Source organism: Flavobacterium dankookense, from assembly GCF_004362665.1.
Classification (GTDB): Bacteria; Bacteroidota; Bacteroidia; order Flavobacteriales; family Flavobacteriaceae; genus Flavobacterium; species Flavobacterium dankookense.
The window spans coordinates 1-115,343 of sequence record NZ_SNXR01000019.1 but is presented as its reverse complement, the minus strand read 5'-3'; the positions used below and the strand labels follow the sequence as shown (position 1 = coordinate 115,343).

The following is a 115,343-nucleotide window of genomic DNA, read 5'->3' as shown; positions in this document are numbered from 1 at the left end:
TATGCATGTTGGGATTGGCGATTTATGTTTCTGTTGCTATTTTCAACACTACTGGATTATTTCACTGGACTAAAAATGTGTGAGTCGACTAACCACAACAATAAAAAAATTTGGTTCTGGCTGAGCATAATAATCAATTTAGGATTTTTAGGTGTATTCAAATATTATAATTTCTTTGCTCAATCATTAGCCGATTCTGTTGCTCATATTGGCATAACATTACATCCTTGGATGCTCGATATTGTGTTACCTGTTGGGATTTCATTTTACACTTTTCACGGATTATCCTATGTCATTGATATTTACAAAAACCGAATAAAAGCAGAAAAAAACATAGTCGATTATGCTGTTTTTGTAAGCTACTTTCCACTGTTAGTAGCAGGTCCAATTGAACGAGCAACTCATCTTTTACCTCAACTTCAGATTAAAAGAAGCTTTAATTATCAAAATGCTGTTGATGGAATGCGGCAAATTCTTTGGGGATTTTTCAAAAAAGTAGTTATTGCGGATAATTGCGCTCGTTTTGCCGATATGATTTTCAACAATTCTGAAGACTATTCTGGAAGTACGTTAATTGCCGGAGCATTATTCTTTTCACTACAAATTTATGGCGATTTCTCCGGTTATTCCGATATTGCTATTGGTGTTTCAAAACTTTTTGGAATTGATTTATTACGCAATTTTGCTTTCCCCTATTTTTCGAGAGATATTGCTGAATTTTGGAGACGATGGCACATTTCGCTTTCTTCATGGTTTAGAGATTATCTCTATTTTCCACTTGGAGGAAGTCAAGGAAATACATGGATAAAAGTTCGAAACACATTCATTATTTTTGGAGTGAGCGGTTTTTGGCATGGCGCCAATTGGACATTTATCTTTTGGGGAATTTTAAATGCGCTTTATTTTCTTCCTTTACTACTAACTCAAAAAAACAGAACTAATATTGATATTGTTGCCAAAGGAAAAGTGTTTCCAAGCCTGAAAGAACTTTTTCAAATGACAACCACATTTGCTTTAGTGACTTTAGCATGGATATTTTTTAGAGCAGAAAAGATGAGTCATGCGTTAAATTATATTGGTGAGATATTCTCTTCTTCCCTATTTACTATTCCAAAATTTGAAAAAATGGGAGTCGCATTGACCTTAATTCAAGTAATTTTATTTTTCATAATAGTTGAGTGGTTAGGTAGAGAAAACAAACATGCGTTAGAAAAAATCGGTTTGAAATGGAATAGGTTTTTTAGATGGTTTTTTTACACGTTTATTCTATTTTTGATAGGAATGTTTATTTCAAATGAAGAAACACCATTTATTTATTTTCAATTCTAATGAAACAGTTTATCTCCACATTTGCAAAATTCATAGTCTGTGCATTTATAATGTATTGTGGAATTTTATTCGTTTGGGGAAGAACACTTTCAGCAAGATTCAAACCCAATCTTTATTATTGTGTAGCTGCATATGGACATACTTTTTCAAGATTAAAGGAAGTAAAAACTAAAAAAAACATAGACATCCTATTCCTAGGTTCATCACATGCTTATCGTGGTTTTGATACTCGAATTTTTGAGAAAAGCGGATATGAAACTTTCAATCTTGGTTCAAGCGCACAAACACCAATGCAGACAAAAATTCTTTTGAAAAGATATTTGGAAAAGCTAAAACCAAAACTAATTATCTACGAAGTCTATCCTGCCACATTTAGCATTGATGGTGTTGAATCTGCTTTGGACATAATATCGAATGATTACAATGACTTAGGTTCAGCAAAAATGGCATTAGAATTAAATAATATTAAAATTTATAATACCTTTTTATATGGAACTTACATCGATTTTATTGATTTAAACGCAAATTACAAAGAACAGAGAAGAAAAAAATATGACAATTATATTCCTGGTGGTTTTGTAGAACGTGACATGAAAATCACAAAAATTAAAACTTATAATCAATCCGAATGGGTTTTCAAAGAAAATCAACTTTTACATTTTGAGGAAATTATTTCCTATTTAAAATCCGAAAAAATTGAAGTTAAATTAGTTTACGCACCAATTCCCAAATCAAAATATAAAAGTTATGTCAATTCAAAAGAATTTGATAGTATAATGAAAAGTCAGGGTGAGTATATAAATTTTAATGAAAACCCTTTTCTGAATGACTCATTACATTATTATGATAATGATCATTTAAATCAAGAAGGAGTTACGATTTTTAACCAAAAACTAATTGAATTATTAAAAAGTAAAAAATAGCGATAAAACAACTTGTTTCATATATTTGCTCTAACCCAAATTGTTGCAATGAAATTTAAAGTTTTCATATTTTTATTATTCTTTTGTTGTACAAGTCCAAATGTTCTTGCACAAAACAATACCGAAAACAAAACTAATGACACAACAAAGGTTTTCAAAGATCTTGGAAGTTTTTCTAAAAAAAGTAAGTTTGGAAAATTCATTCATAAACTACTTTTTAAATCTACTCGACAAAAAAAAGTTTCAAAAAAGATTACTCGAAAAAAAATGTTCATCAAAAAAGCTTTTGATAAACACGAAGGTAAAATCATCAGAAACATTATTATTGAAACTCTAGATCCATTTGGCTTTTCAGCAGAAAACGAACAAGAAAAACCAAACAAAGGTTTCGAACGATTTGGAAACAATCTTCACATGAAAAGTAAAAACTGGACAATTAAAAACTACTTACTTTTCAAAAAAAATGAGCCATTAGACTCGGTAGTTGCTAAAGAATCGGAACGTTTAGTCCGTCGTCAACGATTTGCTAGAAGTGTTGTTATAAAACCAGTTGCAATTCCAGATAGCAAAGACTCTGTAGATATATCCGTAAGAGTTTTAGACTCTTGGAGTTTAATTCCAACAGGTTCAATTTCAGGATCAAAAGGAAACTTAGAACTTACGGAAAGAAACTTTTTTGGACTTGGACATGAACTTTCAAACGATGTCACGACACGTTTTGCAGATGGTGCAAATGCATATAGCGCTCGATATAGTATTAACAATCTTAGAAACAGTTTTATAAACACAACTTTCCTTTATTCTAATTCATTGGAAGATAATGTTCGTAAAAGTGCAAGAACAGAGCGACTTTTTGTTTCTCCTTTAACCCGATTTGCAGGAGGTGTTTTTTTTGAAAATAGAACTTTCATAGATTCATTACCCAACTCCATCAATGAATTTGAAAAAACAGCTTTCAAAAACGAAACTCGGGATTATTGGTTTGGTCATTCATTTAAAGTTTTTGATGGAAAAAATGAAGATTATCGCGCTACAAATTTAGTTACAACCTTAGGTTATAAAAAAGTAAATTACATTAAAGCGCCAACAACATCCTTAGATCCAAGCCGTTATTTTTCGGACGAAGAATTATATTTGGCGAGCATTGGTCTAAATGTTAGAAAGTTTGCTGAAGACAAGTATTTATTCAATTTTGGAATTATTGAAGACGTTCCATATGGTCAAGTTTACTCTATTACAGGAGGTTTTCAAAATAAAAACCAAAAGACAAGAAGTTATTTTGGTGGTCGATTTGCTTATGGTGATTATTTCAAAATTGGCTATTTTGGAGCAAATATCGAATGGGGAAGCTTTTTTGAAGGCAAAAAATCTGAAGAAACTGTTTTTAAAATTCAAGGAACTTATTTCACAAATTTATTTTCTATTGGTAGCTGGAAAATTCGTCAATTTATTAATCCAACATTAGTTGTAGGAAGTCATCGAGTTCCAATAATTGAAGATAGAGTTACACTTGATGGCGAAAATGAAATTAGCGGCTTTTCAAATCCATTGATTAACGGTACTCGAAAGTTGACCTTAATTCTACAAACGCAAACCTATACACCCGGAACTTGGCGAGGATTCCGTTTTAGTCCTTTTTACAATATGTCATTTGGATTTTTAGGTGATAAAAACGATACTTTTTTTAATCCAAAAGTATATTCTAAATTAAGTATAGGTGTTTTAATAAATAACGATTATTTAGTTTTTAATAGCTTTCAAATTTCGCTATCCTTTTTTCCTAACATTCCTTATAATGGAACAAACGTTTTCAAAACTAACAGCCTAAGCAACGACGAATTAGGATTGCCAAATTACGAAATCAATCAACCAACTATTGTTCCTTATCGATAATTTAGTCATCTGAAAATCAATATTTTGTAAGATTTACATATTACTAAATAAAAAAAATATGCTTTTTATCGATTTTTTTATACTTTTTATCTGTTTTTAAATACATTTATTACAGTAATCATAACTGTATTATTATGAAAACGAGCCTATTAACCGAAAAACTTATTGGAAAATATAATTTGTGTTCACTCTTTGGACATCGATTTGTAGTTACAAAAAAAGTGAATGATCATTTCAGTGAATATGAATGTCCAGTTTGCAAACAGCAAGCCACAAATGACCCAATTGGAAAAAAAATAATGCTTACCTCAGAGTTGAAAGACATCAATGAGACCTTGTTTTATCTTCGTTTAAAAAAGGAATTTTTAAATCATTTTTATTTCTCAAAAAAAGAATAGTAACAAATTAAGGTTATAATCGTCATACATTAAACCTTAAAAACTAACTCTTGGAATCACCTATTCTTACTATTAAAAACTTGCACAAACGTTATGGCAAAGTTCATGCTGTAAACGATGTGTCGCTCGAAATCCACAAAGGAAATGTATATGGAATTTTAGGACCAAATGGTTCAGGAAAATCCACAACTTTAGGCATTGTTTTGAATGTTGTAAACAAAACCTCTGGCGAATACAACTGGTTTGGCGGTACAATGGCTACCCATGAAGCTCTGAAAAAAGTTGGTGCTATCATTGAACGTCCAAACTTTTATCCTTATATGACGGCGCAAGAAAACCTAGAATTGGTTTGCAAAATCAAAGGAATTAATTATTCTAAAGTAAAAGAAAAATTAGAAATTGTTGGACTTATCGATCGAAAAGATAGCAAATTTAAGACTTTTTCACTCGGAATGAAACAACGTTTAGCTATCGCTTCTGCCTTATTAAATGATCCAGAAATTTTAATTTTAGACGAACCAACTAACGGTTTAGATCCACAAGGAATTCATCAAATTCGTGATATAATTCGTTTAATTGCTTCGCAAGGCACAACTATTTTGTTAGCTTCTCACCTTTTAGACGAAGTAGAAAAAGTATGTAGTCATGTATTAGTTTTGCGCTTTGGCGAAATTTTATACAACGGAAAAGTGGATGAAATGAGTAACAAAAGTGGTTATTTTGAACTACAATCAAACGACTCACAAAGACTAATTGAAGTTTTAAAAAATCATACAGAGCTAGAAAGTATAAAAGAAACAGAGGGGAAAATTATCGCTTATTTCAAAGCTCAAATTGATGCAACAGAACTAAACAAATTCTTATTTGAAAAAGGAATTATCCTTAATCATTTAGTAAAAAGAAAACTGAGTTTAGAAGAACAATTCCTTGAATTAACTAACCAATAATAGCCAAAATCATGAAAAGATTATTAGCCATAGAATTACAAAAAATATGGAAAAATAGAGCTAGCAAAGTACTGACAATTGGATATTTTGTTATTCTTTCCTTCATCGCATTAATTGCTTCTATCAAATTTGATATTGGAAATTTTAAATTACACTTTGCAGAAATGGGAATATTCAATTTCCCTTTTATTTGGCATTTTAACACATGGATTGCTTCTGGATTAAAATTTTTCTTAGCAATTGTAATAGTTTCCATGATGGCAAACGAATATAGTTATGGAACATTGAAACAAAACTTAATCGATGGAATGAGTAAAAAAGAATTTATTCTTTCAAAATTCTTAACCGTTGTTTTATTTGCTAGTGTTTCGACATTATTTATTTTTTTAATGTCATTAGTTTTAGGATTAAGTTTTTCATCTTACACAGAATTTGGAATTATTTTTTCAGATTTAGAATATTTGTTGGCCTATTTTGTTAAACTACTCGGATTTTTCTCTTTCTGTTTATTTCTTGGAGTATTAATTAAGCGTTCAGCTTTTGCACTTGGCTTTTTATTCATTTGGTTCTTGGTAGAAAAAATATCTTACGGAATATTTAAGTTTGAAATATTTAACAGAAGTCCTATAGTTGATGATGTTTATGCTTTTATGCCATTGGAGTCGATTAGTAATTTAATTATAGAACCTATCACACGATTAAATGCCATTAGAAGTATTCAAGAAGCTGTTGGAGAAAACAGTACGAAAGATTATGACATTCATTTTTCATCAATTGTAATAGTTTTAGTTTGGACAATCATCTTTATTTATTCTTCCTATGCAATAATCAAAAAGCGAGATTTATAAATTCAATCATCAATCAAATCTTAAAGAAAACATAATAGGGTTAACTTCTCTTTTATGTTTTCTTTTTATTTGCTAATTTTAGCGAATGAAAAAGAATGCCCTATTATTGTTTACTTTTATATTATTTATTACCAATTGTTTTTCGCAATTCAGTAAAACTCATTACATTCCACCTTTATCTGGTGCTTCTAGCGTTTCTCCAGGAGAACAATTTTTGTACATTTCTACACCAAATACGATTCCTGTCAACTTCAAAATTATCGAACTTGGAGGTAGTATTATAACTGGAACGGTTTCAAAAACACAACCATATATATATAATATAGGATTTGGAAGTAATACGCAACTTCATGTAGATGCCAACATATCCTCGTCAATTTTTAATAATAAAGGATATATTATTGAGGCTGAAGATTTAGTTTACGTTTCTGCAAGAGTAATTGATACATCTGGTAACCAAGCAGGACAATTAGTATCTAAAGGAAAAGCTTCTCTAGGTTTACGCTTTAGGATTGGTGCATTTACAAATACAAACGTTCAAAATTATGTAGATATTCACACCACTTTCATATCTGTTCTAGCCTCGGAAAATAATACTGTTGTTAATTTCAGTAATTTCAAACAAGGAGTAACACTCGTAAATGGAACAACTGGTGATTCTCCTTTTAGTGTAACATTAAATAGTGGAGAAAGTTATGTTCTAGCTGTTCAAGGTCCAAATGATGCAAATAGAGATGGTCTAATCGGTGCCTTAGTAACTGCCGATAAACCAATTGCTGTAAATTGTGGTTCATTTGGAGGAAGTAATGCTGTTGGTAACTTAGATTTAGGTTTTGATCAAATTGTTCCTGCAGAAAGAATTGTAACAAATGCTTTAGGAACGAATGAATATATTTTTATCAAAAGTACAGGTGTTGACTCTGTTGAAAAAGTTGTTTTAGTCGCAGATGAAGATGGTACCGAAATTTCATTACAAGGAAACTCAGCACCAAGTTTTATAATAAATGCAGGGGATTATATCACCCTAAATGGTGATAGTTTTGACTCAGGTGGTAATTTATACGTTTTTTCAAATAAAATACTATTTGCTTATCAAAGTGTTGGTGATGGAGGTGCCGTAGATCAGCGAAACCAGGAGTTATTCTTTGTTCCACCGTTAAGTTGTCAGACGCCCAGAGTTATTGATAATATACCACAAATTGATTTTATAGGTTCAAGACAATTTAATGGTAGAGTAACTATAGTAACGCAAACTAATGCAATACTTAATTTTACTATTGATGGAGATAATTATACAGTAGCAAATTTACCTTATCCAATTTCAGGACCAAATCCAGTTGAGGGAAATCCAAATTACGAAACATATATCATTACAGGATTATCTGGAAATGTTTCTGTTTTCTCATCTGGTGAAATATATTTAGCTGCTTATGGTTCTGAACAAGCAGCAACATTTGGTGGTTTTTATTCTGGATTTACTTTTGAACCAGAAATTTCTTTTAATAAACTTGACTTAGCCCAAGCTAGTTGTATTCCAAATACACGATTATCTGTTAACACATTAAGTCCATTTGATGTATTTGAATGGTATTTTAACGGTTCGCTAATTCCTGGAACAAATAATGACAGTTTTTATGTTCCAACACAACCTGGTTATTATAAAGTATCTGCAACAATTAGCAGTTGCACACTTCCAAAAGAGTCTGCCGAAATTCCAGTTAGTACTTGTTCAACCGATAGTGATAATGATGGTGTAATCGACAATGTTGACTCGGACAATGATAATGATGGATTAACAAATTGTACAGAATCTTACGGCAATAAAAATATCGATTTAACCAATCCGAATTCTGGCTCAATTGCCGCTGGAAACTATTCAAATTCATTTACTGGTTCTGTAACTTTTGCAGGAACTGGAACTCCAAGTGCAACTCCAATTGTTGGTGATGCTGATGGTAATTTTGCTACAGAAGCTGTTACAGGAAAAGAAAATTCGGTAAGTTATACCCAAAACTACTTGCTACCGATGAGTGTTTCACTAGAATATGCAACAGATATTACACCCGGAAATTTATTTTCTTCTGCAACTGAAATTAATGTAGTTTGTCCTGTTAACAAAACACTAACTATATTAAATCCAGACGATTTACTTTTAATAGATACAAATTATGATGGAATTTTCGAAAGTGGAATTACAGAATACTCCTCTTTTGATATTCGTTTTAGATTAAATGGAAATACTGATTTAGCTATCGGAACTGGAAATTTTTCTATAAAAGGAAACTTAATTTCTTCTATTAAAATTACCAATAAAAATATAGTTGACAGTAATCCAAGTAAAGTTGCATTGAAACTAATTGCCACTTGTATTCCTATAGACACTGACAACGACGGAATTCCTGACAGTAATGATTTTGATAGCGACAATGATGGTATTCCAGATGTAATTGAAAGTCAAGGAGCAGATTTTGTTGCACTAACAAATGTAGATGCTAATAATGATGGAATTGATGATATATTCGGAACAGGAATTTCGCCAGCCGATTCCGATGATGATACTGTTTTTGATTACTTAGATTTAGATTCAGACAACGATGGAATATACGATATTGACGAATCTGGAAGTAGTGCCATTGATAACAACAATGATGGTCGAATTGACGGAATTAATTTTGGAACAAATGGATTATCTAATTCTTTAGAGACAACTGCAAATAGTGGAGTTTTAAATTATACAATTACTGATACTAATTCTGATGGTTTGTATAATGCAATTGATTTAGATAGTGATGATGATTTATGTAATGATGTAATTGAAGCTGGCTATTTAGACAGTAATCAAGATGGCATACTAGGTTCTATTGCTCCTCCAACAGTTGATATCAATGGTGTCGTAACTAGTGGAACTGGATATATCAATCCAAATGGAAATTATACAATTGCTGCTCCGATTTCTATAACAACTCAACCTCAAGATTTTACAACTTGTGAATTACAAACTGCAAAGTTCACGATAGTTTCTCCCACTGTTGATAGCTATCAATGGCAATTATCAACTGATAATGGAACAACTTGGAGCAACTTAACTAATAATGCGACTTATTCTGGAGTTACAACAATTGAATTAACCGTTTCCAACGTTTCTCCAACTATGGCAGGAAATCAATATCGTGTGTTTTTAAACAGAATTGGAAACTCTTGCGGACTATTTTCTACAGGTGCAATATTGACCACTTATGCACTTCCAGTAGTAACTTCGCCAATAACATTAAGACAATGTGACGATGATATTGATGGAATATCAACTTTCAATTTAACGCAAAAAAATGATTTCATTTCGGCTAATTATCTAAACGAAATATTCACTTATTATACCAATTCATTAGCGGCAGAAAATGAAGATGCAAATTTCGAAATTACAAATCCAATTACTCATACTGCAGCAACCTCAAACGTTTTTGCACGAGTTGAAAATGCAAATGGTTGTTATAGAGTTGCGCAAATTAGTTTAATAGTTGCCGTAAGTCAAATTCCGCCAAATTTTGTAATTCCAAATCAATATTTATGTGACGATTTTCTTGATGCAGCAAATGATGATAGAGATGGAATTTCAGGACCATTTAACTTTAGTAGTATTCAATCGAGTTTAGCGGCTATACTTCCAGCTAATGTTACAATAAAATTCTACAAAAACGAAGCTGATTTTCTTGCTGAAACTGATATAGATGGAAACTCATTGGAAATAACCAACATCACAAACTATAGAAATATTGGTTATCCAAATACGCAAAAAATTTGGATTCGTGTTGATAGCACTATTGACAATTCTTGTTTTGGATTTAAAACTTTTGATGTAGTAGTTGAATCGCTTCCTTTTGCTAATAATGTCAATCCTCTTAATATAATTCGTCATTGTGATGATGATCAAGATGGAATTTATGGCTTTGACACGACTGGCATCGAGAGCTCAATTCTAAATGGTCAAACTGGAGTAAATATGCGATATACAAGAGCAAATGGAACTCAAACAAATACACTTCCAAATCCGTTGTTCATTAATACTTCAGAAATAATCACAGTTAGAGTTTCTAATAATACTACACAAACAACTACAGGAGCATGTTTTGATGAAGTACAAATTCAATTTATTGTTGACGATTTACCTGAAGCATTTGCAGTAAATTCAAATTTAACTACAACATGTGATGATGAAGAAAATCCGTTAGACCAGGATGGAATTTTTGATTTCGATACAACCGGATTTTTAAATACGATTATTGGAAGTCAAACAGGAATGAACGTTTATTATTTTGATGAAAATAATATTTTAATACCCAATTTAATTCCAAACGAACTTCCAAATCCTTTTAGAACTGGAACACAAAATGTTCGAGTTGTGGTAGAAAACCCTATTAATAAAGATTGTACAGACGAAGTGATTTTACCATTTATAGTTAATCCAACACCAAAAATAGATTTACAAGAACAAGTTTTAATTTGTCTTCCAGAAACACAAACTACACTCGATGCAGGAATTCTTGATGGAACTCCAACTTCTGATTATAATTTCCAATGGTTTCTTGAAGGAAATCCGCTTACTGGCGAAAATAATCCAACATTAACTATTTCATCAGAAGGAAATTATAGTGTTGAAGTAACTAATATTTTTAATTGTTCAAAAACAAGGAAAATCGGAGTTGTAGGTTCCGAAATAGCATCACTGCAAGAGATTATAATTAAAGATTTGTCATCTGAGCCGAATACCGTTTTAATAAATGTAATTGGTTCGGGAAATTATGAATATGCTTTAGACGATATCGCAGGACCATATCGCGATAGTAATTTCTTTTCAAATGTCCCGATGGGTTTACATGATGTCTATGTTCGAGATATCAATGGTTGTGGAATTTTAGGTCCATTATCAATTGCCGTTTTAGGAATTCCTCAATATTTCACGCCAAATAGTGATGGTTATAATGATACTTGGAATGTAAAAGGTGTTAGTCAAGACTTTAATTATCGTTCAACAATTTATATTTTTGATCGATATGGAAAACTACTAAAACAAATTGGAACAAAAGGTTCTGGTTGGGATGGAACATACAACGGACAACCCATGCCAGCCGACGATTATTGGTATTCCATATTTTTTGAAGATGGAAGAAGTGCAAAAGGACATTTCTCTTTAAAAAGATAATAAAACTATTAAAAATTAAAAACATGCAAAATATTATAGACAGATTCATAAGTTATGTAACTATTGATACCGAATCTGATCCAAACTCTCAAACAACGCCAAGCACAGAAAAACAATGGGTTTTAGCTAAAAAATTAGTTGAAGAATTAAAAGCCATAGGTATGGAAGATGTAACAATTGACGACCATTCATATGTCATGGCAACTCTACCTTCCAATGTTGAGCATGATGTTCCAACGATAGGTTTCGTTTCTCATTTTGACACCACACCCGATTTTACTGGAGCCAATGTAAAACCGCAAATCATTGAAAATTATGATGGTGGTGATATTCTATTAAATGCAGAACAAAACATTGTGCTTTCACCAAATTATTTCAAAGATTTATTACAGTACAAAGGGCAAACATTAATCACAACAAATGGATTGACTTTGCTCGGTGCTGATGACAAAGCTGGAATTACAGAAATAGTTACAGCAATGGAATATCTCATCAAAAATCCAAAAATTAAACATGGGAAAATTAGAATTTGTTTCACCCCTGATGAAGAAATTGGTCGTGGAGCTGATTTATTTGATGTAGAAAAATTTGGAGCAAAATGGGCTTACACCATGGATGGAAGTCAAATTGGCGAACTAGAATATGAAAATTTTAATGCCGCAGGTGTAAAAATTACATTCAAAGGAAAATCAGTTCACCCAGGATATGCCAAAGGAAAAATGATAAATTCAATGCTAATTGCCAATGACTTTATTAATCAATTACCAAAAGGAGAAACGCCACAAGAAACTAAAGGTTATGAAGGTTTTTTTCACGTAACACAGCTTTCTGGTAGTATTGAAGAAACAAAACTGGAATTAATTATTCGTGATCATGACATGAAAAAATTTCTCAAAAGGAAAGAACTAGTGCATAAAATCACAAAAAAAATCAATAAGGATTTTGCTAAACAATTTGGTGAAGATATTGTAATTACTGAAATAAAAGATCAATATTACAATATGAAAGAGAAAGTTGAACCAGTATTTTTCATAATTGATTTAGCAGAAAAAGCAATGAAATCGCTCAACATAAAACCATTAATAAAACCAATTCGAGGTGGAACTGACGGTTGCCGTTTATCCTATATGGGTTTACCGTGTCCAAATATCTTTGCTGGTGGGCATAATTTTCACGGAAAGTATGAATATGTACCTGTAGAAAGTATGCAAAAAGCAGTTGAAGTTATCGTGAAAATTGCTGAGCTAACCGCAACAACCGATTTTTCTGAATTAGAAAAAAAATCTAAAGGGAAAAAGAAAAAAGAGAAAAAATAACTTCCTCCGAATAAATAAAAAATCCAAGTTCCAAAATCTTTAAACGATATTGGAATTTGGATTTTTAGTATAAAAATTTATGCTTTTTTATTCAAAGCAGCTGTTAACTCTAATGAAATTGCAGAACGCTCCATTTTAAGTTTTCCCGACATAGTTTCTACAACAACAGTTGTTTCTGCTAATTCCGCAACTTTTCCGTGAAGACCACTTTTGGTGATAATTTTATCTCCAACTTTTAATCCTGCTTCAAATTCTTTTTCTTGTTTTATTTTCTTTTGTTGTGGTCTAATCATAAAGAAGTACATCACAACAATGATTAATAAAAACGGTAAAAACTGACTTAATTGTCCCATAATAATTGATTTTATGCTCCTTTTTCAGAAACTTTAATATTGGTTTTTATTATTAATTTTTCATTAACATTCGCTGTATTACAAGTGATAATAACATTTTTTGAAACCGAACCATTTTTTCCAGTTGAATCAAATTTAACTTTAATATCTCCGCTCATTCCAGGTTTAATAGCAGTTTTTGGATATTCTGGAACGGTACAACCGCATGAAGCTTTTGCATTTGAAATTAACAAATCAGCTTCACCAGTATTTTTGAATATAAAAATGTGTTCTACTTTATCACCTTGCTTGATATCCCCAAAATCATATTCCGTTTCTTCAAAAGTCATTACAGGATATTTTCCATCCACTGGTGGTGCTGGTTTTTCGCTTTCCGTTTTTGGTAAAGCTAAAGTTCCATCTGGATTTAATGCATTTGGATCAGCAGGTGCTATTCCCGTTTTTGTAGCATCAATTTTTGAAGAAGCATCCTCTTTTTTACAAGCTGTTGCAAAAAATAAAACGGTAATAATCATTAAAAAATTAATTCTTCTTTTCATATTATAAATTTTATAGTAAACCTCTACCCGATTTTTTGATTTTATTTTCTTTGCTAAATTCTTTCACTAAATTATCTAAAATTCCGTTGATAAAAATACTGCTTTTTGGTGTTGAATATTCTTTTGCAATTTCTAAATATTCATTAATGGTAACTTTCACAGGAATGGATGGGAATTTTAAAAATTCACAAATTGCCATTTTCAAAATAATGGTATCAAGTTCAGCTATTCGTTCCGTATCCCAGTTTGGAGTTTTATCAATGTATTCTTTGGCCAAATCAACTTCATTCAAAACGGTTTTTCTAAACAACAAGCTAACGTATTCTTTGTCTTCTTCGTCTTTGTATAATTTGGTAACTCTAAATTCTTCCTCTTGAGTTATTGCTTTCAACTGCTTTAAGATTTGAGTGTTGACCATAGGAATATCGTCAATCCAAGTCAATTTATTATCTTCAATGTATTCGTAAAGCTTTTCGTTGGGTGCGATAATTTCGGTAAACATATCAACGACAAATTGTTTGTCTTCTTCAAAAGAATTTGTTCTACTCAACATGTATTTTTCATACAAACTACTTTGTTTAACTTCGTTAAGCAAGATTAGAATGTAATCATCATTCATTATCCAATTGTCAATTTTTCTTTTTTCAATAGCAATACTTATTGAATTGCTATCTTCAAGATTTTGCAAAACCGCATTATTAACAAATTTTCTATTTGGATTTCGTTCTTCTGGAGTTGCAAGGTGTTTTTTGCTAGAAGTTTCTAAAAAAAGAATTTCTTTTTTGCGAAGTTCAATTAGCGATGATATCATTATCAAATATAAATTTGAAATATTGTCAATACTATTGATTAGAAATTTTTCTTCTTTTTCAATATCATCTGAATTTTTTTGGTGCAAAGCATAAATGGATTGCATCACTTTTACTCTAATATGTCTTCGGTTTAACACAGATAAGAACTTTTAAAAATTAACAAAGCGAAAGAAGTTCTTTCGCTTTGCAAAAATAGTATTATTTTAAAAACTGACTATTATTTATTAGCGTTTTCTTTTTTCCTTTCGGCAATTCTGTTCTCAGCAATTTGCATTGCAGCTTGTTGCGTTGTCAAATTATTTTGGTCAGCAAAATTGAAAATCTCTAAAGTAGTATTGTAGATATTTTCAGTTCTACGCATTGCTTCTGCTTTATCATATTTCACAATCTCACCATAAACATTGATAATTCCACCTGCATTAATCAAGAAATCAGGCGCATAAGCAATTTTTCTTTCTCTCAAAATTTTTCCATGAACAGCTTCAACTGCTAATTGATTGTTGGCTGCACCAGCAATTACTTTTGCTTGTATTTTATAAACCGTATCATCATTAATTGTTGCACCAAGAGCACATGGTGAATAAATATCTACATCAGCTGAATATAAATCAGCTCCATCAAAAATTTTGGCTCCATATTTTGCAACCATATTTTCCATTTTATCTTGATGAATATCAGCAACATAAACAATTGCTCCTTCATTTGTTAAATAGCTAATCAAAGTTTCACCAACATGTCCTGTTCCTTGAACTAAAACTTTTTTTCCTGCAAGATTTTCAGTTCCAAATTGATACTTTGCAGCAGCTTTCATTCCCATAAAAACACCATAAGCAGTAACCGGAGAAGGATTTCCAGAACCTCCAATTGATTCAGATATTCCCGTTACGTGTGGTGTTACTTTTCTAATTAAATCCATGTCGGCTGTTGTTGAACCAACATCTTCTGCAGTGATATATTTTCCACTTAATGAATTTACAAATTCACCAAATCGAGTAATCATTTCTGGAGTTTTATCTAATTTAGAATCGCCAATAATAACTGCTTTTCCACCACCAAGATTTAATCCTGTAATAGCTGATTTATAAGTCATTCCGCGTGAAAGTCTAAGAACATCATTCAAAGCTTCCCATTCGTTAGCATAATTCCACATTCTTGTTCCGCCCAAAGCTGGTCCCATAACTGTGTTGTGAATACCAATTATTGCCTTTAATCCTGTATCTTTGTCATTACAAAAAACGATTTGTTCATGATTATCAAATGACACTTGACCAAATACTGGATCCATTTTTTTTAGTTCTACAGGAGTTAAAATTTCTGAAGTCATAGAATAAATTTTAATTGGTATTTTAGTTTTTTCATAAAAACCTTTGGCAAAATTAAAATATTATTCAATAATATTCGATTATATTAGAAATAATTATGAAATTGTTAATAAAATCAATTAATGATAACATATCAATAAATTAATTAAAATCATTTATTTAACATAAAATACAAACATAACGCAGAGTTTAAAACATAAACATGAAAGAACTTCAATATCTCAATAAATATTTTGTAAAATATAAATACCATTTCTTATTAGGTATTTTTATCACTATAGTTGCACAAATCTTTTCGCTGTTCACACCAAAATTAATCAGTAAATCGTTTAAAGCAATTGAAGAATTTCATAAGAATGATATTAGCGCAAGTGTTGTTAAAAACGATTTAGTCAGCAACATTCTTTTAATCATTGCTACAACATTGATTGCTGGTATTTTAACTTTTTTGATGCGTCAAACATTAATCGTAATGTCGAGACACGTTGAATTTGATTTAAAAAATGAAGTCTTCCAACATTATGAAGTATTGGATCAAAATTTCTATAAACGAAATAGAACTGGTGATTTAATGAGTAGAATTAGTGAAGATGTTGGAAAGGTGAGAATGTATGTTGGTCCAGCTGTGATGTACACAATTAACACTATCATCCGATTTGCTGTAGTAATTATTTATATGTTTAATGTTTCACCGCGACTGACCTTGTACTCACTTCTACCATTACCTTTTTTGGCTTACATTATTTTTAAACTAAGTACAGAAATTAATATACGAAGCACTGTTTTTCAGCAATATTTATCGAAAATATCCACTTTTTCACAAGAAATTTTTTCTGGAATTAGAGTGGTTAAAGCCTATTCGATGGAGAATCAGTACCAAGAAAAAATGCATGATTTAGCTATTGAAAGTAAAACCAAAAGTATGAAATTGGCAACAGTTCAATCTTTATTTGGACCATTAATGGTTGCATTGATTGGTATTAGCAATTTGATTGTTATTTACTTCGGTGGAATGATGTACATTAATAAAGAACACGGAATGGAAAACATTGGAACCATTGCGGAGTTTATCCTTTACATCAATATGCTCACTTGGCCTGTGGCATCTATCGGTTGGGTTTCGTCTTTAGTTCAAGAAGCTGAAGCATCACAAAAACGTATTAATGAATTCTTAAAAATAGAACCTGAAATTAAAAATAAAACAACTGAAAACATTACTATTCATGGCGAAATAGAATTCAAAAACGTAACTTTTACTTATGAAGATACTGAAATTACAGCTTTAGAAAACATTTCATTTACTGTAAAAAAAGGGGAAACATTAGCAATTTTAGGAAAAACAGGTTCAGGAAAATCAACTATCCTTTCACTAATAACTAGAATGTATGACATCAAAAATGGAAAAATAACCATTGATAACACCGAAATCGACAAAATCAATTTAAATGATTTAAGAAACAGCATTGGAATTGTGCCACAAGATGCCTTTCTTTTTTCGGATACTATAAAAAATAACATCAAGTTTGGTAAAGAAAATGCAACGGATGAAGAAGTTTTCGATGCCGCAAAAATAGCAGTTGTTCATGACAATATTATAAATTTCAACAAGCAATACGAAACCATTCTTGGTGAAAGAGGAATCACACTTTCTGGTGGACAAAAACAACGTGTTTCTATTGCAAGAGCTGTTATAAAAAATCCAGAAATTTTACTTTTTGACGATTGTCTTTCAGCAGTTGATACCGAAACCGAAGAGCAAATTTTGAACAATTTACTAAAAATTTCAAAGGGCAAAACAACTATTATTGTCAGTCATAGGGTTTCTTCAGCGAAAAATGCAGACAAAATTATCATTCTTGAGGAAGGAAAAATTATTCAAGAAGGTTCTCATAATCAATTAATAAACCAAGAAGGATATTATGCCGAATTATATTTGAAACAACTTTCGGAAAAAGAATTAAATTAATTGTTGTTTGGTAACAAAAAATTTACCATTTTTGAACTATATAGAAACACTACTAATTGACCGAAAGAATATGAGAGAAAATGATATGTTAGAAAAAGATGAAATTTTTTCTAAAGTTTTAAGAGCAGGAAGACGAACTTATTTCTTTGATGTAAGAGCAACAAAAGCTGATGATTATTACATTACTATCACCGAAAGTAAAAAATTTACTGAAGAAGATGGTTCGTTTCATTTCAAAAAACACAAAATCTATTTATACAAAGAAGACTTTGCTGCTTTCACCGAAATTCTAGAAGAAATGACTTCTTATGTTTTAAATAACAAAGGAGAAGAAGTTATTTCAGAAAGACACCAAAAAGACTTCAAAAAAGAATACCAACAAGAAAATAGTACAGAAAAAACGCCAACCGAAAAAAGTTTCACTGATATTGATTTTGACGATATTTAATAAAATAACCGAAGCCCAAAAGTATTTTTTTTGGGCTTTTTTATAACTTCAACCATGCAAAAAATTCTAGCCATTCTTAATAAATACAGTATTTTAATAAATTCTATTTGTATCGTATTTTGGCTATACATCATCTACGAAAATTACAAAGCATCTCAAGAAGGAAATTCATTTGACGAAAGAAAAAGTTATTTTATCATTCCAACACTTTTCATTCTATTGTCCGTATTCAATATGTATATGGTTGAAAAAAGAAAAAGACGTAATTAATCTTAAAGAATAAAAATGGAAGCAATTTGGATGATGTTTTTTTGTTTTCCGATTGATACAATAGTAATCCTTATTTCTTACCTCCTAAAAACATCTCTAAACTGATACAATAACCGTTCAATAAGTCGTAAATCTTCGGTAACTATTTCAGCCGAACCAGACATTTCCTGTTGAAATGTGATTTGTTTTTTATAAGATGTTCTTAAACCTTCGGGCAATGAAACATCGATCAAAAGATTTCCTTCTTTGTCAGGAGTCAATGAAATTGTATTAATTTTTCCTTTTAACATTCCAAATTCACGATCTGGGAAATTAGCTAAACGGATATTTACATCTTGACCAACTTGTATCTTTCCTGAATTTTGTGCTGGAGCTTTAACTTTACCTATATAATTTTTCCTAACAGATGGAATTATTGCAAATACATTATCTCCTGCATTTACCGTTTGATTTTCTGTCCATATTTGAAGAAAAGTTACTTTTCCGTCAATAGAAGAACGCAAAACATAATTCAATTCCCAATTTTTTATTACTTTTTTTAGTTCATAAAAAGACTGAAATACATTTCGTTCAAGAGTTACGGTTTCTTTAGTGGCGTTTATTTTGGTTGTTTCAGTTGTTCTGTTCAAGTCATTCAAAGAAGATTTCATTTGAGAAACTGAACTCAATAAGCTTTTATAATTCTTTTCGGCTTGCAGATACAGTAATCGTTGTTTTTCAATTTCCTGCGCTGCAATAATTCCTTTTTTGAATAAACTTTCATAACGCTCCAAATCATTTTTTTGCAATACCAGTTCATTTTGGGTGATTGCTTTTTGCGCTTCCAATAATTGCAAACGTTCTCTCAATTGATGACTTTCATAGTTTTGCGCATTATTCTCAACTTTATAGGGTTGCAATTTTGAGTTAAGCTCATCGGCTATATATTCCTTTTGAAATAATGCAAAGGAACTTTCCACTTCACCCAATTGAGTTGTTTTAAGCAAATGAAATGGAAATGAAGTTTTGTCTAAATTAATAGTATCAACTATACTTTTTAAAAGAAAAATATCTTTATAATTTGCCGCATTTTCTATTATTGCTAAAGGTGTATTCTTCGAAATAATTTCTTTATCCTCAATTAAAATAGCTTCTATCCTTCCCGAAGTTCGAGCAATTAATTTTTCTGGTGGTATTTGGGTTGTAATGACGATTTCAGTTGCAATGATATCAGGATATTTCACAAACCAGGAAACTAAAAACACTAAAAAAAGTAACAATAGAATAAAAACATTTCCCCAACGAATCATCCAATGAGGAACACGCGTCAAGATTTCTTGTACTTCTTCGCTTCTTAATTCTATTTCTTTAATTTCTGGCATTTTACTTCTTAAATCTAAAATCGTTAATCTTCAATCTAAAATCCTATGTTCCTAACTGTAATTGATTTTTCACTAACTCATAGTAGTTTCCTTTTCGTTTTATTAGCTCTTGATGATTTCCAGTTTCAATAATTTTTCCTTTTTCCAACACTACAATTTGGTCGGCATTCATCACAGTACTCAATCGGTGAGCAATTACAACAACTGTTTTGTCTTTGAAAAACACATTTAATTTTTCCATAATTTCCTTTTCATTATTGGCATCAAGTGCCGATGTCGCTTCGTCAAAAAACAACATTTCAGGATTTTTATAAACGGCTCTTGCAATCAATAATCGTTGCTTTTGACCAGTACTCATCCCAACGCCTTCCATACCAATTTTGGTATTAAAACCAAGCGGATAATCTTCAATGAAATTTTTAATATTGGCAACATCAGCTGCATAAAGTAGTTTTTCCTTATCAACACTATCAACACCTATAGCAATATTATTGGCAATAGTATCATTAAAAATATAACCTTCTTGCATGACAGAACCAATATGGCTTCGCCAATACTTTGGAGCGATTTTACTTAAAGACGTTTTCCCTACTAAAATTTCCCCAGCATGAGGTTCATAAAATTGTTGAAGCAATTTCATTAAAGTAGTTTTTCCACTTCCACTAGTTCCTACTATCGCTGTTATTTTATTCGGTGGAATCGTTAAGTTTAGATTTTCTAAAACATTTACATCAGAACCAATATAACGGAATGACAAATCCCTAATAGTAATTGTGGCATCTTTAGGAATTTCTTTTATTTTTTCATCGAGACTAGCTGTTTCATCTTCTTTATCGTGAATTTCAGAAAGACGTGCTAATGAAATCTTAGCATCTTGTGCTTCTCTAATAAAGCTTATTAATTGAACAATTGGTCCATTCAAACTTCCTACTATACTACTGATTGCCATCATCATTCCTAGAGTAATTTGTCCATCAATCACCAGTTTGGCCGATAGAAAAATAATGATGATATTCTTCAATTCATTAATAAAATTGGAACCAATACTTTGTGTTTGTTCTAAAACCAACCCTTTCATCGAGACTTTAAAAAGTCGTGCTTGAACATATTCCCAACCCCAACGCTTTTGTTTTTCGGCATTGTGCAGTTTTATTTCCTGCATGCCATTAATGAGTTCAATTACTTTACTTTGCTCCTGGCTAACTTCTGAAAAACGTTTGTAGTCTAGAGCTTCTCTTCGCTTGAGAAAAAGTGTTACCCACAAAAAATACAGTAAGCTTCCAACAAAAAAACAGTAAAAATTTTCAAATTATAATAAGCCAAAACACCGCCCATGATAAACATATTGAAAATCGAAAACAAAACATTCAACGACGAAGTAGTTAATATTCGTTCAATTCTATGATGATCATTGATGCGTTGCATGATATCTCCAGTCATCCTAACATCAAAGAAGGATATAGGCAAGTTCATCAGTTTGATGAAAAAATCGGATATCAGAGAAATGTTAATCCGAGTAGAAAGATGAAGTAATATCCAACTTCTAATAAGTTCCAAAGCCGTTTTTCCAAAAAACAAAAACAATTGTGCCGCCAACACCATATAGATAAAATGGATATTTTGATTTTGGATACCTACATCAACAACACTCTGCGTTAAAAACGGAAAAATAAGTTGCAACAAACTTCCTGCCAGCAGACCGATTATTAACTGAATTACAAAAGATTTATAAGGAAATATGTAATTGAATAATAATCCAAAACCAAATGCTTTTTCTTCTTTGTCAAATTCAGATTGATGAAACCTAGGTGTAGGTTCTAGTAATAAAGCAATACCTTCCTCGGTATAATCATCGGCATTTCCACCTATCCAGTTTTTTATAAACGCTTCTTTATTATATTCAAGAAACCCAAAAGCAGGATCAGAAATAAATATCCTATCTTTTTTTATTTTATACAATACTACATAGTGATTAGCATTCCAATGCAAAATACAAGGCAAAGGTGCTTCGTTTACTTTTTCAAAAGAAAGTTTCACACCCAAAGTTCTAAAACCAATTTGTTCAGCAGCTTCGGATAGGTTTAATAAATTGCTTCCTTCTCGGGTTGTTTCAGATAAACTACGTAGCTGTTGTATATTGAGATTCTTACCATAGTGTTTGGCTATGATTTTAAGGCAAGTTGGACCGCAGTCTTTGGCATCGGCTTGTTTGTAATAAGGAAATGACTGTGTCATTCATTTAATCCTTTTATTTAAATTTTACTGGGTCAGTTTATAATTAGTTTTTTTCAACTTTTACATAAAACTATTTTTATATTTTTTTCTTTAAGTCAAAAATCAAAAAGATTTAATAAAACTAATTACTAATGTTTTTTAATCTAATTTTGTCTTGTTTTACTAACTCTTCAAATTCAATATTATTGGTGAAATTATGTAGTGTTTCCCAATACTTTAAATCAAATACAGAATCCTTTTCCACTCTACACTCAACTACAATATTATATTTGCCAAAACCACCTTGGGTGTAGGCTAGTCGCCAAGTATTTTTATTTTTTGCCACATACTTTAATTGTTTGTCGGGTAAAGAATCTACTATAAAATCAGTAGAATTGTATTTTTCATCTGGATTAGCTATTTTAAAATCACTTTTTAAAGACAATACATTTTTCAATACTGGAGGTATAGAATCTTTTGTCTTATATTCCAACCAGATATTATCTTTACTTTTTGTACAACAAATGATTGTGAACAAACATAAAAGCATAATTTTTTTCATTTTTCTATTTTAATCTTAAATATAATATAATTAAAATTAATGAGAAAGAAAAATTAATTTTTCTTTCTCATTAATTTATCGAAGTATAATAGATATACCCTAAACGCACCACGGTAATGAACCAGGAGGACAATTAGGCCTTGAATTCCAATTCATTCATGAGTATATCCAGCATCCATACTCGTTTTGCCAGCCAACCTCGACCTCCTGACCTCCTTTTCTTAAATCAACAATGTTTCCATGTCTTTTTGCACACCAAGTTCTAAATCCACCATTAACACTTTTTTGCTCCTCTTTACTTAGAACAGCAATACCTTTTAAATCTAAAATTTTTTCAATCATAAATATTTCATATAAAATTATTCTTCTCAATCATTTTAAGTCATTTGAATTTCTGACTTTAGTTGTAAAATGTTTTTTTAATCTTTTAAAAAATAGATTATATCCTTTAAATCATAATTCTCATTTAATAAGTAGTTATTAAAAATTCTAACTGGTGTGTATTGTAGATCATTATCTAAACACCAATAATAATGTGATTGAAGTATTTTGTCTGGTTCTTTGTTATTTATTGTCCATTTATGTATCCAATCTTCAATCTTTAGTTTTTTTATATGCCAATCAATTAATGCGTTTTTATAGTCTTTCTTTAAAAAATATAAATTTTGAATAGTTACAGCAATATTAACATATGGGTTCTCATTATTGTTAATATTAACATTAAATCCTATCATTAGGTTGAATTTATTTTTGTTTTTTTCAATAATTTCTAATGATTCTTTAAAAGCAACATCACAAAAAGAGCAACTCGGGCTAATGAAAAGAACAATTGTATTGTTTGCATTATCATCACCTAATTTTATTAAATTCAGTCCTTCATAATCAAGTTGTACTTTCGTAGAAACTTTTTCAAATACCTCAATATTTCTTTTAAAACGTAATAAACTATTAACATGTTTTTTTAAAATAATGGATTTTAAAGTTATGGATTTGATTGAGTACCAGAATAAATAAACCATAACTAATAATATCAAAGATTTATAAACATCAATACTTTCAACTTTAATAAATTTAAAATTTAATAATAACAAAATCGTGTTAATAGAAAGCGTTAAAGAAATAACCAAACACAAGACGCACCACCTTTTGGCTATATAACTCTGATAATAAATGGAATAAATAACAATTGGAATTGAAAATAAACTTAATATCCCAACAATTATTATCAGCGTTGGAAATAGTATTTGTAATAAAAATGAAAATGAAAAAAAGATTATAGGCAAGTCAACAAAAAAAAAATATTTTTTAAAAACCACAAGATTTGATTTTATAATTTCATTACAAGAAAAATTTGTTTTTTTATTGCAGAATTTAGATCCATTAGTTAACCCTTCATTGTGAAAAATTGATTTAGTAATTTCCACAGAGAAAAACAGGCCAATTACTGTAAATAATAATTGTAAAAAAGAATATACTGTTTTGTTTTGTTCAATTATTGAATATAGCCCGATTGTGAAAAGTAAAAAATAAAAATACTGATAAGATTTTTTCTCAACATCATTTTTACTATCATTTTCCTCTAAAAGTAAAACTAAACCAGTCCAATGATTTCTAATTTCCTCAATTTGATATTTATTTTTTTTATGATTGTCATAAAAAATAAAATAATTATCTTCAATCTTTTCAACTATAAAAAACTCTTTATCATCATCAATAATGAACTGAGTAACAAAAACATCTGGTAGATTTCCAATTTGATTAAATGGCACATTTACAGCAACATTTACAATTTCTAATTGAGTTAATGAATCTGTAACTGCCAATAAACTTGGATAGTTCGGATGAGAAAGATATTTATCATTGAAGCCATCTATTTTATTAGCGTATCCCAATTTTAAAAGATATTTATTTACAGTTTCTTGCATTTATTTTCTTGAAATCTATGTATATCATTTTTGACTATCTATGTTAAGTGTAGAACAATAAAAAGTCAACAAACCTTGATGTTTTACAAATTTCAAATATTATTTTCAAACAGTTTAGTTTTGTTTAGGATATTTTAGGAAAAATTTATGCGACTATTTTTAATGTAAGAAATTTGTTTAAATTTGGTTTTTGTAACTCTATTAGTATGAAATTCGAAAAATTGATAAATCTCCGAAAAAACAAAGGATTAACTCAAAAACAAGTAGCAAATAAAATGGCTATGGAACAAACTACATATTCTAAAAAAGAAAGAGGTTTGTCTCCGATAAGTGATGAAGAATGGTTTCGTTTAGCAAAAATACTTGAAGTTGCCGTTGAAGAAATAAAAGAAATCGACAACTCTAGTTGTTCTAAAAATGAAAATTCAACATTTAGTGATAATTCGATTACTATTCAATATGTAAACATTCCCCAGAATGCTTTTGACTTGATCCTAAAATATAATGCTAAACTTGAAAAAGAAAATTCAGTTTTAAAAACTCAACTAAAAAAAATTAAAAAAATTTAAGAATTTTCAACCTATTCTCAATCCATTTTCAACTTCAATATCCGAAGTCAATAAAACAATATCATTATCATCTCCAACAGAACCAAGAACCAAGCATTCACTCATAAAAGTGCCAATTTGTTTTCTTGGAAAATTGACAACGGCTACAATTTGTTTCCCAACCAATTCTTCTTTAGTATATCGTTTCGTTATTTGTGCTGAAGATTTTTTTATTCCAATTGCCGAACCAAAATCAATCAACAACTGAAAAGCAGGTTTTCTAGCTTCGGGGAAATCGTTAACTTCAAGAATAGTTCCTATTCGCATTTCAACTTTTTCAAAATCATTCCAATTAATTTCCATGTTTCATATTGGTTTTATCCTAATAACAAACCTATGAATTATAAAAACATACTATTAAATTCTATAACCTTTTTTTTTGTCAGATGATTAATTTTATAATCAAACATAAAAAAAAGTCATGAACGAAAATCAAGTAGAAAATTATTCCAAAGTAAACGAGGAGAATTATTTAATTTTAGAAAACTCATCCGATAAATTTATTGAAACGGCTCCAAACGTGAGATTGTATGTTAAAGATTATGGCTATGGAAAACCCGTTATTCTTATTCATGGTTGGCCGCTTTCTAATGAAATGTGGGAATATCAAGTCGAAGAGTTAGTCAATAGCGGATTTAGAGTTATTACTTATGATCGTCGTGGTTTTGGAAAATCATCACAACCATGGAATGGTTACAATTATGACACACTAACTGATGATTTAAAAGCTATCATTGTACAATTAGAATTAAGCGATATTACGCTTGTGGGATTTTCAATGGGCGGAGGCGAAGTCGTTAGATATTTCAGTAGATATGGCGGAAAAAATGTTTCAAAAGCTGTTTTAATTTCCTCAATAACACCATTTAGGTTGAGAACAGAAAATAATCCAGACGGAACAACTCCCGAAAAAAATGAAGAAACAGCCAATGCAATTAAAAAAGATAGAATTGGATTTCTAAATGATTTTGGGAAGTCATTTTTTGGCGTTAGTTTGATTAATAACCCAATGAGTTCGTCATTGCTGGACTATTTTAAAATGTTATGCTCTTTTGCTTCACCACATGCAACTCTTGAGTGCGCAAAAGCATTTTCAACCACCGATTTTCGCAATGAAATGGCTACTGTAAATGTACCTACTTTAATCATTCATGGTGATGAAGACAATATAGTTGCTATTGAAGTTTCTTCCGAGAAATCGACCAAAATGATACAAAATAATACATTCCTAGTTTATGAAGAAGCGCCACACGGATTGTTCTATACCGAAAGAGAAAGATTGAATAAAGATTTAATTGAGTTTCTAAATTCATAATTCAAAAAGCAATAATAAAAACCCGAAGCACTCATCAAAAAGTGCTTCGGGTTTTTATTTAGTAAATATCTCGGTTTATATTTATTATACATGTGCAAAAGTTGATAATATTTTATACTTTTAAGTTTTATTTTCATTATGTGAAAATCAATTAAATGTATTTTTATGAAAATAGCTCTTTTCACCAATGAATTTCCGCCTAATATTTATGGTGGCGCAGGTGTTCACATCGATTTTTTAAGCCACGAATTAAAGAAACTTGCCCAAGTAGAAGTTCGCTGTTTTGGTAATCAAAAAGAACTAACAGAACAACTCAATGTGTTAGGAATTCAACCTTCGCTGAACGTAATGAATGACGAAAATAATCCGCACATTAAAATGTTTCAGAACTTGAGCCGAAATGTAGAAATGTCGCAACATACATTGGACGCTGATGTTATTCATTGTCATACTTGGTACACGAATTTGGCTGGAATATTTTCAAGAGAGTTATTACAATCGCCGTTAATTTTAACAACACATAGTTTAGAAACGCATCGACCATGGAAAGTAGAACAACTCGGCAACGGATATTTCCTTTCAAGATGGATTGAACACCATGCATACAATACCGCCGACGGAATTATTGCCGTAAGCGAACAAATGAAAACCGATGTTGTTGAAGCCTATGGCGTTTCGCCCGAAAAAGTTACGGTAATTCACAACGGTATTGATCCTGAGTTTTATAAACCAACGTTTGATAATAATTTATTAGTCGAATTAGGAATAAATCCCGATATTCCGTTTGTACTTTTCGTTGGCAGAATTACACGTCAAAAAGGAATTTCTCAACTCATTGAAGCGGCACAATATTTCGACAAAAACTGTCAAATTGTACTTTGTGCTGGTGCGCCAGACACACCAGAAATTGCAGCAGAAACAGAAGAATTAATTTCGAAACTAAAATCAAATCGTGATGGAGTCATCTTGATTTCGGAAATGTTGCCAAGAGAAAAAATAAAAGTATTGTATAGTCATGCGCGCGTTTTTGCTTGTCCATCGCTATATGAACCGTTTGGGATTATCAATCTCGAAGCGATGTCGTGTGAAACTCCAGTGGTTGGAAGTGCTGTTGGCGGCATTCCAGAAATCATTGTTGAGAATGAAACGGGATATTTAATTCCGTTGGAAAGTATATCTCGAACTGATTTTAATCCAAAAAATCCAGAGGCATTTCAGAGAAATTTTGCTGAAAAAATAAATAGTTTATTAGCTGATGAAGCTTTGGCTAACGCAATGGGAAAAGCTGGAAGACAAAGAGTTTTAGAAAAATTCAGCTGGGAATCCATCGCTAAAACCACTTTCAATTATTATGAAGAAGTAATCAATAGATTTGAAAAAGAAAAAGCTTGAGTTTGAAGAGGAATTATTTATGACTGCCTACTAAGAATACAAAAGAAAGTAAGAATACAATAATAAATAGGGTAAATTTAAGTTTAAATAGTACATATTGATTAATAATTGATATAAATTGTTTAATAAATACTATAAATTGTTTAATAATTAGTACAAAATATATTAATAAATAGTGTAAATTGTTTAATAAATAGTACAAAATACATTAATAAATAGTATAAATTGTTTAATAAATAGTAGAAAATATATTAATAAATAGTACAAAATATACTAATAAATAGTACAAATTTTTGATTAAAGAGTGTTGATTTATGAATGAATGACCATTTTAGTTTAAGACTACCGACCGCAACCCGACTTGAACGGAGCTCTTTTTATCTTTTCTTTTTTTAGAAAAGATAAAAAAGCGGGAGTGGAAGGCGGAATAGTTGCCCAAAAAAAATAATAAAAATAATAAAGAGGATGGTTTTTTTAGTTCCTCATAATGACATAGAAAATGATAAATAAATCAACATTAGCCATTATTCTTGGTGGCGGACAAGGTTCAAGATTGGCACCATTGACAGAAAGTCGTTCGAAACCAGCTGTTCCCATTGCTGGAAAATACCGTTTGGTTGACATTCCGATTTCTAATTGTATTAATTCAGATATCAAACGTATGTTTGTTTTGACGCAATTTAACTCGGCTTCGCTGAACCAACACATTAAAAACACTTATCATTTTAGCCATTTCAGTACGGCTTTTGTGGACATTCTAGCTGCTGAACAAACGCCAGATAATCCAACGTGGTTTCAAGGAACTGCCGATGCCGTTCGACAATGTATGACGCATTTTTTAAACCATGATTTTGATTATGCTTTGATACTTTCGGGCGATCAATTATATCAAATGGATTTTAATGAAATGATTAAAGCGCATCATGATTCTGGCGCTTCGATTTCTATCGCTACATTGCCTGTAACGGCAAAAGAAGCTCCAGAATTTGGAATTTTGAAAACCGATACGGAAAATTTTATTACTTCGTTTATAGAAAAACCAAAAGCTGATTTGTTGCCACAATGGACATCGGAAGTTAGTGAAGAATCCAAAGCGGAAGGCAAACACTATTTAGCATCGATGGGAATTTATATCTTCAATCGGGATTTGTTGGTGGAATTGATGAAAAATCAAGAAACGAAAGATTTTGGTAAAGAAATTATTCCGCAAGCCATTGGAAAACAAAAAATATTGAGCTATCAATATGAAGGATATTGGACTGATATTGGGAACATCGATTCGTTTTTTGAAGCTAATTTAGGTTTGACAGATGACATTCCAAAATTCAATTTATTTGATAATTCGAGTAAAATTTACACTCGTGCAAGGGTTTTGCCACCATCAAAAATTACTGGTGCTTCCACTATTGATAAATCAGTTATAGCTGAAGGTTGTATCATAAATGGTGTTACGGTAGAACATTCGGTGGTTGGAATTAGAAGTAGAATTGGTTTTGGTTCAACTATCATTGACTCTTATCTTATGGGTAATGATTATTATCAAAATCTAGAAGAAATCAGAACGAATGTTGAACATGGAATTATTAATATTGGTATTGGCGAACGTTGTTTTATTAGCAATACCATCGTTGATAAAAATTGTAGAATTGGAAATGATGTTCGACTCAATGGCGGCAAGCATTTAGAGGATACAAATACTGATTTATATACTGTAAAAGACGGAATTATTGTAGTTAAAAAAGGTGCCGTTTTACCAAATGGATTTAGTGTTTAAAAACTAATTATGCTGTTTATTGAGAATTAGCTGTTAAATATTTATAAATTTTTTCTCTATCAACATCTGTAATACCTGCTTCTTTTTGCATTCGATATACTATTGGTGACCATTGAGAAGCAGTGAAACGTTTAGGTTCAAATAATTCGTGACATTTATTACAATTGTTTTCATACAACATTTTACCCTCGGTTAATTCAGTATCCAGAATTGTCGCAAAAACCATAACTTTTGGTTCTTCTTTTTTAGCCACTTCTGTTGGAACACTTGATTTTGTAGCACAGGAATAAATTATTAGAGATAAAATCGAGAGTAAAGTAATTTTTAATTTCATGATTTATTGGTTTTTAAGTTAAAGTAAAACTATAAAAAAACCCGACAGAAGTTCTATCGGGTTGATTTATTAAGTAAAAATTAAGTAAAAGATTAATCTTCTATCCTATTCTTCACTTGTATTAAATATATAAAAATATCCCAAACCGTTCAGCTTTGGGATATTTAAAATTTAATATTTGAATATTTAATATTACTTCACATCCATCAATTCTACATCAAAAATTAATGTCGCATTTGGTGGAATTACACCTCCAGCACCTGCAGAACCATAGGCTAAATAAGATGGTATAACAAAACGAGCTTTATCGCCTACTTTTAAAAGAGCAATACCTTCATCCCAACCTTCAATAACATGACCTTTTCCTAATGGAAATTCGATTGGTTTTTTTCTAGGATACGATGAATCGAAAGTTTTACCATTATCTAATTGTCCTGTGTAATGAACTGAAACTGTTTTTCCTTTTTCAGCTTGTTTTCCGTTACCATTTTGGATTAATTTATAACGCAATCCGCTTTCCGTTTTTTCAAAACCAGCAGCTAACTTCTCCATGGCTTCTTCAGCTTGCTTTTTTGCCTCTTCAATTCTTTTTAATCGTGAACCTTCAAAAGTTCTAAACGCTTCGATAGCATTCCATTTTTGTGCTTCTTCACCAACTCTAACAATTTCAAGAGTTTCTAAAACATCACCTTGAGCTACAGCATCAACAACTTCTTGTCCTTCAACAACATGACCAAAAACAGTATGCTTATTATCTAACCAATTGGTTGGAACATGCGTTATAAAAAACTGAGAACCGTTACTTGCTGGTCCAGAATTTGCCATTGATAAAACTCCTGGTCTATCGTGTTTTAACGAAGGATGAAATTCGTCATCAAAACTATAACCTGGTCCGCCAGTTCCAATACCTTGAGGACAACCACCTTGAATCATAAAATCAGGAATTACTCTGTGGAATTTTAATCCGTCGTAATATTGCTTTCCCATCGGACGAGCTGAATTTTCTAATTGTCCTTCTGCTAAACCAACAAAGTTACCAACTGTTCCTGGAGTTAAATCGTGAGTTAGTTTTACTAAAATTGAACCTTTTGAGGTGTTGAATTTTGCGTATATTCCGTTTTCCATTGTATTTTTTTAAAAAATTTTGGTGCAAATTTACGAATAAAATTCATTAGAAACTATTTCCAAAACTGTACATTTGGCTAAATAATCAATTTAAACACGATGAAAAATACGGATAATTATATTGAACTAAACAAACAAACTTGGAACAATAAAACAGACGTTCACATTACCTCTGAATTTTATGATAACGAAAGTTTTCTGAAGGGAAAATCAACGTTAAACGATATTGAATTACAACTTCTTGGCGATGTTTCTGGTAAAAAGATTTTGCATTTGCAATGTCATTTTGGTCAAGATACTTTGTCATTAACACGACTTGGAGCAACCGTTACAGGACTAGATTTATCGGATAAAGCTATTGAAAAAGCTACTGAAATAGCAACAAAATTAAAGCTTGACGCCAATTTTGTTTGTTGCAATATCTATGATGCTATGGATTATATCAATGAAAAATTTGATATTGTTTTTACAAGTTATGGAACAATTGGTTGGTTTCCTGATCTAGATAAATGGGCAAAAATCGTTTCACACTTTTTACATCCAAAAGGTCAATTTATCATAGCTGATTTTCATCCTGTAGTTTGGATGTTTGACAATGATTTCAAAGAAGTTTTTTATAATTATTTTAATGTAGAACCAATTATTGAAGACGAATCTGGAACGTATGCTGATAGAAATTCCGAGATTTCATCGAAAACAGTTACATGGAACCATCCAACGAGTGAAATTTTAAATGCTTTAATACAATCGGGTTTAGAAATTAATTCATTTAATGAATATGATTATTCTCCGTATAATTGTTTTAATGAAACCGAAGAATTTGCACCTAGTAAATACAGAATTAAACATTTAGAAAATAAAATTCCAATGGTATATTCTATTTTGGCAACCAAAAAGTAAAACTTATCTTTGCCAAATGCGAATAGATATTATCACCATTTTACCCGATTTATTACGAAGTCCTTTTGAAGGTTCAATCATGAAACGTGCAATCGATAAAGGATTAGTGGAAGTTCATTTTCATAATTTAAGAGATTACACAACCAACAAACAAAAATCGGTTGACGATTATCCGTTTGGTGGTGGAGCTGGAATGGTAATGAATATTCAACCAATCGATGATTGTATTGCGCATTTAAAATCTCAAAGAAACTACGATGAAGTAATTTACATGTCACCTGATGGTGAAACTTTAAACCAGAAAATGGCAAACACAGCTTCTATGTATGAAAATATCATCATTCTTTGTGGACATTACAAAGGTGTGGATCAACGTGTTCGCGACCATTTAATAACCAAAGAAATCTCTATTGGTGATTATGTTCTTTCTGGTGGCGAAATTGGTGCCATTGTTTTCTGTGATGCTATCATTAGACTAATTCCAGGTGTTTTATCAGATGAAACTTCGGCTTTGACGGATAGTTTTCAAGACGGATTACTTTCTGGACCAATCTACACAAGACCTGCAGATTATAAAGGTTGGAAAGTTCCAGAAATTTTAACTAGCGGACATTTTGCCAAAATAGAAAAATGGCGCGAAGACAAAGCCTACGAACATACTAAAAATCGTCGTCCTGATTTACTTGAAGAATAGTTTTTTAAAAATATTCTTCAATTTATAATTCATAATTCATAATTTATAATTAATTTTGCACCCACATTTGACCAACCTCTGGCGAAAACCGTGAATGTTGCTCAGATTTTAAACCATAATAATCATAAAAATGGCAAATTTAGTAGATTTCGTTAATAACGAATTGTCAACAAAAAAAGATTTCCCTGCGTTCGGTGCTGGTGATACTATCACAGTTTACTACGAAATTAAAGAGGGTGAAAAAACAAGAACTCAGTTTTTTAAAGGAGTTGTTATCCAAAGAAAAGGTTCAGGATTAACTGAAACTTTCACAATCCGTAAAATGTCTGGTGCAGTTGGAGTTGAGCGTATCTTTCCAGTAAACATGCCAGCTTTACAAAAAGTTGAAGTGAACCAAAGAGGTAAAGTTAGAAGAGCTAGAATTTACTACTTCAGAGAACTTACTGGTAAAAAAGCAAAAATCAAAGAAAGAAGATATAAAAACTAATTCTTTCTTATATTGTATAAAAAAGTCTTCTTGCACAAACAAGGAGACTTTTTTTTTTGACAAAAAATTCACGTTTTGTCCAAACAAAAAATAATTTAAACATCAATTTTTAATTAATCCTCAATTTTATTGATTTGTATAGTAATTTTACACTTAATTCTACTCAATTTTATATATTTGTGTTCCACAGATTATTCTAAAACAAATAAACGAATACCTAATGTTAGATTCTAAAATTATTTATACCATTACGGATGAAGCACCTATGCTCGCCACACATTCTTTATTACCAATTATTCAAGCCTTCACAAAACCTGCAGGAATTTCAGTTGAAACAAGAGATATTTCATTAGCAGGAAGAATTTTGGCGAATTTTCCAGAATATTTAAACGACAATCAAAAACAATCGGATGATTTAGCTGAATTAGGACTTTTGGCAACAACTCAAGAAGCAAATATTATAAAATTACCAAATATCTCAGCTTCGGTTCCTCAATTGAAAGAAGCTATAAAAGAATTACAGGCAAAAGGATATAAAATTCCTGATTTTCCTGAAGATGCTCAAACCGATGATGAAAAAGCAGCTAAAGCAAAGTACGCAAAAGTATTAGGTTCTGCAGTAAATCCAGTTCTTCGTGAAGGAAACTCTGACCGTAGAGCGCCAAAAGCGGTTAAAAATTACGCTAAAAAGAATCCCCACAAAATGGGTGTTTGGAGTTCTGATAGTAAAACAGAAGTAGCTCATATGGAAACGGGAGATTTTTTTGGAACTGAAAATTCTACCACGATTGATAACGATACTAAATATAAAATTGTTTTTACAAGCAAAGCAGGTCAAACTAAAGTTTTAAAAGATTTAGCTAACCTAAAAGCTGGCGAAGTAATCGATAGTTCAGTAATGAATATGCACGCTTTGAAAGCTTATGCGAAAAAAGTGATTTCTGATGCAAAAGCTAAAAATGTAATGCTATCCGTTCATCTGAAATCAACGATGATGAAAGTTTCTGACCCAATTATTTTTGGAGCGATTGTAGAAGCCTATTTTGAAGAAGTTTACACAAAATATTCCGAAACTTTTAAAGCATTAGATATAACTCCTGATTATGGTTTGCAAGATTTGTACAATAAAATTGCAGGACATTCATTAGAAGCTGAAATTAAACAAGCAATTTCAGATGCTATTACCAATGGACCAAGAATTGCTATGGTAAATAGCGATAAAGGAATTACAAATTTCCATGTTTCTTCAGATGTTATTGTTGATGCGTCAATGGCTGCATTAGCAAGAAATGGAGGGAAAATGTGGAATGCAGAAGGAAAAGAAGAAGACACAATTGCTATGATTCCGGATCGTTCGTATGCAGGATTTTACAGCGCTTGCATTGAAGAAATGAGAAAAAATGGCGCCTTAGATCCAAAAACAATTGGTTCTGTTCCAAATGTAGGCTTGATGGCACAAAAAGCAGAAGAATATGGTTCGCACGATAAAACATTCCAACTTTCTGAAGATGGATTAGTAACAATTGAAACTGAAAACGGTACAGTTTTACTATCGCAAACTGTTTCTGCTGGCGATATATTTAGAATGTGCCAAACTAAAGATGCGCCAATTCAAGATTGGGTAAAACTTGCTGTAAACAGAGCGAAATTATCCGATACAACTGCTATTTTTTGGTTAGATAAAGATAGAGCTCACGATAGAGAAATTATCAAAAAAGTTGAAAAATACTTAAAAGATTTTGATACAAACGGACTGGATATTCGCATCATGGATGTAAAAGATGCAATGACAGAAACGTTACGAATTATTAGAACTGGTAAAGATGTCATTTCAGTATCAGGAAATGTTTTACGTGATTATCTAACTGATTTATTCCCGATTTTAGAATTGGGTACATCAGCAAAAATGCTATCTATAGTACCATTGATGAATGGTGGTGGATTATTTGAAACTGGCGCTGGTGGTTCGGCTCCAAAACACGTAGAACAATTTATAGAAGAAGGATATTTACGTTGGGATTCTTTAGGAGAATTTTTAGCATTACAAGCTTCTTTAGAACATTTGGCTCAAACCTTAAATAATTCTAAAGCACAAGTTTTAGCTGATACCTTAGATGAAGCGAATGCTAAATTCTTAGAAAATGACAAATCTCCTGCTAGAAAAGTTGGTGAATTAGATAATAGAGGTTCGCATTTCTTTTTAACGTTGTATTGGGCACAAGCTTTAGCAAACCAAAATAACGATACTGAATTAAAAGCAATCTTCACTCCTATTGCAAATGAATTAACAACAAATGAAAGCAAAATAAATCAAGAGTTAATCGATAGTCAAGGAATTAAAAATGACATTGGAGGTTATTATAAACCAAATACTGATTTACTCAATGCCAAGATGCGTCCGAGCAAAACATTGAATGAAATTTTAGCTCAACTGAATTAAATTTCATCAATCATTTAAATATAAAAAAGACGACTTTCAGTCGTCTTTTTTATTTCTGTTCTTCTAAAACACCTTTTTCTTTTAGGATAATCAATTTGGCTTTTACTCCAGTTGTTAAATTCCATTTATTGGTAGTAATCATCCCTTTTTTCTGATCATAAATTACAAATTGAGCAGTATTAGGTCCAGACTCGCCTTGATTTAAAGCTTCTATTTCGATTTTATTTATTCCTTCGTCTAAGTCTAAAAAAACCTCTCTAAATTCAACATCAAGAAGAATTGCATCAACTACAATTTTATCATTAAGCCAAATTCTAACTACATCACCATCAGGAGCTTCATGGTCACGACAAGCAATACTGATTATCTTTGTTCCTACTTTAAAATTACCTAAAAAGCTATCACTTTTGAATTTTTCGAGAATTTTACCATCACTTTTTTTATTCATCTTTTCAGTATAATCAGCAGCTGGATTTTCGAATTTCTCCGTTTCCATTATACTTTTTTCAGGTTCCTGTTTTTTATTTAAAAGAGAAACACTTTCAGATAGTTTATCTTTTTTATCAAAAATGCTTGGATAAGTTATTGCTCGTGATGATGTGGGAGAAACTTGCCCACTCGGATTTGAAATAGGCGCAATTTTTAATGTCTTCTTTGGCATTTCAAACTGTGAAAAACCATTGAAGCAAAAAAATAATGTAAACATTAGTGCAAAACCTGCTTTCATCATAGTAAAAAATTTATGGTAAAAGTATCTAATTAAAAGAAAACTAGTATTTTTAATTAACCAAATCTTAACAAATGATTATGATTAACTAAACCGATTAATGTTGAATTTTGCTAAACTAACATCCAAATTTATGCCAAAAAATATTTTAGCCATTTTTTTTATCTTTTTTGCTACACTTCAAGCAATTTCACAAGAAAAATTTACTATTAGCGGCGTAGTTTCTGATAGTAGAAATAAAGAAACACTCATTGGCGTTTCCGTTTATATTCAAGAAACTAAAACAGGTATAGTCACAAACGAGTATGGATTTTACTCCATCACATTGCCAAAAGGCGATTATACAATTTCAACAAGTTATGTTGGTTATCAAACTGTTGAAGAAAAAATTAGTCTAAATCAAAATACCAAAAAAAACTTTTTACTTTCAGAAAGTAGCCAAGTCCTTAACGAAGTAATTATTGTTGACAATAAAAAACGCATCGACATCAGAAAACCGGAAATGAGTGTCAACAAACTGACCATTCAGGAAATCAAAGAAATGCCTGTTATTTTTGGAGAAGTTGATATTATTAAATCCATTTTAACTTTACCTGGAGTTACCAATGCTGGCGAAGGACAATCGGGTTTTAACGTTCGTGGCGGTGGCGCGGATCAAAATTTGGTTTTACTAGACGAAGCTACGATTTATAATTCTTCTCACCTATTTGGATTATTTTCGGTTTTTAACCCAGATGCTATCAAAGATTTAAAATTATATAAAGGCGGAATTCCAGCTCGTTATGGTGGAAGATTGTCTTCTATTTTGGATATTTATCAAAAAGAAGGAAACAAAAACGATTTTCATATGAATGGTGGAATTGGTTTAATTTCCAGTAGAATTCTTGCCGAAGGTCCAATTGTAAAAGACAAAGGTTCTTTTGTTGTTGCCGGAAGAGCATCGTATGCACATCTTTTTCTAAAATTAATTGACAATCCAAATTCGGCATATTTCTATGATTTGAATACCAAATTGAGTTATTCGTTAAACGAAAAAAACAACATTTATCTTTCGGGTTATTTTGGAAGAGATGTTTTTCAGTTGAATGATAGTTTTGTTAATACGTATGGAAATTCGGTGTTAAATTTCCGTTGGAACCATTTATTTTCGGATAAATTATTTTCCAATTTATCCATGATTTATTCTGATTATTATTATGGATTAAAATTAGACATCATCGGTTTCAATTGGGATAGCGGTATCAAAAACTACAACATCAAATATGATTTCAAACATTATATTTCTGACAAATTCAAATTAACCTATGGAATTCAATCGAATTATTATGATTTCAATCCAGGGAAAATTGAACCAACACGTCCCGATTCTGGAATTAATGCTGACCAACTTGACAAAAAATATGCTTTAGAAAATTCGATTTACATCGATGCGGAACATCAAATTACTAAAAATTTAACCTTATCCTATGGACTTCGCGGAAGTTCATTTCTTCGATTAGGTCAGCAAACATTGAATACATACGCTAATAATCAACCTGTAACGTTCAACCAAAATTTCCAAATCTATGAAAGTGCTGAACCAATAGGAACTGTGAGTTATGGGAAAAATCAAACCATTGCTAAGTTTGACAATCTAGAACCACGTTTTTCTGTTTCTTATGCTTTAAATGACGATCAATCTATCAAAGCAAGTTACAACAGAATGACACAATATTTGCATTTAATTTCTAATACGCAATCACCAACTCCTTTGGATGTTTGGGCGCCAAGCGATCAATATTTAAAACCACAACTACTCGACCAAGTTGCCGTTGGTTATTTCCAAAATTTCAAAGACGATGAATATTCACTGGAAACCGAAACGTTTTATAAAACCATCAAAAACCGTGTAGATTACATTGATGGTGCAAATTTAATTGCGAACGAAGCAATCGAAAGAGTGGTTTTAAATGGAAATGCACGAGCGTATGGTTTAGAAGTTTTGTTCCGAAAAAATACTGGTCAATTTAAAGGTTGGCTTTCTTATACACTCTCCAGAACCGAACAACAAGTTGAAGGCAGAACGCCAGTCGAAACTGGAATTAATAACGGCGATTGGTATAAAACAGGTTTTGATAAAACCCACAATTTATCATTAGTTGGAAATTATAAATTGAATGAAAAATGGCGATTTGGTGCTAATTTCATTTTTCAAACAGGACAACCAGTAACGTTCCCAGATGGACAATATGAATACGAAGGAATTACGGTTCCGAATTTCAGTTCGAGAAACGAAAACAACTTACCCTCATATCATCGATTGGATGTTTCGGCAACCTTAACTCCAAGAAAAAATAAAGGCAGAAAATGGCAAGCAGAATGGGTTTTTGGAATTTATAACATCTACAACCGCATGAATGCTGCATCGATTACGTTCAGACAAAATCAAGAAACCGCTTCAAACGAAGCCATTCGATTATCAATTTTTGGATTTGTACCAAGTGCAACCTATAATATCAAATTTTAAGCTATGAAAAAGTTATCCTATATAAGTTTCCTTTTAATTTTGATTGCTTTCACTTCGTGTGAGGAAGTAATTGATGTTAATTTAGAAAATGGCGAACCACGATTGGTCATCGAAGCTTCCATCAATTGGTATGCTGAAACTAGTGGAAATGAACAACGAATAAAACTCTCTACTACAACCGATTATTTTTCAAATACTATTCCACCAGTTAGCGGAGCAATCGTTTTTATAACCAATAGTTCATCGCAAGTATTTACCTTTGTTGAAGAAGAAACTGCTGGAACTTACAAATGTTATGATTTTGTTCCTGTTGTAAACGAAACCTATACATTAACAGTTATTCACGAAGGTGAAACCTATATTTCCACCGAAAAACTTTTAAATACGCCTGTCGTTACTAGAATTGAACAAAAAGATGATGGTGGAATTCTTGGACAAGACATCGAAGTAAAATTCTTTTTTGATGATTTAGAAAATGAAACGAATCACTATTTCTTGCGAATTGATGATCCTTATAAAGTAATTCCAGAATATGGTGTTCTTGAAGATAAATTCTTTGAAAATAATGAAATGTTTGGTTTGTATTTCAGCGAAGATTTAAAAGCTGGCGATACTATAAAATTCACCTTAAACGGTGTTACTTTAAACTATTACAACTACATGAATATTCTTTTGGCACAAACAGGAACTAATAGCGCTGGACCATTTTCTACACCAACATCAACTATTAGAGGAAATATTGTAAACCAAACCAATTTCAATAACTTTGCTCTAGGTTATTTCCGTGTAAGTAAAACCGAAGTAAAAGAATATGTTATTGAGTAAAATGAAAAGATTTTAGGTTATATTTAAAATCTAATATTTAAAAAATGTCATCACACCACATTGTTCGCGACGACCAAGAACCCGCATTAATCATTGCCAATGGTGCCGAATGTAGCAACGAGCTTTTAGGACAACTTTTAGAATGGTCACCAATGGTGATTGTACTTGATAGCGCAATGGAACGAGTAGTCGACTTGGGAATTAAAGTTGATGTGTTGTTAGGTGATTTTGATGGCGATTTTAATCCCGAAATTTATAAGGAAAAACAGTTTCCTCTCGAAATCGTTCATTCGCCAAACCAAGACAAAACTGATTTGGAGAAAGCTTTCGACTATTTAATCGAAAAAGGACACAAGGCTGTAAATGTGATTTGGGCAACTGGACGAAGAATTGATCATACACTTCATAATTTGACCATTTCTGCTAACTATCAAAATCAATTGAAAATTGTTTTTTGGGATGATTATTCCAAAGCATTTTTATTGCCAAAAAAATATCAAAAATGGTACACAAAAGACACCATACTTTCCTTAATTCCAATTGGAACAGTTGAAAATATTACTACAGAAAATCTTTTTTACCCACTTCAAAAAGAAAATCTAAAACTAGGATATAGAACTGGAAGTAGCAATCATGTCGCCAATGACGGAATTGTTTCTATTGAATTTGAAAAAGGCGATTTAATCTTAATCGAAAGTTAAGCCTATTTTTGAACATCGGTTGGTTAATGTGAATACATTTACTCTACTTTAATTCCATAACCGATGAAAACCAATTTATTTTTATGTCTGTTTTTATTAACACAGATGTCCTTCAGCCAACAAGTTAACACGCTTGAAAAATCAATTGCTATTGCCAAAGAAGAAAACAAAAAAGTACTATTCTATTTTTCAGGTTCCGATTGGTGTTCACCTTGCGTAAAGTTCAAAAAAAACTACATCGAAACGGAAGTCTTTAAGGAATTTGCTCAAAAAAACCTTATCCTTTTTAATGCTGACTTTCCCAAACTGAAAAAAAATCAATTATCAAAAGAGCAAACTATCGAAAACGAGCAGCTTGCTGAAAAATACAATTCCAAAGGACTTTTTCCATTAATACTTCTTTTAGACCAAAACGGTACTATTTTAAAAAAATGGGAAAAAGCACCATCGGAAACTTTAGAAGAATTTATCGCTCAATTACAATAGAACTTTCCTGAGATGTTATTCAAAAAAAACATACGATTAATGGGTAATCAATTCGAATTCACTTTGATTGATGAAAATGAAAATCGTGCGGAAGAAAACTTTGAAATTGCTATTGAAGAAATCAGAAGAATTGAAACGCTTTTAACCACATTCTCAGATACTAGCATCACATACAAAATAAACGAAAATGCAGGTATAAAGCCTATCGAAGTGGATAATGAAGTTTTTGAATTGATAAAAAGATGTCAATTTATTTCTAAGATTACGCAAGGTGCTTTTGACATCAGTTACGGAAGTTTAGATAAACGATTTTGGAATTTTGATTTGAAAATGACTTCACTTCCAGAACCCGAAACCGCTAAAAAGGCGGTAGCATTAATCAATTATGAAAACATTCTTTTAGACGAAAATAACAAAACCGTTTTTTTAAAGAATAAAGGAATGCGAATTGGTTTTGGTGGCATTGGTAAAGGTTATGCCGCAGAAATGGCAAAGAAAAAACTCATTGAAAACAATGTTTTAAATGGTATTGTTAATGCATCAGGCGATTTATCCGCTTGGGGTTTTCAAGAAAATGGCGAGGCTTGGACTATCGGCGTTGCCGATCCTAATCAGAAGAAATCCATTTTTTCTACGTTTAAAATTACGAATAAAGCAGTGGCAACATCTGGTAACTATGAAAAATTTATTGTGATTGACAACAAACGTTATTCGCATACTATAGATCCAAAAACAGGTTATCCTATTTCGGGTATAAAAAGCGTTACTATTCTTGCCGACAATGCCGAGATAGCTGATGCACTTGCAACTCCTGTGACCGTAATGGGAATTGAAGTTGGATTAAATTTTATAAATCAATTGAAGACGATTGGTTGCATCATTATTGACGATAACGATAAAACCTATTTCTCCAAAAATATTACTATTAACTAATACCTCAAACCAATGAAAAAGACTTTTATTGCTTTTCTTTCGCTAGTTGCCTTTTGCTCTTGTAGCTCCGTGAAAGAATACCAAAAATCAAAAATTAATGATGCTGAAATGGCATTGACCGCAAAAAAAACCGAAAAATTTGAAAATACTTTTCAACTCTACAGAGAAGCAAGTTCAGGTGCTAACGGTGGAAAAACTGGCGGTGGATGCGGTTGTAATTAAATTATAATTAAAAATGAAAAAAAGATTAATAACAGCAGCATGTTTGGCTTTTTTGTTTGCACATCAAGGTAAAGCGCAAAATGACAGTATTTCTAGCAATTACAAAAAACAAAAGCTAAAAATAGAAGAAATCAATTTCATCACAAGTTATTATACCCAAGACGGAAATAATTCTGCTGTAACTGGTGGTGAAGGAACTGAAAAATTAACGGATATCGCTACTAATTTTGAAGTTATTTTATCGAAAAAAGATAAAAAAAATAATGTCCATACTTTAGGTGTTAATGTTGGTATAGACAGTTATTCTTCTGCTTCTTCTGACAAGATAGACCCAAGCACAGTTACTTCGGCTTCATATCAAGATATCCGAATTTATCCTTCGGCAAATTACAGTTATGCAAACGAAGAAAAGAAAACAGTTTATAATGCTGGAGTTTCATTTTCTGCCGAATATGATTATTTTTCAATTGGTGCCAATGTTGGTTTTGCAAAAACTTCCAAAGACAACAATCGCGAATTCTCCGTTAAAGGAATGGCTTTTTTTGATACTTGGAAAGTAATTTTACCAATTGAACTGCGGAATAATCCATCCGATAATGATGCAAGGCACAACGATTCAAAACCGAGGAATTCCTATAATCTTGGACTATCATTGTCACAAGTAATCAATAAAAATTTCCAAATTGCATTACTTGCTGATATTGGTTATCAAGAAGGACTTTTGGCTACTAAATTTAATCGTGTCTATTTTGAAGACCTTTCGGTACGTTCAGAAAAATTGCCAAATACACGTTTCAAAATCCCAATTGGAATTCGAGGAAATTATTTCCTAAATGATAAAATTGTGCTTAGAACTTTTTATAGATATTACTACGATAATTGGAATATCAATTCACATACTTTTAGTTTTGAACCAAGTTATAAGTTAACCGAATTCTCCTCTTTATCAATTCCATATCGATTTTATCAGCAAAGTCAAGCCAAGTATTTTGATTCCAAAAATCAACACGAACTCACCAATGAATATTACACAAGCGATTATGATTTATCAAAATTCTCCAGTAATATGATTGGTCTAGGTTACCATGTTGTGGATAGTAATAAGGGAATTTTTAATATCAAACGAATTCACAGTTTCGATATTCGATATGGATATTACACCAGAACTGATGGATTGGACTCGCATATTATCACCTTGGCGCTACAATTCAAATAGAATTTAAACCGATAAAATCACCAATAATAAACCATCGAGAAATAGATAAATCTGGATGGTTTTTTTATTTTATTAAGATAAAAGGCTATGAATTTTACTGTTGTCCAACCCATACTAATTACTTATATTTGGTATTGAGAAATGACAAAATGAAGAACAAAATAATTCCCGAAAAAACAACACTACATCCTAGAAATCCTCATAGATTTAGATACGATTTTGAAAAATTAATTTACAATTATCCTATTTTAAAAAATTATATTTTCGTCAATGAATTTGATGTTGACACGAGCAAAAGCAAACAGGCGAAGCAAACTATTGATTTTGCCAATCCTGAAGCCGTAAAAGCTTTAAACAAAGCTATTTTAATCTCAGATTATGGAGTACAATATTGGGATATTCCTAAAAATTATTTGTGTCCGCCAATTCCTGGAAGAGCTGATTATATTCATTATTTAGCTGATTTATTAGCCAAATCAAACAATGACATTATCCCCGAAGGTGAAAATGTAATCGGTCTAGATGTCGGAATTGGTGCCAATTGTGTCTATCCGATTATAGGAAATCACGAATACCAATGGAGTTTTGTTGGAACTGACATTGATGAAAATGCACTTCAAAATTGCAAAAAAATCATTGCTAAAAATCCGCATTTGATTGAAGTCATTAGCTTGCAATTGCAAGTGGAACCAAGATTTATTTTCAAAAATATTATTTTACCCGAAGATAAATTTGCTTTTACTATTTGCAATCCACCATTTCACTCATCGCAAGACGAAGCAACTAAGGCCGCTTTGAGAAAAGTAAATAATTTGGAAGATACGAAGACAAGCAAACCTATCTTAAATTTTGGCGGTCAAAACGCCGAACTTTGGTGTACTGGTGGCGAAATTGGTTTCATAACTCAAATGATTTACGAAAGCGTAAAATATCCGTTGCAAGTGTTTTGGTTTACCACTTTAGTTTCCAAAAAAGACAATTTAAGAAGCATTTACAAAACGTTGAACAAAGTTGGAGCAGTTGAAATTAAAACAATAGAAATGGCTCAAGGTCAAAAAATAAGCCGTTTTGTAGCATGGACTTTCTTAAGCGAAAAACAACAGAAAGACTGGAAGTTTAACATTGATTGATGCTTTTTTTATTAAATTTGTATAAACTATATTCATCATGAGTACAATTGAACTAAAAAACTTGGTAATTTCTAAGATATCAGAAATTAACGACGAAGCATTTTTGGCTGCTATAAACACAATTTTGGATAGTAAATCTGAAAGTGTTGAGGATTATAATTTAGATTTAAAAAAATCTGAAGATGATATTGCACATGAAAATGTAGCAACACATAACCAATTTTTAGAAAAAATAGCTCAATGGAAAAAGAGATAATTTGGACACAAACTTCTCAAAATCAATTAGAAGATATTTATTTTTATTTATTGGAGGAAACAAAGAACTTTGAAATCGCAGACAAAGTAATTGACACATTAGCAACTTCTGTAGAAATTCTTAAAAGAAATTGTGAAATTTATGAAATAGATGAAATGCGAATTCCAATTGATGAAAATTATCGTGCTTTTGAAAAATTTAATTATCGAATTTCATATAAAATAGATTTTGACAAAATCTATATTCTTAGAGTAAGACACACTAGTAGAAATCCGAAATTTTATCGATAATCAACTTTATTTAAGTTGATATTTAGTCAAAATCAATACATGAAATTCCAAGTCGCATCCGATTATAAACCCACAGGCGATCAGCCACAAGCCATTGAAAAACTTTCAAACGGAATTATCAATGGCGAAAAATACCAAACTTTATTAGGAGTTACTGGTTCAGGAAAGACATTTACCGTTGCCAATGTAATTCAGAATGTAGAAAAACCAACGCTAGTTTTGGCACACAACAAAACATTAGCTGCTCAATTATACTCCGAATTCAAGCAATTTTTTCCAAATAATTCGGTGCAATATTTCGTTTCTTACTATGATTATTATCAACCAGAAGCGTTTATTCCGGTAACTGGAACGTATATTGAGAAAGATTTATCCATCAATGAAGAACTAGAAAAACTGCGTTTAAGCACAACTTCTGCCCTACTTTCCGGTCGTCGTGACATCATTGTAATTTCCTCTGTTTCTTGTCTTTATGGTATTGGAAATCCGGTTGAATTTCAGAAAAATGTAGTTTCAGTTGAGAAAAATCAAGTAATTTCTAGAACCAAATTATTACATCGATTGGTTCAAAGTTTATATTCACGAACCGAAGTCGAATTCACTCCAGGAACATTCAGAATTAAGGGCGATACCGTTGATATATTTCCAAGTTATGGCGATGAACCGTTCCGAATTCACTTTTTTGGTGATGAAATTGAAGATATTGAAGCCTTTGATGCAAGAAGTTCGAAAGTTTTAGAAAAATACGAAAAACTGACTATTTATCCGGCGAATATGTTTGTGACTTCACCCGATGTATTGCAAGCTGCCATTTGGGACATTCAACAAGATTTGGTAAAACAAGTCGATTATTTTAAGGAAATCGGGAAACATTTAGAAGCAAAACGATTGGAAGAACGCACCAATTTCGATTTAGAAATGATACGCGAACTTGGTTATTGCTCAGGAATTGAGAATTATTCTCGTTACCTAGACCGACGTTTGCCGGGAACACGACCTTTCTGTTTACTCGATTATTTTCCAGATGATTTCTTGATGGTAGTGGATGAAAGTCACGTTACCATTTCCCAAGTTCATGCCATGTATGGCGGCGATAGAAGTCGAAAAGAGAATTTGGTGGAATATGGTTTCCGACTTCCTGCAGCGATGGACAATCGTCCGTTGAAATTTGAAGAATTCGAAAGTATGCAAAATCAAGTCATTTATGTTTCGGCTACACCTGCCGATTATGAATTGCAAAAATCAGAAGGAATTTATGTTGAGCAAGTCATTCGTCCAACAGGATTGCTGGATCCAATTATAGAAGTTCGACCGAGTTTGAACCAAATTGACGATTTAATTGAAGAAATTCAACAACGTTGTGAAGTGGACGAACGTGTTTTGGTCACTACTTTAACCAAAAGAATGGCAGAAGAACTGACCAAATATTTGACGAAAGTTTCCATTCGTTGCCGTTATATTCACTCTGATGTTGATACTCTAGAACGTGTAGAAATCATGCAAGATTTGCGTAAAGGTTTGTTTGATGTTTTGATTGGTGTGAACTTACTTCGTGAAGGTTTGGATTTACCCGAAGTTTCATTGGTTGCCATTCTTGATGCTGACAAAGAAGGTTTTTTACGAAGTCATCGTTCATTGACGCAAACTGTTGGTCGTGCCGCTAGAAACGTAAACGGAAAAGCTATTATGTATGGTGATAAAATCACAGCTTCTATGCAAAAAACAATTGACGAAACCAATTACCGTCGTGAAAAACAAATCAATTACAATACCAAACACGGATTGGAACCAAAAGCATTAAATAAAAGTTTGGGAAGTGCTTTAGCTGGAAATTCAGTTTCAACGCAATATTATGAAAACCAAGTTTTAAAAGCCGCCGAACCCGAAAGCGAATACTTATCAAAACCCGAAATCGAAAAGAAAATTCGCGATGCCAGAAAAGCGATGGAAAATGCAGCCAAAGATTTAGACTTCATGCAAGCAGCAAAATTCCGTGATGAGATTAAAGCGCTACAAGACAGGATTTAATAAAAGACAATGTAACATCAAAATGTTACATATTTACTATTTACATTAAGTTTTATTAGGTAAAATTGTATAGATTTACTTAACAAAACTTTTTTTATGAAAAAGATATTCTTTCTACTTTTATTTTTCACATTGATTTCTTTTGGACAATATGAAAAAGAAATTGATTCTTTAAATAAAATTATTTCTACAACAAAAGACACTCAGATTAAAGTTGATAATTATAGAGAACTAGTTCAAATTTTATATGTTACCGATTTAGAGGAAGCTCAAAAAAAGATAAATATACTTTACAAACAAAATCAAAATAATTCATGTGAAAAATGTGAAGCAATGGCCGATTTTTTACAAGCAAAACATAACAATATAACTAAAAATGAAGAAGATGAGACTATAAATCTCTTTAAAAAAAGTACTGAAAGATCCTATCGCATTAAAGATTATAACTTTTACTCCATCGCTATGATGCATTTCATCAATCATTATATAAATAAAAATAAGATGAATGAAGCGGATTTGGAACTAAAAAAATATTTCGAGTTAACAAAAAAAATAAACTACACCGATTATTACAATAGTATTTATTATCTCTATGGAAAGTTGTACAAAAAAATGGGATACAACAATTTAGCTCTTAAAAACTTTTTATTAGCCCAAAAATATTTTGTTTTCAAAGAACCTGATGATATAAGTATAAAAATCAATGATCTTCAAGAAATAGCATTATTTTACACTGATTTAAAAAATTACAAAAAAGCCGATTATTACCTAAAACAAGCTGACCAATTAATTAAAAAAAATAAAAACATTGTTAATTATGTAAACTCAAATTTTCGACTAGGTGAAATAGAACTAAAGCGAAAAAATTATAAAAAATCACTGAGTTATCTAACTAATATATTGAACCCTAAAGATACTGCCGTCACTGTTTCTTTCAAATATGACATCGCACTTCTTTTAGGGCAAAACTATCAAGAAATCAACGACTTAAAGAACGCAAGTCTTTTTACTGAAATGGCTATTAAACAATTCACTAAAAAAAATGACACAATTTATTTAGTAAACTCTTTAAACAATAATGCAAAAATTAATCTTAAGAAAAATAATTTTTCAGCCGCAAAAAAAGACATTGATTTAGCTAAAAAACTATTATCAAAACAAGAAGTTACTTTAGATTTTTTGGATGTTTACAATACAGACATCAATTATTATAAAAAAACTAAAAACTATGAAAGCGCTATTAAAGCTATCAGTGAAAAAGACTTTTATCAAGAAAAATATAACCAGAAAACAAACTTAGCGAACCTTAACGAGCAAGACATTATATACCAAACCGAGAAAAAAGAACAACAAATCAAACTGCTTTCAACCCAAAACGAATTAGCACAAAAACAAAAATACATCTACATTGGATTACTCGGATTATTCGTTTTAATTGGTGGAAGTTTGTTCTACAGTTATCGAAATAAAATCAAAACAGCACAAAAACTCAAAGAATTAAACGAATTAAAATCACGCTTTTTTGCCAATATCTCACACGAATTTAGAACTCCGTTGACATTGATTAAAAGTCCGGTTCAAAGTTTACAAAGTGAACTATCAGATGAAAATCAAAAAAACAAATTGCAGTTAATCGATACCAATTCTTCAAGAATGTTAGAATTAGTTGATCAACTTCTTGAACTATCCAAAATTGACAGTGGTAACTTGAAGCTTATTTTAAAAGACGGAAACGTTGGTTCATTTTTAAATTCTATCATAGAACCTTTTGAATTTGAAGCCAAAGAAAAAGGAATTCATTTTATTTCAAATATCCAAAAAAACACCACAAATCATTTATTTGACAAAGATGTAGTTGAAAAAATCATAACCAATTTAGTTTCGAATGCCTTCAAATATTCAAATAAAAATGAAACAATTACTTTTACTTCATCAGAAACGGAAACTAATTTTAAGTTTATCATTTCAAACACTGGAAGTGATGTCAAAAAAGAAGATTTACCAAAACTTTTTGAGCGATTTTATCAAAAAAATGAAACCAATCAAGGTGTTGGAATTGGTTTGGCACTAGTGAAAGAATTGATTGACTTATATAAAGGAACAATTGAAACAACTTTAGAAAACGGTAAATTATCGTTTATTGTACAATTACCATTATCCATTTCAAATGAAAATGCAATCGTAATTTCATCTAAACCTGACGAACAAATCGTTCCCAATTCTATTGATAACGATAGCGAACTTCCAATACTATTATTGGTTGATGACAATACTGAAATTCGTTCTGTGCTGAAAGACATTTTTAAAAACAACTATAAAATTCTGGAAGCGGCTGATGGCGAAATTGCTTTGAAATTAGCCCAAAAAGAAATTCCAGATTGCATTATCAGTGATGTAATGATGCCCAAAATGGATGGATTTGAATTTACCAAAAAAATTAAAAACAACGAACTAACATCCTTTATTCCAGTCATTTTACTCACCGCAAAAACTTCAGACGAAGCACATCTTGAAGGATTAAAAAGCACCGCCGATGCTTTCTTAACCAAACCATTTAATAACGACATTGTAAAAGCAACAGTAGTACAACTAATAGAAGAACGCAAAAAACTTCACAAACGATATAGCCAAGAATTGGTTTTACGACCTGTGGATATTGTTATCAATTCGGTAGATGAAAAATTTATTGAAAAACTACAAACAGTTCTCGAAAAACAATTGTCGAACTCCGAGTTTTCATCTGAAGATTTTGCTACAGAAATTGGCATGAGTAGAATGCAATTGCACCGAAAACTAAAATCACTATTGGGAGTTTCTGCAACGGAGTTTTTAAGAAACGAACGATTAAAAGTTAGCACCGAATTACTTAAACAAGGCAACGGTACTATTTCTGAAATTGCTTACTCGGTTGGGTTTAATGATGTGTCTTATTTTTCAAAATGTTTCAAAGAAATGTATCATTGTACCCCAACAGAATACATAGAGAGAAACTAAAACTTCTCGCTTAACCCTTTATTTTATTGACTTGTAACACCATGTTACATATATCATAATCCCTGTTACAATAGTCACAGGGATTTTTTTGTGCTTATCCTAGTTTTACATTAACGAAAAACAAAGGTTACATGTCAAAGAAAGAAAACGCAAAATATGAAGCAAATATCAATCAGTTTCTTGACAAGAAAATATACATCAATGTAAATCATCTTGAAAAAGGCGACTACGAATTGAGAGTCATTAACAAAAATAAACTAATCGTTAAAACTACTTTTAAAAAGAAATAAACATGAAAAAAATTCTAACGCTACTTCTTGTATTTCCCTTTCTATCTTTAGCTCAAGTTGGTATAGGTACCACAACACCAAAAGCCGCTTTAGATGTAGAATCTACCAATAACGGAATGTTAATTCCTCGTGTTCAACTAACTTCTACACTAGATGCAACAACAGTAGTCAACCCCAATGCTGGTCCATTAGAAACCTCAACATTAGTTTATAATATCGCTGCGGCTGGAACAGTACCTAATAATGTAGTAGCGGGATTTTACTATTGGAATGGTTCACAATGGACAGCTATTTCTGGAAATACAGTAAATAATTGGTCATTAACAGGTAATGCTGGAACAAATCCGACCACTTTATTTGGAAGCAATTTTTCAGCAACAGAGAATTTTATTGGTACTTCAGACTACGAAGATCTTCTTTTTGGAACAGATAATAGACCGTTACTCAAGATGACTGCTTTTGGAAATATAGGCATTGGTGTAAATAATCCAAATGCAAAATTTGAAATTGAAGATAATTCACCCTATATAACAGGTTGGATTAAAAAGACAAACTCGTCAGGTTCAATATTTGGTGGTAGTTATGTGTCTCCTACTTTTGTTGTAAGTACAACGTCAACAAATGGAGGAACAAATGAAATTTATCGTAATGCTGAATTTCATGCTAATGGTATAAATACAGCCACAAATGTAGCTGCTTATTTTAGAGCTACTCAAGCATCTAATAATTATGCTGTAATTGTACCCGAAAATGGCGGCTATGTTGGTATAGGAACAGAAATACCAACCAGTAAACTCAATGTTCAAACCATCGACGAAAACATTGGAATAACTAATAATTTGATTAAAAACTCTGGTGCAGGAACTAGTTCCAACCTTGATAATAACATGACTATAAATAATAACAACCAAGCTTATGGTATTAGAAACTCATTTTTAGGAACTGGAAACGGACTTAAAATTGGTGTTAGAAATACTGCTGCTTCTGGAATTTTAGGTTCTAAAATTGGTTTTGAAAACAACTTTCAAGCATCTGGTAATAGTTTTTTATATGGTTTAAGCAACACTCTGACGCATACAGGAAGCGATTTAACTTTAGGCGTCTACAATCAAATTACAAATCCGCTAGGTTCAACAGGAACAACACACGGTATTGAGAATAGAATGACTAATAACAGTACTCTTGAAGCAACTGGAGTTTTTACTGAAATAAATTCACCTGATGGTGGCTCTGGAGGAAGTTTTGGCGTACAGAATATCATTGGCGGTAGAAAAACAGGAGGAAAAATTGGTATGCGAAATCAATTATCTACAAACATAAGTACACCAGATAATATTTATGGTGTAGAAAATTTAATAAATGCTTCCTCAACCAGTGTTATTATTGGTTTAAAAAATAACTTGACAGCCAATGGAGATGCTCTTGTTACTGGAAATGATAATTATATAGATGGAAATACAAGTTTTAGAGCAAGTGGAGTTTCAACTGTAATAACAAACTCAGGTAATGGTGTTCATTGTGGTACTAGTAATATACTTAACGGTAGTGGTAATGGAGCAAAATATGGAGTTTTTTCAAATATCAGTCCTACAGCTGGAGGACAACATTTTGGTGTTTTTGCTCAAGTATTAAAATCAGGAAATAATTATGCTGGTTATTTTAATGGTAAAGTAGCCATTGGCTCAAACGTCAATTTAGGTATTGACGACTACGTTTTCCCGATGGCTCGCGGAACCAACGGTCAAATCATGCAAACCGATGGCTCTGGAAATCTTTCTTGGCAAAATCCAAGCACTGTCTTAGGATCGGCTGTATGGTCATTAACAGGAAACAGCATCACCGCTGGAACTCATTTTATTGGTTCGACTAATAATGTCGACGTTAGTTTTAGAAGAAACGGTACTAATATCGGTTATTTAGGTCAAACCAATCTTGCTTTTGGAATTGGAGCTTTACAACCTTCTGTTGGACTATACAACGTTGCTATTGGGGTAGATGCTTTATCTTCTTTAACTGCTGCCGATCAAAATGTAGCAGTCGGTTGGAATGCACTATCAAACGTAACCACTGGCGGAAACAATATTGGTATTGGTACAGGTGCAACAGTACCCGTTGCAGCTAACAACAATCAAATCCGAATGGGAAATGTAAATATTGCTTATGCCGGAGTTCAAGTGGCGTGGTCTGTAACATCCGATAGTAGATGGAAAGACAATATCAAACCATCAAATTTAGGATTGGATTTTATCAACAAACTAAACCCTGTTTTTTACACTCGAAAAAACGACGAAACCCAAAAAACAGAATACGGTTTCATTGCTCAAGAATTGGACAAAACTTTAAATGAAGCTGGCGCAACCAACAACGGAATTATTACTAAAGACGATCAAGGAATGCTCAGCGTTCGCTATAACGATCTAATAGCACCAATGGTAAAAGCCATTCAAGAACTAAAAGAAGAAAACAACAAACTAAAAACCCAAAATGAAAACTTAGAAGAACGATTGAAAAAAATAGAAGAAAAATTAAGTCGATAATAATACAATCTCATAAAAAACTCCTCAAAGAAAAACCCTTTTTGAGGAGTTTTTTTATACTTGATAACTACTTTCTAGCCAACTCAAAACCATCTTTTCGACATAAACACCACTTTACTGGTTAGTTTTCACTATATTTGAGTACGTCAGCAATAAAACAACTCTAGCCAAAAAACTAAAATCAGTTGTTTATACCCAAAAGACGATATACCCAACCCAAGCTTTTCTCAAAAAACTCCCAAGAGAAGTAATACCCAAAGTCAATCAATCAAAAAAATCATTGCTCAATTGTTGAGCAACTATACCCTATTCCAATACATTAAAACATCATTTATGAAAATTTATATTAAAAACATGGCTTGCGAAAGCTGTAAAGTCTTTGTTAAAGAAGCTCTAGAAGAGTTAGAAATTAGTACCGTAAAAATTGACATGGGCGAAGTAGAAACCAAGCAAGAAATGACCGACGACGAGAAAAGAAAACTTAACACCATCATCAAAAAAGTAGGATTAGAACTTCTAGAAAAAAAACAAGGCGTACTCATTGAAAAAATTAGACAAATCATGGTGGATTATGTCTATAACTCAGAGGAAAAACCAAACGTAAAATTCTCGGTGCTACTTTCTGAACAAATGGGTAACAGCTACACCTATCTTGCTAATTTCTTCTCAGAAGTAGAAGCGACTACTATTGAGCAATACATCATTGCATTAAAAATTGAGCGCGTAAAAGAACTCATTATTTTTGGCGACCATACTTTTTCTGAAATTGCCGATAAGCTTCACTACAGCAGCGTTGCGCACCTATCGGCACAATTCAAAAAATCAACGGGACTAACACCTTCACATTTCAAAGCACTCAAAGAAAAAAGAAGGATATCCATCCAAAACATATAATTTATACCCATAAAAAAAGCGTTCATCCCTGAACGCTTTTTTCAATCTAACCTAACTATTTACCCAATTTCAATTAATCGTTTTGGTTTTGGCAACGCTTCTTCTCGCTTTGGAAGTGCTACGTGTAAAACACCATTTTCATAAGTAGCATTGATGTTTTCCGTATTTACACTTTCTGGTAAGGTGAACGCTCTTCTAAAAGACGAATAACTAAATTCTCTTCTAGTATATTTTCCTTCTGTCTCTTCGCTCTCTGATTTATTTTCAGAGAAAATAGTCAATACATTGTGATCAATTTCGATGTTGAAATCTTCTTTTTTCTTTCCTGGAGCAGCCAATTCTATGCCAAAACTTGTGTCGGTTTCTTTAATATTTACCGCAGGCACATTGGTGCTAAAATTTTGAATTCCTCCCAACCAATCTGGTTTTAATAATTCATCAATAAGTGATGGAAAGGGTACTGTGTTTCTTTTAATTAAGTTCATAATTGTATATTTTAAATTAAACATGTATTAGTTATGCTTCTCCAAAAAACAAATTACATACCAATCCAAAAACAAAGACATTTTGACTTATTTTCACCCAAATCAATACCCAAAAACTGAATTTTTGACCGTTTTAACAATTTTTTAACTGACTGATTTACAGTATTATTACCTCATAGATTATCATAATACTATCGTAAAGCTACAGAAGTGAAAGCGTTATTACGAACATTGCATGCGAAGTAAAATCTTCGTGGAAATGCTCCGTGGTACATTTTTTTATAAAAACACTTTATTTGATTTGAATTTAAAAAGGGATTAATTAATGATTAAAATAATTTTATATATTTGGTAGCATTGTAAAGTAAAATACTTGTATAACTAAATTATCTGCATTGATTATATATTTTAACCAAATTTATAAGTTAGCAGTGATTTTGTAGCTACATTCAAAAACTTGAGATAATAAATTAAAATAAAATGATTTACTTAAAATACATATTAATATTTTTTTCTAGTTGGATAATTTCAGTAATTATTGGAGGAATAATAGGTGCTATATTTAACTCTAATAAATCAAAAATTGGTGGATTTATAGCAGGTTTAATAATTCCATTTACAGTAGTTTTTTTAGTTTCAAAAGTTTTATTGGAAAAAAATTCAGAAAACAAATATGATTTATTACCAATTATATTGATTTTAATTCCATACATATTAATTAACACTCGAGCACTTTACAACAGTGGTGTACAAGATGGAAGCGGAAATAATAAATTTGGAGTGACAGGAATTGAAATGAAAGTTAACAAAGGACTAGTTGTAGGTGGCTTAATTGGATCTGTATTAACATTATATTGTTTTGTACAATATTCTTTTTAATAAATGTTAAGCATTTAATTGATACATCAATAGCTCAAATTTAATTTTATCCAACACTCTAACCTATAAAATATGGGCAACAAAATTTTTGATACTATTTTAACACGCAAAATTGAAAACTTTGTTTCAACATTTGTTGACGATAGCAAATCATTATTTTATAACGAAACTCAAAAATTAATTCATCCTGGAGAATTTGGGAGATATAGGGAAAATTCAATTAAGGAATTATTAAAAATGTTGACTCAATATAAAGTTTCCGATGGATTTATAATTACTTCTAAAGAAGGTGTTAGCAAACAATGTGATATTATCATTTATGATAACGAGGATTTACCAATATTAGATGACAATTTTATTAATTTCTTTACTATTGAAAGTGTTGTTGCTATTGGTGAAGTAAAATCAAAACTTGATCATACAAATTTTTCAAAAGCTTTGAGAACTTTAGCTGAAAATAAAAAATTATCGGATGATATTGATGGTGTTGTTAAAAAACAACATAACCCTAAATGTACGGAATATGATTTACCTGTATCTTTTTTAGTTTTTAAAGAAGCTTCTTTTGAACTTAACAATATAAATTTTGAAAAAATTTATGAAGGTATTGATCGTAAATATTGGCACAACTTTATTCTTTCAATTGAGCAAGGTTATTTTGCTTATAGTTTTGGCTTTAAAAATTTACAAGAACCAGAAAGAACAGAGTTTATAAATAAAAATGTAAACATAAATTCTGGAGCAACATTTGAATATTCGTATTTAACTTTTGGACTAAATAAATATGCATCTACACCATATTTTGAAGGAATAAATAAATTAAATAAATTTGACCATATTCAAATGTTTTTAGCTGGTATATCTCAAGCTATATCAAATAAAACCTTATTTAAATCACATATTTTACATTATTCAAACCTTGAACAAGCTCAAATCTTAAATTCTAAAAAATAAGAAGATACAACCCGATAGCGCGGATTTGCAATCCGTGCCCGCAAACAAAATCTCAATAGCGCAAATTTACAATCCGTATCCACAACCCAATAACTTTCGTTATTGGGTTTTTTATTGTCCGCAAAAAAGTAGCACACTTTCCTACTGTCCTATTTATATTTTCAAGCACATTGACGCTCAAATTATCGTCAGTTAGCACAAATAGTATAATTAGTTGGTTGTTTTAACCAACTTAGTTGGTTCTTATACCTAAGTTAGTTGGTTCTTTTAACCAACTTTATTGGTTCTTATAACTAATTTACTTGGTTCTTATACCTAAGTCAGTTGGTTCTTTTAACCAACTATGTTAGTTATTTTAACCAACTTTATTGGTTCTTTTACATAATTTACTTGGTTTTTATACCTATGTTACTTGGTTCTTATACCTAAGTTTTTTGGTTTTTATGCCTAAATAGTGAGGATTTGCAATACGTGACAGGAAACAAAAGTGAATAACACAATACTAAAAAACCCTGTCATTACCAGCGACAGGGTTTTTATATATCTCAGTCTTGCTTGATGTGAGAATGATATAACTCTTATTTTTAATTGTGTATCATTCTAGGTAACAATAAACTTAACCTTTGTGCTGTTGTGAAAATTCATTCACAATGTAAAAAAAATTCAGAATGAAAAACAATTCAGAATTACAGACAGACGTTCAGAACGCCATCAAATGGGAACCGTTATTAAATGCTGCAGAAATTGGAGTTACAGCAAAAGACGGAGTTGTTTCTTTGACAGGTGTGGTAGACAGCTATGCAAAAAAATTGGAAGCAGAAAATGCAGCCAAAAAAGTTATCGGAGTGAAAGCCTTGGTTGAAAAAATTGAAGTGAAATTTCCGAACACATGGACAAAAACAAATGCAGAAATTGCAAACGAAGTTTTGACTGGTTTAAAAAATAACTGGGCAGTTCCTAATGACAAGATTACTGTAAAAGTGGAAGACGGCTGGGTTACTTTGGAAGGTGAACTACCTTGGAACTATCAAAAAGAAGCTGCAAAAAGTGCAGTTAATTACTTGATGGGTGTTAAGGGTGTAACCAACAATATCAAAATCAAATCGGAAAGTCAAGATGCGATTGAAAAGAAAGATGTTGAAGATGCAATTCGCAGAAGCTGGTCAGTTGATGATAGTGATATTAACGTATCAGTATCTGGAACAACAGTTACTTTAACTGGAACAGTTGACTCTTGGTATCAAAGAGAAGAAGCTGGTCGAATTGCTTGGAAAACTTCAGGTATATGGCATGTGAAAAACGAATTGGTAGTTGACTATGAATATGCTTATAGTTAATTAAAAATGCCTAAACGTTGGGGATTATACCCAATAGCACAAATTCACAATCCATCACCAAAAACAAAACCCAAAAACACAAAACTAAAAAACCCTGTCACTACCAACGACAGGGTTTTTATATGTAAAGCAATAGCGCATGCTATACAAAACCTCAAAACTACCTCTTCTACATTAAAATTACATCATTTTACTATTTATAAAACAACAACAATTACACCTTTAACTCATTGATTTTTAACCATTAGATAATTTAAAAAAGGATATAAAATTAGAAAGTCATGCTAACTTTGACACAGTATAATCAAAACCTTATTCATCATGAAAAAAATTATCTTTTATGCGTTATCACTAACGTTTTTGGTCTTCGGACAAACTTTTGCTCAATCAGTAGCAGAACAAAATTTAAATGAGGCTAAAGTTGTTGCGGAAGACATTAAAGTGCAAGTAACCAACTCTAGAAAAGCGATTAACCTATTGGTCAAACAATTAACTGTTTTAGGAAATCCAAATGTAACTTCGTTCTCTAACAACATGAACGCTGCTTACAATAATAGAGATGCCAATGCAAATGATGTTATTACTTATGTAAACACTGCAAGTGCAGCATCGGCTATTCAATTTGATGCCACAGTGGTTTTAACTACTGCCGACCAAATTATTGATGAGAATGATTTTGTTACTTTCAATTTAACCAATCAAATGATTGCGGCTGTAACTAGTAATAATACTACTCTTGCACTTAATTTAGTTGCTCCTTTGAGAAGTTCTTTAACAAGACAATTTAATAAAGCTAACAAAATTATTACGGATGTAAACGCCATCATTAGCCAAATCAAAACCTATAATGTGTGCATCAATATAGTTGATAATAATGGAAATCCATCTACTTACAACGCTGGATTTTATGCTCAAAATGAAGCCACAGGAGAATATTTTTATACAGGTAATCCAAGTGATCAAGATTATGGCTATGGAAATTGCTTTTACAATTTAGCGCCAGGAACTTATATTTTTGGTTCTTTTCAAGATTATTTTTGTGGAACAAGTTCAGCAACAGTTACTCTATCGGACAGTTTGTTAAACGAAGACAATACTATAGAAGTTACCCTAGTAGTATGGTGTGAATAATTGATTTAATTTGAGTTAGTTGTTGATAAGAACAGAAATTACGTTTGTGATTTCTGTTCTCTTGTTTAAAATCCTCAAGTAATTTTGAGGATTTTTTTTTATATTTACCTTTTGCGTGAAGTCTTATGACTTTGCGTCATTGCATAAACGTTATCAAGGACGTTAAACTAAATTAAAAATAAAATTGGATAAAATAAAAGCAACAATTAGAGAACAGAATTTTATGTTTATAATTTGTGCTATTGTAATTTTATATTCAATATATAGTAGTTCAAAACATGAAAATTACCTCAGTAGTGAATATGGATATACTGTTGGCAAAACAATAAAATATAATTTTGCCGATGGACAGAAAAATTGTATTAAATACAAGTATTATGTAAACAATGTAAAGTTTGTTAACTGTGTAGTGATTGATCCTAAAATCAGCTGCCCTATTAATAAATTTTACAGAGTAAAATATTCAAAAATAAAACCAGAAATTAGTGAACTTTATTTTACTAAACGGGTAATAGATACTGGAGAAGTTTTTAAAGCAGGTTTGAATTTTGAAAAAGAAGAATCAAAATAAAACCCGATAGCGCATATATACAAGTTATAAGAAATTAAACAAATGAACCCACAAGAGCTAATAGGACGAACTTTAACAAACATTTTCGAGACAAAACCTTCACTTGTTCAAGAAGGTATTCCTGGACCTGCTTCTTATTTTGATATAGTGATAGAGATTGACGGTTCAGACCTTTTTGAATTAGGAGCTCACGAGATTTTGGATTGGACAAAAAAAGACAAATTGACTTCATATGAGAAATCAGCTTGGGAAGTTCAAAATAATTTTAATGTTATTGGAAAAAAAGTAACCAAAGTTATTCAAAGGGACTCTGAAGAATATTACGATGGTTCATTGATTTTGCTTCTGGAAAATAATCTCATGATTGAACATCAGACAACAAATGGCGACCAATTGTTTATTAACAAATATAAAGCAGAGGATTAACTGCTTATAAACCCAAGCTACGCAAAGTCTCCCGACTTTGCGCCATTATATAAACGCTATCGGATAAGTAAGACAGTTATCATACCTATTTAAAAGTTACGTTTTATTGCTAACAAAACCTCAAAAACAGTTCAATGCAAAGAACAATCAAATCTAAATTCATTCTAGTATTGATGGCGATATTTATATTTCTTTGTTGGTATTCCATATCCGTAAAAGATAGCGAAGCGAATGCTTATAAATGCAAAACAAAAACATACGCTTTAAAAGGAATTATTGACCAAGTATATCGTAAATCTGGTTATTCGCGAGCTCATGTAAAAGGAATGAATAACTGGATAAGTCTGACGATATCCGAAACAATAAAAGTCAAAGGATTTCCTGAGTATTATTCTTTTGAAGTTGGCGACTCGATTATAAAAATTGCTAACTCAAAAGAATATAAAATTGTGAATGGCGAAAAATATGCTATACACGTTTTAAGTTGTGAAGATTAAACCGAATAGCAAGGATTTGCAAAAACTAAAACAACGTTATTTATGAAAATTATTATTTGTTTATTAATTTTAACTTCAAACTTAAGTTTTGCTCAAAATTTTGAGCCGATAATTAACGACACTGATCCTGATTATAATTGTAAAAAAACAAAAAATACTCCTTTTGAAAAACTAGTAACTAATTTTCCGTTAAATGAAACAATTACTATTCAATTAGTTTCTTTTACTTATGATAATACAATTTATATTGACGAGAATGGCAATGAAAAACATCCCATCATTGATAGCATTGCGCGCATCGGTGAAAAATTAAATCTTAAAAACCTAAAGGAAATTAAAACTCTCGAATTGCCAAAAATTATTGAACTAGCTGACTTACTTTATAATTTTAATTATAATCCTAAAAAAAACATGACAAATCTTGCCTTTAGTTGTTATGACCCTAGAAATGCAATTGTTTTTCTGGATAAACAGAATAATGTTATTGAATACATAGAAATTTGTTTTTCATGTCTTGGATATCATATTTTTAATAAAAGTAATTTTGGAGAATTTTGCACTGGAAAAATTGATTTAATCAAAAATTTCTTTTTTCTAAATGGAATTAAATATGGTGTGATAAAAGATTAAAACCCGATAGTGGGGATTTGTAAACCATAATCAATAACAAAAGTCACTAACATAAAACAAAAAAAACAGAGATAAATGAAAAATCTTGTAAAATCTTTAATTTTAAATCTATTCTTATTTTTGACATCACAATTAGCTTTGGCGCAGAGCATAAACGAACTTTTTATTGACGGATATTCAACGAATCCGGATAGTTCAAAAACATATTCTTTAACTTTAATAACGCCCAATAAAATTGACAATTTTTTAAAAGCATTAGAACAGGATTTTAAAGCGCCAATAATAAACGGAAATCTATATGAATATAAAACATACAATAACAATTGGAGCGCCAACCAGGTCACTATTCGATTAAACCTTAATACTGCGACCAATCTGGACAAAAGTCAAGACTTTCATGTTTTCATCTATGCGATTGATAATGATAACGTCGATTTATTAGCGCCTTCAACAAAGTCAAAAGAATTAATTGCACAATATTTTTTAAATCTTTTTGAAAAGTACGTAAAATATGGAAAGCCAGAATTGTTTGATTCGTCAGAGGATTAGCATACAACCCCAATAGCGCGGATTCACAATCCATACTCAAAACATTTTCCAAAAATATAAAACTAAAAAACCCTATCACTACCAGCGACAGGGTTTTTATATATCTTCTAAAATCTAATTGTCTAAAAATCTAACTATCTAATAATCTAATTTAGCTGCTCATGAAATACTTCCAGTAAAAACTCAGGAGAAATCATTTTGGTTGGTGAAGTTTCCATAGCTTTCAATACGCGCTTGATGGCATGAGGATTTAAACCCATATTAATCCCAATTTCGTGGATTTTTATATGCTCGCGCTCGTGCAACACACCATCGCAATGCATCAACAAAGCCAAACGATAAAATTGCTGAATGCGTTCAAACTCACTTTTAATTACTTCGCTTCTGTGCTCTTCATGAAAAAGTTGGTTCAATTGCGTCTTGTCTATCCCAAGTTCAGTGGCAATAATCGATAGAAATAGATATTCTCTTTCGTGCAATTCGCCATCAACAATAGCAAAAGCAATCATATCCGATAATAAAGCTATTTTTTCTTCTTGCTTATTCATCAATTTATTATTTTTAGCTAAAATATAATTTTTTGTTAAAAATAATAAATAAACACTGTGAAATTTCTCCTCGTCCTTTTTTGCTTTTTAAGTTTTTTGCTAACCTATGCGCAGCAAACAAACACCAATCAGCGGTATTCTACCTTTACTATCGATGCGCCACAATTGAAAACCAAAAAGAAAATTTGGGTCTATCTACCCGAAGAGTATGACAAAACAACCAAAAAATATCCCGTGATTTATATGCACGATGGTCAAAATCTGTTTGATGCCAAAACGTCCTATGTTGGAGAATGGAACGTAGATGAAACCTTAGACAGTATCAAGGCAAAAGTAATCGTCATAGGCATTGAACACGGCGGCGACAAACGAATTGAAGAACTAACACCTTTTCCACATGTTAAATATGGCGGTGGAAAAGCCGATGAGTATTTGGATTTTTTAGTCAATACATTAAAACCTCATGTTGACAAAACCTATCGAACCAAAACCAGTGCTAAAAACACAGCCATTTTTGGCAGTTCACTCGGCGGATTAATTTCTTTTTACGCTTCGATAAAATATCCAAAAGTTTTTGGGAAAGTAGGTTGCTTCTCGCCTGCTTTTTGGTTCAACCGAAAAGAACTAAACGAACTCATGACAAAAACCGAAGACTACAAAACCAAAATTTACTTCCTTTGTGGCGACAACGAAGGCGATGCTGATGTCATTCCCGACATGGAAAACGTCATCCAATGGGTCAACTCCAAACGTTGTGAATGCAAAAAATTAAATAAAAAAGTAATCATCAAAGGCGGACAACACAACGAAAAATTATGGCGTGAGAATTTCAAAAACGCTTACCTTTGGCTTTTTTAAAAAACTTTAAAGAAAGATAAATGCTGTTCAATACCATCAGTTTTGCGCTATTCCTTCCGTTAGTATTTCTACTTTATTGGTTTGTTACTAACAAATCTATCAAAGCTCAAAACATACTTTTACTTGTTTCCAGTTATTTTTTCTATGCTTGCTGGGATTGGCGTTTTCTTTTTCTGTTGGTTTTTTCCACGCTGCTAGACTATTTTACTGGTTTAAAAATGGAAGAAGCAAAGAACCAAACCGCCAAGAAATTTTGGTTTTGGCTCAGTATTAGTATCAACTTAGGTTTTCTGGGCGTTTTTAAATACTATGATTTCTTTGCCACTTCTTTTGCAGAAGCTTTAGCTCAAGTTGGCATAAACACTAGTCCAATAACCTTAAACGTAATACTTCCTGTTGGAATTTCGTTCTATACTTTTCATGGATTGTCGTATGTAATTGATATTTATTACTCAAAAATAAAAGCCGAAAAGAATTTCATCGACTATTCTGTTTTTGTTAGTTTCTTTCCGCTGTTAGTAGCAGGACCAATCGAAAGAGCAACGCATTTATTGCCACAAATTCAAAGAGAACGCGTATTCGATTACAACAAAGCCGTTGATGGTTTAAAACAAATTCTTTGGGGATTGTTCAAAAAAGTAATCATCGCCGACCAATGTGCCATTTATGCCAACTTGATTTTCAATAACTCTGACGATTATTCGGGTAGCACGCTTTTCCTTGGAGCTGTTTTATTCACATTCCAAATTTATGGCGATTTCTCGGGCTATTCCGATATTGCTTTAGGAACTGCTCGATTGTTTGGCATCGAATTACTTCAAAATTTTTCTTTCCCCTATTTCTCTAGAGATATTGCTGAGTTTTGGCGTCGTTGGCACATTTCGCTTTCCACCTGGTTCAGAGATTATCTCTACATTCCATTAGGCGGAAGCAAAGGCGGCACATGGATGAAAGTTAGAAACACTTTTATAATCTTTATCGTTAGTGGGTTTTGGCATGGAGCCAATTGGACATTCATCGCTTGGGGATTTTTAAATGCAGTTTACTTTTTACCATTATTACTTTCAAATTCCAACAGAAATAACCTAGACATTGTAGCTAAAGGAAAAAACTTTCCATCACTAAAAGAATTCGCAATGATGCTCACCACTTTTACTTTAACGGTAATAGCTTGGATATTCTTTAGAGCCGAAAACCTAGGTCATGCGCTACATTATATTACAGATATGACGACCAATATTTTCAATTACAAATTTTATGTACAAACCTATCAAATGTTATCAAAAATTGGTTTCCAATTTCTCTATCTTTTGTTTATATTCATCTTAATTGAATGGAACGGTCGCGAGGGAAAATATGCTCTTGAGAACTTTGGCGTAAAATGGTACAAACCTGTTCGTTATAGTTTTTATTATGGTGTGATTTTACTTTTATTTCTCTACGGAGGAAAAGAACAACAGTTTATTTATTTTCAATTCTAAAGATGAAAAAGTTTCTTAAAAAACTATTCCTTTTTGCACTTCCACTGATGGTTTTATCAATTCCATTGGATTTCATACTGTCTAATTATCTAAAAAAATCAAACGACTATAACGGCGAGATGGAAGTGATGAACGACATCTACAGTGGGAAAGCATCTTGTGATATTGCCATATATGGTTCATCAAGAGCAATGGTTCATTTTAATTCTGAAATAATCGAAAAAAAAACTAACCAATCAGTCTATAACTTTGGTCATGATGGTCACAACTTTTGGTTACAATACATGCGCAACTTGGAATACAACAAACACAATAAAAAATCAAAAATCATTATTTTATCGGTTGATATCTTTTCAATTCAAAAAAGAAAAAACTTGTATTTATATGAGCAATTTCTACCTTATATGCTTTGGAATTCGAATATGGCAAAATATACTTCTACCTATGAAGGTTATGATTTCTTTGATTATTATATTCCAATGGTGCGTTATTGTGGTGAAAAAGAAGTGCTAAAAGAAGCTTACTCCTACTGGAGAGGAACAAAAAACCCAAACGAAAAAACAAGAACAAAAGGATATGTTGGAAGAAATAGAGTTTGGAATTCTGATTTAAAAAAAGCAGCAGCAAAAAATGACACTTACGTTATCACAATTGATAAACCTAGTGAAGAGTTATTAGAAAAGTTTATCATTGAATGTAGAGAAAACAACACTACTTTATTACTTGTTTACACACCTGAATATATTGATGGTCAAAAGTTTGCAAAAGACCGAAACAAAGTAATTGATGTGTATAAAAAGTTAAGCAAAAAATACGCTATTCCATTTTGGGATTACTCTTCTGATAGTATTAGTTATAATAAAGACTACTTTTACAACGCCAGTCATTTAAATAAAACGGGAGCCGATTTATTTACGGCAAAATTTGCAGAACGATTTAAAAAAGAAATAACAATTAAATAAATTAAAATGAACAACAACGATATATTTAAAAAACTACGTGTAGCACTACAGTTGCGCGATGATCAAATAGAAGAAATTCTAATGCTTGTAGATTTCCGAATGTCAAAAGGAGAAATAGGTAACTTTTTTCGAAATGCTGACCATCCAAAATTTGTGGAATGTGGTGATCAAGTATTGCGCAACTTCCTCAACGGACTAGTTATTTATCTTCGTGGCACAAAAGAAAATCCAACTAACGCAATGGATGTTATCAAACAAAACCAAGCCGAAGTTAGAAAAAACATCGCCGCCAAAGCAAAACCTGATGCCAAACCAAAAACGGAAGTAAAAAGCAAACCAACGACAAACGCTAAGCCAAAACCAAAGGCAAAAGCTCCTAAAATTCAAGTGGTTGAAAAGTTTCAATACAAAAGCGGAAAAAACAAAAAGTAATTGTGAATGAAAGAAATCGATGAACTAATAAATCAACTTGAAGCCAACATTGAATTTGAAAATCTAACTGATTTAACTATTTCAAAAGTAGCTGTTGGTTGGCATATTGACCATAGTTTAAAAGTGCTAAATGGTGTAATTGCGGTATTGAAAAACTCCAATCCTGAGGAATACAAAAAGAAATTTAACCTAATGAAAGAATTGATTTTCTTGCTAGGTTTTATTCCAAGAGGAAAAGCTAAAGCACCTAAAGCCGTCAGAAGTTTTGAAATAATAACAAAAGAGGATTTACTTTCACAAGTGGCAACCGCTAAAAAAAGTAGCACCGAAATTCAAAATCTAAATTCAAAATCATTCTTCAAACATCCTCATTTTAATGATTTGAATTTAAAAGAAACGCTATACTTTTTGAAACTTCACACAAAACACCATCTAAAAATTATTGATGACATAAAAAAGGGTAGCAAATAATAGCAATCCTTTAAAGTTTGTAAAAAAAATTAATTCTTTTAAAATGATTTTTAAAGAAAAATATAGTAATTTTATATTTCAATTTTCAAGTCAAACTTAAATAATTAAACATGGGGAAATTTGTAATTACAAAAAGAACAAATGGTGAATTTCAATTCAATTTAAAAGCTGGAAACGGTCAAACAATTTTAGCCAGCGAAGGATATACAACTAAAGCAGCTTGTGAAAACGGTATAGAATCAGTTAGAAAGAATTCGCAAGAAGATGCAAGATACGATAGAAAAGAATCTTCAAATGGAAAACCTTATTTCAATCTAAAAGCTACTAACGGTCAAATAATTGGAAATAGCGAAATGTATGAAAGTGTTGCTGCTCGCGAAAACGGAATTGAATCAGTGAAAAAAAATGCACCTGATGCAACTATTGATGACCAATCAGCATAATTAAAAAAATAACTAAAAAGAACAGTTTGGATTCGCAAACTGTTTTTTTTTGCCACATATAACAAAAGACTATGTATCATTCAAAAATAACAGGATTAGGTTTTTATGTTCCTGACAATGTCGTAACTAATGATGATTTATCAAAAATAATTGACACCAACGACGAATGGATTCAAGAACGCACCGGAATAAAAGAAAGAAGACATATCATCAGAGGCGAAGACACAACCACTTCAATGGGAGTAAAAGCCGCTAAAATAGCCATTGAACGTTCAGGAATTTCAAAAGATGAAATCGATTTTATAGTTTTTGCCACCTTGAGTCCTGATTATTATTTTCCTGGTCCAGGCGTTTTAGTCCAAAGAGATTTAGGACTAAAAACTGTTGGTGCTTTGGATGTAAGAAATCAATGTTCGGGTTTTGTTTACGCTCTATCCGTTGCTGATCAATATATCAAAACAGGAATGTATAAAAACATTCTAATTATTGGTTCCGAAGTACATTCAACAGGATTAGATATGACAACTCGCGGTAGAGGTGTTTCAGTTATTTTTGGTGATGGTGCTGGAGCAGCAATTGTAAGCCGAGAAGAAGACCTAACCAAAGGTATTTTATCAACACATCTACATTCCGAAGGAATACATGCAGAAGAGTTAATTGTAAAAGCTCCAGGAATGGGTGGTCGATGGATTACAGATATCATAGCAGATAATGATCCAGCTGATGAAAGTTATTTCCCTTACATGAACGGTCAGTTTGTTTTCAAAAATGCTGTAGTTCGTTTTAGCGAAGTAATCAATGAAGGCTTACAAGCTAACAACTTGCAGGTTTCTGATATTGATATGCTTATTCCACATCAAGCCAATTTGAGAATAGCACAATTTATTCAGCAAAAATTCAAATTAACGGATGAACAAGTGTATAACAACATCCAAAAATATGGAAATACAACGGCAGCTTCAATTCCGATTGCGCTGACTGAAGCTTGGGAACAAGGAAAAATCAAATCTGGAGATACGGTTGTCTTAGCTGCTTTTGGAAGCGGATTTACTTGGGCAAGTGCTATAATAAAATGGTAAATAGAAATCTATTTACCATTTTAAATTTATTGTAAAAGTCGTTTTTGTTCTCTTGCCAATAATGTGTTTTTTAGCAACATAGCAATTGTCATTGGTCCAACTCCACCTGGAACTGGCGTAATGTAAGATGCTTTTTTGGAAACATTTTCAAAGTCAACATCACCAGTTATTCGATAACCTCTTGAATCGTTTTCGTCAGGAACTCGAGTGATTCCAACATCAATAACAACGGCATCGTCTTTAATCATTTCCGCTTTAAGATAATTTGGAACACCTAGTGCTGTGATGATAATATCAGCTTGTGTAGTTATTTGTGCTATGTTTTTTGTGTAGCTATGTGTTAACGTTACGGTAGAATTACCTGGAAAACCTTTTCTTCCCATCAAAATGCTCATTGGTCGTCCAACAATGTGACTTCTTCCAATTACAACCGTATGTTTTCCTTGAGTTTCAACGCCATATCGTTCAAGCAACTCTAGAATTCCAAAAGGTGTAGCAGGAATAAAAGTCGTCATGTCTAAAGCCATTTTTCCAAAATTTTCTGGATGAAAACCATCTACATCTTTACTTGGATCGATTGCCATTAATATTTTTTGGGTATCAATTTGTTTTGGCAGCGGAAGTTGCACTATGAAACCGTCAATGTTGTCGTCTTCATTCAACTCAATAATTTTTTTCAATAATTCAGTTTCTGAAGTTGTACTTGGCATTTTAATCAAGGTAGATTCAAAACCTACCAATTCACACGATTTTACTTTACTTCCAACATAGGTCAAACTTGCTCCATCGTTACCAACAATAATTGCGGCTAGATGTGGTACTTTCTCACCGTTGGCTTTCATTTTGTTAACTTCCTGTGTGATTTCGGCTTTGATATCGTTAGAGACTTTTTTTCCGTCTAATAATTCCATTTGTAGTTGTGTTGTGTAGTTATTGTAAAAAAACAAGACGCGAATAAACGCGTCTTACTATTATCTCATTCCTTTCATTCCACCCATCATCTTCATCATATTCTTTCCTCCTGGACCTTGCATCATTTTCATCATTTTGCTCATTTGGTCAAATTGTTTCATCAATTGATTTACTTCTTCCAATTTTCTTCCAGAACCTTTTGCAATTCTGGTTTTTCTTTTCATATCGATGATTGATGGTTTTGTTCTTTCTTTTGGTGTCATTGAATAAATTATGGCTTCAACATGTTTGAAAGCATCATCTTCAATTTCAACATCTTTCAATGCTTTTCCAGCTCCAGGTATCATTCCGACTAAGTCTTTCATATTACCCATTTTTTTAACTTGTTGAATTTGGGCTAAGAAATCATCAAAACCAAATTCATTTTTAGCAATTTTCTTTTGAATTTTTCTAGCTTCTTCCTCGTCATATTGTTCTTGAGCTCTTTCTACTAAGGAAACAACATCACCCATTCCGAGAATTCTATCAGCCATACGTGAAGGATAGAAAACATCAATAGCTTCCATTTTTTCACCAGTTCCGATGAATTTGATTGGTTTATCAACTACCGATTTAATCGAAATTGCTGCTCCACCACGAGTATCACCATCTAATTTAGTAAGGATAACTCCATCAAAATTTAATCTATCATTAAATGCTTTTGCCGTATTAACAGCATCTTGACCCGTCATAGAGTCAACTACAAATAATGTTTCTTGTGGTTTTATTGCCGCATGAACATTGGCAATTTCGTCCATCATTTGTTCGTCAATAGCCAAACGACCAGCTGTATCGACAATTACTACATTAAATCCATTGGCTTTTGCATAAGCAATTGCTTTTAAAGAAATATCAACAGGATTTTTGTTTTCAGGTTCAGAATATACTTCTACTCCAACTTGATCTCCAACTACATGCAACTGATTGATAGCTGCAGGACGATAGATATCACAAGCTACTAAAAGTGGTTTTTTTCCTTTTTTTGTTTTTAAATAATTAGCTAATTTTCCAGAGAAAGTTGTTTTTCCTGAACCTTGAAGTCCAGACATTAGTATAACAGAAGGATTTCCAGAAAGGTTAATTCCTGTAGCTTCTCCACCCATTAATTCCGTCAATTCATCTTTTACAATTTTGACTAATAATTGCCCAGGTTGCAGAGTAGTTAAAACATTTTCCCCAATAGCTTTTTCTTTAACTCTAGTGGTAAAATCTTTTGCAATTTTAAAATTAACATCGGCATCAAGCAAAGCACGACGAACTTCTTTTAGGGTTTCGGCTACGTTTACCTCTGTAATTTTTCCATGTCCTTTTAGGATATGTAATGCTTTATCTAGTTTCTCACTTAAATTATTGAACATAATGCAATGCTTTGTTTTATGAAGTTGCAAAGATAACTTAAAGTTAGAAAGTTGCCAAGTAACAAAGTTGGAAAAATTTGAATTGTTGAAATAAAAAAACCAGCTTAAAAAAGCTGGCATCATTAGTAATCAAAATTAAAATTGGAAGATTTAATTTTTTTCAAAAGTTAAGAAATCAACACTTCCGTCACCGCCACTGGTGTGTTTTAGTTCAAGTTTTGATGTTGTAGAAGACAACACTCTCCAATCTTCACTGATTTCTTCAAATGGTCCATTGTTGTCTAGAAAAACAATATCAAACTTTGTAGAGCCACTGTCTGAATAGGTTGACCAATTTCCATTTTTGGTTGTTGAGCCGTTTACGGCAACTATAGTTCCATTGGAATTTATTGAAAAATTATAACCATTAAAATTGCTGGTTTGGTTTGAACCGTCTTCTTGAAAAAGAGTTACGCGCCAAGTTCCAGAAGTTGTATTATCAGTTACTGTTGAAGTCGATGGACTATTTCCATTGGAATTATCGTCATCATCAGAACTACATGTAGATGCTACGTTTAGCATAAAAAGACAAAATAAAGCTGGTATTAAAATTAGTTTTTTCATTGGGTTAGGTTTTAAAATTTAATTAATTAGTATTGAACTGGTGGTTATTAAGAAAATAACTGTGAAGATGATTATCCATATAAGCGCTTGAAGTATGGAATAGGCAACAACATTATTTTTAAAATAACTCCATTTCGTTTCTTTTGAAATGAGTTTATCATTTTTTTGTTGTTCAAGAAATTTTTGATGATAAAACTTCATGACAGAATTTAGTTTTTAGTAAAAGTCAAATAGTCGATACTTCCATCACCGCCACTAACGTGTTTTAATTTTATTACAGTTGTTGAAAACTCAATTATTCTCCAATCTTCTTCTATTTCATCAAGATCGTCTCCATTAAAAGTAAGTTCTAATTTATTTTGACCACTATCAACAAACTGATTCCATGTACCATTTGTAGTTGTTGCATTTTTTACCGCAATTGATGTTCCATTACTTGCAAACGTGAAATTATATCCAGCAAAATCATCCGTTTCTATATCATCATCTTCTTGAAAATAGGAAATATACCAAGTTCCTGAAGTCAATACTTCTGAAAAATCAGGATTACTTCCACCACCTGAATTATCATCACAATCATCAATTGAATCTTCAATAAAATCTTCTAATTGTAAATTTGAATTGATTGTTATGGTTTGACCATTAGAATTAACCGCTGAAATTGGATAACTAATTGCTACAAAAGTATTGGAAGACAAGTTTGATAAAAAATTAAAAAACATTGAGTTACTAGTTATTGTCACAGTATCAGCTATCTGATTATTGCTATCATAAACATTAATTACAATTGGATATACTAGTGCAATACAATCAATTTCATCAAAACCATCATCGTCGCCACAATCGTCTAAAACATCATCTAGTTGATTACTATTTTGAAGTACTTCAGTTTGAAAATTTTGAAAACGAATTGTAATTGGATATATAAAATTAACCAAATCATCATCATCAGAAAAAGCATCGATAGCATCTTGAACAACTTGATAATCAGTTTGGCTCGTTACTGTTATTTGCTGTGAATTAACAATAACAGTAACTGGAAGCACAACGCTGAAACAACTTGAATTGTCTACTATATTATCGATAGATGTTGGGTTCTGAGATGTTCTTGCTAACAAACTAGCTATTGGCGATGTTTTTGCAAAACTTTGCGTGTTGTCTTGAATTATAGTTTCCTCTTCTTTTTGACAGCTCGTCAACGAAAGAAATAAAAGACAAATTAGAATATAAAATGATGTTTTCATACGATATAAATCCGTTTGATTTACTAGTTAAACAATTGATTTCAAAGTTACCCTACTTTAATTAAAAAAAATAATTATTTTTACTTCAAGTTTATCACAAAAAAACATGTCAAAAGACGAAATTACAGGTATTTGCAAAGAAAATATTTTTTCTTCTTTTTTTAAAAGCCACGCTAAATCACTCCGAAACTATTTGTATTATAAGTTTGGAAATGAAGACCAAGCCGAAGATATAACCCAAGAAGCTTTTATCAAGTTATGGCAAAACTGTGCTGATGTTCCTTTAGAAAAAGCAAAATCTTACCTATATACTATTGCCAACAATGCTTCTTTGAATGTAATTGCTCATCAAAAAGTTGTGTTGAATTATGCCAAAAGTTCTCCAAATAAAGAAAGCACCAACGAAAGTCCTGAATTTTTATTAGAAGAAGAACAATTCAAATCAAAATTGTTACAAGTAATAGAAAAACTGAACGAAAAACAGCGAGTTGCCTTTTTGATGCATCGCATTGATGGAAAAAAATATGCAGAGATTGCTAAAGAATTAGAAATATCAGTAAAAGCAGTTGAGAAAAGAATTCACTTAGCTCTGATAGAACTTAGAAAAGAATTTGAAAATTTTAAGTAGGGTAAAATTACTTTAATATGTTTTAGTATTGAAACGCATTAGATTATGGAAGAAAATTACAAATTATCAAAATGGCTAAACGATGAAATGTCTGCCGAGGAATTGTCTGAATTTCAAGCAGACAAGGACTTTGCCATTTTTGAAAAAATAAAAAAATATTCCTCAGAGTTGGAAACTCCAGCTTTTGACGAACAAAAAATGCTTTCCAAAATTGTAACTTCACCTAAAAAAGAAGTCAAAATTATTCCGTTATTTAAAAACTGGATGGTTAGAGTTGCCGCAATTTTATTGATTGGAATGGGATTACTGTTCACTTTTAGAAATGTTGCTTCCTCTACTGAATTTGCTGATTATGGTGTTCAAAATACATTTTCACTTCCAGATAATTCAGAGGTTGTTTTAAATTCTGGTTCTGAAATTCAGTATAAAAAATGGAATTGGGACAACAACAGAAGTTTAAATCTTGAAGGCGAAGCTTTTTTCAAAGTAGCAAAAGGGAAAAAATTTGAAGTTAATACAACTGTTGGAAAAGTTACTGTTCTTGGTACTCAATTTAACGTAAAACAACGAGGAAATTACTTTGATGTAAGCTGTTATGAAGGTAAAGTAAAAGTAAATTTTGGCAATAACGAATTTATCTTAACCAAAGGAATGAGCGTAGCTGTTCGAGATGGAAAAACAATTCCAATTCCAACTAAAAACAATTTGAAACCAGAATGGCTAGAGCAAGAAATGGTTTTTCATCAAGAAAGTTTACCATCAATAGTAGCCGAATTTGAAAGACATTTTAATATAGAATTAGAATTAAATGCTACTGGAAATGGACAATTATTCACAGGAACAATTCCAGCTAAAAATAGTGACACAGCGCTCCAAATTTTGTGTACTACTTATCATTTGAAACCTACAAAAGTAACTAAAACCAAAATTATTTTAGAAAACGATTAATGTTTCAAAACAGAGCGGTTGTTCTATTTATTTTTTTATTCTTTTCAATTTTGAGTTTTGCTCAAAATGATAAGAAAGCTATTCCTTTGAAAAACATTCTAAACCTTATCACTTCGCAACACGATGTGAGATTTAACTACATTGAAGATGAAATTGTAGTTTATGCTATTGTTTCTCCCAACAAAAAATGGTCATTAGAACAAAAAATAAAATACCTAGAAAAACAGACTAATCTACAATTTAAACTTATTAGTCAAAAATATTATTCTATATACAATGACGAAAAACTAGACAAACCACTTTGTGGTTTTTTGCTTGATTATGATACTGGAAAACCGATTGAAAATGCGTTACTAACAATTGAAGGCACAACTAATACAACATTTACTGATGCTAATGGTCATTTTAAATTGCCGAAGGTTTCTTCAAATACTATTCAAATTCAACATCCAGGTTATAATGCTATCGAAATAAACCCAAAAGAACTATACGTTGTGGATTGTCCAAAATTTAAATTACAAGCAATCATTCAGTCGTTAGACGAAGTTATAACACAACGCTATTTAGCTACTGGTATCAGTAAAAAAAATGATGGAACTATTCAAATTAAACCCAAAAAATTTGGAATGCTTCCTGGTCTAATTGAGCCCGATGTTTTACAAACCATGCAACAAGTTCCTGGAATTATTAGTGTTGACGAAACCATATCTAACATTAATGTTCGGGGCGGAACACATGACCAAAACTTATTTCTTTGGAATGGTATTCGAATGTTTCAAACAGGACATTTTTTCGGATTAATATCAGCATTTAATTCTTCTTTGGCACAAACGATTTCAATTTCGAAAAATGGTAGTTCGGCTTTTTTTGGCGAAAGCGTTTCAAGTTTAGTTGCAATTTCCTCACGAACAAATGATATTGAAAAAACAAATTCTAGTTTTAGTTCAAACCTGATTAGTGCTGAACTTTATTCAAAAATAAAACTTTCAGACAGAGCAAATCTTACACTATCGGGAAGACGTTCGCTGACCGATGTCTTTTCATCACCAACCTATAAAAATTACAGTAATCGAATTTTTCAAAACACAGAAATCACCAATCTAAATAATAATCAAATTGTTAACTATAAAAGTGATGTCGATTTCTATTTCTATGATTTCACGATTCAATACCAACAAAAAATTGGACAAAAAAGCAATTTGAACATAGATGTAATTGCCATTGAAAACTCGCTAGATTTTAATCAATCAACCATAGATTTAAATAAAAACAGTAAACTCGAACAAGAAAATCTCGGTAGCACAATCCAATGGAAAACGCAATGGAATAAAAATAATTTTACCGAAATTTTAGGTTATTTTTCACTTTATGATTTAAATTCAAACAACAAAACTTTAGAAAGCGAACAAGTTTTATCTCAACGAAATAAAGTATTGGATTATGGTTTAAGAATTAAAAATTCAAACACTATTAACAATACATTGACAGTAAACACAGGTTACCAATTTAACGAAACTGGTGTTACTAATTTTGATGAGATAAATTTGCCGATATTCTCAAGAACAATTACAAATGTTTTGCTTTCACATGTTGGAATTGTTGAAGGAGTTTATGAAACAGAAAGCAAAAAGACTTTTTTAGTTGCTGGATTACGAGCCAATTATTTTGACAAATTTGGAACGTTGCTTTTTGAACCGAGATTGCAAATTAATCAATCATTAACTTCAAGTATTAGATTGGAAATTTTAGCCGAACAAAAAAGCCAAACCTTATCACAAATTATTGATTTACAACAAGATTTTTTAGGAGTTGAAAAACGCCGATGGACGTTAGCTAACAACAGTACAATTCCCGTTCAAAAAAGCAATCAAGTTTCACTTGGTTTTAGTTTTAAGAAGAGAAATTGGTTGATTACTTTAGATAATTTTTACAAAAAAATTGATGGAATAACAAGCAGTAGTCAAGGATTCCAAAATCAATTTGAATTAGAAAGAACCATTGGAAATTATCAAGTTTTTGGTACAGAGTTTTTAATTCAAAAATCCTTTAACCGATTTTATACTTGGTTAAGTTATTCTTACAATGACAACAAATATGAGTTTGACGAATTAACAAACGTTAATTTTCCAAATAATTTTGAAGTTACACATGCCATTTCTTGGGCTGGAATTTATGAATGGAATAAAGTAAAGTTTGCTCTTGGAGCCAAGTGGCATACTGGAAGACCAATCACTACGCCAATTGCTTTTTCAGTAATAGAAACCGATCCCAATATTGTATATAATTCACCAAACAACAGTCAGCTTGAAGACTATTTTCAAGTTAATTTTTCTGCTTCAAAAAATTGGAAAGTAAGCGAAAAAATTAAATTAGAAACTGCTGTTTCTGTTTTAAATCTATTGAATACCAAAAATAGTATTAATCGTTTTTACAGAGTAAATTCAACAGACAATTCGGTAGAAAGTGTTGACACCTATTCGTTAGAAATGACACCAAATTTTAATATCAAACTAAGTTTTTAACAAAAAAGCGATTGAAAATTTCAATCGCTTTTTTGTTTAATTTTTCTCAAAAACCAGATAATCAATATCACCAGTTTCTAAATTTTCGTCTTCAAGTTTTAACTTAGTCGAAGTGCTTTCAACAATATACCAATCATCTGAAATATTTGTAAATCTTGGTTCAGCACTTGTTAACGCTAATGTAAAAACTAAATCTGGATCGTTATCAAATCCTTCATTAAAAACAGCCCAACTTCCTGCAACAGGAACTGTTCCTGTATTGCTTAGCATCACCGCAATTGCATCAAAATCAAATAAAACACCATTGTAATCGGCTGTTTTAGTTGTGTTTTGATAAATGAATTTTGTTACTTTCCAATTTCCACTAGTCATTTTACTAACCACATTGGCTTCGTTCACTAAAGGAAGATCGTCTGTTTCTGAACAACTTGCGAACAATAACACTACGATTGATAGACTAACGAGTAATTTTTTTTTCATACTTAACGTTTTTATATTTTACATTCTTTCTGGTACTTCAATTCCTAGCAATTTAAATGCCAATTTTATAGTTTCGGCTACTTTTTTTGAAAGTTGTACTCTGAATACCTTCTTATTCATGTCTTCTTCTCCAAGGATGGAAACCGATTGGTAGAAAGAATTGTATTCTTTAACCAACTCATAAGTATAGTTTGCCACTAAAGCTGGACTATGATTTTGAGCTGCATTCTGAATTACTTCAGGAAAAAGTTCCAATTGTTTTATCAATTCTTTTTCTTTTTGATGCAAATCAATTGCAATAGTTGATGAAATATCAAAAGTTGCTTTTCTCAAAATAGATTGAATTCTGGCATAGGTATATTGGATAAACGGGCCAGTATTTCCTGCAAAATCGACTGACTCCTCTGGATTAAAGAGAATTTGTTTTTTAGGATCAACCTTAAGTATATAATATTTCAATGCACCAAGACCAATGGTTTTGAATAATTTGGCTTTTTCTTCCTCTGAATAACCTTCTAATTTCCCTAATTCGGTTGAAATTTTTCCAGCAGTTTCGGTCATTTCTTCCATTAAATCATCAGCATCAACTACGGTTCCTTCGCGTGATTTCATTTTTCCAGAAGGCAATTCTACCATGCCATAGGATAGATGATATAAACTTTCCGCCCATTCAAAACCTAGTTTTTTCAGAATTAAAAACAATACTTTGAAATGATAATCCTGTTCATTTCCAACGGTATAAACCATTCCTCCAACATCTGGGAAATCCTTCACACGTTGAATTGCCGTACCAATATCTTGTGTCATATAAACCGCTGTTCCATCAGAACGAAGCACAATTTTTCTATCCAATCCATCTGGAGTTAAATCAATCCAAACCGAACCATCAGGATCTTTTTCGAAAATGCCTTTTTCTAATCCAAATTGAACGACTTCTTTTCCTAATAAATACGTGTTGGATTCGTAATAATAACTATCGAAATCAACACCAAGATTTTGATATGTTTGCGCAAAACCATCATAAACCCATTGGTTCATTTTTTTCCAAAGTTCGATTACTTCTGGTTTTCCAGCTTCCCAATCGAGGAGCATTTGTTGTGCTTCAACAATAATTGGTGCTATTTTTTTTGCTTCATCTTCTGATTTACCTTGGGTAATTAATTCGCTTATTTCTAATTTGTATTGTTTATCAAATTGAACATAAAAATTCCCAACTAACTTATCACCTTTCAAACCTGATGTTTCCGGCGTTTGTTCTTTTCCGAATTTTTGCCAAGCCAACATCGATTTACAGATATGAATTCCTCTATCGTTGATGATTTGCGTTTTAAAGACTTTTTTACCAGAAGCTTTAATGATTTCGGCAACTGAATAGCCTAAAAGATTGTTTCGAACATGTCCAAGATGCAATGGTTTATTGGTATTTGGAGAAGAATATTCAACCATTACCGCTTTTTCATTTGGCGAAGCCGAAACAAATCCAAAATTTTGATTTTCTTTTATTGTATTGAAAAAATTCAAATAATAATCATCCGAAATCACTAAGTTCAAAAATCCTGAAACCACATTAAATTTTTCAACCTCAGCGACATTTTCAACCAAATACGTTCCAATTTTTGTTCCAATATCCATCGGATTGCCTTTAATAACTTTCAATAATGGAAAAATTACCATTGTAATATCGCCTTCAAAATCTTTTCTAGTTATTTGAAATTCAACTTTTTCGATAGAAGTAGAAAATAACAATTCAATAGATTTGATAATTTGAGGAGAAAGGATTTCGGATAAATTCATGATTTTTCATTTGAATGGACAAATATAATCATTAATAAAAAAAAGATTCCTACTAAAAAAACTAAAAATTTTAGTTAAAAAAACATCGACGAACGGTTATTTTGTAAGTTTATTGTATATTTATTTTTAGTTTTTATGCATTTCATCGATTTAATTTGCATTTAAACGTCGTTTTAACACATATTTGCAATGTCAAAAACCCTCAAATCATGAAAAAACTATTACTATTAACAATTTTACTGTTATCTACAGTTGGTTTTTCACAACCAATTACAGTAAGCTCGTCAAACTACACTGTTCCACAGTTAGTTAACAATGTACTAATCAATTCACCATGTGTTTCTGCTACTAATATTACGTGGAGAACAGGAACTAATTTTGGTTCATCAAACGGAATTGGTTATTTTCAAAACACAAATCCTAATTTTCCAATGCAAAGTGGTGTTGTATTGAGTACAGGAAGCGCTATGAATGCTGCAGGTCCAAACACAAGCATGCTTAATGATGGTTCCGCTGCGTGGACTGGTGATGCTTCACTTGAGGCAACTCTGGCAGCAGCAGGAATTCCAATGACATCATCAAATGCATCGGTATTGGAATTTGACTTTACACCAATTTCACCAAACTTTAGTTTTGATTTCATCTTTGCTTCTGAGGAATATGGAAATTTTCAATGTCAATATTCTGATGCTTTTGCTTTTCTTTTAACAAATTTGAATACAGGAGTAACTACTAATTTAGCTGTAGTTCCGGGTACAAATGATCCAATTTCAGTTATCACAATTAGAGACTTTTTATATAATTCGTCTTGTTCATCTGAAAATGCTCAATATTTTGGAAGTTTTAATGGTGGTTCACAAGCAAATACATCTGCAACTAACTTTAATGGGCAAACAAAAGTTTTAACAGCATCATCAGTTTTAACTCCAAACGTTCCTTATCACATTAAATTAGTTATCGCCGATAGACTTGATCCTCAATCTGACTCCACAATATTTATATCATCAGATAGTTTTAATATTGGTCAAGATGTTTTGGGTGAAGATTTAACTAGAACGACTAACACTGCACTTTGTTTTGGAACAACACACACGTTAGAAACTGGATTAGATTCAGCTAATTATGAATTTTCTTGGTCGTATGGTGAAGATGTTTTAGAAAATGAAACTGGCTCTACTTTAACAATTAATCAGTCTGGAACTTACAGCGTTACATACAGAAATTTATTCGGAAGTTGTTTACCAATAACTGATGTTGTTACTGTTGAATACTATCCTCAAATTTCATCTCCAAATCCAACAACAATTTATAAATGTGATTCGGGAGCTGCAACAAATACATTCAATTTAGATTTGAATACAGCAATTGTAAAGCAAGGATTAGATGCACAAACATTAGTTACTTATCATGCTTCACAAAATGATGCAGACAATAATCTGAATCCTTTACCACTACAATATAACACTACATCTGGACAAACTATTTTTGTTAGAATTCAATCACACAATAGTCCATGTTATACAGTAAAAAGTTTTCAAGTTCAATCTTCACCAGCTCCAGTTGCTAATCAAGCACCAGATATCACAATGTGTGCTAGAAGCCAAAGTATTAATAATGCTTTCTTTAATTTAAATGCACAAACTCCATTAATATTAAATGGACAGTCGAGTGCAATAAATATTGTAAATTATTACACAACACAAAATGATGCAACAAATGGAACAAATCCTATAACTGGAAACTTAAACTTATTAATTTTTCCAAGCACAACAATATATGTAAGAGTTCAAAATGTGAGTGATTCAAGTTGTTTTAGTTTATCAAGTTTTAATCTTATTGTTAATCCAGCACCAGATGTTGATACTTTAGAAAATATAATCGTATGTGACAGTTATACATTAGAACCTTTAACAAATGGTAATTACTATACTCAATTCAATGGGTTAGGAACAATGTTAAATGCTGGAGATATAATTACTGAAACAACTACTCTATTTATTTATAATCAACCAAATGGACCAAACACATGTGGTTCTAATAGTTCATTTAAAATAACAATTATTGATCCTAATACACTTTCACCATCAAACGTGACTAGTTGTGGAAGTTTTACATTACAAAGCCAACAATTTGGTAAATATTACACACAACCAGGTGGAAATGGAACAGTTATTCCAGCTGGAACAGTTATCACATCTTCACAAACTGTGTATTTTTATTTCACAACAGAAGTTGAGCCATTTTGTGTAATCGATACTGACTTTGATGTAACAATACTATCTAATATCGAAGTTGGAGTAAGAAACGATGTTTTTGAATGTAGTTCATATACTCTACCTGCATTAACATCTGGAAATTATTACACAGGACCTAACGGAACAGGAACGCAACTTACTGCTGGAACTGTAATTACAAATGACCAAACAATTTATGTTTATTCAACATCAGGTGGTGACTCACCATGTTCTGACCAAGATATTTTTGAAGTATTTATTGGTATTAATCAACCTGCAAACGTAAATCAATGTAATGGTTATACTTTGCCTCAACTACAATTTGGAAAATATTTTAGTGGACCAAATGGTACAGGAACAGAAATTGCTCCAGGAACAGTTATTGAAACCAATATGACAATCTATATTTATGCACAAACAACTAGCGGAAACGGAAACTGTGCTGATAATATATTCTTTACTTTAAATTTTGCTCAACCACAAGTTGACAGTTTGGATGATATTGCTGCATGTGAAACTTTTACTTTACCTGCTTTAACAAATGGAGCTTATTATACACAACCAAACGGAGCAGGAACTAACCTTTCTGCTGGTGATGTAATACTTTCAACACAAACCATTTATATATTCAGAAGATTAAATGCAAGTTGTGCTAATGAGTCAGATTTTACAGTAACCATAAATCCTTTGCCACTAATTGACTCTCGCTCGGATATTGATATCTGTGATCAATATGTATTAACGGCCTTAAACGTTGGAAATTATTATACTGGTCCAAATGGAACTGGAACATTACTTCCTGCAGGAACTGTAATAACTACAACTCAAAGAATTTATATTTATGGAATTTCAAATTCAACACCACCATGTAGTGCTCAAAATAGTTTTCAAATAAATGTATTTTCTACTCAAGCTGATGATTTAGCTGATGTTACAGAATGTGACAGCTATGTTTTACCTGCCTTGAGTGCTGATAATCATTATTATACTCAATCTGGTGGTCCAAATGGAACAGGAATCGAGTTATTACCTGGACATGTTATTACAACTACGCAAACATTGTTTATTTATAAAGAAGCATTAATCAGAACTTCTTTTTCATGTGCTGATGAAAATACTTTTACAGTAACCATTCAATATACTCCAGTTGTACCAACAATGCCAGATGTAAATGCTTGTAATGCTTATGTATTGCCAACATTAACTTTAGGGAATTATTACACAGGAACAAACGGAACAGGAACAATGTTACAAGCTGGAGATGAAATTACATCAACACAAACAGTATATGTTTTTGCCAGTACAAATACACCACATCCATGTACAAATGAAAAAAGCTTCTTAGTAACAATATTCAACGTAGATGATGTAGCAGATGTAACCATTTGTGAAAACTATACTTTACCAGCAATTACTATTGGAAAATATTACACAGGTACAAATGGAACAGGAACAATTTTAAATCCTGGTACAGTAATTTCAACAAGTCAAACGATTTACATTTATGCAGTAGCGCCATTCTTACCAAGATGTACAGATGAAAGTTCATTTAATGTGACTATAATTGATACACCTGTTGCCAATTCAATTCCGGTAGCTTCAAGAACAATTTGTGATGAAGATGGAACAAATGATGGCGTAACAACTTTTGATGTTACAACTTTAAATACGATAGTTCTTGGAACACAAGTTGGTACTGAATTTAGCGTTGCTTATTACGAAAATAATGCAGATGCACAAACTGAAAGTAACGCCATTACAAATACCACATTAACAACTGTATTTGTTCGAGTAAACAATAGTTTAGCACCAAATTGTTTTGATGTAAAACCATTCACGATTATTGTTAATAAATTACCAGAACCTACTCCAGTTGATGGTGTTGTATGTATCGATAGTGAAACTGGAGATTTATTAAATGCATATACAATTTACAGTGGATTAAGTGCTTCAACTCATAGTTTCGAATGGAAAAATGAAGCTGGAATAGTAGTTGGAACTAATACTTCTTATGCTGCTATTCTTCCAGGTGTTTATTCGGTAATAGCAACAAATAATGCTACTGGTTGTTCATCAGAGCCAACAGAAGTTACAGTTATCCAATCGGAACCAGCAGTTATAACCTATGAAGTTGAAGAAGATTTTTCAGACACACAAAGAATTATTATCACTGCAACAGGTCAAGGTGGAGAATATGAATATCAACTAGATGAAGGTTTTTTCCAAGATAGCAATATTTTTGAAGATGTTTCGTCAGGTGTTCATACAATAACAGTTAGAGATAAAAACGGTTGTGGAAACACTACAATTCAAGCTTTGGTAGTTAACTATCCTAAATTTTTCACTCCAAACGGTGATGGATATCATGACACCTGGAACATAAAAGATTTAAAAAATCAACCATCTGCAGTAATTACTATTTATGATCGTTATGGTAAAATTCTAAAACAACTAAAACCAAATAGTGATGGTTGGGATGGAACTTATAACGGAAACCAGATGAATTCTGATGATTATTGGTTTGCAGTTTCTTATCAAGATGAGAATCAAGTAGATCGCGAATTTAGAGCCCATTTCGCCATGAAGCGATAACCTACATAAACCTATGTTTTAAAAACTCTCAATTAACGTTGAGAGTTTTTTATTTTACACCTGTCTTTAAAAAAGAAATACTTACTCTAACCTATCAAAAAGAATTTTAGATGCAATTTCATAATTATTGAAAATACTACTAGGTATTGAACAACTTATTTAAGTATAAAATTAAAGCAATACAGCATTATAAACTGTAATTTGTACAATTATAGAATAAAAAGATAAGTAGGTTTGTATCATAAAAAAATCCGCATGTAGCGGATTTTTTTATGATACATGTATTTGGACTATTTAGCAATATTAACAGCTCTAGTTTCTCTAATAACAGTAATCTTTACTTGACCTGGATAGGTCATCTCTGTTTGAATTTTTTGAGATATTTCAAACGAAAGATTTTGTGCCATATCATCAGATACTTTTTCACTTTCAACAATAACTCTCAATTCACGACCAGCTTGAATTGCATAAGCGTTTTTCACTCCATTAAAAGCAAAAGCAATTTCTTCTAAGTCTTTTAATCTTTGGATGTAAGAGTCTAGAACCTGACGTCTTGCGCCTGGTCTTGCGCCAGATATAGCATCACAAACTTGAATAATTGGAGAAATCAAATATTTCATTTCAATTTCGTCATGATGCGCTCCAATCGCATTGCAAACTTCTTCTTTTTCACCATATTTTTCAGCCCATTGCATTCCTAATAATGCGTGTGGCAAGTCACTTTCTGCATCGGGCACTTTTCCAATATCATGAAGTAAACCAGCACGTTTGGCCAATTTTACATTCAATCCTAATTCGGCTGCCATAATTCCACAAAGTTTTGCTACTTCTCTTGAGTGTTGCAATAAATTTTGACCATAAGAAGAACGGTATTTCATTCTACCAACAACTTTTATCAACTCAGGATGCAAACCGTGAATACCTAAATCAATCACTGTTCGTTTTCCAACTTCAGCAATTTCTTCATCAATTTGTTTAGTCGTTTTTGCTACAACTTCCTCAATTCTTGCTGGGTGAATTCTTCCATCTGTAACTAATTTATGTAATGATAATCGAGCTATCTCTCTTCTAACTGGATCAAAACAAGAAAGAATAATTGCCTCTGGCGTATCATCTACAATAATTTCTACCCCAGTTGCTGCTTCAAGTGCGCGAATATTTCTTCCTTCACGACCAATAATTCTTCCTTTAACATCATCCGATTCAATATTAAAAACCGATACACAATTCTCAACCGCTTCTTCAGTTCCAACACGTTGAATTGTGTTGATGATAACTTTTTTAGCTTCTTGTTGCGCTGTTAATTTTGCTTCTTCAATAGTATCTTGAATATGCGACATTGCTTTGGTTTTAGCTTCAGCTTTTAAGCTTTCAACTAATTGTTCTTTAGCTTCTTCAGCAGAAAGACCAGAAATAACCTCAAGCTGTTCTACTTGACTTTTATGCAGCTTTTCTAATTCTTGCTGCTTCTTATCAAGGAATTCTATTTTAGTGGTATATTCTTTAGTTTTAGCTTCAAAATCATCATTCACTTTTTTAGCTTTTGACAATTCGCTTGAAACTTGTGACTCTTTATCACGAATACGCTTTTCAACCTCAGCCATTCTTTTGTCTTTGGCCAAAATCTCTTTTTCATGCTCTGATTTTAATTCTAAAAACTTTTCTTTTGCTTGAAGCAATTTGTCTTTCTTGATGTTTTCAGCTTCAAGATTTGCATCTTTCAAGATTGATGATGCTTCTTTTTTAGCATTTTTAATCATATTTGAGACATTGCTTTTTTCTAAGAATTTTGCAATTCCAAAACCTCCACCAATTCCAACTATTGCGGCGAGTATAATAAATGTAATTTCCATTTTTTGTTTGTATTTAGGTATAAAAAAAGCCTACATTAGGTGAATGCATAAACTCGTAAGGACAAGTTTTGAGCTAACTCACTGTTCAAGTTTCCTCGATATAGAGGCATACTTTAGTAGCGATGATTTGCTCATTCTAAATTGTTAGTGTTGAGTTTACCAATTAAAATCTAATGTAGGCAGTGTTGTAATTTATGTATAAGAACGTTATTTTTTTTCGAGATAATCGAATAACAAATCATTAATTTTTTTTAACCTTTCCAATGTTTCAGTTCCATCAATTGCGTTATCCAATTGCTTTTGTTCCACTTGAGAAGCAAATTGTAAAGCACACATAGCCAATACATCTTGCTTATCTCTAACGGCATAATTTTCTTCGAATTGCTTAATCATTGTATCAATTTTCTTAGAAGCACTTCGCAATCCTTCTTCTTGAGACATTTCCACAGTAAGTGGATAAACTCTATCGGCAATTGATATTTTTATTTTAAGCTTTTCACTCATTGTTTTAGTCGGACAATTGCGCTATACAATAGTCTATTTCTCTGATTAATGAATTTATTTTCAGTTTTGTATCTCGTTTATTTTCTTCACTGCCAAGCAATGAATTAGCCATTTTGAGCGTTTCACATTCTTTTTTCAATCGTTCAATCTCTTGATTTTGAGCGGCGATTTGATTGTTCGCTTTACTCAATTTATCTTGTAATTCTACAGAATGATTTTGCAAACTATTGATTTTACCAAATAGTTTAGCTATTCTAGCTTCAACTGAATCAATAATGGTAACAATTTCACTCATCAAATGGTTTTATTCATTTCTTAATTCACAAAGTTAGTATTCTATTTTAGTAATGCAATAGTTTTTGATTTTTATTTACTTCTTTTTTTGATTGGCTGTTTTTAATTTTTTGCAAATGAATAAATTATATTTTTTTACATATTGTAATTTATTACTCACTTTTTTATTTACTTTAGCAAAAATATTTTTAATATGAAATATCTTATTACTATTTTGTTTTTTGCAACTACATGCCATAGTCAAACTACTTATCCCAAAGATTATTTCGGTTCTCCATTGGATATTCCACTTCTGCTATCGGGTAATTTTGGAGAATTAAGACCAAATCATTTTCATGCAGGTTTGGATTTTAAAACCCAGAAAAAGGAAGGATTTAATGTTTATGCCGCAGCTGAAGGTTATGTTTCAAGAATAAAAATTGCTCATAGTGGCTACGGAAAAGCAATTTATATTACACATCCAAATGGTTTTACAACTGTTTACGGTCATCTACAATCTGGGTTTGGAAAAATTCAAAACTACATCATACAACAGCAATACAATCTTAAAACTTATGAACTTGATATTAATCTTAATCCAACTGATTTACTAATTAAAAAAGGAGAAATCATTGCAATTTCTGGAAATACTGGTGGTTCGGATGGTCCACATTTACATTTTGAAATTAGAGATACTCAATCTGAAAAAATTATTAATCCACTTTTTTTTGGATTTAATGCTACAATTGAAGACACAAAATCACCATTAATTTCTACAATAATTGGCTATCCAATTGATGAAAACGCTACTATCAATCAATCTAAAAGACCAATTGCAATTGGATTTCATTTGCAACCCGACGGAAATTATTTAGCAGAAAAAGTAATCGCAAACGGTCGAATTGGCTTCGGAATTACAACTATTGATTATGATAATGTTTCATGGAACGCCAATGGAATTTTCAAAATTCAAACTTACTTAAACGGAAAGAAAAGTTTTGGTTATCAATTTGACACTTTTGCATTCGATGAAACTAGATACATAAACGCGCTAATTGATTATCATCGATATAAAACTCACAAGCAACGAGTTCAAAAATTATTCATGAAAAACCCTTACGATTTAAGTATTATTCAAACCGATGAAAGCAATGGAATTATTGATGCGACTTCTACTCTTCCAAAAATTCTAAAAATTGAAGTTGTGGATTATGATCAAAACTATTCTAAAATTCACATTCCTATTGAATATTCTAATCTACCAGCGAAAGTGCAAGAAATTCCACAAACATCAAAGTATCATGTAAAAGCAAATCGCGATAATATTTTTTCATTAGAAAATGTAACTGTAACTATTCCAAGCAAAACATTCTATGACGATTTTTATATGGATTTTGAAGTAAAAAATAATAGTATAAAAATTCATGACGATATCGTTCCAGCACATTCGAGCTTTCAAATTGCCATTGAAGACAGTATTTCTAGTGAAAAAGACAGAGAAAAAATGTTTATTGGCTATTTTGACGGAAAAAAATTCAATCATTACACAACAAAAAGGTATAAAAATACGTTCTCTATATATTCTAAAACATTAGGAGAATATCAATTATTAAAAGATACTATTGCTCCAAAGATTTCTATGCCAAAAAAAATAGAAGGAAAATGGATTTCTGAGCAAGAAAATCTACAACTAACCATCACGGATGATTTATCTGGAATAAAAAGTTATGAAGGATATCTCAACGAAAAATGGATTTTATTAGAATATGAAAATAAATTAAACCGATTAACCCATAACTTCTCCGATGGCATTGTAGCCGAGGGAAAAAACGATTTAAAAGTAGTAGTTACTGATAATGTTGGAAATTCTACTATATTTGAAACACATTTTTATAGAAGTCAAAAACAATAACACTACAGTTTGAAAACAAAACATTTATTCTTTTCGTTCCTATTTTTTATCCTTTGTATAAAATCATTTTCGCAAAACGCAACCGCAAAAGTAGCTGGAATTGTGCTAGACGAAAATAACAAACCCATTGAAAACGTTAACGTTAGCTATCTTTCAAAATCATCCGTTACTGATAAAAATGGTTTTTACACGATTACCGTTCCAGCAAATCAAAAAGTAGTTTTAGTTTTTACACACGTTGCACTAAAAAACATAACAGCAACATTGCAACTAAAACCTAATGAGGAATTTGAATATCATATTGTCATGTCTGATAAAGCTGAACAACTAAGCGACGTGGTGATTACCAGTAGCCGAAGACGAGTTCAAGGAATTACAAGTATCGAACCCGAAGTCATCAGAAAAAATCCTAGTGCAATGCCTGGAATAGAAAGTGTTTTAAAAGTACTTCCAGGCGTAAATTCTAATAGTGAATTGAGTTCTCAATATTCCGTTCGTGGTGGAAATTATGATGAAAACTTAGTTTATGTAAACGAAATTGAAGTCTATCGTCCGTTTTTAGTTCGTTCTGGTCAGCAAGAAGGTTTGAGTTTTACCAATACTGACATGGTGAAAAACATTGATTTTTCCGCTGGAGGTTTTCAAGCTAAATTTGGAGATAAATTGTCCTCGGTTTTGGACATTACCTATCGTCAACCTAAAAAATTTGCTCTTGCTGCTGAAGCTAGTTTTCTTGGTGGAAGTGTAACTGCCGATTTAGTTTCTAAAAATAAAAAATGGTCAAGTATTACTGGCGTTCGCTATCGAGACAATTCGCTTTTAGTAAATAGTCAAGAAACGCAAACTAACTTTCGACCTACATTTATGGATGTTCAATCGATTGTGAATTTTACTCCAAATGACAAATGGAATTTTAGTTTTTTAGGAAATGCTTCTCGAAATGTGTACAACTACCAACCGTTGACACGTCAAACCAATTTTGGAACGATTGACGAACCGATTGCATTGCAAGTTTTTTATGAAGGACAAGAAAATGACAAATACGAAACTCTTTTTGGCGCTTTCAAAACGGTTTTTAATGCCGATGAAAACAATACCTATAAATTCATAAGTTCTGTTTATCATACCAAAGAGCAAGAGTATTTTGATATTTATGCTGCCTATTTTTTAGGTGAAGTTGATACAAATATTGGTTCAGACACTGTTGGTGAAGTTACATTTAGTCAAGGAGTTGGAACACAATTAAATCACGCTCGAAATGACTTGGATGCTTTATTTTTTAATGCTGAAATAAAAGGTGTTCATCAAATCAACAACAAAAAACATCAAATAGATTGGGGTTTTAAATACACTCGCGAAAATATTCGAGATAGAATTGTAGAATGGGAAGTAATCGATTCGGCAGGATTTTCAATCAATCCGCCAAATCTAGATTTTCAAGGAAATGATCAACCTTACAATCCTTATGTTGGTCCATTAGTTCCATATCAAAATGTTAGAGCAACCAATTTTATTGATATCAATAGACTTTCGGGTTATGCACAATGGAGTTTTAAAGACCAAATTGGCTCGACCGATTATTGGTTCAACTTTGGAGTTCGCGCACACAATTGGAAAGTAACTGGCGACAATATTTCATCGTCAAAAAACCAAACTACTTTTAGTCCAAGAGCGCAATTGACTTTAAAACCAAATTGGGAGAAAGACATGATTTTCCGATTTGCCGTTGGATATTATCATCAACCACCTTTGTACCGTGAGCTACGAGATTTAAATGGTGTGGTTAATCCAAATGTAAAAGCACAACAGTCCATTCATTTTGTATTGAGTAATGATTACAATTTCAAAATGAACAATCGACCTTTTAAATTAGTGACAGAAGCTTATTATAAATCAATGGATGATGTCAACACCTATACGTTGGAAAATGTTAGAATTCGCTATCGTGCCAATAATGATGCAACCGCTTATGCACAAGGTTTAGACATGCGTTTGAATGGTGCTTTCGTTCCAGGAACGGAGTCTTGGTTGAGTTTTGGATACATGAAAACCGAAGAAAATCAAAACGGTAGAGGAAATATTGCTCGTCCAACCGATCAACGATTAAAATTTGGACTTTTATTCCAAGATTATATGCCAAATCTTCCGAGCATGAAATTATATATGAATTTGGTTTACAACACTGGTTTACCTGGTGGTTCGCCATCTTATGCTGATGTTTACACCTATCAAAGTCGCTTGAGAGATTATCGTCGTGCTGATGTTGGTTTCTCCTATGTATTAACAGAAAAAAACACCGAACGACCAGATGGACATTGGCTAAAACGTTTTGAAGACTTGTCGTTTGGCTTTGAGATTTTTAATATTTTCAATAATCAAAATGCCATTACCAACACTTGGGTTCGAGATGTTTATACCAAAACCCAATACGGAATTCCAAATTATATGACAACTCGTGTTTTCAATTTGAAATTGAGTGTGAAATTGTAGAAATAATTCGTTATTTTTGAATACCAATTCAATTTTGTTATGAAAAACATTTTTTTCTTTCTGATAGTAAGTCTGGCTTTTGTTTCTTGTAAAAAAGAAGAACAAGAAAAACCAAAAGTGATTTATGAATCAAAGTCGCAAGCAAAACCACAAATCGATACTACAAAGGTTGTTGTTGCGGATTTACCAGTTCACATGGAAGGAACGAATGTGTTGATTTTTCCTGTTGGCGATTTGAATTTCTTTAAAAAACAAGGTTATTCCAAAAGTGACAAAAATATTAGCTATACTATTTCAAATTATGGCGAATATGAAATTACTGGTTATTTAGATAATTTGAAATTTCAAGAAATTGGGAAAGACACTATTGTTTCATTAACAGATAAACCCGTTTTAATTCAATCGGCTACTTATTTAAAAAATCATGCTGATAAAACAAAACAACAATTAATGGTTTATGTATTGGAAGATTTAGATACTAATAAAGACGGAAAACTAAATGATGCTGACATTAAATCATTATACATAAGCTCAATTGACGGCAAAAACTTTACTAAACTAACTTCTGATTTTCAAGAACTAATTGATTGGAAATATATTGCTGTTAAAAACTCATTATACTTGAGAACCATTGAAGACACAAACAAAAATGGCGAATTCGACAAAGACGATACAACTCATTATCATTTAGTTGATTTATTGTCCAAAGAATGGAAAGCTACTGAGTTCAATCCTATTTGATAAAAAAACTTTTATCAATATATCCAAAATTAATCATTGCAACTAAAAGTACAGTTGCTAAAAGTAATATTACCACAAATACTGTAAACAATATTGCTCCAAAAAGTAGAAATCTTAAAATTATGCTTCCAAGATTTTTATTATTGTAATTATACAAATCAATGAACAACCAGATAGTCAATAAGTAAACTGGAAAACTCAATATAGAACTTACTATAAAGAAGTATTTAGAATCATTGAATAAATATAATATAGGAAAAGTTGCTATCCCAAAAAGCAATCTTTGACCACTTGCAAAACAATTTATTATTATATTTTCAATATAGTTATATCCCCATTTTTTGAAAGCTAACCACGAACAAAATGAAATAATCGGAAGAAAAGTTAGCTCAATTAAAGCGTAATGTGATGCAATCCAATCGAAAAATTTCACAGGATCAAAAGCGATCTTTTTGTCTGTTCCAGTGTTGGACATTTGCATTACTCTGCCCAAATTCAAATAATGCGTTAATAATCCATTCAAACCTGCAAGTACAAAAACCAATAAAATAGGTTTGTAATGTTGCACTCGTTTACCGTCGATGTAGTCGCTAACCGTTTTTCCTGGTCGAGTAAATAATTGTTTTGCAGTATATAGTAATCCTTTATTGATGTGTAAAAACGTGTATTGAATTTCTTCTTTAACAAAATGCCAATTCAAACGTACTGTATTGGTTTTTTGCCCGCAATTGGAACAATAATTTCCTTTATATACGTGATTACAATTTTTACAAAGTTCTTGGTGCATGATTAGAGAGTTTAGACAAATCTATTCAAAACTTTGCATAGAAACAAGTTTAGCATACATACCATTTTTAGCTAAAAGTTCGTCGTGATTTCCTTGTTCAACAATTTCTCCTTTTTGCATTACCACTATTACATCAGCTTTTTGAATAGTAGAAAGTCGGTGCGCAATGACTATTGAAGTTCGATTTTGCATCATATTTTCTAAAGCCACTTGAACAAATTTTTCACTTTCAGTATCCAATGCCGAAGTAGCTTCGTCTAAAATCATAATTGGTGGATTTTTCAAAACGGCTCGTGCAATAGAAAGTCGTTGCTTTTGTCCACCTGACAGTTTGTTTCCGCTATCGCCAATGTTGGTTTCTATTCCATTTGGTAAATCTTTAACGAATTCATAAGCATTAGCGATTTTTAAAGCATCGATAATTTCATCGTCGGTTGCGTCTAATTTTCCTAAGCGAATGTTGTCCTTAATCGTTCCATTAAACATGATACTGTCTTGCGTGACTAAACCTGTCAAAGCTCGCAACGATTTCATAGTTACGTCTTTTATATTCTGATTGTCAATCAAAATTTCTCCTTTATTTACATCATAAAATCGTGTCAACAAGTTAGCAATAGTACTTTTCCCTGAACCCGATTGACCAACTAAAGCAACGGTTTTTCCTTTTGGAATAACTAAAGAAAAATCCTTTAAAACAGATTCATCATTATAGGCAAAAGTGATATTTTTCAATTGAATTTCTTTGCCAAAATGTTTTAGTTCAGTAGCATCAATTTTATCAGTAATGGTATTTTCTACCTCTAAAACTTCAAAAACACGTTCGGCAGCAGCCAATCCATTTTTTACTTGATAAGAAGCTTTTGAAATGGCTTTCGCAGGAGTTAAAATATTGTAAGCCAATGCTATATATGAAATAAACAATGAGCCGTCTAAAGATTTTTCTACCAAAACTAAATTTCCACCGTAAAAAAGTAAAATGGAAATTACTATGATTCCAAGAAACTCAGACATTGGTGAAGCCAAATTATTTTTCTTCCCTATACTGTTAGTCAACTTATACAATCGATTTACTGAATCGTTGAAGGTTTTTGTAAAATAATTTTCTGCATTATAACTTTTCACCACCTTTAAACCCGATAATGATTCTTCAACAATAGAAATTAATTGACCATTTTCCTGTTGTGCTTTTGAGGATTTTCCTTTAAGCGATTTTCCTATTTTAGAAATTATAAAGCCCGAAATTGGAATGAAAATGAAAACAAAAAGTGTTAATTTCCAACTTATATTAATCATAGCAATTAGTGAGAATACAATCGTAAGCGGTTCTTTAACAATGAGTTCCAAAACCATGAAAAACGAATTTTGTACTTCGTTAATATCACCAAGCATTCTCGCCATGATGTCGCCTTTTCTCTTTTCTGAATAATAAGGAACAGGAAGTTCAATTATTTTTTTGAACATTTTTTCTCGTAAATCACGCAGAACACCCGTTTTTAATTTGGTTAAATGTTGCAATCCTAAATAGCCAAATACATTTTTGAATAAGAAGGTAATTACAACCAATGAAACCGTCAATAATAGCGCATAATTATCTCCATAAGTTTCAGAATAATAATTCACATAGTAAAAAAGTGTGTCATTTAGGTAAGAATCTATTGTTGTAATTCCTTCATAAACGGGTAATTCAGTAATTTTTTCTTCATTACCAAAAAGAACTTTTAACACTGGAAAAATCATAACCATTCCAATTGTTCCAAAAAGTGCGTATAATACATTATGAATAACATTCCAAGCAACGTTACTCTTATACTTTTTTGCAAAAGGAATAATTTTCTTTAAATTTTCATCCATTAGATCAAATTCATTCCAGCGATTATATTTTTAATTTTTTCATCCAATTCAGCTTCTACTGCTTTAGCATTTTCTACTGAATCTAAATTGGCATTTACACTAAAATAGAATTTTATTTTTGGTTCTGTTCCGCTTGGACGTGCACAAATTTTAGATCCATCTTCGAGGTAATAAATCAAAACATTCGACTTTGGAATGTTCAATGTTTCTATTTCGCCCGAAAACATATTTTTAGAAGTAGAATTGTCATAATCTTCAATACAAACCACACGTTGACCGTCAATTTCTGAAACTGGATTTTCACGTAAATCAATCATCATTTGATTAATTGTTGCCAATCCATCGATACCTTTTTTGGTTAATGAAATTAGGTATTCTTTGTAAAATCCATGATCAACATAAAGGTTCAGTAATTCTTGATATAATGTACTTCCAGCAGCTTTTGCTTGAGCGGCAATTTCGCAAACCAACAACGTTGCTCCAACGGCATCTTTATCACGAACCGCATCGCCAACCATAAATCCAAAGCTTTCTTCGCCACCGCCAATAAATTTCTGATTTGGAAAATCTTTAATCATTTTGGCAATCCATTTAAAACCGGTCAATCCCACTTTGCATTCTACACCATAAGCTGAAGCTAACTCTTGCATCATTGGTGTTGAAACGATTGTTGAGCCAATAAATTCAGTTCCAGTGATTTTTCCAGCGCGTTTCCATTGTTCCAGTAAAAAAGCCGTCATGATAACCATGGTTTGGTTTCCATTTAACAAAACCATTTTACCTTCAGTATTTCTAACCGCTACACCAAGTCTGTCCGAATCTGGATCGGTTCCAATAACAATATCAGCATTTGTTTTTTCTGCTAAAGCTAAAGCCATTGTCAACGCTTCTGGTTCCTCTGGATTTGGAGATTTTACAGTTGGAAAATTACCGTTTGGTTCGGCTTGTTCGGCAACAATATTTACATCAGTATAGCCAGCTTTTGCCAAAACGTTCGGAATCGACTTAATCGAAGTTCCGTGTAATGATGTATAAACTATTTTTAAATTTTCTTTAGCTGATGTTGGCGTGTTGAAACTACAATTTTGAACTGTAGAATTTTCAAATGCTGCATCAACTTCAATATCAACATATTCAATTAAATTTTCATTGGCTTCAAACTTAATTTCGTCATAATTCAACTCTTCAATTAGCTGAATAATTTCGCCATCTTGCGGTGGAACTAATTGTCCGCCATCTTGCCAATATACTTTGTATCCATTATATTCCGGAGGATTGTGTGAAGCAGTCAATACAATTCCTGCATGACAATTTAAATGTTTTACAGCAAATGATAATTCGGGAGTAGTTCGCATATCCGAAAATAAATACACATGAATTCCATTAGCCGAAAAAACATCTGCAACTACTTTTGCTAAAGTGTTAGAATTATGACGACAATCATAAGCAATAGCCACTTTTAGTTGTTCGCCAGGAAAAGATTTTATCATGTAATTCGATAAACCTTGTGTATTTTTTCCTAACGTATATTTGTTAATTCGGTTGGTTCCAACGCCCATAATTCCACGCATTCCGCCAGTTCCAAATTCTAAATTTTTATAAAAACTCTCTTCTAAATCTTTTGGAGATGAAGTCATCATTTCCTTGATTGCCTCTTGTGTTGCTTTGTCAAAATTTGGCGAAAGCCACTCGTTAACTTTATCTAATATGTTTTGTTCAATGTGCATTTTGAAATATTTTTTTGAAGATAACTTACTATAAATTTACTTTTTCAGAAACCTTATATCGTTCTTCATTACTTTTTGTTCTAAGAATAATTTCGCCTAAAAATCCAGCTAAAAACAATTGAGTTCCAATAATCATAGTTGTTAAAGCGATATAAAACAATGGATTTTGTGTTACCAAAATGGTCTCAAATCCAGAATATAATTTAATGAGTTTAACAACAATAATAAATCCTGTGGATAAAAATCCAATAATAAACATCAAAACGCCTGCTGCACCAAAAAGATGCATTGGACGTTTTCCGTAACGTGATAAAAACCAAATCGTTATTAAATCTAGAAAGCCATTTATAAAACGACTCATTCCAAATTTGGACTCGCCATATTTTCGAGCTTGATGAATAACAACCTTCTCTCCTATTTTTCCAAAACCAGCATTTTTTGCCAAAACTGGAATATAGCGATGCATTTCACCCGAAACTTCAATGTTCTTGATGACTACATTTTTATAAGCTTTCAATCCACAATTAAAATCATTCAAATAAACACCAGACGTTTTTCTTGCTGCCCAATTGAATAATTTAGAAGGAAGATTTTTAGTTACCGCATTATCATAACGTTTCTTTTTCCATCCTGAAACTAAATCAAAATTCTGATTCATTACCATGTTGTATAAATCAGGAATTTCATCAGGACTATCCTGTAAATCAGCATCCATTGTAATAATTACATCACCTTGCGCTTTTGCAAAACCAGCATGTAAGGCTTGCGATTTTCCATAATTTCGCAAAAACCGAATTCCTTTTACATTTGTATCTTCGTTTGAAAGTTTCTCAATTATTTGCCATGATTCGTCAGTACTTCCATCATCGATGAAAATAATTTCATAAGAATAATTATGAGTTGTCATCACTTTGACAATCCATTGGTGTAATTCGGGTAAAGATTCCTGTTCGTTAAGTAATGGAATTACTATTGATATATTCATTAATATTCTTCTCTAGTTTTTGATTTAAAAATTGCTGCTAAAATTAGTCCAAAAACTGTGGCACCAAGAAGAGCTTGAGCAATCCCTAAAAGTTGACCATTTATAGAAAATTGCGAGTTCTCTTTTAGTTTAGAAACAGTTTCTGCAATTTGATCACTTGGTGCATTGTATTTTTCTAACATTTCAACTTGAAATTCAATAAAATGTTCTGTTATTTTATCTCTTGCTTCTGTATCAAAAAAGTTTAAAAGAAATATATTAAAAGCAGTAGAAATTAGAATACCAATCAATGCAGAAAGAAAATAAGTAGTAAAACCTTCTTTAAAAGTTAAAACTCCAGCTCTTTCCTTTTTACTTTTTGACAATAAAACACAACCGATTACAATCCAAATTATTAACATCCCAAACAAAACCCACATGTTAACAAAAAGCTTTAAATCAACTAAATACATCAACGTGTATAAAGCAATTGATATTAAACCTGAAATAACTCCGAAGTTTATTGCATTTTTTTTCAATATTGCATCCATTTTACTTTTTTTTTAAATTAAACAACAAATATAGTAATTCCATTATTACTTAACAGTAAGTTCGATTTATTTAAAAAAAGTTACAGTTCGCTTTGAAGTTTGTAAAAAAGTTGTATTTTTGCACTCTCAAATTAAAAACAAGAGTATTAAAAGTTGTAGCTAGTTTATACCTTTCAAGAAGAAAGCATCAAAACAAACTACTTCAAAAACATAAAAAAGATTTATCATGAAAAAAGGAATTCACCCAGAAAATTACAGATTAGTTGCTTTTAAAGACATGTCGAACGAAGACGTTTTTATTACTAAATCAACAGTAGATACTAAAGAAACTATCACACACGAAGGTGTTGAATATCCAGTTTTCAAAATGGAGATTTCTAGAACTTCTCACCCATTTTACACAGGTAAATCTAAACTTATTGATACTGCAGGACGTATCGATAAATTCAAAACTAAATACGCTAAACATTCAAAATAATAGTTTCAGTGTTCAAATTTTTATTAAGACCATTCACGAAAGTGAGTGGTTTTTTTATTGATTAAATCTTTGTACTTTTGACTATAGTTAATGTTTTTTATAAACTTTTAAACTTCATAAACCTTATAAACTTTTAAAATGAACTACATACTCTTCGACGGAACCGTTAGAAACAAACTTTTACCCTTTACATTTACTCGACCAGTTGCAGAAATCCGAGTTGGAATTCTAACCATTCGTGAAAAATGGGAAAAATATTTGGGCTATACAACTACAACTTTAACCGAAGAATATCTTTCAGAAAAATACCCAATGGTAGAAATGGAAGACAATATTATGATTAACGCCTCTTTTTTACCAAATGATATTTTATCTGAAATGGTAAAAAATTTGGAGAAAAATCAAGCCATTTTCAAAGATGATGAAGTAATTGCTTTTTACACTAATGATACGCAAGAAGAAGTAGATTTTGATACGTATGAAATCATCGAATTCAATGAAGATTGCATCACAATTGAAAATACTTGGGATATTTTTGCCAAAAACGATATCGCACTTAGAGAAGATTTCGAATTGATTACTGATGGAAGACATTCACAACCTATTCCCAAAAGTGTAAATGTCATTTCTCCCGAAAACATCTTTATTGAAGAAGGCGCAAAACTAGAATTTGTAACTTTAAACGCTTCAACTGGACCAATTTACATCGGTAAAAATGCCGAAATTATGGAAGGTTCAGTCATTCGCGGACCATTTGCTTTATGCGAATCTGGAAGAGTGAAATTAGCATCTAAAGTTTATGGCGCAACGACCGTTGGACCACATTCTGTTATTGGTGGCGAAGTAAGTAATTCGGTACTTTTTGGTTATTCTAATAAAGGTCACGACGGATTTTTAGGTAATTCAGTTCTTGGAGAATGGTGTAATATTGGAGCAGACAGCAACAATTCAAATCTTAAAAATAATTACGAAGAAGTTAAGTTATGGAGTTATGAAACAGAAAACTTTGCCAAAACTGGATTGCAATTCTGCGGATTAATGATGGGTGATCACTCAAAATGCGGCATCAATACCATGTTCAATACAGGAACAGTTGTTGGTGTTTCAACAAATATTTTTGGAAGTGGTTTTCCTAGAAATTTTGTACCAAGTTTTTCATGGGGTGGAAGTTCTGGATTTACAACTTACTTAACCAACAAAGCTTTTCAAACAGCTAAAATCGTAATGGCAAGAAGAAATGTAGAATTTTCGGAAGAAGATGCTAAAATTTTAGAACACGTTTTTGAGGAAACTAAGAAATATAGAAAAGAATAGTTATGCTAGGATTTCTTTTTATTTACTTCATAGGAAAATATTTTTACGAATTAGCTAACCAGTTCAATAAAAACAAATGGCTTTTTGTGATATTAGGCATATTGTCCTATTACAGCGGAGCTTTTATAGGCGGAATAATATTAGGTTTAATTAGTTTAATTTTCGCAATCGAAATTGATTGGGATAATCAAATATTGATGAATGCTATTGCAATTCCTTTTGGATTTGGAATAACATACCTACTTTACTTTCTACTGAAGAGAAAATGGAATTCAGAAATAAAATTAGAAGATAGTATCGATGATATTGGAGCAAACTAACAAAACCAAAATTAGTTTAATTCTTTACAAAATTCTATCTAAATTTGCACTCTCAATTTTTTGACAACGATTTCATTAATTGAGTTTACTTATGGAAAATAAAAAGAAAGTCGCATTCTATACTTTGGGATGCAAATTGAACTTCTCAGAAACTTCTACTATTGCAAGAAATTTTCAAGACGAAGGTTTTGAACGAGTTGATTTTGAAGAAGTTGCCGATATGTACGTAATCAACACTTGCTCGGTAACCGAAAACGCCGATAAACAGTTCAAACAAATTGTAAAAAAAGCCATGAAACTCAACGACAAAGCATTCGTTGCTGCAGTTGGTTGTTATGCGCAATTAAAACCAGAAGAATTAGCCGCTGTTGATGGCGTTGATTTAGTTCTTGGTGCTACCGAAAAATTCAAAATCACTGATTATATTAACGATTTAACCAAAAATAATTTTGGCGAAGTACATTCTTGTGAAATTGAAGAAGCCGATTTCTACGTAGGAAGTTATTCTATTGGCGACAGAACTCGTGCTTTCTTAAAAGTGCAAGATGGTTGCGATTACAAATGTACGTATTGCACAATTCCGTTGGCAAGAGGAATTTCAAGAAGTGATGCTTTGGAAAATGTGCTAAAAAACGCTTACGAAATTTCACAGCAAGGTATAAAAGAAATTGTGCTAACTGGTGTAAATATAGGTGATTACGGAAAAGGAGAATTCGGAAATAAAAAACACGAACATACTTTTCTAGATTTAGTAAAAGCGTTGGATGAAGTAGAAGGAATTGAACGTTTGAGAATTTCGTCTATCGAACCTAATTTGTTGAAAAATGAAACTATAGAGTTTGTTTCAAAAAGCAGAACGTTTGTTCCTCATTTTCATATTCCATTACAATCGGGAAGTAATGAAATTTTGGGCAAAATGAAACGCCGTTACCAACGTGAAGTTTATGTTGATAGAGTGAATAAAATTCGAAAAGTAATGCCACATGCTTGTATTGGTGTTGACGTAATTGTTGGTTTTCCTGGCGAAACCGATGAACATTTCTTAGAAACATATAATTTCTTAAATGAGTTAGACATTTCCTATTTACACGTTTTTACGTATTCTGAAAGAGATAATACCGAAGCAGCAACCATGGAAAATGTGGTTCCGATGAACGTGCGTTCGAAAAGAAGTAAAATGCTTCGTGGGTTATCGGTTAAAAAACGTCGTGCTTTTTACGAAAGTCAAATTGGAACCAATCACACAGTGCTTTTTGAAAGTGAAAATAAAGAAGGTTACATTCACGGATTTACAGAAAATTACGTAAAAGTAAAAACACCTTGGAATCCTGAATTAGTGAATACTTTACATGAAATCAATTTGACTAGAATTGACGAAGATGGTGCTGTTCGAATGGAGTTCACTGAAATTATGAATTACGAATTATGAATTCCAAATTATCGTAATTCGTAATTTTTAATTCGTAATCAATTTAATACTTATAATGAAACCTAATTTTAGTAATCCTAAAAAACGTTTCATTATATTGTTCTATAAATTCAAATTTATTTCTTCCGTTTTGATTAAAAAGAATGATTTTTTCTGCAGAAATTTCATAATAAGTTCCGTTACCTTCCAGCATAAATTTTCCACCTAAATTACGATAAGCCGAACGGATTAATTCAAATTCCGATAAATTCCAAGTCGTTTGGTTAGCATCAAGATCGTCAATATCAACAAACAATCCTTGCATTATTTCGGTTTTACTGCCATAATATTTTTGAATTTCTTCAAAAAAATGAATGACATCAGAATTTAGATTTTCGGAACTCATTTGATAAAGATAGAAAATAAAAATTCCAAATTCCAAGCTTTGATAATTGGAATTTGGAATTTAACTCTAGTTTTTATTTAACTATATTTTTATTCCCGGAGGAAGTAAATCTCTATAAGTTGTATTTTTTCTAAAGAAAAGCGCAATTTTTGGGAGAATTGGAACTACTTTTAGCTTTCGTTGATAGGCGATTTCCATGATGTTTTTCAATAAATCATTAATAAACTCCTCATTATCAAAACCATCAAAAGTATTTATTCTTGTTAGAAATATTTTCTTTTCTTGAAATGAATATTCAACAGAAACCATGTTTCCATCGATGAAAGTTTCAAATTGACGCGCAAAAGTGTTGTCTTTAATTTCCATTTTTTCTGAAAATACTATTTCGTTCATCTACAAATAAAATAAAAGGATTAATTTTAGGCAAAATTACTAATTTTAAACGAGTTTACAGTTAAAAATGTCTAAAATTCATGTTTACTTCATGCCCGGAATGGCGGCGAGTTCAACAATATTTGAACGAATTCAATTGCCTGAAGACCAATTTGAAACCCATCTGTTAGAATGGTTTATCCCAGAGAAAAATCAATCGCTGACTTCGTATGCAAAAAAAATGGCTGAAAACATTCATCACGAAAACTGCATATTGATTGGTGTTTCCTTTGGAGGTATTTTGGTTCAAGAGATGAAACCCTTTGTCAAAGCAAAAAAAATAGTCATTATTTCGAGCGTAAAATCGAATGTAGAATTCCCAAAACGATTTAAAATCGCCAAAACTACCAAAGCTTATAAGTTGATGCCAACTAAATTATTCGAAAACATTGAGTTGCTAACCAAATTTTCCTTTGGTTCATCCATTGTAAAACAACGATTGGCTTTGTATGAAAAATTTCTAGCCGTTAGAGACAAACGCTATTTAGATTGGGCAATAGAACAAATCATCAATTGGGAACGAACCGAAATTGACAACGAGATTATTCACATTCACGGCGATGCTGATGAAGTTTTTCCACCAAAATATATTAATGATTTTATTCCCGTAAAAGGCGGAACGCACATCATGATTTTAAGCAAATACAAATGGTTGAATGAAAATTTACCTAAAATTTTGTTAGGAGATTAACAATTTTGGAGCGATTTTTGTAGCTTTACCATTATACGATTACAATTTTTTATTATGAAAAAGACAAATGCTTTAGTAACAACACTTAGTCTAGTTTTAATTTCCGGAATTTTCGTTTTTGGAATTTCAAGTGAAAAAAAAGAAAACTTGCTACACGAAGGAACAGCAATGTATTTTCCAACAAACATTGATTTTGCTGGAGAAACTGCACCTTTAACTATAGTTGACGTGAGAGAACGATTGGATAGAGAATTGCTAATCAATGCTAATCTTCATTCAACCACTACATTAATTCTAAAAAGAGCCAACCGAGCTTTTCCTGTAATTGAACCTATTTTAGCCAAATATGGTGTTCCAGATGATTTCAAATATTTAGCTGTAATCGAAAGTGGTTTGGTCAATGCAGTTTCTTCGGCTGGTGCGAGAGGAATTTGGCAGTTTATGCCAGACACAGCCAAAGAAAAAGGAATGGAAGTCAACGATTTTGTTGACGAACGCTATCATTTAGAAAAATCGACCGAAGCAGCTTGTAAATATTTACTAACTGCTAAAAATAAGTTTGGGTCATGGACAATGGCTGCAGCTTCCTATAATGGTGGAATGAATGGAGTAAATAAAAAAATTGAAGAACAACAAGTTACCAATTATTATGATTTAGCGTTAACCGAAGAAACTTCTCGCTATATTTTTAGGATTTTAGCCTTAAAAGAAATCATGAAAAATCCAGCAAAATACGGTTTCAATATTTATCCAACTGATTTATATAGACCAATTCCAACTAAAAAAATCGAAATTGACAGCGCTATTACAGATTTAGCCAGTTTTGCTAAAACACAAGGCATCAATTATAAAATCTTAAAAATTCACAATCCGTGGTTGCGCGACAAGAAATTAGTCAATCCAAGTAAAAAGAAATACGAAATCGAAATTCCAACGGAAGGTTATTAAACACAGATTTCACAAATTTTCACAGATAAAAAAAGAGCTTTAGAAATATCTAAAGCTCTTTTTTTATACTCAATTCTGAATACTATTCACTGAAAACTGAAAACTAGATTTTCTTCATCTGCTCTTTCATCATGCTAATCTGATCTTTCAACATACCTTGTTTGTCTAGCTTTTTAGCTTCGTTCAATAAAGTTGTCGCTTCCATTTTACGCCTTCTAGACATGGCAATTCCAGCTAAATTTAATTTTGCAACCGCCAAATCCATATCCATATTCAAACCTAACTCAATCGCTTTTCTAAAAAATTTCTCCGATTGATTTAAATTAGTTTGCGATAACATTAAACCATTTAAATAGTTATAATAACCTTGTTGTTTTCTAACCAAAGCTGTTTCAGGATTTTTAATCTTATCCAACCAATTTTTAGCTCCAGGAAAATCTTGCTTTCTCAACTTCAAGAACGCCAAAAGAATATATTCATTTTTAAAATAAAGAAAAACTGGAATCAAAGATAAAAGAATAAGGAAAATACCATTTCCGATATTACTTTCAGTAAATTGCCAAATAGCAGTTGCAAAGATTAGAACCGCTAAAACTATTTTAATATTTTTGTGAAACATGATTAAAAATTATTAGGTCGCAAAGGTAATAAAATCAATTAAAAATATTTTTAAAAAAGTACTTGCCAGAAAAAAAAAGGTTTGTATATTTGCACTCGGTTTTGAAAGAACCACTTATAAAGTTTAATATACGATTTTAAAGATAAATAGCAATGAGCAAAAGAACATTTCAACCATCGAAAAGAAAAAGAAGAAATAAACACGGATTTATGGACAGAATGGCTTCTGCAAATGGAAGAAAAGTCCTTGCTCGTCGTAGAGCTAAAGGAAGACATAAGCTAACAGTATCTTCTGAACCAAGACACAAAAAATAATGATTAGGAATTAATCAATATAAAGCCGTTACTTTTATTAGTAGCGGCTTTTTTTTAAAGTCATTGCGAGACACGAAGCAATCTCACGATATTGTTAATAATTTTTAGAAGCTATTTCCCGCTATCCGTTGCAATCTTTTTAATTTTAAAGAAAAAATTAAAAAGGATTTCCACTACTATCGGGGCTAAAAATAACAATAACAATTGCAATTGCTAAACACAATTTCAAAAAAACACACAACACACAACAAACCTTCTCAGAAGTCTAAATTTCTAAGAAGTCTAAAAGTCTAACTATCTAAGAAGTCTAAAAAATGCCAAAAGACAATTCAATCAAATCGGTTTTAATTATTGGTTCAGGTCCAATCGTTATTGGGCAAGCATGCGAATTTGACTACGCAGGTTCACAATCGGCACGTTCCATTCGCGAAGAAGGAATTGAAGTAATCCTTATCAATTCCAATCCAGCAACCATCATGACCGACCCAAGTATGGCCGATCATGTGTATTTATTACCATTAACAACCAAATCAATCATCCAAATTCTAAAAGAACATCCTCAAATCGATGCTGTTCTTCCAACAATGGGTGGACAAACTGCTTTAAATCTTTGTTTAGAAGCCGACGAAAAAGGAATTTGGGAAGATTTTAATGTTCGTATGATTGGTGTCGATGTAAATGCCATCAATATTACCGAAGACAGAGAGCAATTCAAACAATTATTAGAGAAAATCGGAATTCCAGCCGCGCCAGCCAAAACAGCAACTTCCTTCTTAAAAGGAAAAGAAATTGCTCAAGAATTTGGTTTTCCATTAGTAATACGTCCATCGTTTACACTTGGTGGAACTGGAGCAGCTTTTGTTCACAGTAAAGAAGAATTTGACGAAAAACTAACCTACGGTTTAGAAATGTCACCAATTCATGAAGTATTGATTGACAAAGCTTTGTTGGGTTGGAAAGAATACGAATTAGAACTTTTACGTGATAAAAACGACAACGTAGTAATCATCTGTTCTATAGAAAATATGGATCCAATGGGAATTCATACAGGAGATTCAATTACGGTTGCGCCAGCAATGACTTTATCGGATACAACGTTTCAAAAGATGCGCGACATGGCCATTTTGATGATGCGTTCAATCGGAAATTTTGCTGGAGGTTGTAACGTACAATTCGCCGTTTCACCAGATGAAAAAGAAGATATTGTGGCCATCGAAATCAATCCGAGAGTTTCTCGTTCTTCTGCTTTAGCATCAAAAGCTACAGGTTATCCAATTGCAAAAATTGCTTCGAAACTAGCTTTGGGTTATCATTTAGATGAACTTCAAAATCAAATTACTAAATCAACTTCAGCGTTATTCGAACCAACTTTAGATTACGTAATCGTAAAAATACCAAGATGGAATTTCGACAAATTTGAAGGTGCCGATAGAACGTTAGGACTTCAAATGAAATCGGTTGGAGAAGTTATGGGAATTGGTCGTTCGTTTCAAGAAGCGCTTCATAAAGCTACACAATCACTTGAAATCAAGAGAAATGGTCTTGGAGCAGATGGAAAAGGTTATAAAAACTACGAACAAATTATTGAAAAACTAACTTACGCAAGTTGGGATAGAGTTTTTGTAATTTACGATGCCATTGCAATGGGAATTCCGTTGAGTAGAATTCATGAAATTACTAAAATCGATATGTGGTTTTTGAAACAATACGAAGAATTATATTTGTTGGAGAGAGAAATCACAAACTACAAAATAGATACTTTGCCAAAAGAATTATTACTTGAAGCAAAGCAAAAAGGTTACGGCGACAGACAAATTGCGCACATGTTGAGCTGTTTGGAAAGTCAGGTTTATAAATTGCGTGATGAAATGAACATCAAGCGTGTTTATAAATTGGTGGATACTTGTGCTGCCGAATTTAAAGCAAAAACTCCTTATTACTATTCGACTTTTGAGGCAGAAATTCAAACAGCAAATGGCGAAAGATACGTTCATAACGAAAGTATTGTAACCGATAGAAAGAAAGTTGTAGTTTTAGGTTCTGGACCAAATAGAATTGGGCAAGGTATTGAATTTGACTACTCTTGTGTTCACGGAGTTTTGGCGGCTAAAGAATGTGGTTACGAAACAATTATGATAAACTGTAATCCAGAAACGGTTTCTACTGATTTTGATACGGCTGATAAGTTGTATTTCGAACCAGTTTTTTGGGAACACATTTACGACATCATTCGTCATGAAAAACCAGAAGGCGTAATCGTGCAATTGGGTGGACAAACCGCTTTGAAGCTAGCAGAAAAATTATCTAAATACGGAATTAAAATTCTTGGTACTTCGTTCGACGCTTTAGATTTAGCCGAAGACAGAGGACGTTTTTCAGAATTATTAACTGAATTAAATATTCCGTTTCCAAAATTCGGAATTGCGGAAAGTGCTGACGAAGCTTCTAAATTAGCTGATAGTTTAGACTTTCCATTGTTGGTTCGTCCATCGTATGTTTTAGGTGGACAAGGAATGAAAATTGTCATCAACAAACAAGAATTAGAAGAACATGTAATTGATTTATTGAAATCGATTCCAGGAAATAAATTATTGCTTGACCATTATTTAGATGGCGCAATTGAAGCAGAAGCTGATGCGATTTGCGATGGAGAAAATGTGTACATCATAGGAATTATGGAACACATCGAACCTTGCGGAATCCACTCAGGTGATTCCAACGCGACTTTGCCACCGTTTAATTTAGGTGAATTTGTAATGCAACAAATAAAAGACCATACTAAGAAAATCGCTTTGGCATTACGAACAGTTGGTTTGATAAACATCCAATTTGCTATAAAAGATGATACGGTTTACATTATTGAAGCCAATCCAAGAGCATCAAGAACGGTTCCGTTTATAGCAAAAGCTTATGGCGAACCTTATGTAAATTATGCGACCAAAGTAATGCTTGGTGAAAACAAAGTAACCGATTTTACCTTCAATCCGCAGTTGAAAGGTTATGCGATTAAGCAACCGGTTTTCTCTTTCAGTAAATTTAAAGATGTAAATAAAGCACTCGGTCCGGAAATGAAATCTACCGGAGAAAGTATTTTGTTTATTGATGATTTAAAAGACGATCAGTTCTACGAGTTGTACAGCAGACGAAAAATGTATTTGAGTAAATAATTAAAATCTCCCAAGTTGAATCTTGGGAGTTTTTATTTTATAAAAAAAATTAAATTAAGAATTTAACTGTAACAATACTTCAAAAATAAATACCAATATTTTAAAATATACTAATATGAAATCAAAACTATTTCTATTGTTAAGTTTTTTGAGTTTTTCTATTTATGCTCAAGAAAATGTAACATTTCAAAAACCATCTTCAGAAATATTGGCTTTAGCCGATTATGAAAGAACACCTGGCGTGAACATGGATTCCAAAAAAGAATACATGTTGTTGAGTTATCGAAGTACGTATAAAACATTAGACGATTTAAATCAAGAGGAAATGCGACTTGGAGGATTGCGAATTAATCCAATCACTAATATATCTAGTACTGTCACTTATATCAATAATTTGAAATTAAGAAAAGTAGCCGATAAAGTAGAAACACAGGTTAGTGGTTTGCCACAAAATCCTAAAATTACCAATATAAGCTGGTCACAAAATGAAAAGAAAATTGCTTTTACTAATACAACTGCAACAGGAGTTGAATTATGGGTAATTGATGTTGCTTCAGCTTCAGCAAAAAAAATAACGGATGACAATTTGAATGCTAACCTTGGCAATCCATTCAATTGGATGAAAGACAACGAAACGTTATTGGTGAAAATGTTACCAAAAAACCGACCAGCACTGATTGATAGCAAAAAAGATTTACCAAAAGGTCCAACTGTTTCTAATAGTGATGGTTCAAAATCACAAAACAGAACGTATCAAGATTTATTAAAAAATAAAACAGACGAAGCTAACTTTGATGCACTTGTAACTTCCGAATTATACAAAGTTTCCCTTTCCGGAAAAACGGAATTATTCAAAACTGCAGCAATTTATGCTGGTGAAAGTTTTTCGCCAGATGGTAATTATTTAATGGTAACAACAATTCAGAAACCGTATTCCTATATTGTTCCGTTGAGCCGTTTTCCACAAAAATCTGTAGTCTATGATTTGACTGGAAAAGAAATCAAAGTAGTTAATGAAGTTCCTTTAAATGAAGTAATTCCAAAAGGATTTTCATCGGTTAGAAAAGGAAAAAGAAGTATGAGTTGGCGTACTGACAAAACTTCTACTCTTTCGTATGTAGTTGCACTAGATGAAGGTGACCAAGCCAATAAAGTAGATTTTAGAGATGAAATTTTTGGTTGGGATGCACCATTCTCTTCAGAGCCAAAATCAATTTTAAAAACACAACAACGTTATGCTGGAATAATTTGGGGTAATGAAAACATCGCCATAGCTTATGATGATTGGTATGACACCAGAAATCAAAAAACCTATTTGTTCAATCCTTCCAATGCAAGTCAAGCACCAAAAATAATTTCGGATAGAAACTCACAAGATATTTATTCTGATCCTGGAAATTTTGAAACCAAAAGAAATCAATATAATAAATATGTACTTGCAATAGAAAATGACAACACTTACCTAATTGGTGATGGATATACAAAAGAGGGTCAATTTCCTTTTGTTGATGAATTTAATTTAAAAACGTTGAAATCAAAACGTCTTTACACCTCAAAAATGAAAGATAAAAAGGAAGATTTACTTTCGATAGAAGACTTTAAAAAAGGTGATGCATTGGTACAAATTCAATCAAAAAATGATTTTCCAAATTATTATTTCAGAAATATAAAATCAGGGAAATTAACACCAATTACTTCTTTCAAAAACCCTTTTGAAAGTATAAAAAATGTGTATAAAGAAGTAATTAAATACAAAAGAAAAGATGGTGTTGAATTATCAGGAACATTGTATCTTCCTGCTAGTTATGATAGAACTAAAAAAACTGAAAAATTACCATTATTAATTTGGGCTTATCCAGAAGAATTTAAAGATAAAAATAGCGCTGGACAAAGTAATAAAAATCCAAATGAATTTACATTCCCAAATTATGGATCATTCGTTTATTGGGTAACCAAAGGTTATGCTGTTTTAGACGATGCTTCGTTTCCAATTATTGGAGAAGGAACAACAGAACCAAACGATACATTTATGCCGCAACTTATTGGAAATGCAGAAGCTGCAATTGATGCTGTAGATAATTTAGGTTATATCAATAGAAAAAAAGTAGCGATTGGTGGACATTCGTATGGTGCTTTCATGACTGCTAATTTGTTGACGCATTCCAATCTTTTCGCTTGTGGAATAGCAAGAAGTGGCGCTTACAACAGAACGTTAACACCATTTGGATTTCAAAGTGAACAACGAAATTATTGGGATGTTCCAGAAATTTACAATGGAATGTCTCCTTTTATGAATGCAGATAAAATGAAAACACCAATGCTATTGGTTCATGGTGATGCTGATAATAATCCTGGAACATTCACCTTGCAGTCAGAACGCTATTTTCAAGCATTGAAAAACCTTGGTGCACCAGTTAGATTGGTTTTATTGCCAAAAGAAAGTCATGGATATGCTGCTAAAGATAATATCTTACACTTACTTTGGGAACAAGATCAATTTTTAGAAAAATATTTAAAAAACTAATTATATAAATCGAAAAAGAGCTTCAAAATCAATGGTTTTAAAGCTCTTTTCTCTTTAAGAATATTTCAGAGTTGATTTGTAAATCATTTTCATTTATAAAAAAGAGGATTTGATTTTCAAATTTAGCTTCTACCAAATAATGACTTCCACGAAAATAACAATTCAAAACCGTGATTTTTAAATTTGACTTCTCAACAATTTGTAATTGATGTGGAAAAAACAATTCTTTTTTTCCGTTAATTGTTATTTCATTCACATCATCAAAAAGCGAGGCAACATAGCTGTTTTTAGGGAAATTATAAATTAATTTTGGGTTTCCTTTTTCAATAATTTCTCCATCTTTCATGACAATAACTTCATCAGCATAAGATAAAACATCCGTTGCGTCATGAGTTGCAATAATTGTGGTGATTTGCTTTTCTTTAAGGTAAGAAAATAATTTTCTTCGCAAACTATTTTTTCTAAAATTATCAATATGACTGAAAGGTTCATCAAGCAATAAAATTTCAGGTTCTAAAGCCAAAACTCTAGCAATAGCAACTCTTTGCATCTGTCCACCGCTAAGAAATTGTGCTTTAGTATTCGCAAATTCAGTCATTTCAACAATTTCCAAAAGTTCAGAAATTCGTTCATTCTTCTTTTCTTTATAAATGTTAGAGAGATATTTCCCAACATTTTCTGCAACCGTTATAAATGGCATTAAATCAAAATCTTGCGCCAAATATTTCATATAATCCATGCCTGGTATAAGATTGTATTTTGGTCCTAAAACTTTGTTTTCTTTCCAAAAAATCTGACCATCATTTAAATCATACAAACCATAAATAAGTTTAAGTAACGTACTTTTTCCACAACCGCTTTCGCCTATAATAGAAAGAGTTTTCCCTTTTTTAAGAGCAATAGAAATTGATGTAAGCGTTGGTTTATCTTTATAGGAAAACGAAATATTTTGTATACTAAGCATTGTCAAAAATAATAAATAAAGTTCGATATATCTTGTAGAACAAAGAAACCTTAACTGTAAAAAAAGTTCGACTTTAATTTGACTTATTTCTACTTTAAACTTGGGAATTTAAAATTAATTTTGCAAAAAAATATTATATTCTTTACACAAAGCTATGAAATTGAAAATCTGCTATTTACTGTTACTTTTCATTTTTACTTCGAAAACCATTGCACAAGTTGGTATTGCCACAACTGATCCAAAAGCGCAATTAGATATTCGCTCAAGCAATCAATCAACACCAACAAATACTGATGGAATTCTTATACCAAAAGTCGATGCTTTTCCAACAATAAATCCGACAGTTAATCAAGATGGAATGCTAATATATCTAAGAGTTGCAGCAAGTTTTTCAAGTGTTTTGAGACAACCTGGATTTTATTATTGGCAAAACTCATCGTCTAGTTGGATTGGTTTTCAAAGTAATACAACTAGTGATTGGAGTTTGACAGGTAACTCAGGCACAAATCCATCGACAAATTTTCTAGGAACGACAGATAATATAAACATTGTTTTCAAAAGAAATAATAGAAGAGCAGCTTTTATAGGAGATGGAACATTTGATTTAACAACTTTTAACTATAATAATGGAAATACATCATTTGGAGACAATTCACTTGTAAACCCAACAGTTAATTTTAGTGCTCAAACAGGAGTGAGAAATTCTGCTTTTGGAACTAATGCTTTGCCTAAATTAACATCAGGAAGAAGAAATGTAGCTTTAGGAGATTCTTCCTTATATGAAAACACTACTGGAAGTGAGAACACAGCTGTTGGAGTTGGCGCTTTATATTCAAATACCATTTCTAGTGGAAATACAGCAATTGGTAGAAATGCACTTACAACTTTTAATGGAACAAGTACCGCTAATATTGGAAATACAGCTATAGGCTTTGCTTCATTGCGAAAAACTACAACAGGTATAAGAAATTCTAGTATTGGTTATAATTCAATGTTAGAAAATTTAACTGGGGAAAATAATGTTGCAATAGGTTTTGAGTCGCTAAAAAACAGTGTTGGAAATGGGAATGTTGGAATTGGGTATCAATCAGGTTTGTCAGAAACGGGAAGTAATAAATTATACATTGAAAATTCTAATGCAAATGCAAACGCAGCATTAATTTATGGTGAGTTTGACAATAATATTGTTAGAATCAACGGAACATTGCAAATTAGTAATCCTTCATCATCGCCAGGATATGCTTTACCAAATGTTAGAGGTTCAGCTAATCAAGTGCTTCGAACAGATGGTGCTGGCGCGACTATATGGACAAACGTTTCTACATTAGAAACAGATCCTGAAGTTTCGTCAACTGTCAATAATTCAGTACCTAAATGGAATGGCACAACACTAGTTGATGGTATTATTAGTGATAATGGGGTAAATGTGGGTATTGGGACAACTCCAAGTGTTGGTAATAAATTAGATGTAGCAGGAAATACAAAAACTACCAATTTTCAGATGACAACTGGTGCTAATTCTAATTATATTTTACAAAGTGATGCTGTTGGAAATGCTTCTTGGGTTCAAAATCCAATTAATACTTTATCCGTTGTTAGAGTAAATATTTCAACTCCTCAAATTTTGGCTACAAGTGGTTGGCAAAAAGTAACTTTTGATAGCGAATTGTTTGATACCAATAATGAATTTAATAGTACAACAAATCGATTTGTAGCTACAAAAGCTGGATATTACAGAATAAATGCGTCGATACATACTAATGATCAAAGCAATAATCAGCTATATTCTGTTGGAATTAGAGTTAACGGAAGTTTTTACCAACAAACTACTGCAAATCATTTTGGAAAAGGTCCAGTTGATAGAAATGTAAATTGTATTGTTAATCTTTCAATAAATGACTATGTAGAGGTATTTGTAGAAAATTGGCAAATAGGAGTTAATATTGACAACTTTGTCGGAAAAACTGTCTTTGAAATTGAACAGATAAAATAGTAGCTAAAAAAATTTTTTTTAATCAAATAAAAAAACCTTCGTAGAAATATGAAGGTTTTTTTGTTTTAGATATTTTCCTGTAATTCTAGATTTGACATTTATTAAAAACATAAAAATTTAAACCTATAATTATGTTATTACTATTTTTTAAGTCAAATAATTACGATATTAATTTTATTTTCTACTCAAAAATTCTGTTTTAAGCATCGTTTTACCATTACATTAACTCAACATTTTACTATTTACGATATACTAAAAAGACATATCATACAATGTAATGCTCTGTTTATCATAATAAAACAAAGGATTTCTAAGATTTTAGATATTTTAAAAAAATGTATAGTTTTTATACACCTACTAAAAAAGCAAATAAGCAACACACTATATAAATTTGATAGTCCAATAATCAAACAAATATTAAAAAACCAACAACTCATGAAAATCAAACAATTATGAAAAAAATTTTATTATTATTAGTCTTTTTGACTACATCATTGGGACAATCCCAAAACTTACTCACCAACGGTGATTTTGAAAATGGAAATACCGGTTGGGTATTTGGTTCTCCAGGAGTAGTTTCTTCAGGAGAAGCTTTTTATTCTACAGCAAATGCTGGAGGAGATCCATGGGGTACAGAACTAAAACAGACAAATTTGTCTTTTATAAATGGCTCTTCTTACACACTATCGTTCAGAGCACGTGCAGCAGCAAACAGAACTATGTCTGTAAATATTCAAAACACAAATATTTGGAATGATCAGTTTAGAAACAATGCCGTTGCTCTAACAACTACAATGACATCTTACAGTTATACTTTTAATGCAACATCAACAAACAACAATGCCCAACTTAATTTCCACATGGCAAATATGGGAGTCAATACAACAGAGGCTATTTATATTGATGATGTAGTGCTTGTTTTAAATGGTGGCGGTGGACCAACACCACCATCACAACCTGTTGGGCTTGTTGTAAATAGTCCAACTTCTTCAAGCGTATTTTTTGCTTGCGGTCCAAACAATGCAGGTAGTGAAAATATAGTTTACAGATTATTTTATTCACCTACAGCAACTGCTCCAGCAAATCCAACAACAGCTACAGAATATATTTTTGGCAGTACACCAGGTGATGGAAATGGAGTTAGTGCATTTGGATTTGTTTTAAGTGGATTAAATTCAGGAACACCTTATACTTTTTGGTTGTATCAATACGATAGTACTACAGCTTTATTTTCTCCTCCAACCGCTGTAACAGCAACAACTACATCAGCAGGAAGTGTACCACAACCTGTAGGTTTTGTTTCAAATTCCCCACAATCAACATCTATTTTTTTAGCGGTTGGTCCAAATAATTTAGGTGGAACTATTGTTTATAGATTGTTTTATTCACCAACAGCTACAGCACCTGCCAATCCTTTAACAGCGACACAGCATACTTTTGGAAGTATTGCTGGAGATGGAGGCGGTACTAGTGCATTTGGATTTAGATTAACAGGTTTAAGTTCATCAACACCTTATACTTTCTGGTTGTATCAGTATAATACTGCAACTGCAATTTATTCTCTACCTGCTACTTCTTTTGGTACTACATCAGCAGCTCCTGTTGTTTTGGTGCCTCCAACAACTAACGCACCAGTACCAACACGTAATGCTGCGAATGTAGTTTCAGTTTTTAGTAATACTTACTCAAATATTGCAACAAATTATAATCCAAATTGGGGACAATCAGGTTTTGGCGTTTTAAATCAAGCGTTTGAGGCTGTTCCTGGTTCGGGTAATACTATTTTACATTATGCTAATTTTAATTATCAAGGAACTGAGGTTACTGCAACTAATTTGTCTTCTATGGAATTTTTACATGTTGATCTTTGGACACAAGCTTCAACATCTACTGCAATAATCAAAGTGAGTCCTATTAATTCAGGTACTGGTCCTAATGAAGTTCAAGTGACTATTAATCATACTCCAGGGCAATGGACAAGTATAGATATTCCTAAAAGTGCTTTTGGTGGTCAAACATGGGATAATGTATTTCAAATGATATTTGCAGCAAATGGTCCTGGTAGTACAACACCAATTGACATCTATGTAGATAATGTTTATTTCTGGAATAATCCTGGAGTTAACACAGATGCCACTTTAAGTGATTTACAAGTCGATTCTGCAACTGTTAGCGGATTTAGTTCTTCTCAATTTTCTTACACATATGAAATACCTTTTGGTACTACTGAAATTCCTCAAATTACTTCTGCCACACCAAATGCTGGTACTTCAACAACACAGATTACTCAAGCAAGTGCTTTACCAGGTAGTGCTACTGTTGTAGTTTCATCAGAAGATCCTTCAGTTCAATTAACTTATACTGTAAATTTTTCATTTCCAGCACCACCAGCACAACCCGTTGGTTTTGTTGCAATGAACCCAACAACAACAACTGCATTTTTAGCATGTGGTCCAAACAATGTCGATGGAAATATAGTTTATAGATTATTTTACTCTCCAACGGCATCTGCTCCAATGAACCCAACTACAGCGACAGAATATGTTTTTGGAACAACTGCAGGAGATGGAGCTGGAGCTAGTCCATTTGGATTTAATCTTTCAGGACTTACTCCAAGTACAAACTATACATTCTGGTTATATCAATTTAACATTGCAACAAATCAATTCTCTGCTCCAGGTTCTGCTCTATTAACTACTTTATGTTTACCAGTAAATTGGTATAATGATGTTGATGGTGATGGATATGGAGTTGATTCAACAGTAGTTACTTCTTGTAATGCTCCTAGTGCAACATATGTATTAGTTGGTGGCGATTGTGATGATTCAAACCCAGGTGCAAACCCAGGATTGGCTGAAGTAGCTTACGATGGTATTGACAATGATTGTGATGGTACTTTAGATAATGGATTTGCTCCATTTACATCAACTATGTTAAATTGTGGAACTACATTATCAAATATTGGTTCTGTTATTTCATGTGTTGGAACAGCAAATGCTGTTGAATATCAATTTGAGATTACTGGACCAAATGGTGTTCAGACTATCAATAGAAATGTTCAGTACTTTAGTTTAACACAATTGGCAAACTATCAATATGCTACTACTTATTCAGTTAGAGTAATGTTGAGAAGAGCAGGACAAACGAACTTTGTAGATTATTATGGACCAGCATGTTCTTATTCTACACCGCCAGTTACTTCACCAGTTGGAGGAGTTGGTTCAACACAGTTACAGTCTTACTGTGGAGAAACATTGCCAACGTTAGCAACTTTAATTGCTACAACTAGTTTACCAGG

Annotated in this window: 100 protein-coding genes and 1 pseudogene (1 of these 101 running past the window's edge); 68 read left to right on the top strand and 33 right to left on the bottom strand. The window is 31.7% G+C overall.

Going from position 1 to position 115,343, the window contains the following annotated elements; all coding sequences use genetic code 11:
• The 8 genes from BC748_RS14045 to pepT all read left to right on the top strand — a co-directional run.
• Positions 1-1,329 carry the 3' portion of an MBOAT family O-acyltransferase gene (locus BC748_RS14045; RefSeq protein WP_133534125.1) on the top strand. 123 nt of this gene lie to the left of the window's left edge, so 1,329 of the gene's 1,452 nt are visible here — the last part of the coding sequence; its start codon lies beyond the left edge, outside the window; it ends in the stop codon at positions 1,327-1,329.
• The gene (locus BC748_RS14040; protein WP_133534124.1) at positions 1,329-2,252 is read left to right on the top strand and encodes a hypothetical protein; all 924 of its coding nucleotides are present in this window, start codon (positions 1,329-1,331) and stop codon (positions 2,250-2,252) included. Before BC748_RS14045 ends, BC748_RS14040 begins: the two co-directional genes overlap by 1 nt.
• Positions 2,253-2,300: 48 nt before the next feature.
• On the top strand, positions 2,301-4,145 hold the full coding sequence (locus BC748_RS14035; protein WP_133534123.1) for a hypothetical protein: 1,845 nt from the start codon (positions 2,301-2,303) through the stop codon (positions 4,143-4,145).
• Positions 4,146-4,279: 134 nt separating this feature from the next.
• The gene (locus tag BC748_RS14030) at positions 4,280-4,543 is read left to right on the top strand and encodes a hypothetical protein (protein ID WP_133534122.1); all 264 of its coding nucleotides are present in this window, start codon (positions 4,280-4,282) and stop codon (positions 4,541-4,543) included.
• A gap of 50 nt (positions 4,544-4,593) precedes the next feature.
• The gene (locus tag BC748_RS14025; protein WP_246014048.1) at positions 4,594-5,490 is read left to right on the top strand and encodes an ABC transporter ATP-binding protein; all 897 of its coding nucleotides are present in this window, start codon (positions 4,594-4,596) and stop codon (positions 5,488-5,490) included.
• An 11-nt stretch (positions 5,491-5,501) separates the two neighbouring features.
• Positions 5,502-6,338: an ABC transporter permease gene (locus tag BC748_RS14020; protein ID WP_133534121.1), complete on the top strand. Its 837-nt coding sequence runs from the start codon at positions 5,502-5,504 to the stop codon at positions 6,336-6,338.
• Between the two features lie 85 nt (positions 6,339-6,423).
• On the top strand, positions 6,424-11,535 hold the full coding sequence (locus BC748_RS14015; RefSeq protein ID WP_133534120.1) for a T9SS type B sorting domain-containing protein: 5,112 nt from the start codon (positions 6,424-6,426) through the stop codon (positions 11,533-11,535).
• Positions 11,536-11,558: 23 nt separating this feature from the next.
• Entirely contained in the window at positions 11,559-12,851 is a 1,293-nt protein-coding gene (pepT, locus tag BC748_RS14010; RefSeq protein WP_133534119.1) for a peptidase T, read from the top strand.
• 77 nt (positions 12,852-12,928) lie between these two features.
• On the opposite strand, the gene yajC is transcribed toward pepT, so the two are convergent.
• The 4 genes from yajC to BC748_RS13990 form a co-directional block, all read right to left on the bottom strand.
• The gene (yajC, locus tag BC748_RS14005) at positions 12,929-13,204 is read right to left on the bottom strand and encodes a preprotein translocase subunit YajC (protein WP_133534118.1); all 276 of its coding nucleotides are present in this window, start codon (positions 13,202-13,204) and stop codon (positions 12,929-12,931) included.
• Between the two features lie 11 nt (positions 13,205-13,215).
• Positions 13,216-13,743: a DUF1573 domain-containing protein gene (locus tag BC748_RS14000; RefSeq protein WP_211338565.1), complete on the bottom strand. Its 528-nt coding sequence runs from the start codon at positions 13,741-13,743 to the stop codon at positions 13,216-13,218.
• Positions 13,744-13,753: 10 nt separating this feature from the next.
• Positions 13,754-14,659: a transcription antitermination factor NusB gene (gene nusB, locus BC748_RS13995; RefSeq protein ID WP_133534141.1), complete on the bottom strand. Its 906-nt coding sequence runs from the start codon at positions 14,657-14,659 to the stop codon at positions 13,754-13,756.
• A 113-nt stretch (positions 14,660-14,772) separates the two neighbouring features.
• Positions 14,773-15,879: a Glu/Leu/Phe/Val family dehydrogenase gene (locus tag BC748_RS13990; protein ID WP_133534117.1), complete on the bottom strand. Its 1,107-nt coding sequence runs from the start codon at positions 15,877-15,879 to the stop codon at positions 14,773-14,775.
• Between the two features lie 200 nt (positions 15,880-16,079).
• Between BC748_RS13990 and BC748_RS13985 the strand changes: the two genes are divergently transcribed.
• The 3 genes from BC748_RS13985 to BC748_RS13975 all read left to right on the top strand — a co-directional run bounded on the left by BC748_RS13985 (position 16,080) and on the right by BC748_RS13975 (position 18,561).
• Positions 16,080-17,843, top strand: coding sequence for an ABC transporter ATP-binding protein (locus tag BC748_RS13985; protein ID WP_133534116.1), 1,764 nt, complete (start codon positions 16,080-16,082; stop codon positions 17,841-17,843).
• A 70-nt stretch (positions 17,844-17,913) separates the two neighbouring features.
• Entirely contained in the window at positions 17,914-18,291 is a 378-nt protein-coding gene (locus BC748_RS13980; protein ID WP_133534140.1) for a PUR family DNA/RNA-binding protein, read from the top strand.
• A 54-nt stretch (positions 18,292-18,345) separates the two neighbouring features.
• On the top strand, positions 18,346-18,561 hold the full coding sequence (locus BC748_RS13975; RefSeq protein WP_133534115.1) for a hypothetical protein: 216 nt from the start codon (positions 18,346-18,348) through the stop codon (positions 18,559-18,561).
• A gap of 77 nt (positions 18,562-18,638) precedes the next feature.
• On the opposite strand, the gene BC748_RS13970 is transcribed toward BC748_RS13975, so the two are convergent.
• From BC748_RS13970 to BC748_RS13950, 5 genes and pseudogenes are all read right to left on the bottom strand, one after another.
• Complete coding sequence (locus BC748_RS13970; RefSeq protein ID WP_133534114.1) at positions 18,639-19,922, bottom strand: HlyD family secretion protein; 1,284 nt, start codon at positions 19,920-19,922, stop codon at positions 18,639-18,641.
• Positions 19,923-19,965: 43 nt separating this feature from the next.
• Positions 19,966-22,157: pseudogene (locus tag BC748_RS13965) on the bottom strand (peptidase domain-containing ABC transporter).
• Positions 22,158-22,278: 121 nt separating this feature from the next.
• Complete coding sequence (locus BC748_RS13960) at positions 22,279-22,698, bottom strand: hypothetical protein (RefSeq protein ID WP_133534113.1); 420 nt, start codon at positions 22,696-22,698, stop codon at positions 22,279-22,281.
• A gap of 156 nt (positions 22,699-22,854) precedes the next feature.
• Positions 22,855-23,070, bottom strand: coding sequence for a hypothetical protein (locus BC748_RS13955; protein WP_162846480.1), 216 nt, complete (start codon positions 23,068-23,070; stop codon positions 22,855-22,857).
• Positions 23,071-23,117: 47 nt separating this feature from the next.
• Positions 23,118-24,623 (bottom strand): cysteine peptidase family C39 domain-containing protein, encoded by a 1,506-nt coding sequence (locus BC748_RS13950; protein WP_133534111.1) that lies wholly within the window; start codon positions 24,621-24,623, stop codon positions 23,118-23,120.
• 206 nt (positions 24,624-24,829) lie between these two features.
• On the opposite strand from BC748_RS13950, the gene BC748_RS13945 reads away from it, so the two are divergent.
• Positions 24,830-25,192, top strand: a complete 363-nt coding sequence (locus tag BC748_RS13945; protein ID WP_133534110.1) for a helix-turn-helix domain-containing protein — start codon at positions 24,830-24,832, stop codon at positions 25,190-25,192.
• 6 nt (positions 25,193-25,198) lie between these two features.
• On the opposite strand, the gene BC748_RS13940 is transcribed toward BC748_RS13945, so the two are convergent.
• Positions 25,199-25,534: a tRNA-binding protein gene (locus tag BC748_RS13940; RefSeq protein WP_133534109.1), complete on the bottom strand. Its 336-nt coding sequence runs from the start codon at positions 25,532-25,534 to the stop codon at positions 25,199-25,201.
• A gap of 118 nt (positions 25,535-25,652) precedes the next feature.
• Between BC748_RS13940 and BC748_RS13935 the strand changes: the two genes are divergently transcribed.
• The 3 genes from BC748_RS13935 (at position 25,653) to BC748_RS13925 (ending at position 29,712) form a co-directional block, all read left to right on the top strand.
• Entirely contained in the window at positions 25,653-26,546 is an 894-nt protein-coding gene (locus tag BC748_RS13935) for an alpha/beta fold hydrolase (protein ID WP_133534108.1), read from the top strand.
• Positions 26,547-26,711: 165 nt separating this feature from the next.
• Complete coding sequence (gene glgA / locus BC748_RS13930) at positions 26,712-27,938, top strand: glycogen synthase (protein WP_133534107.1); 1,227 nt, start codon at positions 26,712-26,714, stop codon at positions 27,936-27,938.
• 499 nt (positions 27,939-28,437) lie between these two features.
• Entirely contained in the window at positions 28,438-29,712 is a 1,275-nt protein-coding gene (locus BC748_RS13925) for a glucose-1-phosphate adenylyltransferase (protein WP_133534106.1), read from the top strand.
• A 16-nt stretch (positions 29,713-29,728) separates the two neighbouring features.
• Here the strand turns inward: BC748_RS13925 and BC748_RS13920 are convergent, their stop codons facing one another.
• Together BC748_RS13920 and BC748_RS13915 are read right to left on the bottom strand one after the other, a co-directional pair.
• On the bottom strand, positions 29,729-30,046 hold the full coding sequence (locus tag BC748_RS13920) for a cytochrome c (protein ID WP_133534105.1): 318 nt from the start codon (positions 30,044-30,046) through the stop codon (positions 29,729-29,731).
• 192 nt (positions 30,047-30,238) lie between these two features.
• The gene (locus BC748_RS13915; protein WP_133534104.1) at positions 30,239-31,171 is read right to left on the bottom strand and encodes a peptidylprolyl isomerase; all 933 of its coding nucleotides are present in this window, start codon (positions 31,169-31,171) and stop codon (positions 30,239-30,241) included.
• Positions 31,172-31,270: 99 nt separating this feature from the next.
• Here BC748_RS13915 and BC748_RS13910 point away from each other — a divergent pair, with 99 nt between their 5' ends.
• The 4 genes from BC748_RS13910 to BC748_RS13895 all read left to right on the top strand — a co-directional run bounded on the left by BC748_RS13910 (position 31,271) and on the right by BC748_RS13895 (position 35,692).
• On the top strand, positions 31,271-32,071 hold the full coding sequence (locus tag BC748_RS13910) for a class I SAM-dependent methyltransferase (protein WP_133534103.1): 801 nt from the start codon (positions 31,271-31,273) through the stop codon (positions 32,069-32,071).
• Between the two features lie 16 nt (positions 32,072-32,087).
• Entirely contained in the window at positions 32,088-32,765 is a 678-nt protein-coding gene (trmD, locus tag BC748_RS13905; protein ID WP_133534102.1) for a tRNA (guanosine(37)-N1)-methyltransferase TrmD, read from the top strand.
• 130 nt (positions 32,766-32,895) lie between these two features.
• Positions 32,896-33,252: a 50S ribosomal protein L19 gene (gene rplS / locus BC748_RS13900; RefSeq protein WP_035125948.1), complete on the top strand. Its 357-nt coding sequence runs from the start codon at positions 32,896-32,898 to the stop codon at positions 33,250-33,252.
• A gap of 220 nt (positions 33,253-33,472) precedes the next feature.
• Entirely contained in the window at positions 33,473-35,692 is a 2,220-nt protein-coding gene (locus BC748_RS13895; protein ID WP_133534101.1) for an NADP-dependent isocitrate dehydrogenase, read from the top strand.
• Between the two features lie 49 nt (positions 35,693-35,741).
• Here BC748_RS13895 and BC748_RS13890 read toward each other — a convergent pair whose 3' ends face one another.
• Entirely contained in the window at positions 35,742-36,422 is a 681-nt protein-coding gene (locus BC748_RS13890) for a hypothetical protein (RefSeq protein ID WP_133534100.1), read from the bottom strand.
• A 130-nt stretch (positions 36,423-36,552) separates the two neighbouring features.
• On the opposite strand from BC748_RS13890, the gene BC748_RS13885 reads away from it, so the two are divergent.
• From BC748_RS13885 to BC748_RS13820, 15 genes are all read left to right on the top strand, one after another.
• The gene (locus tag BC748_RS13885; RefSeq protein ID WP_133534099.1) at positions 36,553-38,925 is read left to right on the top strand and encodes a TonB-dependent receptor; all 2,373 of its coding nucleotides are present in this window, start codon (positions 36,553-36,555) and stop codon (positions 38,923-38,925) included.
• Between the two features lie 3 nt (positions 38,926-38,928).
• Positions 38,929-39,750: a DUF4249 domain-containing protein gene (locus tag BC748_RS13880; protein ID WP_133534098.1), complete on the top strand. Its 822-nt coding sequence runs from the start codon at positions 38,929-38,931 to the stop codon at positions 39,748-39,750.
• A gap of 44 nt (positions 39,751-39,794) precedes the next feature.
• On the top strand, positions 39,795-40,451 hold the full coding sequence (locus BC748_RS13875; protein ID WP_133534097.1) for a thiamine diphosphokinase: 657 nt from the start codon (positions 39,795-39,797) through the stop codon (positions 40,449-40,451).
• A 105-nt stretch (positions 40,452-40,556) separates the two neighbouring features.
• Complete coding sequence (locus BC748_RS13870) at positions 40,557-40,937, top strand: thioredoxin family protein (protein WP_246014047.1); 381 nt, start codon at positions 40,557-40,559, stop codon at positions 40,935-40,937.
• Positions 40,938-40,976: 39 nt separating this feature from the next.
• Positions 40,977-41,870, top strand: coding sequence for an FAD:protein FMN transferase (locus tag BC748_RS13865; protein WP_246014046.1), 894 nt, complete (start codon positions 40,977-40,979; stop codon positions 41,868-41,870).
• A 12-nt stretch (positions 41,871-41,882) separates the two neighbouring features.
• Positions 41,883-42,092, top strand: a complete 210-nt coding sequence (locus tag BC748_RS13860) for a DUF4266 domain-containing protein (RefSeq protein ID WP_133534094.1) — start codon at positions 41,883-41,885, stop codon at positions 42,090-42,092.
• Positions 42,093-42,105: 13 nt separating this feature from the next.
• Positions 42,106-43,308, top strand: coding sequence for a DUF3570 domain-containing protein (locus BC748_RS13855; RefSeq protein ID WP_133534093.1), 1,203 nt, complete (start codon positions 42,106-42,108; stop codon positions 43,306-43,308).
• A 149-nt stretch (positions 43,309-43,457) separates the two neighbouring features.
• Positions 43,458-44,438, top strand: coding sequence for a 23S rRNA (adenine(1618)-N(6))-methyltransferase RlmF (gene rlmF, locus BC748_RS13850; protein WP_133534092.1), 981 nt, complete (start codon positions 43,458-43,460; stop codon positions 44,436-44,438).
• A gap of 37 nt (positions 44,439-44,475) precedes the next feature.
• Positions 44,476-44,694 carry a hypothetical protein gene (locus BC748_RS13845; RefSeq protein WP_133534091.1) on the top strand — a complete coding sequence of 73 codons (219 nt, stop codon included), beginning with the start codon at positions 44,476-44,478 and terminating at the stop codon, positions 44,692-44,694.
• Complete coding sequence (locus tag BC748_RS13840) at positions 44,679-44,984, top strand: type II toxin-antitoxin system RelE/ParE family toxin (RefSeq protein ID WP_133534090.1); 306 nt, start codon at positions 44,679-44,681, stop codon at positions 44,982-44,984. Before BC748_RS13845 ends, BC748_RS13840 begins: the two co-directional genes overlap by 16 nt.
• Positions 44,985-45,023: 39 nt before the next feature.
• Positions 45,024-47,012 (top strand): excinuclease ABC subunit UvrB, encoded by a 1,989-nt coding sequence (uvrB, locus tag BC748_RS13835; protein WP_133534089.1) that lies wholly within the window; start codon positions 45,024-45,026, stop codon positions 47,010-47,012.
• Positions 47,013-47,108: 96 nt separating this feature from the next.
• A complete protein-coding gene (locus BC748_RS13830; RefSeq protein ID WP_133534088.1) occupies positions 47,109-50,006 on the top strand; it encodes a response regulator in 2,898 nt (965 codons plus the stop codon).
• 131 nt (positions 50,007-50,137) lie between these two features.
• Positions 50,138-50,296, top strand: coding sequence for a hypothetical protein (locus tag BC748_RS14235; RefSeq protein ID WP_162846479.1), 159 nt, complete (start codon positions 50,138-50,140; stop codon positions 50,294-50,296).
• 2 nt (positions 50,297-50,298) lie between these two features.
• Positions 50,299-52,833, top strand: coding sequence for a tail fiber domain-containing protein (locus tag BC748_RS13825; RefSeq protein ID WP_133534087.1), 2,535 nt, complete (start codon positions 50,299-50,301; stop codon positions 52,831-52,833).
• A 333-nt stretch (positions 52,834-53,166) separates the two neighbouring features.
• Positions 53,167-53,727, top strand: a complete 561-nt coding sequence (locus BC748_RS13820) for a helix-turn-helix domain-containing protein (RefSeq protein ID WP_133534086.1) — start codon at positions 53,167-53,169, stop codon at positions 53,725-53,727.
• Positions 53,728-53,786: 59 nt separating this feature from the next.
• Here BC748_RS13820 and BC748_RS13815 read toward each other — a convergent pair whose 3' ends face one another.
• The gene (locus tag BC748_RS13815) at positions 53,787-54,212 is read right to left on the bottom strand and encodes an Hsp20/alpha crystallin family protein (RefSeq protein ID WP_133534085.1); all 426 of its coding nucleotides are present in this window, start codon (positions 54,210-54,212) and stop codon (positions 53,787-53,789) included.
• Positions 54,213-54,692: 480 nt separating this feature from the next.
• Between BC748_RS13815 and BC748_RS13810 the strand changes: the two genes are divergently transcribed.
• The 9 genes from BC748_RS13810 (at position 54,693) to BC748_RS13770 (ending at position 61,186) form a co-directional block, all read left to right on the top strand.
• The gene (locus BC748_RS13810; RefSeq protein ID WP_133534084.1) at positions 54,693-55,091 is read left to right on the top strand and encodes a hypothetical protein; all 399 of its coding nucleotides are present in this window, start codon (positions 54,693-54,695) and stop codon (positions 55,089-55,091) included.
• A gap of 72 nt (positions 55,092-55,163) precedes the next feature.
• A complete protein-coding gene (locus BC748_RS13805) occupies positions 55,164-56,045 on the top strand; it encodes a DUF6602 domain-containing protein (protein WP_133534083.1) in 882 nt (293 codons plus the stop codon).
• Positions 56,046-56,713: 668 nt separating this feature from the next.
• Positions 56,714-57,382: a BON domain-containing protein gene (locus BC748_RS13800; protein ID WP_133534082.1), complete on the top strand. Its 669-nt coding sequence runs from the start codon at positions 56,714-56,716 to the stop codon at positions 57,380-57,382.
• A 321-nt stretch (positions 57,383-57,703) separates the two neighbouring features.
• Positions 57,704-58,513 carry a hypothetical protein gene (locus BC748_RS13795; protein WP_133534081.1) on the top strand — a complete coding sequence of 270 codons (810 nt, stop codon included), beginning with the start codon at positions 57,704-57,706 and terminating at the stop codon, positions 58,511-58,513.
• A gap of 184 nt (positions 58,514-58,697) precedes the next feature.
• Complete coding sequence (locus tag BC748_RS13790; RefSeq protein WP_133534080.1) at positions 58,698-59,084, top strand: hypothetical protein; 387 nt, start codon at positions 58,698-58,700, stop codon at positions 59,082-59,084.
• Positions 59,085-59,126: 42 nt separating this feature from the next.
• A complete protein-coding gene (locus BC748_RS13785) occupies positions 59,127-59,510 on the top strand; it encodes a hypothetical protein (RefSeq protein WP_133534079.1) in 384 nt (127 codons plus the stop codon).
• A gap of 134 nt (positions 59,511-59,644) precedes the next feature.
• Positions 59,645-60,007 (top strand): hypothetical protein, encoded by a 363-nt coding sequence (locus tag BC748_RS13780; protein ID WP_133534078.1) that lies wholly within the window; start codon positions 59,645-59,647, stop codon positions 60,005-60,007.
• A gap of 42 nt (positions 60,008-60,049) precedes the next feature.
• Entirely contained in the window at positions 60,050-60,637 is a 588-nt protein-coding gene (locus BC748_RS13775; protein WP_133534077.1) for a hypothetical protein, read from the top strand.
• A gap of 75 nt (positions 60,638-60,712) precedes the next feature.
• Positions 60,713-61,186: a hypothetical protein gene (locus BC748_RS13770; protein WP_133534076.1), complete on the top strand. Its 474-nt coding sequence runs from the start codon at positions 60,713-60,715 to the stop codon at positions 61,184-61,186.
• Positions 61,187-61,332: 146 nt separating this feature from the next.
• On the opposite strand, the gene BC748_RS13765 is transcribed toward BC748_RS13770, so the two are convergent.
• Positions 61,333-61,734 carry a TerB family tellurite resistance protein gene (locus tag BC748_RS13765; protein WP_133534075.1) on the bottom strand — a complete coding sequence of 134 codons (402 nt, stop codon included), beginning with the start codon at positions 61,732-61,734 and terminating at the stop codon, positions 61,333-61,335.
• A gap of 57 nt (positions 61,735-61,791) precedes the next feature.
• On the opposite strand from BC748_RS13765, the gene BC748_RS13760 reads away from it, so the two are divergent.
• The 7 genes from BC748_RS13760 to BC748_RS13730 all read left to right on the top strand — a co-directional run bounded on the left by BC748_RS13760 (position 61,792) and on the right by BC748_RS13730 (position 67,460).
• Complete coding sequence (locus tag BC748_RS13760; RefSeq protein WP_133534074.1) at positions 61,792-62,592, top strand: alpha/beta hydrolase; 801 nt, start codon at positions 61,792-61,794, stop codon at positions 62,590-62,592.
• A gap of 20 nt (positions 62,593-62,612) precedes the next feature.
• Positions 62,613-64,073, top strand: a complete 1,461-nt coding sequence (locus BC748_RS13755) for an MBOAT family O-acyltransferase (RefSeq protein WP_133534073.1) — start codon at positions 62,613-62,615, stop codon at positions 64,071-64,073.
• Between the two features lie 2 nt (positions 64,074-64,075).
• Positions 64,076-65,035, top strand: a complete 960-nt coding sequence (locus BC748_RS13750; protein ID WP_133534072.1) for a hypothetical protein — start codon at positions 64,076-64,078, stop codon at positions 65,033-65,035.
• A gap of 6 nt (positions 65,036-65,041) precedes the next feature.
• Complete coding sequence (locus BC748_RS13745; RefSeq protein ID WP_133534071.1) at positions 65,042-65,467, top strand: DUF1456 family protein; 426 nt, start codon at positions 65,042-65,044, stop codon at positions 65,465-65,467.
• A gap of 6 nt (positions 65,468-65,473) precedes the next feature.
• On the top strand, positions 65,474-65,938 hold the full coding sequence (locus tag BC748_RS13740; protein WP_133534070.1) for a DUF1569 domain-containing protein: 465 nt from the start codon (positions 65,474-65,476) through the stop codon (positions 65,936-65,938).
• A 110-nt stretch (positions 65,939-66,048) separates the two neighbouring features.
• On the top strand, positions 66,049-66,381 hold the full coding sequence (locus BC748_RS13735; RefSeq protein WP_133534069.1) for a YegP family protein: 333 nt from the start codon (positions 66,049-66,051) through the stop codon (positions 66,379-66,381).
• A 71-nt stretch (positions 66,382-66,452) separates the two neighbouring features.
• Positions 66,453-67,460 (top strand): 3-oxoacyl-ACP synthase III family protein, encoded by a 1,008-nt coding sequence (locus BC748_RS13730; RefSeq protein ID WP_133534068.1) that lies wholly within the window; start codon positions 66,453-66,455, stop codon positions 67,458-67,460.
• A gap of 26 nt (positions 67,461-67,486) precedes the next feature.
• On the opposite strand, the gene BC748_RS13725 is transcribed toward BC748_RS13730, so the two are convergent.
• From BC748_RS13725 to BC748_RS13710, 4 genes are all read right to left on the bottom strand, one after another.
• A complete protein-coding gene (locus BC748_RS13725; protein ID WP_133534067.1) occupies positions 67,487-68,371 on the bottom strand; it encodes a bifunctional 5,10-methylenetetrahydrofolate dehydrogenase/5,10-methenyltetrahydrofolate cyclohydrolase in 885 nt (294 codons plus the stop codon).
• Between the two features lie 60 nt (positions 68,372-68,431).
• Positions 68,432-69,769, bottom strand: coding sequence for a signal recognition particle protein (ffh, locus tag BC748_RS13720; RefSeq protein WP_133534066.1), 1,338 nt, complete (start codon positions 69,767-69,769; stop codon positions 68,432-68,434).
• A 150-nt stretch (positions 69,770-69,919) separates the two neighbouring features.
• Entirely contained in the window at positions 69,920-70,372 is a 453-nt protein-coding gene (locus BC748_RS13715; RefSeq protein WP_133534065.1) for a hypothetical protein, read from the bottom strand.
• A 209-nt stretch (positions 70,373-70,581) separates the two neighbouring features.
• A complete protein-coding gene (locus tag BC748_RS13710) occupies positions 70,582-71,616 on the bottom strand; it encodes a hypothetical protein (RefSeq protein ID WP_133534064.1) in 1,035 nt (344 codons plus the stop codon).
• A 106-nt stretch (positions 71,617-71,722) separates the two neighbouring features.
• On the opposite strand from BC748_RS13710, the gene BC748_RS13705 reads away from it, so the two are divergent.
• From BC748_RS13705 to BC748_RS13695, 3 genes are read left to right on the top strand one after another with little or no spacing between them, the layout of a single operon-like run.
• Positions 71,723-72,244, top strand: a complete 522-nt coding sequence (locus BC748_RS13705; RefSeq protein ID WP_133534063.1) for an RNA polymerase sigma factor — start codon at positions 71,723-71,725, stop codon at positions 72,242-72,244.
• A gap of 45 nt (positions 72,245-72,289) precedes the next feature.
• Positions 72,290-73,192 (top strand): FecR family protein, encoded by a 903-nt coding sequence (locus BC748_RS13700; RefSeq protein WP_133534062.1) that lies wholly within the window; start codon positions 72,290-72,292, stop codon positions 73,190-73,192.
• Positions 73,192-75,714 carry a TonB-dependent receptor gene (locus BC748_RS13695; protein WP_133534061.1) on the top strand — a complete coding sequence of 841 codons (2,523 nt, stop codon included), beginning with the start codon at positions 73,192-73,194 and terminating at the stop codon, positions 75,712-75,714. Before BC748_RS13700 ends, BC748_RS13695 begins: the two co-directional genes overlap by 1 nt.
• A 36-nt stretch (positions 75,715-75,750) precedes the next feature.
• Here BC748_RS13695 and BC748_RS13690 read toward each other — a convergent pair whose 3' ends face one another.
• Positions 75,751-76,194, bottom strand: coding sequence for a hypothetical protein (locus tag BC748_RS13690; RefSeq protein WP_133534060.1), 444 nt, complete (start codon positions 76,192-76,194; stop codon positions 75,751-75,753).
• Positions 76,195-76,212: 18 nt separating this feature from the next.
• Positions 76,213-77,988, bottom strand: coding sequence for an arginine--tRNA ligase (gene argS / locus BC748_RS13685; RefSeq protein WP_133534059.1), 1,776 nt, complete (start codon positions 77,986-77,988; stop codon positions 76,213-76,215).
• Between the two features lie 209 nt (positions 77,989-78,197).
• On the opposite strand from argS, the gene BC748_RS13680 reads away from it, so the two are divergent.
• Positions 78,198-82,814: a T9SS type B sorting domain-containing protein gene (locus BC748_RS13680; RefSeq protein WP_133534058.1), complete on the top strand. Its 4,617-nt coding sequence runs from the start codon at positions 78,198-78,200 to the stop codon at positions 82,812-82,814.
• 290 nt (positions 82,815-83,104) lie between these two features.
• Here BC748_RS13680 and rny read toward each other — a convergent pair whose 3' ends face one another.
• The 3 genes from rny to BC748_RS13660 all read right to left on the bottom strand — a co-directional run bounded on the left by rny (position 83,105) and on the right by BC748_RS13660 (position 85,466).
• A complete protein-coding gene (gene rny, locus BC748_RS13675) occupies positions 83,105-84,667 on the bottom strand; it encodes a ribonuclease Y (RefSeq protein ID WP_133534057.1) in 1,563 nt (520 codons plus the stop codon).
• A 207-nt stretch (positions 84,668-84,874) separates the two neighbouring features.
• Entirely contained in the window at positions 84,875-85,171 is a 297-nt protein-coding gene (locus BC748_RS13665; RefSeq protein WP_133534056.1) for a cell division protein ZapA, read from the bottom strand.
• A gap of 4 nt (positions 85,172-85,175) precedes the next feature.
• On the bottom strand, positions 85,176-85,466 hold the full coding sequence (locus BC748_RS13660; protein WP_133534055.1) for a hypothetical protein: 291 nt from the start codon (positions 85,464-85,466) through the stop codon (positions 85,176-85,178).
• Positions 85,467-85,658: 192 nt separating this feature from the next.
• On the opposite strand from BC748_RS13660, the gene BC748_RS13655 reads away from it, so the two are divergent.
• Genes BC748_RS13655 through BC748_RS13645 form a run of 3 tightly spaced genes read left to right on the top strand, consistent with a single transcriptional unit; the run spans position 85,659 to position 90,587 of the window.
• On the top strand, positions 85,659-87,356 hold the full coding sequence (locus BC748_RS13655; RefSeq protein WP_133534054.1) for a M23 family metallopeptidase: 1,698 nt from the start codon (positions 85,659-85,661) through the stop codon (positions 87,354-87,356).
• A gap of 9 nt (positions 87,357-87,365) precedes the next feature.
• Positions 87,366-89,846 carry a TonB-dependent receptor gene (locus tag BC748_RS13650; protein WP_133534053.1) on the top strand — a complete coding sequence of 827 codons (2,481 nt, stop codon included), beginning with the start codon at positions 87,366-87,368 and terminating at the stop codon, positions 89,844-89,846.
• Between the two features lie 39 nt (positions 89,847-89,885).
• A complete protein-coding gene (locus BC748_RS13645; protein ID WP_133534052.1) occupies positions 89,886-90,587 on the top strand; it encodes a hypothetical protein in 702 nt (233 codons plus the stop codon).
• On the opposite strand, the gene BC748_RS13640 is transcribed toward BC748_RS13645, so the two are convergent.
• From BC748_RS13640 to BC748_RS13620, 5 genes are read right to left on the bottom strand one after another with little or no spacing between them, the layout of a single operon-like run.
• The gene (locus BC748_RS13640; protein WP_133534051.1) at positions 90,580-91,374 is read right to left on the bottom strand and encodes a DUF3667 domain-containing protein; all 795 of its coding nucleotides are present in this window, start codon (positions 91,372-91,374) and stop codon (positions 90,580-90,582) included. The genes BC748_RS13645 and BC748_RS13640 overlap by 8 nt on opposite strands.
• Positions 91,375-91,395: 21 nt before the next feature.
• On the bottom strand, positions 91,396-93,225 hold the full coding sequence (locus BC748_RS13635; RefSeq protein ID WP_133534050.1) for an ABC transporter ATP-binding protein: 1,830 nt from the start codon (positions 93,223-93,225) through the stop codon (positions 91,396-91,398).
• The gene (locus tag BC748_RS13630) at positions 93,225-94,952 is read right to left on the bottom strand and encodes a phospho-sugar mutase (protein ID WP_133534049.1); all 1,728 of its coding nucleotides are present in this window, start codon (positions 94,950-94,952) and stop codon (positions 93,225-93,227) included. The genes BC748_RS13635 and BC748_RS13630 overlap by 1 nt, the downstream gene beginning before the upstream one ends.
• 28 nt (positions 94,953-94,980) lie before the next feature.
• On the bottom strand, positions 94,981-95,937 hold the full coding sequence (locus tag BC748_RS13625) for a glycosyltransferase family 2 protein (RefSeq protein WP_133534048.1): 957 nt from the start codon (positions 95,935-95,937) through the stop codon (positions 94,981-94,983).
• Complete coding sequence (locus tag BC748_RS13620) at positions 95,937-96,467, bottom strand: DUF4199 domain-containing protein (RefSeq protein ID WP_133534047.1); 531 nt, start codon at positions 96,465-96,467, stop codon at positions 95,937-95,939. The genes BC748_RS13625 and BC748_RS13620 overlap by 1 nt, the downstream gene beginning before the upstream one ends.
• A 226-nt stretch (positions 96,468-96,693) precedes the next feature.
• On the opposite strand from BC748_RS13620, the gene BC748_RS13615 reads away from it, so the two are divergent.
• From BC748_RS13615 to mtaB, 4 genes are all read left to right on the top strand, one after another.
• Positions 96,694-96,945, top strand: a complete 252-nt coding sequence (locus tag BC748_RS13615; protein WP_133534046.1) for a type B 50S ribosomal protein L31 — start codon at positions 96,694-96,696, stop codon at positions 96,943-96,945.
• Between the two features lie 138 nt (positions 96,946-97,083).
• A complete protein-coding gene (locus tag BC748_RS13610; RefSeq protein ID WP_133534045.1) occupies positions 97,084-98,259 on the top strand; it encodes a GlmU family protein in 1,176 nt (391 codons plus the stop codon).
• A 2-nt stretch (positions 98,260-98,261) separates the two neighbouring features.
• On the top strand, positions 98,262-98,579 hold the full coding sequence (locus BC748_RS13605) for a CbiQ family ECF transporter T component (RefSeq protein ID WP_133534044.1): 318 nt from the start codon (positions 98,262-98,264) through the stop codon (positions 98,577-98,579).
• A 91-nt stretch (positions 98,580-98,670) separates the two neighbouring features.
• On the top strand, positions 98,671-100,008 hold the full coding sequence (gene mtaB, locus BC748_RS13600) for a tRNA (N(6)-L-threonylcarbamoyladenosine(37)-C(2))-methylthiotransferase MtaB (protein ID WP_133534043.1): 1,338 nt from the start codon (positions 98,671-98,673) through the stop codon (positions 100,006-100,008).
• 43 nt (positions 100,009-100,051) lie between these two features.
• Here the strand turns inward: mtaB and BC748_RS13595 are convergent, their stop codons facing one another.
• Complete coding sequence (locus BC748_RS13595) at positions 100,052-100,429, bottom strand: hypothetical protein (protein WP_133534042.1); 378 nt, start codon at positions 100,427-100,429, stop codon at positions 100,052-100,054.
• A 45-nt stretch (positions 100,430-100,474) separates the two neighbouring features.
• Positions 100,475-100,759: a GNAT family N-acetyltransferase gene (locus tag BC748_RS13590; RefSeq protein ID WP_133534139.1), complete on the bottom strand. Its 285-nt coding sequence runs from the start codon at positions 100,757-100,759 to the stop codon at positions 100,475-100,477.
• A 94-nt stretch (positions 100,760-100,853) separates the two neighbouring features.
• Between BC748_RS13590 and BC748_RS13585 the strand changes: the two genes are divergently transcribed.
• Positions 100,854-101,516 (top strand): alpha/beta hydrolase, encoded by a 663-nt coding sequence (locus BC748_RS13585; protein ID WP_133534041.1) that lies wholly within the window; start codon positions 100,854-100,856, stop codon positions 101,514-101,516.
• A 54-nt stretch (positions 101,517-101,570) separates the two neighbouring features.
• On the top strand, positions 101,571-102,464 hold the full coding sequence (locus tag BC748_RS13580) for a lytic transglycosylase domain-containing protein (RefSeq protein ID WP_133534040.1): 894 nt from the start codon (positions 101,571-101,573) through the stop codon (positions 102,462-102,464).
• Between the two features lie 103 nt (positions 102,465-102,567).
• Here BC748_RS13580 and BC748_RS13575 read toward each other — a convergent pair whose 3' ends face one another.
• Positions 102,568-103,083, bottom strand: coding sequence for a DUF2892 domain-containing protein (locus tag BC748_RS13575; protein WP_133534039.1), 516 nt, complete (start codon positions 103,081-103,083; stop codon positions 102,568-102,570).
• 152 nt (positions 103,084-103,235) lie between these two features.
• Between BC748_RS13575 and rpmH the strand changes: the two genes are divergently transcribed.
• The 3 genes from rpmH (at position 103,236) to BC748_RS13560 (ending at position 109,088) form a co-directional block, all read left to right on the top strand.
• A complete protein-coding gene (rpmH, locus tag BC748_RS13570) occupies positions 103,236-103,397 on the top strand; it encodes a 50S ribosomal protein L34 (protein ID WP_008464848.1) in 162 nt (53 codons plus the stop codon).
• A 314-nt stretch (positions 103,398-103,711) separates the two neighbouring features.
• Entirely contained in the window at positions 103,712-106,564 is a 2,853-nt protein-coding gene (carB, locus tag BC748_RS13565; RefSeq protein WP_133534038.1) for a carbamoyl-phosphate synthase large subunit, read from the top strand.
• A gap of 115 nt (positions 106,565-106,679) precedes the next feature.
• A complete protein-coding gene (locus tag BC748_RS13560; protein WP_133534037.1) occupies positions 106,680-109,088 on the top strand; it encodes a S9 family peptidase in 2,409 nt (802 codons plus the stop codon).
• 37 nt (positions 109,089-109,125) lie between these two features.
• Here BC748_RS13560 and BC748_RS13555 read toward each other — a convergent pair whose 3' ends face one another.
• The gene (locus BC748_RS13555; protein WP_133534036.1) at positions 109,126-110,052 is read right to left on the bottom strand and encodes an ABC transporter ATP-binding protein; all 927 of its coding nucleotides are present in this window, start codon (positions 110,050-110,052) and stop codon (positions 109,126-109,128) included.
• A 154-nt stretch (positions 110,053-110,206) separates the two neighbouring features.
• Between BC748_RS13555 and BC748_RS13550 the strand changes: the two genes are divergently transcribed.
• The gene (locus BC748_RS13550) at positions 110,207-112,045 is read left to right on the top strand and encodes a hypothetical protein (protein WP_133534035.1); all 1,839 of its coding nucleotides are present in this window, start codon (positions 110,207-110,209) and stop codon (positions 112,043-112,045) included.
• Positions 112,046-112,497: 452 nt separating this feature from the next.
• On the top strand, positions 112,498-115,343 hold a 2,846-nt coding region (locus BC748_RS13545), incomplete at its 3' end, for a carbohydrate binding domain-containing protein (protein WP_211338564.1).

Bases quoted from the DNA above. Each gene is read 5' to 3' on its own strand.
- BC748_RS14015 (WP_133534120.1), top strand. From the start codon at position 6,424: ATGAAAAAGAATGCCCTATTATTGTTTACTTTTATATTATTTATTACC.
- BC748_RS13805 (WP_133534083.1), top strand. From the start codon at position 55,164: ATGGGCAACAAAATTTTTGATACTATTTTAACACGCAAAATTGAAAAC.
- ffh (WP_133534066.1), bottom strand. From the start codon at position 69,769: ATGTTCAATAATTTAAGTGAGAAACTAGATAAAGCATTACATATCCTA.
- BC748_RS13855 (WP_133534093.1), top strand. From the start codon at position 42,106: ATGAAAAAAAGATTAATAACAGCAGCATGTTTGGCTTTTTTGTTTGCA.
- BC748_RS13680 (WP_133534058.1), top strand. From the start codon at position 78,198: ATGAAAAAACTATTACTATTAACAATTTTACTGTTATCTACAGTTGGT.
- BC748_RS14235 (WP_162846479.1), top strand. From the start codon at position 50,138: ATGTCAAAGAAAGAAAACGCAAAATATGAAGCAAATATCAATCAGTTT.
- BC748_RS13975 (WP_133534115.1), top strand. From the start codon at position 18,346: ATGCAAAAAATTCTAGCCATTCTTAATAAATACAGTATTTTAATAAAT.
- BC748_RS13940 (WP_133534109.1), bottom strand. From the start codon at position 25,534: ATGGAAATTAATTGGAATGATTTTGAAAAAGTTGAAATGCGAATAGGA.
- BC748_RS13915 (WP_133534104.1), bottom strand. From the start codon at position 31,171: ATGGAAAACGGAATATACGCAAAATTCAACACCTCAAAAGGTTCAATT.
- BC748_RS13985 (WP_133534116.1), top strand. From the start codon at position 16,080: ATGAAAGAACTTCAATATCTCAATAAATATTTTGTAAAATATAAATAC.
- glgA (WP_133534107.1), top strand. From the start codon at position 26,712: ATGAAAATAGCTCTTTTCACCAATGAATTTCCGCCTAATATTTATGGT.
- BC748_RS13735 (WP_133534069.1), top strand. From the start codon at position 66,049: ATGGGGAAATTTGTAATTACAAAAAGAACAAATGGTGAATTTCAATTC.
- nusB (WP_133534141.1), bottom strand. From the start codon at position 14,659: ATGCAATCCATTTATGCTTTGCACCAAAAAAATTCAGATGATATTGAA.
- BC748_RS13830 (WP_133534088.1), top strand. From the start codon at position 47,109: ATGAAAAAGATATTCTTTCTACTTTTATTTTTCACATTGATTTCTTTT.
- BC748_RS13800 (WP_133534082.1), top strand. From the start codon at position 56,714: ATGAAAAACAATTCAGAATTACAGACAGACGTTCAGAACGCCATCAAA.
- mtaB (WP_133534043.1), top strand. From the start codon at position 98,671: ATGGAAAATAAAAAGAAAGTCGCATTCTATACTTTGGGATGCAAATTG.
- BC748_RS13890 (WP_133534100.1), bottom strand. From the start codon at position 36,422: ATGATGAAAGCAGGTTTTGCACTAATGTTTACATTATTTTTTTGCTTC.
- BC748_RS13730 (WP_133534068.1), top strand. From the start codon at position 66,453: ATGTATCATTCAAAAATAACAGGATTAGGTTTTTATGTTCCTGACAAT.
- carB (WP_133534038.1), top strand. From the start codon at position 103,712: ATGCCAAAAGACAATTCAATCAAATCGGTTTTAATTATTGGTTCAGGT.
- BC748_RS13785 (WP_133534079.1), top strand. From the start codon at position 59,127: ATGAACCCACAAGAGCTAATAGGACGAACTTTAACAAACATTTTCGAG.
- BC748_RS13960 (WP_133534113.1), bottom strand. From the start codon at position 22,698: ATGAAAAAAATTATGCTTTTATGTTTGTTCACAATCATTTGTTGTACA.
- BC748_RS13710 (WP_133534064.1), bottom strand. From the start codon at position 71,616: ATGAAAACATCATTTTATATTCTAATTTGTCTTTTATTTCTTTCGTTG.
- BC748_RS13885 (WP_133534099.1), top strand. From the start codon at position 36,553: ATGCCAAAAAATATTTTAGCCATTTTTTTTATCTTTTTTGCTACACTT.
- BC748_RS13700 (WP_133534062.1), top strand. From the start codon at position 72,290: ATGGAAGAAAATTACAAATTATCAAAATGGCTAAACGATGAAATGTCT.
- BC748_RS13620 (WP_133534047.1), bottom strand. From the start codon at position 96,467: ATGGATGCAATATTGAAAAAAAATGCAATAAACTTCGGAGTTATTTCA.
- BC748_RS13660 (WP_133534055.1), bottom strand. From the start codon at position 85,466: ATGAGTGAAATTGTTACCATTATTGATTCAGTTGAAGCTAGAATAGCT.
- rny (WP_133534057.1), bottom strand. From the start codon at position 84,667: ATGGAAATTACATTTATTATACTCGCCGCAATAGTTGGAATTGGTGGA.
- BC748_RS14030 (WP_133534122.1), top strand. From the start codon at position 4,280: ATGAAAACGAGCCTATTAACCGAAAAACTTATTGGAAAATATAATTTG.
- BC748_RS13625 (WP_133534048.1), bottom strand. From the start codon at position 95,937: ATGAATATATCAATAGTAATTCCATTACTTAACGAACAGGAATCTTTA.
- BC748_RS13640 (WP_133534051.1), bottom strand. From the start codon at position 91,374: ATGCACCAAGAACTTTGTAAAAATTGTAATCACGTATATAAAGGAAAT.
- BC748_RS13950 (WP_133534111.1), bottom strand. From the start codon at position 24,623: ATGCAAGAAACTGTAAATAAATATCTTTTAAAATTGGGATACGCTAAT.
- BC748_RS13765 (WP_133534075.1), bottom strand. From the start codon at position 61,734: ATGAATAAGCAAGAAGAAAAAATAGCTTTATTATCGGATATGATTGCT.
- BC748_RS14035 (WP_133534123.1), top strand. From the start codon at position 2,301: ATGAAATTTAAAGTTTTCATATTTTTATTATTCTTTTGTTGTACAAGT.
- BC748_RS13945 (WP_133534110.1), top strand. From the start codon at position 24,830: ATGAAATTCGAAAAATTGATAAATCTCCGAAAAAACAAAGGATTAACT.
- BC748_RS13575 (WP_133534039.1), bottom strand. From the start codon at position 103,083: ATGTTTCACAAAAATATTAAAATAGTTTTAGCGGTTCTAATCTTTGCA.
- BC748_RS13935 (WP_133534108.1), top strand. From the start codon at position 25,653: ATGAACGAAAATCAAGTAGAAAATTATTCCAAAGTAAACGAGGAGAAT.
- BC748_RS13745 (WP_133534071.1), top strand. From the start codon at position 65,042: ATGAACAACAACGATATATTTAAAAAACTACGTGTAGCACTACAGTTG.
- BC748_RS13590 (WP_133534139.1), bottom strand. From the start codon at position 100,759: ATGGAAATTAAAGACAACACTTTTGCGCGTCAATTTGAAACTTTCATC.
- BC748_RS14020 (WP_133534121.1), top strand. From the start codon at position 5,502: ATGAAAAGATTATTAGCCATAGAATTACAAAAAATATGGAAAAATAGA.
- rlmF (WP_133534092.1), top strand. From the start codon at position 43,458: ATGAAGAACAAAATAATTCCCGAAAAAACAACACTACATCCTAGAAAT.
- BC748_RS13770 (WP_133534076.1), top strand. From the start codon at position 60,713: ATGAAAAATCTTGTAAAATCTTTAATTTTAAATCTATTCTTATTTTTG.
- BC748_RS13820 (WP_133534086.1), top strand. From the start codon at position 53,167: ATGAAAATTTATATTAAAAACATGGCTTGCGAAAGCTGTAAAGTCTTT.
- BC748_RS13635 (WP_133534050.1), bottom strand. From the start codon at position 93,225: ATGGATGAAAATTTAAAGAAAATTATTCCTTTTGCAAAAAAGTATAAG.
- BC748_RS13880 (WP_133534098.1), top strand. From the start codon at position 38,929: ATGAAAAAGTTATCCTATATAAGTTTCCTTTTAATTTTGATTGCTTTC.
- rplS (WP_035125948.1), top strand. From the start codon at position 32,896: ATGGCAAATTTAGTAGATTTCGTTAATAACGAATTGTCAACAAAAAAA.
- BC748_RS13795 (WP_133534081.1), top strand. From the start codon at position 57,704: ATGAAAAAAATTATCTTTTATGCGTTATCACTAACGTTTTTGGTCTTC.
- BC748_RS13690 (WP_133534060.1), bottom strand. From the start codon at position 76,194: ATGAAAAAAAAATTACTCGTTAGTCTATCAATCGTAGTGTTATTGTTC.
- BC748_RS13990 (WP_133534117.1), bottom strand. From the start codon at position 15,879: ATGACTTCAGAAATTTTAACTCCTGTAGAACTAAAAAAAATGGATCCA.
- BC748_RS13870 (WP_246014047.1), top strand. From the start codon at position 40,557: ATGTCCTTCAGCCAACAAGTTAACACGCTTGAAAAATCAATTGCTATT.
- BC748_RS13925 (WP_133534106.1), top strand. From the start codon at position 28,438: ATGATAAATAAATCAACATTAGCCATTATTCTTGGTGGCGGACAAGGT.
- trmD (WP_133534102.1), top strand. From the start codon at position 32,088: ATGCGAATAGATATTATCACCATTTTACCCGATTTATTACGAAGTCCT.
- BC748_RS13825 (WP_133534087.1), top strand. From the start codon at position 50,299: ATGAAAAAAATTCTAACGCTACTTCTTGTATTTCCCTTTCTATCTTTA.
- BC748_RS13655 (WP_133534054.1), top strand. From the start codon at position 85,659: ATGAAATATCTTATTACTATTTTGTTTTTTGCAACTACATGCCATAGT.
- BC748_RS13780 (WP_133534078.1), top strand. From the start codon at position 59,645: ATGCAAAGAACAATCAAATCTAAATTCATTCTAGTATTGATGGCGATA.
- BC748_RS13725 (WP_133534067.1), bottom strand. From the start codon at position 68,371: ATGGAATTATTAGACGGAAAAAAAGTCTCTAACGATATCAAAGCCGAA.
- uvrB (WP_133534089.1), top strand. From the start codon at position 45,024: ATGAAATTCCAAGTCGCATCCGATTATAAACCCACAGGCGATCAGCCA.
- BC748_RS13755 (WP_133534073.1), top strand. From the start codon at position 62,613: ATGCTGTTCAATACCATCAGTTTTGCGCTATTCCTTCCGTTAGTATTT.
- BC748_RS13610 (WP_133534045.1), top strand. From the start codon at position 97,084: ATGAACTACATACTCTTCGACGGAACCGTTAGAAACAAACTTTTACCC.
- BC748_RS13970 (WP_133534114.1), bottom strand. From the start codon at position 19,922: ATGCCAGAAATTAAAGAAATAGAATTAAGAAGCGAAGAAGTACAAGAA.
- BC748_RS13580 (WP_133534040.1), top strand. From the start codon at position 101,571: ATGAAAAAGACAAATGCTTTAGTAACAACACTTAGTCTAGTTTTAATT.
- BC748_RS13980 (WP_133534140.1), top strand. From the start codon at position 17,914: ATGAGAGAAAATGATATGTTAGAAAAAGATGAAATTTTTTCTAAAGTT.
- BC748_RS13665 (WP_133534056.1), bottom strand. From the start codon at position 85,171: ATGAGTGAAAAGCTTAAAATAAAAATATCAATTGCCGATAGAGTTTAT.
- BC748_RS13555 (WP_133534036.1), bottom strand. From the start codon at position 110,052: ATGCTTAGTATACAAAATATTTCGTTTTCCTATAAAGATAAACCAACG.
- rpmH (WP_008464848.1), top strand. From the start codon at position 103,236: ATGAGCAAAAGAACATTTCAACCATCGAAAAGAAAAAGAAGAAATAAA.
- BC748_RS13810 (WP_133534084.1), top strand. From the start codon at position 54,693: ATGATTTACTTAAAATACATATTAATATTTTTTTCTAGTTGGATAATT.
- BC748_RS13585 (WP_133534041.1), top strand. From the start codon at position 100,854: ATGTCTAAAATTCATGTTTACTTCATGCCCGGAATGGCGGCGAGTTCA.
- BC748_RS13860 (WP_133534094.1), top strand. From the start codon at position 41,883: ATGAAAAAGACTTTTATTGCTTTTCTTTCGCTAGTTGCCTTTTGCTCT.
- BC748_RS13775 (WP_133534077.1), top strand. From the start codon at position 60,050: ATGAAAATTATTATTTGTTTATTAATTTTAACTTCAAACTTAAGTTTT.
- BC748_RS13875 (WP_133534097.1), top strand. From the start codon at position 39,795: ATGTCATCACACCACATTGTTCGCGACGACCAAGAACCCGCATTAATC.
- BC748_RS13695 (WP_133534061.1), top strand. From the start codon at position 73,192: ATGTTTCAAAACAGAGCGGTTGTTCTATTTATTTTTTTATTCTTTTCA.
- BC748_RS13865 (WP_246014046.1), top strand. From the start codon at position 40,977: ATGGGTAATCAATTCGAATTCACTTTGATTGATGAAAATGAAAATCGT.
- BC748_RS13895 (WP_133534101.1), top strand. From the start codon at position 33,473: ATGTTAGATTCTAAAATTATTTATACCATTACGGATGAAGCACCTATG.
- BC748_RS13740 (WP_133534070.1), top strand. From the start codon at position 65,474: ATGAAAGAAATCGATGAACTAATAAATCAACTTGAAGCCAACATTGAA.
- BC748_RS13715 (WP_133534065.1), bottom strand. From the start codon at position 70,372: ATGAAAAAACTAATTTTAATACCAGCTTTATTTTGTCTTTTTATGCTA.
- BC748_RS13560 (WP_133534037.1), top strand. From the start codon at position 106,680: ATGAAATCAAAACTATTTCTATTGTTAAGTTTTTTGAGTTTTTCTATT.
- BC748_RS14040 (WP_133534124.1), top strand. From the start codon at position 1,329: ATGAAACAGTTTATCTCCACATTTGCAAAATTCATAGTCTGTGCATTT.
- BC748_RS13550 (WP_133534035.1), top strand. From the start codon at position 110,207: ATGAAATTGAAAATCTGCTATTTACTGTTACTTTTCATTTTTACTTCG.
- BC748_RS13630 (WP_133534049.1), bottom strand. From the start codon at position 94,952: ATGCACATTGAACAAAACATATTAGATAAAGTTAACGAGTGGCTTTCG.
- BC748_RS13705 (WP_133534063.1), top strand. From the start codon at position 71,723: ATGTCAAAAGACGAAATTACAGGTATTTGCAAAGAAAATATTTTTTCT.
- yajC (WP_133534118.1), bottom strand. From the start codon at position 13,204: ATGGGACAATTAAGTCAGTTTTTACCGTTTTTATTAATCATTGTTGTG.
- BC748_RS13605 (WP_133534044.1), top strand. From the start codon at position 98,262: ATGCTAGGATTTCTTTTTATTTACTTCATAGGAAAATATTTTTACGAA.
- BC748_RS14000 (WP_211338565.1), bottom strand. From the start codon at position 13,743: ATGAAAAGAAGAATTAATTTTTTAATGATTATTACCGTTTTATTTTTT.
- BC748_RS13840 (WP_133534090.1), top strand. From the start codon at position 44,679: ATGGAAAAAGAGATAATTTGGACACAAACTTCTCAAAATCAATTAGAA.
- BC748_RS13845 (WP_133534091.1), top strand. From the start codon at position 44,476: ATGAGTACAATTGAACTAAAAAACTTGGTAATTTCTAAGATATCAGAA.
- BC748_RS13910 (WP_133534103.1), top strand. From the start codon at position 31,271: ATGAAAAATACGGATAATTATATTGAACTAAACAAACAAACTTGGAAC.
- BC748_RS13750 (WP_133534072.1), top strand. From the start codon at position 64,076: ATGAAAAAGTTTCTTAAAAAACTATTCCTTTTTGCACTTCCACTGATG.
- BC748_RS13645 (WP_133534052.1), top strand. From the start codon at position 89,886: ATGAAAAACATTTTTTTCTTTCTGATAGTAAGTCTGGCTTTTGTTTCT.
- argS (WP_133534059.1), bottom strand. From the start codon at position 77,988: ATGAATTTATCCGAAATCCTTTCTCCTCAAATTATCAAATCTATTGAA.
- BC748_RS13815 (WP_133534085.1), bottom strand. From the start codon at position 54,212: ATGAACTTAATTAAAAGAAACACAGTACCCTTTCCATCACTTATTGAT.
- BC748_RS13615 (WP_133534046.1), top strand. From the start codon at position 96,694: ATGAAAAAAGGAATTCACCCAGAAAATTACAGATTAGTTGCTTTTAAA.
- BC748_RS13920 (WP_133534105.1), bottom strand. From the start codon at position 30,046: ATGAAATTAAAAATTACTTTACTCTCGATTTTATCTCTAATAATTTAT.
- pepT (WP_133534119.1), top strand. From the start codon at position 11,559: ATGCAAAATATTATAGACAGATTCATAAGTTATGTAACTATTGATACC.